The organism is Actinomyces gaoshouyii (assembly GCF_002072175.1).
GTDB classification, from domain to species: domain Bacteria; phylum Actinomycetota; class Actinomycetes; order Actinomycetales; family Actinomycetaceae; genus Actinomyces; species Actinomyces gaoshouyii.
Map to the genome: position 1 here is coordinate 1 of NZ_MVIV01000007.1, position 115343 is coordinate 115343.

94 protein-coding genes and 2 tRNA genes are annotated in these 115343 nt (G+C 71.3%); 24 read left to right on the forward strand and 72 right to left on the reverse strand.

Annotated elements, in window-relative coordinates:
- Nucleotides 1-145: 145 nt before the first annotated feature.
- The 4 genes from B1H50_RS06930 to B1H50_RS06945 form a co-directional block, all read right to left on the reverse strand.
- Nucleotides 146-1513, reverse strand: a complete 1368-nt coding sequence (locus B1H50_RS06930; protein WP_080463056.1) for a replication-associated recombination protein A — start codon at nt 1511-1513, stop codon at nt 146-148.
- 123 nt (nt 1514-1636) lie between these two features.
- A complete protein-coding gene (locus B1H50_RS06935) occupies nt 1637-3220 on the reverse strand; it encodes a ComEC/Rec2 family competence protein (RefSeq protein ID WP_080463057.1) in 1584 nt (527 codons plus the stop codon).
- Nucleotides 3217-4029 carry a ComEA family DNA-binding protein gene (locus tag B1H50_RS06940; protein WP_229657967.1) on the reverse strand — a complete coding sequence of 271 codons (813 nt, stop codon included), beginning with the start codon at nt 4027-4029 and terminating at the stop codon, nt 3217-3219. The genes B1H50_RS06935 and B1H50_RS06940 overlap by 4 nt, the downstream gene beginning before the upstream one ends.
- Nucleotides 4030-4088: 59 nt before the next feature.
- Entirely contained in the window at nt 4089-5003 is a 915-nt protein-coding gene (locus tag B1H50_RS06945) for a DegV family protein (protein WP_080463058.1), read from the reverse strand.
- Nucleotides 5004-5094: 91 nt separating this feature from the next.
- Here B1H50_RS06945 and B1H50_RS06950 point away from each other — a divergent pair, with 91 nt between their 5' ends.
- A complete protein-coding gene (locus tag B1H50_RS06950; RefSeq protein ID WP_080463059.1) occupies nt 5095-7065 on the forward strand; it encodes a helicase HerA-like domain-containing protein in 1971 nt (656 codons plus the stop codon).
- 465 nt (nt 7066-7530) lie between these two features.
- On the opposite strand, the gene B1H50_RS06960 is transcribed toward B1H50_RS06950, so the two are convergent.
- From B1H50_RS06960 to B1H50_RS06995, 8 genes are all read right to left on the reverse strand, one after another.
- The gene (locus tag B1H50_RS06960; protein ID WP_080463061.1) at nt 7531-10512 is read right to left on the reverse strand and encodes a leucine--tRNA ligase; all 2982 of its coding nucleotides are present in this window, start codon (nt 10510-10512) and stop codon (nt 7531-7533) included.
- Nucleotides 10513-10680: 168 nt separating this feature from the next.
- On the reverse strand, nt 10681-11133 hold the full coding sequence (locus tag B1H50_RS06965; RefSeq protein ID WP_080463062.1) for an HIT family protein: 453 nt from the start codon (nt 11131-11133) through the stop codon (nt 10681-10683).
- Between the two features lie 130 nt (nt 11134-11263).
- Nucleotides 11264-12076, reverse strand: a complete 813-nt coding sequence (locus B1H50_RS06970) for a metal-dependent transcriptional regulator (protein ID WP_080463063.1) — start codon at nt 12074-12076, stop codon at nt 11264-11266.
- The gene (locus B1H50_RS06975) at nt 12073-12783 is read right to left on the reverse strand and encodes a vitamin K epoxide reductase family protein (RefSeq protein WP_080463064.1); all 711 of its coding nucleotides are present in this window, start codon (nt 12781-12783) and stop codon (nt 12073-12075) included. Before B1H50_RS06975 ends, B1H50_RS06970 begins: the two co-directional genes overlap by 4 nt.
- 99 nt (nt 12784-12882) lie before the next feature.
- Nucleotides 12883-13083 (reverse strand): hypothetical protein, encoded by a 201-nt coding sequence (locus B1H50_RS06980; protein WP_143231770.1) that lies wholly within the window; start codon nt 13081-13083, stop codon nt 12883-12885.
- Nucleotides 13084-13188: 105 nt separating this feature from the next.
- The gene (locus tag B1H50_RS06985) at nt 13189-14031 is read right to left on the reverse strand and encodes an HAD hydrolase family protein (protein WP_080463162.1); all 843 of its coding nucleotides are present in this window, start codon (nt 14029-14031) and stop codon (nt 13189-13191) included.
- A gap of 95 nt (nt 14032-14126) precedes the next feature.
- A complete protein-coding gene (locus B1H50_RS06990; RefSeq protein ID WP_080463066.1) occupies nt 14127-14297 on the reverse strand; it encodes a methionine/alanine import family NSS transporter small subunit in 171 nt (56 codons plus the stop codon).
- A 1-nt stretch (nt 14298) separates the two neighbouring features.
- The gene (locus B1H50_RS06995) at nt 14299-15885 is read right to left on the reverse strand and encodes a sodium-dependent transporter (protein ID WP_080463067.1); all 1587 of its coding nucleotides are present in this window, start codon (nt 15883-15885) and stop codon (nt 14299-14301) included.
- A 458-nt stretch (nt 15886-16343) separates the two neighbouring features.
- Here B1H50_RS06995 and B1H50_RS07000 point away from each other — a divergent pair, with 458 nt between their 5' ends.
- A complete protein-coding gene (locus tag B1H50_RS07000) occupies nt 16344-16616 on the forward strand; it encodes a DUF1540 domain-containing protein (protein ID WP_080463068.1) in 273 nt (90 codons plus the stop codon).
- Nucleotides 16617-16644: 28 nt separating this feature from the next.
- Here B1H50_RS07000 and B1H50_RS07005 read toward each other — a convergent pair whose 3' ends face one another.
- From B1H50_RS07005 to nadD, 7 genes are all read right to left on the reverse strand, one after another.
- Complete coding sequence (locus B1H50_RS07005) at nt 16645-17547, reverse strand: hypothetical protein (protein WP_080463069.1); 903 nt, start codon at nt 17545-17547, stop codon at nt 16645-16647.
- 353 nt (nt 17548-17900) lie between these two features.
- Nucleotides 17901-17973 (reverse strand) — tRNA-Ala (locus B1H50_RS07010).
- A gap of 35 nt (nt 17974-18008) precedes the next feature.
- Nucleotides 18009-18081: transfer RNA gene (locus B1H50_RS07015), tRNA-Ala, on the reverse strand.
- A gap of 111 nt (nt 18082-18192) precedes the next feature.
- Complete coding sequence (locus tag B1H50_RS07020; protein WP_080463070.1) at nt 18193-18861, reverse strand: histidine phosphatase family protein; 669 nt, start codon at nt 18859-18861, stop codon at nt 18193-18195.
- 13 nt (nt 18862-18874) lie between these two features.
- Nucleotides 18875-19279 carry a ribosome silencing factor gene (gene rsfS, locus B1H50_RS07025; protein ID WP_080463071.1) on the reverse strand — a complete coding sequence of 135 codons (405 nt, stop codon included), beginning with the start codon at nt 19277-19279 and terminating at the stop codon, nt 18875-18877.
- A 78-nt stretch (nt 19280-19357) separates the two neighbouring features.
- Complete coding sequence (locus B1H50_RS07030) at nt 19358-21181, reverse strand: hypothetical protein (RefSeq protein ID WP_080463072.1); 1824 nt, start codon at nt 21179-21181, stop codon at nt 19358-19360.
- Nucleotides 21162-21857, reverse strand: a complete 696-nt coding sequence (gene nadD, locus B1H50_RS07035; protein WP_095532514.1) for a nicotinate-nucleotide adenylyltransferase — start codon at nt 21855-21857, stop codon at nt 21162-21164. The genes B1H50_RS07030 and nadD overlap by 20 nt, the downstream gene beginning before the upstream one ends.
- A 335-nt stretch (nt 21858-22192) precedes the next feature.
- Here nadD and B1H50_RS07040 point away from each other — a divergent pair, with 335 nt between their 5' ends.
- Nucleotides 22193-22969, forward strand: coding sequence for a DeoR/GlpR family DNA-binding transcription regulator (locus B1H50_RS07040; protein WP_080463074.1), 777 nt, complete (start codon nt 22193-22195; stop codon nt 22967-22969).
- 6 nt (nt 22970-22975) lie between these two features.
- Here the strand turns inward: B1H50_RS07040 and B1H50_RS07045 are convergent, their stop codons facing one another.
- Nucleotides 22976-24301 (reverse strand): glutamate-5-semialdehyde dehydrogenase, encoded by a 1326-nt coding sequence (locus B1H50_RS07045; protein WP_229657968.1) that lies wholly within the window; start codon nt 24299-24301, stop codon nt 22976-22978.
- 229 nt (nt 24302-24530) lie between these two features.
- Between B1H50_RS07045 and B1H50_RS07050 the strand changes: the two genes are divergently transcribed.
- Nucleotides 24531-25202 carry a hypothetical protein gene (locus tag B1H50_RS07050; protein WP_080463075.1) on the forward strand — a complete coding sequence of 224 codons (672 nt, stop codon included), beginning with the start codon at nt 24531-24533 and terminating at the stop codon, nt 25200-25202.
- A 12-nt stretch (nt 25203-25214) separates the two neighbouring features.
- Here B1H50_RS07050 and proB read toward each other — a convergent pair whose 3' ends face one another.
- From proB to B1H50_RS07110, 12 genes are all read right to left on the reverse strand, one after another.
- A complete protein-coding gene (gene proB / locus B1H50_RS07055; protein ID WP_080463076.1) occupies nt 25215-26345 on the reverse strand; it encodes a glutamate 5-kinase in 1131 nt (376 codons plus the stop codon).
- Complete coding sequence (gene obgE / locus B1H50_RS07060; RefSeq protein WP_080463077.1) at nt 26342-27952, reverse strand: GTPase ObgE; 1611 nt, start codon at nt 27950-27952, stop codon at nt 26342-26344. Before obgE ends, proB begins: the two co-directional genes overlap by 4 nt.
- 126 nt (nt 27953-28078) lie before the next feature.
- Complete coding sequence (gene rpmA, locus B1H50_RS07065; protein ID WP_080463078.1) at nt 28079-28336, reverse strand: 50S ribosomal protein L27; 258 nt, start codon at nt 28334-28336, stop codon at nt 28079-28081.
- A 51-nt stretch (nt 28337-28387) separates the two neighbouring features.
- Entirely contained in the window at nt 28388-28708 is a 321-nt protein-coding gene (gene rplU / locus B1H50_RS07070; protein WP_080463079.1) for a 50S ribosomal protein L21, read from the reverse strand.
- 170 nt (nt 28709-28878) lie between these two features.
- Nucleotides 28879-29604 (reverse strand): TlpA family protein disulfide reductase, encoded by a 726-nt coding sequence (locus B1H50_RS07075; protein ID WP_080463080.1) that lies wholly within the window; start codon nt 29602-29604, stop codon nt 28879-28881.
- On the reverse strand, nt 29597-30541 hold the full coding sequence (ccsB, locus tag B1H50_RS07080) for a c-type cytochrome biogenesis protein CcsB (protein ID WP_080463081.1): 945 nt from the start codon (nt 30539-30541) through the stop codon (nt 29597-29599). Before ccsB ends, B1H50_RS07075 begins: the two co-directional genes overlap by 8 nt.
- Entirely contained in the window at nt 30534-32081 is a 1548-nt protein-coding gene (locus B1H50_RS07085; protein WP_080463082.1) for a cytochrome c biogenesis ResB family protein, read from the reverse strand. The genes ccsB and B1H50_RS07085 overlap by 8 nt, the downstream gene beginning before the upstream one ends.
- Before the next feature lie 10 nt (nt 32082-32091).
- Nucleotides 32092-32916 (reverse strand): cytochrome c biogenesis CcdA family protein, encoded by an 825-nt coding sequence (locus tag B1H50_RS07090; protein ID WP_080463083.1) that lies wholly within the window; start codon nt 32914-32916, stop codon nt 32092-32094.
- A complete protein-coding gene (locus tag B1H50_RS07095) occupies nt 32913-33842 on the reverse strand; it encodes a tetratricopeptide repeat protein (RefSeq protein WP_080463084.1) in 930 nt (309 codons plus the stop codon). Before B1H50_RS07095 ends, B1H50_RS07090 begins: the two co-directional genes overlap by 4 nt.
- Nucleotides 33842-35416 carry an ammonia-forming cytochrome c nitrite reductase subunit c552 gene (locus B1H50_RS07100; protein ID WP_229657969.1) on the reverse strand — a complete coding sequence of 525 codons (1575 nt, stop codon included), beginning with the start codon at nt 35414-35416 and terminating at the stop codon, nt 33842-33844. The genes B1H50_RS07095 and B1H50_RS07100 overlap by 1 nt, the downstream gene beginning before the upstream one ends.
- A gap of 13 nt (nt 35417-35429) precedes the next feature.
- On the reverse strand, nt 35430-35909 hold the full coding sequence (gene nrfH / locus B1H50_RS07105; protein WP_080463085.1) for a cytochrome c nitrite reductase small subunit: 480 nt from the start codon (nt 35907-35909) through the stop codon (nt 35430-35432).
- Nucleotides 35910-36101: 192 nt separating this feature from the next.
- Nucleotides 36102-38729, reverse strand: a complete 2628-nt coding sequence (locus B1H50_RS07110; protein WP_080463086.1) for an Rne/Rng family ribonuclease — start codon at nt 38727-38729, stop codon at nt 36102-36104.
- A 508-nt stretch (nt 38730-39237) separates the two neighbouring features.
- Here B1H50_RS07110 and B1H50_RS07115 point away from each other — a divergent pair.
- The 5 genes from B1H50_RS07115 (at nt 39238) to B1H50_RS07135 (ending at nt 47771) form a co-directional block, all read left to right on the forward strand.
- On the forward strand, nt 39238-40752 hold the full coding sequence (locus B1H50_RS07115; RefSeq protein ID WP_080463087.1) for a cytochrome ubiquinol oxidase subunit I: 1515 nt from the start codon (nt 39238-39240) through the stop codon (nt 40750-40752).
- Nucleotides 40753-40774: 22 nt separating this feature from the next.
- Nucleotides 40775-41908, forward strand: coding sequence for a cytochrome d ubiquinol oxidase subunit II (gene cydB, locus B1H50_RS07120; protein ID WP_080463088.1), 1134 nt, complete (start codon nt 40775-40777; stop codon nt 41906-41908).
- Nucleotides 41909-42278: 370 nt separating this feature from the next.
- A complete protein-coding gene (gene cydD / locus B1H50_RS07125; protein ID WP_188640737.1) occupies nt 42279-44066 on the forward strand; it encodes a thiol reductant ABC exporter subunit CydD in 1788 nt (595 codons plus the stop codon).
- A complete protein-coding gene (gene cydC, locus B1H50_RS07130) occupies nt 44063-45874 on the forward strand; it encodes a thiol reductant ABC exporter subunit CydC (protein WP_080463090.1) in 1812 nt (603 codons plus the stop codon). The genes cydD and cydC overlap by 4 nt, the downstream gene beginning before the upstream one ends.
- Nucleotides 45867-47771 (forward strand): sensor histidine kinase, encoded by a 1905-nt coding sequence (locus B1H50_RS07135; RefSeq protein ID WP_080463091.1) that lies wholly within the window; start codon nt 45867-45869, stop codon nt 47769-47771. Before cydC ends, B1H50_RS07135 begins: the two co-directional genes overlap by 8 nt.
- A gap of 53 nt (nt 47772-47824) precedes the next feature.
- Here the strand turns inward: B1H50_RS07135 and B1H50_RS07140 are convergent, their stop codons facing one another.
- The 6 genes from B1H50_RS07140 to coaD all read right to left on the reverse strand — a co-directional run bounded on the left by B1H50_RS07140 (nt 47825) and on the right by coaD (nt 52170).
- Nucleotides 47825-48481: a response regulator gene (locus B1H50_RS07140; RefSeq protein WP_080463092.1), complete on the reverse strand. Its 657-nt coding sequence runs from the start codon at nt 48479-48481 to the stop codon at nt 47825-47827.
- A gap of 33 nt (nt 48482-48514) precedes the next feature.
- A complete protein-coding gene (gene mutM / locus B1H50_RS07145) occupies nt 48515-49555 on the reverse strand; it encodes a bifunctional DNA-formamidopyrimidine glycosylase/DNA-(apurinic or apyrimidinic site) lyase (RefSeq protein WP_080463093.1) in 1041 nt (346 codons plus the stop codon).
- A gap of 5 nt (nt 49556-49560) precedes the next feature.
- Nucleotides 49561-50391 carry a ribonuclease III gene (rnc, locus tag B1H50_RS07150; protein WP_080463094.1) on the reverse strand — a complete coding sequence of 277 codons (831 nt, stop codon included), beginning with the start codon at nt 50389-50391 and terminating at the stop codon, nt 49561-49563.
- Nucleotides 50391-50948 carry a YceD family protein gene (locus tag B1H50_RS07155; RefSeq protein ID WP_080463095.1) on the reverse strand — a complete coding sequence of 186 codons (558 nt, stop codon included), beginning with the start codon at nt 50946-50948 and terminating at the stop codon, nt 50391-50393. The genes rnc and B1H50_RS07155 overlap by 1 nt, the downstream gene beginning before the upstream one ends.
- A 104-nt stretch (nt 50949-51052) precedes the next feature.
- A complete protein-coding gene (locus tag B1H50_RS07160) occupies nt 51053-51586 on the reverse strand; it encodes an ATP synthase subunit B family protein (RefSeq protein ID WP_080463096.1) in 534 nt (177 codons plus the stop codon).
- Nucleotides 51587-51588: 2 nt separating this feature from the next.
- Nucleotides 51589-52170: a pantetheine-phosphate adenylyltransferase gene (gene coaD / locus B1H50_RS07165; RefSeq protein WP_229657970.1), complete on the reverse strand. Its 582-nt coding sequence runs from the start codon at nt 52168-52170 to the stop codon at nt 51589-51591.
- A gap of 95 nt (nt 52171-52265) precedes the next feature.
- Between coaD and rsmD the strand changes: the two genes are divergently transcribed.
- Nucleotides 52266-52841, forward strand: coding sequence for a 16S rRNA (guanine(966)-N(2))-methyltransferase RsmD (gene rsmD, locus B1H50_RS07170; protein ID WP_080463097.1), 576 nt, complete (start codon nt 52266-52268; stop codon nt 52839-52841).
- 44 nt (nt 52842-52885) lie between these two features.
- On the opposite strand, the gene B1H50_RS07175 is transcribed toward rsmD, so the two are convergent.
- Genes B1H50_RS07175 through B1H50_RS07190 form a run of 4 tightly spaced genes read right to left on the reverse strand, consistent with a single transcriptional unit; the run spans nt 52886 to nt 57722 of the window.
- Complete coding sequence (locus B1H50_RS07175; protein ID WP_080463098.1) at nt 52886-53248, reverse strand: type II toxin-antitoxin system VapC family toxin; 363 nt, start codon at nt 53246-53248, stop codon at nt 52886-52888.
- Between the two features lie 12 nt (nt 53249-53260).
- Nucleotides 53261-53470 (reverse strand): type II toxin-antitoxin system VapB family antitoxin, encoded by a 210-nt coding sequence (locus B1H50_RS07180; RefSeq protein ID WP_080463099.1) that lies wholly within the window; start codon nt 53468-53470, stop codon nt 53261-53263.
- Nucleotides 53471-53519: 49 nt separating this feature from the next.
- Nucleotides 53520-55889: an ATP-dependent DNA helicase RecG gene (locus tag B1H50_RS07185; RefSeq protein ID WP_373284825.1), complete on the reverse strand. Its 2370-nt coding sequence runs from the start codon at nt 55887-55889 to the stop codon at nt 53520-53522.
- Nucleotides 55890-55907: 18 nt separating this feature from the next.
- Nucleotides 55908-57722 carry a DAK2 domain-containing protein gene (locus B1H50_RS07190; protein ID WP_080463100.1) on the reverse strand — a complete coding sequence of 605 codons (1815 nt, stop codon included), beginning with the start codon at nt 57720-57722 and terminating at the stop codon, nt 55908-55910.
- A gap of 231 nt (nt 57723-57953) precedes the next feature.
- Here B1H50_RS07190 and rpmB point away from each other — a divergent pair, with 231 nt between their 5' ends.
- Nucleotides 57954-58145 (forward strand): 50S ribosomal protein L28, encoded by a 192-nt coding sequence (gene rpmB, locus B1H50_RS07195; RefSeq protein ID WP_017178316.1) that lies wholly within the window; start codon nt 57954-57956, stop codon nt 58143-58145.
- A 173-nt stretch (nt 58146-58318) separates the two neighbouring features.
- Here rpmB and thiL read toward each other — a convergent pair whose 3' ends face one another.
- From thiL to B1H50_RS07210, 3 genes are read right to left on the reverse strand one after another with little or no spacing between them, the layout of a single operon-like run.
- A complete protein-coding gene (gene thiL / locus B1H50_RS07200; RefSeq protein WP_080463101.1) occupies nt 58319-59494 on the reverse strand; it encodes a thiamine-phosphate kinase in 1176 nt (391 codons plus the stop codon).
- A complete protein-coding gene (locus tag B1H50_RS07205; RefSeq protein ID WP_080463102.1) occupies nt 59481-60695 on the reverse strand; it encodes a D-alanine--D-alanine ligase family protein in 1215 nt (404 codons plus the stop codon). The genes thiL and B1H50_RS07205 overlap by 14 nt, the downstream gene beginning before the upstream one ends.
- A gap of 37 nt (nt 60696-60732) precedes the next feature.
- Complete coding sequence (locus B1H50_RS07210; protein ID WP_080463103.1) at nt 60733-63036, reverse strand: Ig-like domain-containing protein; 2304 nt, start codon at nt 63034-63036, stop codon at nt 60733-60735.
- A 378-nt stretch (nt 63037-63414) separates the two neighbouring features.
- Between B1H50_RS07210 and B1H50_RS07215 the strand changes: the two genes are divergently transcribed.
- On the forward strand, nt 63415-64101 hold the full coding sequence (locus B1H50_RS07215) for an AMIN-like domain-containing (lipo)protein (RefSeq protein WP_080463104.1): 687 nt from the start codon (nt 63415-63417) through the stop codon (nt 64099-64101).
- A gap of 54 nt (nt 64102-64155) precedes the next feature.
- Here B1H50_RS07215 and B1H50_RS07220 read toward each other — a convergent pair whose 3' ends face one another.
- The 5 genes from B1H50_RS07220 to leuC all read right to left on the reverse strand — a co-directional run bounded on the left by B1H50_RS07220 (nt 64156) and on the right by leuC (nt 69662).
- Nucleotides 64156-65190, reverse strand: a complete 1035-nt coding sequence (locus B1H50_RS07220) for an NAD(P)H-dependent glycerol-3-phosphate dehydrogenase (protein WP_080463105.1) — start codon at nt 65188-65190, stop codon at nt 64156-64158.
- Nucleotides 65187-66020 (reverse strand): lysophospholipid acyltransferase family protein, encoded by an 834-nt coding sequence (locus tag B1H50_RS07225; protein WP_080463106.1) that lies wholly within the window; start codon nt 66018-66020, stop codon nt 65187-65189. Before B1H50_RS07225 ends, B1H50_RS07220 begins: the two co-directional genes overlap by 4 nt.
- 86 nt (nt 66021-66106) lie before the next feature.
- Nucleotides 66107-67429, reverse strand: coding sequence for a UDP-N-acetylglucosamine 1-carboxyvinyltransferase (gene murA / locus B1H50_RS07230; RefSeq protein WP_080463107.1), 1323 nt, complete (start codon nt 67427-67429; stop codon nt 66107-66109).
- A gap of 101 nt (nt 67430-67530) precedes the next feature.
- Entirely contained in the window at nt 67531-68184 is a 654-nt protein-coding gene (gene leuD / locus B1H50_RS07235; RefSeq protein WP_080463109.1) for a 3-isopropylmalate dehydratase small subunit, read from the reverse strand.
- Between the two features lie 35 nt (nt 68185-68219).
- Nucleotides 68220-69662, reverse strand: coding sequence for a 3-isopropylmalate dehydratase large subunit (gene leuC / locus B1H50_RS07240; RefSeq protein ID WP_080463110.1), 1443 nt, complete (start codon nt 69660-69662; stop codon nt 68220-68222).
- 108 nt (nt 69663-69770) lie between these two features.
- Between leuC and B1H50_RS07245 the strand changes: the two genes are divergently transcribed.
- The 3 genes from B1H50_RS07245 to B1H50_RS07255 all read left to right on the forward strand — a co-directional run bounded on the left by B1H50_RS07245 (nt 69771) and on the right by B1H50_RS07255 (nt 78610).
- Nucleotides 69771-70511, forward strand: coding sequence for an IclR family transcriptional regulator (locus B1H50_RS07245; protein ID WP_080463111.1), 741 nt, complete (start codon nt 69771-69773; stop codon nt 70509-70511).
- Between the two features lie 178 nt (nt 70512-70689).
- Nucleotides 70690-77313: a DUF4011 domain-containing protein gene (locus B1H50_RS07250; RefSeq protein WP_080463112.1), complete on the forward strand. Its 6624-nt coding sequence runs from the start codon at nt 70690-70692 to the stop codon at nt 77311-77313.
- Between the two features lie 157 nt (nt 77314-77470).
- Nucleotides 77471-78610: a glycosyltransferase family 4 protein gene (locus tag B1H50_RS07255; RefSeq protein ID WP_080463113.1), complete on the forward strand. Its 1140-nt coding sequence runs from the start codon at nt 77471-77473 to the stop codon at nt 78608-78610.
- Between the two features lie 70 nt (nt 78611-78680).
- On the opposite strand, the gene nrdR is transcribed toward B1H50_RS07255, so the two are convergent.
- Nucleotides 78681-79151 carry a transcriptional regulator NrdR gene (gene nrdR / locus B1H50_RS07260; RefSeq protein WP_080463114.1) on the reverse strand — a complete coding sequence of 157 codons (471 nt, stop codon included), beginning with the start codon at nt 79149-79151 and terminating at the stop codon, nt 78681-78683.
- Between the two features lie 105 nt (nt 79152-79256).
- Nucleotides 79257-79943: a LysM peptidoglycan-binding domain-containing protein gene (locus B1H50_RS09750; protein ID WP_125898880.1), complete on the reverse strand. Its 687-nt coding sequence runs from the start codon at nt 79941-79943 to the stop codon at nt 79257-79259.
- A gap of 248 nt (nt 79944-80191) precedes the next feature.
- Between B1H50_RS09750 and lexA the strand changes: the two genes are divergently transcribed.
- Nucleotides 80192-81085 carry a transcriptional repressor LexA gene (lexA, locus tag B1H50_RS07270; protein WP_080463116.1) on the forward strand — a complete coding sequence of 298 codons (894 nt, stop codon included), beginning with the start codon at nt 80192-80194 and terminating at the stop codon, nt 81083-81085.
- 72 nt (nt 81086-81157) lie between these two features.
- Here the strand turns inward: lexA and B1H50_RS07275 are convergent, their stop codons facing one another.
- The 3 genes from B1H50_RS07275 to hflX form a co-directional block, all read right to left on the reverse strand.
- Nucleotides 81158-82162 (reverse strand): L-lactate dehydrogenase, encoded by a 1005-nt coding sequence (locus tag B1H50_RS07275; RefSeq protein ID WP_080463117.1) that lies wholly within the window; start codon nt 82160-82162, stop codon nt 81158-81160.
- 160 nt (nt 82163-82322) lie between these two features.
- Complete coding sequence (locus tag B1H50_RS07280) at nt 82323-84257, reverse strand: ATP-dependent DNA helicase (RefSeq protein ID WP_188640745.1); 1935 nt, start codon at nt 84255-84257, stop codon at nt 82323-82325.
- Nucleotides 84258-84358: 101 nt separating this feature from the next.
- Nucleotides 84359-85897, reverse strand: coding sequence for a GTPase HflX (hflX, locus tag B1H50_RS07285; RefSeq protein WP_080463118.1), 1539 nt, complete (start codon nt 85895-85897; stop codon nt 84359-84361).
- 201 nt (nt 85898-86098) lie between these two features.
- On the opposite strand from hflX, the gene B1H50_RS07290 reads away from it, so the two are divergent.
- On the forward strand, nt 86099-87469 hold the full coding sequence (locus tag B1H50_RS07290; RefSeq protein WP_080463119.1) for an MFS transporter: 1371 nt from the start codon (nt 86099-86101) through the stop codon (nt 87467-87469).
- A gap of 65 nt (nt 87470-87534) precedes the next feature.
- Nucleotides 87535-88146, forward strand: coding sequence for a class I SAM-dependent methyltransferase (locus B1H50_RS07295; protein ID WP_080463120.1), 612 nt, complete (start codon nt 87535-87537; stop codon nt 88144-88146).
- Nucleotides 88147-88250: 104 nt separating this feature from the next.
- Here B1H50_RS07295 and brnQ read toward each other — a convergent pair whose 3' ends face one another.
- From brnQ to B1H50_RS07325, 6 genes are all read right to left on the reverse strand, one after another.
- Nucleotides 88251-89624, reverse strand: a complete 1374-nt coding sequence (brnQ, locus tag B1H50_RS07300; protein WP_080463121.1) for a branched-chain amino acid transport system II carrier protein — start codon at nt 89622-89624, stop codon at nt 88251-88253.
- The gene (locus B1H50_RS07305; protein WP_080463122.1) at nt 89621-90646 is read right to left on the reverse strand and encodes a diaminopimelate epimerase; all 1026 of its coding nucleotides are present in this window, start codon (nt 90644-90646) and stop codon (nt 89621-89623) included. The genes brnQ and B1H50_RS07305 overlap by 4 nt, the downstream gene beginning before the upstream one ends.
- Nucleotides 90647-90655: 9 nt before the next feature.
- Nucleotides 90656-91639 carry a tRNA (adenosine(37)-N6)-dimethylallyltransferase MiaA gene (gene miaA, locus B1H50_RS07310; RefSeq protein ID WP_080463170.1) on the reverse strand — a complete coding sequence of 328 codons (984 nt, stop codon included), beginning with the start codon at nt 91637-91639 and terminating at the stop codon, nt 90656-90658.
- Between the two features lie 17 nt (nt 91640-91656).
- A complete protein-coding gene (locus B1H50_RS07315; RefSeq protein WP_229657971.1) occupies nt 91657-92448 on the reverse strand; it encodes a type III secretion system chaperone family protein in 792 nt (263 codons plus the stop codon).
- A complete protein-coding gene (locus B1H50_RS07320) occupies nt 92445-92921 on the reverse strand; it encodes a YbjN domain-containing protein (protein ID WP_080463123.1) in 477 nt (158 codons plus the stop codon). The genes B1H50_RS07315 and B1H50_RS07320 overlap by 4 nt, the downstream gene beginning before the upstream one ends.
- A gap of 71 nt (nt 92922-92992) precedes the next feature.
- Nucleotides 92993-93553 carry an FMN-binding protein gene (locus B1H50_RS07325; RefSeq protein WP_080463172.1) on the reverse strand — a complete coding sequence of 187 codons (561 nt, stop codon included), beginning with the start codon at nt 93551-93553 and terminating at the stop codon, nt 92993-92995.
- 376 nt (nt 93554-93929) lie between these two features.
- On the opposite strand from B1H50_RS07325, the gene B1H50_RS07330 reads away from it, so the two are divergent.
- On the forward strand, nt 93930-94901 hold the full coding sequence (locus B1H50_RS07330; protein ID WP_229657972.1) for an FAD:protein FMN transferase: 972 nt from the start codon (nt 93930-93932) through the stop codon (nt 94899-94901).
- Between the two features lie 327 nt (nt 94902-95228).
- Here B1H50_RS07330 and miaB read toward each other — a convergent pair whose 3' ends face one another.
- Together miaB and B1H50_RS07340 are read right to left on the reverse strand one after the other, a co-directional pair.
- Entirely contained in the window at nt 95229-96890 is a 1662-nt protein-coding gene (gene miaB, locus B1H50_RS07335) for a tRNA (N6-isopentenyl adenosine(37)-C2)-methylthiotransferase MiaB (protein ID WP_080463124.1), read from the reverse strand.
- Nucleotides 96891-96901: 11 nt separating this feature from the next.
- Complete coding sequence (locus B1H50_RS07340) at nt 96902-98077, reverse strand: ROK family transcriptional regulator (RefSeq protein WP_080463125.1); 1176 nt, start codon at nt 98075-98077, stop codon at nt 96902-96904.
- Between the two features lie 243 nt (nt 98078-98320).
- Between B1H50_RS07340 and B1H50_RS07345 the strand changes: the two genes are divergently transcribed.
- From B1H50_RS07345 to B1H50_RS07365, 5 genes are all read left to right on the forward strand, one after another.
- On the forward strand, nt 98321-100510 hold the full coding sequence (locus B1H50_RS07345) for an alpha-galactosidase (protein WP_080463126.1): 2190 nt from the start codon (nt 98321-98323) through the stop codon (nt 100508-100510).
- Nucleotides 100511-100634: 124 nt separating this feature from the next.
- Entirely contained in the window at nt 100635-101540 is a 906-nt protein-coding gene (locus B1H50_RS07350) for a carbohydrate ABC transporter permease (protein ID WP_080463127.1), read from the forward strand.
- Nucleotides 101541-101553: 13 nt separating this feature from the next.
- Complete coding sequence (locus B1H50_RS07355) at nt 101554-102495, forward strand: carbohydrate ABC transporter permease (RefSeq protein ID WP_080463129.1); 942 nt, start codon at nt 101554-101556, stop codon at nt 102493-102495.
- An 8-nt stretch (nt 102496-102503) separates the two neighbouring features.
- A complete protein-coding gene (locus B1H50_RS07360; RefSeq protein ID WP_080463131.1) occupies nt 102504-103901 on the forward strand; it encodes an ABC transporter substrate-binding protein in 1398 nt (465 codons plus the stop codon).
- Between the two features lie 155 nt (nt 103902-104056).
- Entirely contained in the window at nt 104057-104920 is an 864-nt protein-coding gene (locus tag B1H50_RS07365; protein WP_080463133.1) for a hypothetical protein, read from the forward strand.
- Between the two features lie 110 nt (nt 104921-105030).
- Here the strand turns inward: B1H50_RS07365 and B1H50_RS07370 are convergent, their stop codons facing one another.
- The 9 genes from B1H50_RS07370 to B1H50_RS07410 all read right to left on the reverse strand — a co-directional run bounded on the left by B1H50_RS07370 (nt 105031) and on the right by B1H50_RS07410 (nt 115008).
- Nucleotides 105031-105537: a regulatory protein RecX gene (locus tag B1H50_RS07370; RefSeq protein WP_080463134.1), complete on the reverse strand. Its 507-nt coding sequence runs from the start codon at nt 105535-105537 to the stop codon at nt 105031-105033.
- Nucleotides 105537-106778 carry a recombinase RecA gene (recA, locus tag B1H50_RS07375; protein WP_080463135.1) on the reverse strand — a complete coding sequence of 414 codons (1242 nt, stop codon included), beginning with the start codon at nt 106776-106778 and terminating at the stop codon, nt 105537-105539. Before recA ends, B1H50_RS07370 begins: the two co-directional genes overlap by 1 nt.
- Nucleotides 106779-107067: 289 nt before the next feature.
- Nucleotides 107068-107295 carry a DUF3046 domain-containing protein gene (locus tag B1H50_RS07380; RefSeq protein ID WP_080463136.1) on the reverse strand — a complete coding sequence of 76 codons (228 nt, stop codon included), beginning with the start codon at nt 107293-107295 and terminating at the stop codon, nt 107068-107070.
- A 128-nt stretch (nt 107296-107423) separates the two neighbouring features.
- Entirely contained in the window at nt 107424-107780 is a 357-nt protein-coding gene (locus B1H50_RS07385; protein WP_080463137.1) for a helix-turn-helix domain-containing protein, read from the reverse strand.
- Between the two features lie 256 nt (nt 107781-108036).
- A complete protein-coding gene (locus B1H50_RS07390) occupies nt 108037-108552 on the reverse strand; it encodes a CinA family protein (RefSeq protein ID WP_080463139.1) in 516 nt (171 codons plus the stop codon).
- Nucleotides 108545-109222 carry a CDP-diacylglycerol--glycerol-3-phosphate 3-phosphatidyltransferase gene (pgsA, locus tag B1H50_RS07395; protein ID WP_080463140.1) on the reverse strand — a complete coding sequence of 226 codons (678 nt, stop codon included), beginning with the start codon at nt 109220-109222 and terminating at the stop codon, nt 108545-108547. Before pgsA ends, B1H50_RS07390 begins: the two co-directional genes overlap by 8 nt.
- Nucleotides 109223-109410: 188 nt before the next feature.
- The gene (locus B1H50_RS07400; protein WP_080463141.1) at nt 109411-112329 is read right to left on the reverse strand and encodes an FtsK/SpoIIIE family DNA translocase; all 2919 of its coding nucleotides are present in this window, start codon (nt 112327-112329) and stop codon (nt 109411-109413) included.
- Between the two features lie 114 nt (nt 112330-112443).
- Entirely contained in the window at nt 112444-113367 is a 924-nt protein-coding gene (locus B1H50_RS07405) for a PfkB family carbohydrate kinase (protein WP_080463142.1), read from the reverse strand.
- A 6-nt stretch (nt 113368-113373) separates the two neighbouring features.
- A complete protein-coding gene (locus B1H50_RS07410) occupies nt 113374-115008 on the reverse strand; it encodes a ribonuclease J (RefSeq protein ID WP_080463143.1) in 1635 nt (544 codons plus the stop codon).
- Nucleotides 115009-115343: the final 335 nt, after the last annotated feature.

A 115343-nucleotide genomic window follows, 5' to 3' on the forward strand; every position in this document is an offset into this window, starting at 1 on the left:
ACCCCTAACCATCCACCGCCTCACCCCCTACCTCACCAACGACACCCAACACCACCACAACCACTAACCCACCCCAACAACAACCAACCCCACCCCCAACAACAACCCACCTCGATGGGAGCAACTGCATCGCTGAGACCCGCCGCTACTCCACGCGCTTCTTGGAGCGAAGGTCATTCCAGTAATTCAATCGCTCAAGAATACGTTTCTCATAGCCACGATCGGTTGGCTCATAAAATACCTCACGATCCTGCGGTCCAGGGAATCCATCGGGGAAATAGTCCGCTCCGGAGAATCCATCAGGAGTGTCCGGATCGTACTGGTACCCCTCACCATATCCCAGTTGTTTCATAAGACCAGTCGGCGCGTTGAGGATATGAGCCGGCGGCATCAGAGATCCTGTCCGCTTCGCCTGCTTCCAGGCCCTGTTGAAGCCCCGGTAGACGCTGATGGATTTCGGTGCCGTCGCCAAGTAGACCACCGCCTGCGCTATCGCGAGCTCCCCCTCGGGCGAGCCGAGCCGCTCATAGGCATCCCACGCAGCGAGAGCGATCCGCAGGGCTCCGGGATCGGCCATCCCCACATCCTCACTGGCGAAGCGGACGATCCTCCGGGCGATGAAGAGCGGGTCCTCACCTCCCAGCAGCATCCTGCTCAGCCAGTAGAGAGCGGCGTCAGGATCGCTGCCGCGCATCGACTTGTGCAATGCGGAGATGAGGTTGTAGTGCTCCTCGGAGGTCTTGTCGTAAAGAGGAGCCCGTGAGGCTACGACGTCGGCTAGATCCTGCGCGTCCAGCAGGACCCCGGTGCCGCTGTCGGATCGCCCCGGAGCAGTGAGGACCTGCTCGACCATGCCGAGCAGGTAGCGGCCGTCGCCGTCGGCCATGGCGATGAGCACGGAGCGAGCGGGCCCCGTCAACGGGAGCTCGCGGCCCACCAGCCGCTCTGCGCGCACGAGGAGCTCGTTGAGAGCCTCCTCGGACAACCGGGAGAGAACGAGGACCTGGCAGCGTGAGAGCAGCGCCCCGTTGAGCTCGAAACTCGGATTCTCGGTGGTCGCCCCGACGAGCACTACCGTCCCGTCCTCAACGTAGGGCAGGAACGAGTCCTGCTGCGCCCGGTTGAAGCGATGGATCTCATCGACGAAGAGCAGCGTTCCCTGGCCGATCTGACGGCGCTTCGAGGCTGCTCCGAAGACCTTCCGCAGGTCCGCCACTCCGGAGAACGTGGCGGAGAGCTGCTCGAAGACGAGCCCGGTGCGCGCGGCCAGGAGCCGGGCGATCGTCGTCTTCCCGCAGCCCGGTGGCCCCCACAGGATGATCGAGGAGAGCCGCCCCTGCTCGACCATTCGCCCAAGAGGAGCGTCGGCTCCCAACACATGGTCCTGGCCGACGACATCACCCAGTACCTGCGGACGCAACCTGTCCGCAAGGGGGCGCGTGGGGTCGCTGACAGCGGGTCCGCCCGCCTTGGCGGCGGCGTCGAAGAGAGAGGGCTCGTCGGAGGGCGTCATGGGGCACAGAGTACGACCGCGCTCCGACGCCTTCGGCACGCCTACCGTGCCGATAGCGTGAGAAGGCCTGCGCCTCATTCACTGGCCAGGACCGGTTTCGATGTCTATTTCGACCGGTCTCGCTCATAAGGGACGGGGATGACGATGGCGGCGGACAAGAGCGAGGAAAAGCGCTTCGACCGCCGCGAGGAGGAGGGCTCCCCCGACGCCCCCGGGCCAGGGGATCGTCGCTCCGGGAAGCGCGGCGAAGAACCGCGCCACACCGACGAGCCAGGCGCAGGAGGCGAGCGCTGGCAGGGCCAGCCAAACCGCTGCTGTCCCCCATACCGGCGCCATGAACGCTGCCAGCAGCCCCGCCACCGTCGCCAGGGGCACCGGCGGGGCCGCCATCATGTTCGCGGGAACGGCCCATAGCCCGACCCTCGGCTGGAGGAGGATAAGCAGCGGCGCGCAGGCGAGCTGGGCGGCCACGGGCACGGCGACGAGCGGCGCCGCCCAACGGGGAAGGCGCCGGGACAGTGCCGTCATGATCGGTTCCGAGCCGAGCAGGATCCCACCGGTGGCCGCCACGGACAGGGCGAAGCCGTAGTCGCGCGACTGCCACGGGTCGACGAGCAGCAGCACGATCATCCCCGTGCACAGGGCGGGCAGGGATGCTGATCTGCGCCCCGCGGCCACGCCCGCGAGCAGCGCGGCCCCCATGGTGGCCGCGCGCAGGACGGAGCCGCTGGGCCGCATGAGGAGGACGAGGCATCCCAGGAGGATCCCGCCCACGAGCGCCCGCCAGTGCCTGGGCAGGATGCCCAGGGCGGTGAGCACGAGTCCGAGCACGATGACGACGTGCTGCCCGGAGACCGCAGTCAAGTGGGTCATCGAGACGGTCCGCATATCCTCTCGCAGGTCGGCGGGCAGGGCATGGTCGTCGCCAAGGGCCAGCCCGGGCACGAGCGCCAGGGCGCCGGCATCCTCTCCCCCGACCCAGCGCCCGAGGCCACTGCCACCGGCACGGCCGGCCGCCCTCGTCAGCCCCTCCCTGACCTCGCCGACGACGCCCAGCACCCCATCGGGGTCGCCGAGCCTCTTGGGTGCGCTCCCCCGCCCGAGGACCGCTCCGTCGGAGGCGCCCGGGGCTGGGGCGCGCAGCCTGCCCCGCGTGGTGACGCGTGAGCCGAGGGGCGCCTCCAGCCAGGACGCTTCGCCGAGGACACGGATGCCCAGCCGCGAGGGGTTGCCGTCGATGCGCACCCCGTCCAGGGCGGTCAGGATGGTGGTGGCGCGCGGCGACGCGGTGGCGCGCGGCTGCTCGCTGATGGTCCCCTCGATGGTGACCACGCGCCCGGATTCGACGGCGAGTGTCATCGGGTCCCGGGCACGGGCCCATTGGCCCGCTGAGGACACGCCGAGGACGGCCGCCACCGTCAGGCAGGTCAGGAGCGCTCCTGCGGCGATGGGGCCCGCGGAAGCAGTGCCCGCGTTGCCGGGGCGCGGGTCGTGGCGGTGCCGGGGCGGGCGGTAATGGCCGACAGGCCCGATGAGCGCGGCCGCGAGCGCGAGGGCGACAACGGCCCCAATGGCGCAAGCCCGCCACGCGCGGGCGCCGGTCAGGCCCGCGGCGCCCCACGCGCAGGCCCAAGCCGCCAGGGAGGGCGCGAGAAGGCGAAGGTCGAGGGCGGGGGCCGCGGGCTCAGCAGCCGGATGAGCGCTCATACGGTGGCCGATCCTCGGAGGGCCTCGAGCTTGGCCTGGCCGATGCCGGGGACGTCGAGGAGGGAGTCGACGGTGACGAAGGGTCCGTGCTCGGCGCGGTAGTCGACAATCCGCTTGGCCAGGGCCGGCCCGACGCCGGGCAGGGCCTCGAGCGCGGTGGCGTCAGCGGTGTTGATGTTGACCTGCCCACTCCCACCGCTGCCACCCGCCACACCCGCCCCGGGGACCGCGGACGCCCCGGCCCGACCGGGCGCGGCGGGTGGCAGCGTCTCACCCTGGCGGGGCACGCGGATCTGCTCGCCATCGACGACGATGCGCGCGAGGTTGAGCTGCTCGACATCAGCATCGGGGGTAGCCCCGCCGGCGGCGTTGAGGGCGTCGGTGACACGCGCGTCTGCCGGGAGCATGACGACACCGGGAGTGGTCACCGCGCCGGTGACGTGGACGACGGTGCTGCCCGCCGCACCGCTGCCCACCGGCCTGGCGGTACCTCCCCCAGTGGTCACCAGGCCAGGAGGGGCGTTCGTGGGGCTCGCCGCTCCTGCGGCACCCGGGCTGCCGGTCGTACCCGCCGTGAGCGCGGGGGCGCGCGCGGTCGTATCGGCGGAGACGAGGACGGAGCGGATGGCGAGGACGAGGGCGAGGGCGATGATGAGAACGCCTCCGGCGATGGCGGCGCGCGGCGTGATGGCGACTCGTCGGGGCTTGATGGGCGGGCTCTGGGGGTCGGTGGCGCAGGCGATGCGCACGTAGTCCTCGAGGGGTCGTTTGCGCGAGGCCCGCCCGGGCGAGATCTGCCTGCCGCTCATACCTCCGAGGTTAAGGAGCGCGGGAGTTGGCTCGCAGGGCCCCTGTGAAGAGGGAGACCTCAGGTGCGCAGGACGGGGCCTGTGGTTCCCCGGCCGCCGGGCGAGATGATGACGCAGCCGAGGGCCCCGGGGCCGACGTGCACGGCGAGGGCCGGGTCGAAGGGCCAGCAATGCGCCGGTACATCGATCCGTCCACCGGCCTGTGGCGTCGCCTGGCGCTCGGCCTCGGAGGCGGCGGTGTCCGCCCCAGTGGGCCCATTGGGCTCCTCCCCGGGCGCGCCCGCGGCGATGCCGTCGATCAGCGCCCGGCCGGCCGTGCCATCGTCGGCGTGGATGATGAGGCCGGTCTGGCCGACACCGCCGGCGCTCTGGGAGGCGAGGCCGGCAGCGAGTTCGGCCAGCCGGGCGCGCGCCCGCTTGGCACCGCGCACGGCTTCGACGGGGCAGATCCCGTCGGCGGTGATGCGCAGGATGGGGCGCACGCCGAGGGCCCCGCCGAGCAGAGCGGTGCGGCGGTCGAGGCGCCCGCCGCGGCGCAGGTGGGCGAGGTCGTCCACGAGGAAGAGGACGGTGCTGCGGGAGACGAGGTCACGGGCGCGCTCGACGCCGTCGTCTGCGGTGGCGGCACCGCTGGCGGCGATGGCGGCCTGCCCGAGCGCACCGCCGGTGGTGCCGGAGTCGAGCACGGTGACGACCCGTCGGCCGAGGGCCTGATTGATGGAGTCGGCTGCGCGGGCGGCGGCGTCGACGGTGCCGGACAGGGAGGCCGCCAGGTGGAGGGCGAGGACCTCGTCGGCGCCTTCCGCGGCGTGGGCGTAGGCGCGGGCGAGCTCGTCGAGGCTGGGCCGGGATGTGCTGCCCGGCCGGTTCCCGTCCCCCGTGGTGGCGTGCAGGGGGACGACGCCGATACCGCGGGCACGTGCGAGATCGGTCGGCAGGCAAGACGAGGAGTCCGTGACGACGGCAAGGCTCATGCTCCGACGATAGCCGCGCCCAGCCGTGCCGTCAGAGACTCAGGGCTGTATGCGCCAGCGTTTCCCAGGCTCCCCCCTCTACCATGGCGCCATGACTGACACACCTGACATTGCTCGTCTCAAGGCCGAGGCCGCGCAGGCCGCCGCCGATGCCGCCGCCGCGAAGGCCGCCGCCGCCCAGGCCGCTCTCGAGGCCGCCATGGCCAGCGGTGCCGCTCAGGAGGCTCCCGAAGACGCGCCGGCTGATCGAACTGAGGAGGAGGCAGAGGACAAGCCCGCTGAGCCCGAGGCGGCCGCCGAGCCGACTGCCCCCGATGCTCCGGCGGAGGCCCCCGCAATGCCGTCGTCGATTGAGCCGGAGGGCTACGCGGCGCAGGTGCGCGACGGTTACGCCTTCGACGGGCGCATGCTCCCCGTGGGCACCTACCTGGAGACGGCCCCTGCATCGGGCGACCCCGTCCCGGTCAAGGGCGTGCGCGTGGGCATCCCCATGGCGCTGCTCAACCGCCACGCCCTGGTGGCCGGCGCGACGGGTACCGGCAAGACCCGCACCCTGCAGCTGCTGGCCGAGGGACTGAGCTCGGCGGGGGTGCCCGTGTTCCTCTCCGACATCAAGGGCGATCTCACGGGCATGGCCGAGCCGGGGTCCACGAGCCCGAAGCTGGAGTCGCGCACGGCATCGACGGGCCAGGACTGGAAGCCGACGTCGTTCCCGATGGAACTGTTCAGCCTGGGATGCCAGGGCAAGGGCACGCCGATCCGTACGACAATCACGGAGTTCGGCCCGGTGCTGCTGGCGCGCGTTCTGCGCCTCAACGAGACGCAGACCTCCGCCCTGCAGCTCGTCTTCCACTGGGCCGATTCGCAGGGGATGGCGCTGCTGGACCTGAAGGACCTGCGGGCGGTTATCAACTACCTGGTGAACACCGACGCCGGCAAGGCCGAGCTCAAGACCATCGGCGGCGTCTCGGAAGCAACGGCGGGGGTGATCCTGCGCGAGCTGGCAGCCCTGGAGGCCAGTGGCGGGGACAGGTTCTTCGGCGAGCCGGGCCTGTCCGTGCAGGACCTCATGCGCGTATCCCCCGATGGGCGCGGCGTGGTCTCCTCCTTGGAGCTGGAGGACATCCAGTCCCAGGGCACGCTGTTCTCCACATTCCTCATGTGGCTGCTGGGCGAGTTGTTCGAGGTGCTGCCGGAGGTCGGGGACTTGGACAAGCCGAAGATGGTGTTCTTCTTCGACGAGGCGCATCTGCTGTTCGCGGACGCGACGAAGGCATTCATGGAGGCGGTCACGCGCACGGTCCGGCTCATCCGCTCCAAGGGCGTGGGCATCGTGTTCATCACCCAATCGCCCACGGATGTGCCCAATGAGGTGCTGGCGCAGTTGGGCTCCCGGGTGCAGCACGCCCTGCGCGCGCATACTCCCGACGACGCCGCGAACCTGAAGAGGGCGGTCTCGACCTTCCCGACCTCTCCCCTGGACCTCGCCAAGGTTCTGACCTCGCTGGGAACGGGCCAGGCGGTGGTGTCGGTACTCGATGAGAAGGGCCGCCCAGCCCCGGTGACGGCCGTGGTGGTAGATGCCCCGGCCTCGGTGATGGGCGCCGGGCAGGAGTCGACGGTGCAGTCGCTGCTCTCGGGCTCGCCGCTGGCCGGTAAGTACAGCACCATGGTGGACAACGAGTCGGCCTATGAGTTGCTGGAGAAGCGCATCGCGGCCGAGTCGGAGGCGGCCGCCGCCGCTGTCGCGGCCGAGGAGGCCCGCGTGGCCGCGGAGAAGGCCGCCGCCGCCGAGGAGAAGGAGCGGGCGAAGGCCGAGGCTGCTGCCGCGAAGGCGGCGGAGCGCGCAGAGGCCGCGGCCCAGAAGGCCGCCCAGAAGGAGGCCGAGCGCCAGGCTAAGGAGCTGGAGAAGTTGCAGCGGCAGGCCGAGAAGGAGGCGGAGCGCCAGCGCCTGGCCGCTGAGCGGGCTGCTGAGCGCCGCCGCCGGGAGATCGAGAAGACGATCGGCTCCGTCGGCCGCCAGATCGTGCGCTCCGTCCTCGGCAACGTCCTGCGGCGGTAGGGCTGGCTGGGCAGGTATATCGTCCACCGTTGGGTCAACGAGCACGCCGGACAACCCGAGAGAATAAGACGCATACTGAGGCTTATTCATGGGGGTGTCTGGGGCGATTAAGAACACAGGACCACCGGCCCGAACATCCAGGCCGCCCGCATCCTCCCGGACTGCCTGACGCGGCTACCCGCCACTACAACACAAGGAGCCACCCTGCGTGCGGGCGACGCCGACTGCCTCGGCGCTCCCTCGTGCGCCACGTCCCAGGCCGCGAAGCCGAGGACCTGGATGAGGTAGGGATATCCCTGGCTGATTCCCTGTGCGAGGTGAAGCGCCGTCTGGGTGAACGGCAGTCCGGCGTCCCTGGCCAGCACACTCAGCACGTCAAGGGTCTGCTCAACGCGCAAGGGACGAGAAGAACAGGTGGGGCACGGGGATCATCACCCGCCGTCACGCCTCAGCGGGCGGCCCCGCTCACTCCGGAACGATGCTCACAAGCCCCGGAGCCTTGACGATCACCTTGCGCACGCCCCTGCCGCCCAGGGTGCGCACCACGCCGGGTGCCGCCAGCGCCAGGCGCTCCAGCTCGGCGGCGTCGATCCCCGGGTCCACCTCCAGGCGGTCACGGACCTTCCCCTTGACCTGCACCACGCAGGTCACCTTCTCCGCCGCCAGCAGCGTCTCGTCCGCCACCACCGGGAAGGGCTCGTGAGCCAGTGAGGCCTCATGCCCGAGCCTGCCCCACAGCTCCTCCGCGATATGCGGGGCCACCGGGGAGACCATGAGCACCAGGGCCTCCGCCGCCTCTCGCGGCACCGCGCCCAGGGACGTGAGGTGGTTGTTGAGCACGATGAGCTTGGCGATCGCCGTGTTCAGGCGCATCCCCGCGTAGTCCTCGCGCACCCCCACGATCGTGCGGGCCATGAGCCGGCGCGTGGCGTCGTCGGCGGCCTCATCGACCACCGTCACCTCGCCCGTGGACTCGTCGATCACATTGCGCCATAGGCGCTGCAGGAAGCGCTGCGCACCCACCACAGCGCGCGTGTCCCAGGGGCGGTCCACATCCAGCGGCCCCATCGACATCTCGTAGACGCGGAAGGTATCCGCTCCGTAGGCGTCGTACATCTCATCCGGGGTGACGATGTTCTTCAGGGACTTGCCCATCTTCCCGTACTCGCGGGTCACCGGCTCTCCGCGCCAGGTGAAGGCCGCCTCACCATCGGCGCCGGCACTCTCCTCCACCTCCTCCGCGGGCACGTACTGCCCCCGGGAGTCCTTGAAGGCGTAGGCCTGCACGTATCCCTGGTTGAACAGGCGGTGGTAGGGCTCCGAGGATGAGACGTGGCCGAGGTCGAAGAGCACCTTGTGCCAGAAGCGCGAGTACAGCAGGTGCAGCACCGCGTGCTCCACGCCGCCCACGTACAGGTCCGTGCCGCCGGAGGTATTGCCCCCCTCGGGCCGGGGACCCATCCAGTACGCCTCGTTGGCCGGGTCGATGAGCGCCGTCGCATTCGTGGGGTCCGCGTAGCGCATCTCGTACCAGCACGAGCCCGCCCACTGGGGCATCGTGTTGGTCTCGCGGTAGTACTTCCTGGGCCCATCGCCCAGGTCCAACTCGACCTCCACCCACTCGGTGGCCTTGGACAGCGGCGCCTCCGGGCAGGAGTCGGCGTCATCGGGGTCGAAAGAGCGCGGGGAGTAGTCGGTGACCTCCGGCAGCTCGATTGGCAGCATGGACTCCGGGACGGCGTGGACGAGGCCGTCCTCGTCCCAGACGATCGGGAAGGGCTCGCCCCAATAGCGCTGACGGGAGAAGAGCCAGTCGCGCAGGCGGTAGGTGACCGCGGCGCGCCCCACGCCCTTGGCCTCCAGGTACTGGGTCATAGCGGCCTTGGCCTCATCCTTGCCCATGCCGTTGAGGTCGATCTCGCCATTCGCGGAGTTGATGAGCGGGCCGTCCCCCGTCCAGGCGGCCTCCTCCAGGTTGAAGCCCTCTGGCGGCTGGATCGTGGCGACGACGTCGATCCCGTACTTGCGGGCGAAATCCCAGTCGCGCTGGTCGCCGGAGGGAACCGCCATGATCGCGCCGGTGCCGTAGCCCATGAGGACGTAGTCGGCCACAAAGACCGGTACCTGGCGCCCATCCACCGGGTTGATGCCGAACAGGCCCGTGAAGACGCCGGTCTTGGCCCGGCCCTCGTCGGTGCGCTCGGCGTCCGTGGCGGCGGCGGCGTAGGCGCGGTAGGCGGCGACGGCCTCGGCCGGGGTGGCGTGCCCGCCGGTCCAGGCCTCCTTCGTGCCCTCGGGCCAGGCTGTGGGCAGCGTGAGGGCCGCGGCGTCGTCGTCGATCTGGGCCTGTGTGCGGGCCGAGGCAGCGGAGGGAGCCCCGCCCAGGATCGGGTGCTCGGGGGCCACCACCATGAAGGTGGCGCCGAAGAGGGTGTCCGGGCGCGTGGTGTAGACCGTGAGCGCATCCTGGCAGGCTCCGGCGAGTGCGGCCCCGGGTACCGCGTAGGTCACCTCGGCGCCCTCGGACCGGCCGATCCAGTTGCGCTGCATGAGCTTGACCTTCTCGGGCCAGTCGACGGTGTCCAGGTCCTCGGCGAGGCGGTCCCCGTAGGCGGTGATCCGCATCATCCACTGGCGCAGGTTGCGCTTGAAGACGGGGTAGTTGCCGCGCTCGGAACGGCCCTCGGAGGTGACCTCCTCGTTGGCCAGCACCGTGCCCAGGCCAGGGCACCAGTTCACCGGCGCGTGGGAGATGTAGGCCAGCCGGTGGGAGTCGATGACCTCGGCGCGCTCCGCCTTGCCCAGTTCCGCCCATGGCCGGCCGTCCGGAGTGGGCACCTCGCCGGAGGCGAGCTTGGCCTCGAGCTCGGCGATGGGGCGGGCGGCGCCCGTGCCCCGGCCGTCGCGGCGAGGGGCGGTGGGGTCGAACCAGGAGTTGAAGATCTGCAGGAAGATCCACTGGGTCCAGCGCACGTAGTCGACGTCGATGGTCTGGATGGAGCGGCGCGAGTCGTGGGACAGGCCGAGGCGGCGAAGCTGGCGGCGCATATTGGCGATATTGGCCTCGGTCGACGCACGCGGGTGCTGGCCTGTGGCCACGGCGTACTGCTCGGCGGGCAGGCCGAAGGCGTCGTAGCCCATCGTGTACAGGACGTTCTTGCCTGTCATGCGAGTGAAGCGGGCGATGACGTCCGTGGCGATGTACCCCAGGGGGTGGCCCACGTGCAGGCCCTTGCCGGAGGGGTAGGGGAACATGTCGAGCATGAAGAACTTCTCGCGCCTCGCGCCGGGGCCCGCGAGATCACCCGCGGGATTGTCCGCCCAGAAGGTGCCCTCGCTCTCCCAGCGGTCCTGCCAGGAGGTCTCGATGCTGCCCGCCAGCGCCGCCGTGTACCGGAAGGGAGGCGCGTCAAAGGACTCCGGGACGGCTACGGGGTTCTGGGTCATGGTGCTCTGCGCTCTTTCCCTGATCATCATGCCCTGAGGGGCTTCATCCCCCAGGGATCGTGGCTGGGGCCAGCCTATCCCCCGGCCGGGCCCTCCCCGCGCCATGCCCGAGCGGTGGGCCTGTCCTCCCTCTGAGGGGCCGGTCACGTCCGGGCGCGCGGTCCCCGCTCAGCGGGCGCCCGGAACGCCCGGGGCGCTGGTGACGACGAACTCCTCCCAGCCATCCTCATCCAGTCCGGCGCGCAGGCGCGCCATGGCGGCCTCGATCTCCTCGGGGGCGACGTCCTTGCGGGCTGAGGAGAACTGCAGGTCCGCCTCGGTGCGGATCGGCAGGACATGCACGTGAAGGTGATCGACGCCGTAGCCGGCCACCATGACCCCGGCTCTCGCGGCGCCGAAGACGCGGGTCTGGGCGGCCCCGATGCGCCTGGCCACCACGGCCAGGTGGGCGACGAGCTCGTCGGGGGCGTCGACGTAGGAGTCGATCTCCTGGAAGGGGACGATGAGGACGTGCCCGTCGGTGTGGGGCTCGATCGTGGCGAAGGCGGCGCAGTGCTCATCGGCCCACACGAAGGAGCCGGGGATCTCGCCGTTGATGATCTTGGTGAAGAGGGTGCTCATGCGCCTTATCCTCCCAGACGAAGGCGCCTCGCGCCGATAGTCAGCGGCCTTCAGCGGCAGGCGGCGGTTCGAGCGGATGATGCCCGCAGCGGCGGTCCGGCCGCCGACTGCGCCCGGCCCCGTCAGTCCGTCAGTCCTCGGCGAGGACCCAAAGGGAGCCCGCCGGAATCACGGCTTCCCCCGGTCCCGGTGCTCCACCGGATGCCTCCGCCGCCTCGGGAGCGTCCCCCCGCCCCTCTCCAGTGGCGCTGACGAGTCGGATGCGGCTTGGGCGCAGGCCCGAGTCGCCGTCGACCCGGCCCCGTCCCGTCACGACGATCCGCGAGTCCAAGCCGATCCCGGCGCGGTCAAGGGTCTGAAGGGTGTCGGGGTCGTCCTGGATGCGGGCCACGGAGCCGGTCTCCCCCACGCGCAGCGCGTCGAGACTGCGCAGGGCGGTGACCTCCATAGCACCATCGGCGGTGGGGATCGGATCGCCGTGGGGGTCTCGCGAGGGGCGCCCCAGGGCGGCATCGATGCGATCCAGGAGGCGCTCGGAGACGGCGTGCTCGAGGACCTCGGCCTCCTCGTGGACCTCGTCCCAGTCGAAGCCGAGGGCCTCCACGAGGTAGGTCTCCAGGAGTCGGTGGCGGCGCACCATGCCCATGGCACGGCGCATGCCCTCGGCGCTGAGCGTGACGGCGCGGTAGGGCTCATGCTCCAGGAGGCCGGCGTCGACCAGCCGCGAGACATTCTCCGATGCCGTGGAGGCCGCCACCCCCATGCGCTGGGCCAGGCCCGTGATGGAGGCGCCGGCGCCGTCCCACTCCGTGGCGGCCCAGACCGCCTTGAGGTAATCCTGGGTGACGGTCGAGTCAGCGGGGACGGCCGTGTCGATGGGGCGCGCGGGCACCGTCGCGCGCGGGGGACTCTCCTCGCTGCCCTGGTGGGCGGGGGCGCTCATCGCAGCAGTGTCATCCACTCGGACCACAGACCGACGACGACCGCGAGGGCGACGAGCGCGTAGATCGCAGCCGCGCCCCACCAGCGCCAGGCCACGAGGCGGCGGGCGGTGGCGGGGCTGACGCCCAGGTGCCCACCGGCGGCGGCCCACGCCCAGGTGGATGTGGCCACGGAGATGGTGACCGCCCAGATGAGCATGCAGAAGGGGCAAAGCTTGCCCAGGTCCATGATGGAGACGAACAGGAACCAGGCGACGAAGAGGATCCCGCCGATGGTCCCGGCCACCATGCCCCGCCACACCCAGCGCGGCAGGCGCATCCCGCCCAGGAGGAGCGCACCCAGTGTCAGGAGCGCGGCGAAGGCCATCGCCCCGATGTGGGCGTTAGGCACGCCCAGCAGGTTGCCCTGCCATATGTCCAGGGAGGCGCCGCAGGAGACCAGGGGATTGATGTCGCAGGACAGACCCGCGAGGGGCTCCTTGATCTGCTTGATGTGGGCGGTGGTGAGCTCCCAGCAGGCCCCGAGCGCGATGATCGAGCCGATGATGAGGAGCCAGGCGTAGCCGCGGGGAGCTCCGGAGGAGGCGGTGGCGCCGGCGCCCTCGACCTCGAGGATGGTGGGGTCGGGGTCCTCGGCGCTGGCGAGATAGGCCTCCAGTTCCTCCTCGCTCATCGCATCGATCTCTGCCTGGGTCGGCACGTGGGCCATGACGGCGCTCCTCTCGCTGCCCCGGTTATCGACCGGCCGCGCGCCTGGTGACGCGACCGGCCCATTGTGCACCCTGTGAGTGCTTGATGACGCGACCATTCAGCCGTCGGCCCTCGCCGTGCCCCATGTCTCGCCCTCATCGGTGGGATCGGGCTCCGCGGCCCCGGTGCTCGCCGGAGTCGCGGGGGCGCCGAGGCCGATCGTCCCGGAGACGAGCAGTAGTACCAGGGCGCGCACGGCGCGGCGGAAATCGGCACTGCGGGACCGCCGAGCCCGCCAGATGACCTGCCGGAGCCTCATGAGCGCTCCGATCAGCACGGCCAACGGCGGGCCGGCACGGGTCGGTCTGTCGCTGATACCGGTCTCGCGGGGATCCCTGTCCTGATGGGTCATCAGCCAGCGCCCTCAGGCGCCCCCGGCAGCGATGCGCTGGGCGAGATCGGCCACGAACACCGCGGTTTCCTCCCAGCCGGACACGGCGTGGCAGGGGATGCCGAGCGCGAGCACCGGGTAGTCGTTGCCCTCGGGGTCGAGGCGGTCCCCGACGAACAGCATCCGCTCACCGGGGATGCCGGTGACCTCCGCGAGGCGGGTCATCCCATAGGCCTTATCGACTCCCTTGAGGGTGATGTCCACGCTGGTCGAGCCGCCGGAGCGGACCTCGAGCCCGGGCAGGCGGGCGGCCACGGCGTCGCGCAGGGCGCCCTTCTTCTCCCCCGTCGGGTCCCAAGCGCGCTTGGCATCGAGCGGCGCCTCCTGACCGAGGGCGGAGAAGGTGATCTGGCTGCCGCGATCCTCCAGGATGTCGCCCCAGGTCCGCCCCTCCCACAGACCCAGCCTGCGGGCCTCGGCCTCGACAACGGCGAAGCCCTCCTCGATCTGCTGCGGGCTCAGGTCGTTGGCGTAGACGAGCCGCCAGCCGGGCATGCCCTCGATGGCGCGCGCGTCCTGGTCATCGGCGTGGGCGGTGCCGGCGGCGGCGCCATGGACGTAGTAGCGGGTGCCGCAGGTGGGCATGAGATGGAGGCGGGAGAGCTCGACGTCGTCGGCGCCGAGGTGGGCCAGGAGCTGGTCGCGGAACTGGCCGATCTGGCCCCCGGAGATGACGCAGACGGGGACGACGTCCAGCAGCGAGCGAAGGGCGGCGGCCATCGGCTCGGGCATCGCCGACTTGGAGGGGGCGAGGGTGTCGTCGAGGTCGAAGGCCACCAGCGCGGGGAGCGGCGGCGCGTCAGGAGAAGTGGTCATGGGATGATTGTCGCCCACGTGCCCCGATCCGCGGAAACGGAGCGGGGCACGCAGCGCCGCGCGCCCGGCCAGTGGCGCTCCGGGGCTTACGGGGCTCAGGAGTCCTGCGCGCCCCGCAGGTGCTCATGAGCGGCGGCGAGGGCGACCTCGCGGGCCTCCCGCTCCTCACGGCGCCCGCGCACGTACAGGGCGGTCACGGAGACGGCCAGGCCGCCCCAGATGATGATGATCGCGACGAGCATGAGGATGATGGCGGCACCGGTCATGTCAGTTCTCCTCCTCGGCAGCCGCCAGAGGGGCGTCCAAGTCGATGGGCGTGAAGTCATCCACGGGGGTGCGCCACCTGGTGAGCGAGAGCACGGCGACGATGATGGCGCCCAGGGCGAGCATCCCCCAGCCGAAGGCGCCGAGCATCGCGCCGGAGTAGCCCTCGTAGCCGTCCTGGACATAGGAGCGCACCGTCCGGAAGAGCATGTAGGCCAGGGCGAGCGGGGCGACGACGGCGATGAGGAAGCGCCACCAGGCGCCCACCGCACGGGTCTCGGAGACGAGGTTGAGGTGGCGCTGGAGCGGCTTGGCGCGGCGCAGCACCCAGGTGACGCCGATGCACGTGATGGTGGCCGAGCCGACCACGCCGATGTTGTTGATGAAGGCGTCGACGATATCGAGGTCGAACAGCCCCGAGGCAGTGCCGAACAACAGGAGCGAGAGCGCGGCCGAGGGCAGGCAGACCAGGAGGGTGGTGCGCGGGATGGACATGCCGGTCTTCTCGGAAACCCCGGGGACCACCACCTGGATGATGGAGATGAAGGAGGTCAGCCCCGCCATCGCGAAGGAGGCGAAGAAGAGCACACCGAAGATCGTGCCACCGGGCATCTGGGCGATGACCGTCGGGAAGGTGACGAAGGCCAGCGAGGGCCCGGAGATCTTGTCGATCTCTCCCACGGCGATGCCCTGGGCGTGGGCCATGAATCCGAGCGTCGAGAAGACCCCGATCCCCGCCAGCACCTCGAAGGAGGAGTTCGCGAACGCCGCCACAAGCCCCGTTCCCACGAGATTGGAGCGCGGCCGCAGGTAGGAGGCGTAGGTGAGCATGATGCCGAAGCCGATGGACAAGGAGAAGAAGATCTGCGCGAAGGCGGCCATCCACACCTTGAAATCGCCCAAGGAGGACCAGTCCGGGGAGAACAGGGCGTTGAGCCCGCCAGTGGCGCCGGGCAGGAGGATGGATCGCACCACGAGCGCGAGGAACATGACGACCAGCAGGGGCAGGAAGATCCTGTTGGCCTTCTCCACGCCGTTGCTCACGCCTCGCGAGATGGTGACGATGCCGAAGGCCCACACGATGACCAGCGGGATGATGACCCCGGTCATGGGAGCGATCGAGAATGAAGGCGCCGCATCGCCGAACCGGTCCGTGCCGACGTAGTTCGAGAAGAAGCCGGCGGCGTCATCGCCCCAGGCCAGGGTGACGGAGAAGACCGTGTAGCTGAGCGACCATGCCACCACCACGGCGTAGTAGGTCATGATGACGAAGCAGATGAAGACCTGCCACCAGCCGAGCCACTCGAAGCGCCTGCTCAGGCGGCGGAAGACCGCCGGGGCGCTGCCGCGAAGGCGGTGGCCCAGGGAGTAGTCGAGGAAGAGGACGGGGATTCCGACGAACAGCAGCGCGATGATGTAGGGGATCATGAAGGCGCCGCCGCCGTTGGAGTAGGCCACACCGGGGAAGCGCCAGATGTTGCCCAGCCCGATGGCCGAGCCGATCGCGGCGAAGAGGAAGCCGACCTGGCCGCTCCACTGCTCTCGCTCGGGTGCCCGCGCCGCTGGGGCGCCGTCGGTGCTGGACGACATGCTGTGCCTTCCTGGGGTAAGGCGCCGGAGCGGTGCCCAGCGCAGGGAATCGAGGATGCCGTGGGATCGCACGAAGCGCGCCCCGGGGCGAACCTCGGCACCGTAGCCCCGCGCGCACCACCGCCAGTGAGCGGTCCATCATCCGGGACGCAGGTCCCAGTGAGCGCCGGCCGACCGGTCGACTCAGAGATATTGCGCGCTTGCGAAAATACTGCAGCACAGGCTCACCTGTCCTTGTTTGGCAACGCCCGGAGGCGTCAACTCGCGCGGTTGGACAAGGCCTGAACGACCGGCGCGCCCACGCGGATCGACTCGGGATATGCCTGGAATTCCAACATTTTCCTGTTCCCTGGCGACACCTTGAGGGTCGCCTTCCTTGGAGTCGCCGGTGGAACTGAGTCACCTTATTCGCATCCGAGTCACCAGCGCCGCAAGGCGCCGTCCGAGAGGAGCCCATCATGGCCGCCGTCGCCCCCATCTCCACCTGCACGACCACCTCCTGCGCCTTCAACAACGGGGGCTGCACCGCCTTCGCGATCACCGTCGACGGCGCTGCGGTCTGCTCGACCTTCATCACCCTGGACGCCCGCGGCGGCCTGCCCGTCGCCGAGGGGCACGTGGGAGCCTGCCAGCGCCTGGAGTGCGCGCACAACATCGATCTCATGTGCACCGCTGATGGCGTGAGCATCGGCGGGGACACGGCCGCCTGCCTGTCCTACGAGGCCAACTGACGCCCGGCTCCCGCAGCGCGAGAGGGACTCATCCCAGTTGGAAGCGCGCGGGCAGCAGTTCATCGGCGAGCCTCCCCAGGGCCGGGGCAATCTCGGCCGGGGCGAGAGGCGCGCCGGGCAGGGCCACGAGCACGGTGCGGGTCTCGTCGGAGCCGACATGCATGAGCGTGACGCCCCAGGGATCGGCGTCGACGACGAGGACCCTCTCGATGAGGTTCCGAGCCATCCCGATGCTGGGCCGTCTCGAGCACAGCGAGCCCGGGGCCTCATCGGCGATGACGGCCTCGCACAGGGCGCGCAGGGATAGATCGCCGACGGATCGCACGGCCTCATGCGCGTCAAGGACCTCCAGGGGCGACCAGGCGGTCTGGGCAGCCATGGCCTCCTCATCACCCTGACCGGCGAGGTCCTCCACCATATGGCTGGAGACCCCTTCGGGGCCGTGGAGGATGACGCGACTGCCCTGGACCAGAGCGAGGCGCGCGCCGGGGGCGCGGGCGAGCTCGCTGACACGACCGAGGGGGTCCTCCCCCGTGATGGCGCAGTGGCACACGGGTGTGGCGCTCTCGGCGAGGACGGTCTCAACCCAGTTGGCGGGGACCCAGCGGAGGGTGCCCAGGACATGGGCACTGGCGGCGGTGACGCGGATGCCGGGCTCGGAGGCGTCCAGGACGATGTCGAGACGGACATCGACGAGGCGGTCATCCGGGACGTCGGCCAGGGGTGTGCCGGGCTGGGGGCGGATGGCGATGAGGATGAGGCCTTCGACGTCGAGCGCGTGGGCGACGTAGGCACCGGCCCCGGACGGGTCGAGCCGGTAGGCGCTCACGGCGGCGCTTCCAGCGCCCGCGAGGAGCCTGCGGGCCGTGCGGCGCGCGCGCTCGTCGATCCCTGGCACCCCAGTGCTCTGGTGCTCATGGGCAGGACTCATGCCGTCTCCTTCATCAGGCGATCGGGCGGGGCGCCCCCAGGCGCCCTCACGCCACAGGTGAGGCTACCCTCAGAGGGTGGGGGTATGTCGAGCCCGCGGGCGGATGAAGGGGGCGCGGAGGCGCAGGAGCGGACAGCACCCGGCACGAGAGTTGCGATGGTGCGCGATCGGCCCGGGAAGCGAGGTTCGAGCCGCGAAAAACGGAACCGGTTTCGAGGTGCTTCTCAACCGGTCTCAGTGCAGGCGATCCGCTCACTTGAAGCGGCTCGAGCTCTGGGCACTGCGCAAGCTCGTTCACCCAGGCCCGAACCAAGACCATCAACGATGGCGGGGGCGGACCTTGTGCGAGGGGGTGGAGCTAGGGGGATTCGAACCCCCGACCTCTTCCATGCCATGGAAGCGCGCTACCAACTGCGCCATAGCCCCGAAGGGACATCCGCCCGGCTGAGCCGATCGGATCGTGGAGCTAGGGGGATTCGAACCCCCGACCTCTTCCATGCCATGGAAGCGCGCTACCAACTGCGCCATAGCCCCTCACGGGAGCCACCCGCCGGGCGACGCGGACAACTCTATGGACTCGCAGGCCCCTGGGGCAAATCCGCCGCGCGTGTGCTGGCTCACCGAACCGCGCGGAGACGCGGGATGTCAGGGCAGCAGTGCCGTCGGCTCGGCGCCGTCGTTCCAGTCCTGGAGCTCCCATCCGGGCAGGCGGTGGGAGGAGCGCAGCCTCGCCCAGTGGGCGTTGTCCAGGCCCCGCAGTCCGAACCAGCTGGAGGCGTCCATGCCGAGCAGCGCCGTCGTTCCCTGGGTGATGGCCGATCCGTGCGCGACGATGACGAGCGGCCCCTGCCCCACGGTGTCCGCGAGGCCCCTGACGGCCTCGCTGAAGCGTCGACCCACGGCGCGACGGGGCTCCACATCGACCCCCTGGGGGTCCTGGCCGGTGCGCCACACGGCATAGGCATCGGGCCAGCCCGTCCTGATCTCCTCGGCTGTGAGTCCCTCCCAACGCCCGAAGTCGCGCTCGGCGAGGCCGGAATGCGTGGTCACCTCAACCGCGAGGCGTGCGGCCAGGGCCTGCGCCGTGGCGCGGGCCCTGGCCAGTGGCGAGGAGACGATCCGGCACGCGTACGTCCACCCGGCTCCCAGCTCGCGCGCGCCGATGAGGGAGCGCAGAACGTCCTCGAGTCGCTCGGCGCCGGCCTCGGCCTGGGCCCTGCCGGTGGCGTTGAGGGGGATGTCGACCCGGCCTTGGACACGGCCCCCCACGTTGTAGTCGGTCTGCCCGTGGCGCCAGAGGATGACGTCGGTCATGATGGTTCCGGGGTCAGTCACCGGCCTCGGAGGCCCCAGCCGCCTGGGCGGCCTCGGCGAGCACCGAGGGTAGGCCGATGACGGGACAGTCCTTCCAGAGGCGCTCCAGCGCGTAGTACTCCCGGTCCTCGGCCTGCTGGACGTGGATCATGATCTCGTCGTAGTCCAGGAGCACCCAATGGGCCTCCTCGATGCCCTCGCGCATCCGGCGCTTGGCGCCCGCGCGCGTCATAGCCTCCTCGACGGCATCGACGATCGCCCGCACCTGCCGGTCATTGCCGCCGGAGAGCACGAGGAAGACGTCGGTGAGCGCCAGGCGCTCGGAGACGTCGATCGCGATGATCTCCTCCGCCTTCTTCTCTGCGGCCGCACGTGCGGCGGCGATGGTCAATTCGACGGCGCGTTCGGTCGCGGCCATGGGGCTCCTTCCGGAGGGGGCTGATTGGCATTGGCCTGATCGACCACGCGATGGCCCAGCGGCCAGCGCCCGGTCAGGTCAGGTCAGGAGGGGAGTCCAGTCGAGCGCCGCCTCGGCGTTGACGGAGGACCCCCCGACCTGCGACATGATGACCCAGATGATGATCAGGACGACAGCCGCGAGGACGAAGGCGAGGAGGATGGCCAGTGTCCGGCGGCTGGCCGGTGATCCCGAGGAATCCTTGCCCACGCGCGTCACGTCCTCCCATGAATCGGTGGAGGGCTGGACTCCGAGGGAGGCGCGGCCGGCCTGGGGCTCAGCCACGGCGGGCGCCGCTGGAGCGGCAGGCTCGTTGTAGCCGGCGTAGGAGCCATAGGGCGATGGAACCACATAACCGAGGTCTTCCGCCGGATCGTCCCTGAGGTCCGCGGGCGCCCTGGTCACCACGGTGTCGGCGGGAGCGGGGGCCTCGTCCTCGAGCGGGGCCTCGTCCCCGGAGCGCAGGGCGCGCCATTGCGGGGAGTCGATCCCATCGAAGTCCTCATCGACGGGCTGGACAGAACCGAGTTTACCGGTGCTGGCGTTCATCGTGCGAACGCCCTGCGCAGCTGCTGGGATGCGCACGATCGGCCGACGGATCGCGCTGGGGGCCGAGGGCTCCGCCGTCGTGCTGCCGGACCGGGAGGCAGGGCCGTTACTCTCCTCCGGTACCGGTGAGGCCTCGGCCTGCGGGGCTCCGAGCGCGGAGCCGTCTCTCGCGGCCGTCCGCCAGGTGGGCTCGTACCCCCGGTCGCCCTGAGGGGGCTGCCAGCCGCGCTGCGGCTGGGGCGACGTGGGCTGCTGGGTGGTGGCCGGGGAGTCGGCCTGCGCGCCCCGCTCCATGAGCGAGCGCCGTAAGGGGGCGGCCGACGGGCTCTGCGGGTCAGGGCCACCCGTGCCCGGCCCTCCTGAGGTCGACGCCGATGGGGCGCCGCCATCGGCGGAGCGCGGGCCGTCCTGAGCGAGCGGGAGGTCGGATGAGGGGAGGACCCCGGTCTCGAACCCGGAGATCTCGACGACCTGGTCGGCGCTCAGCGAGGAAGCGGAGCCGATCTGCTGCTCGCGCCCCGCCTGCCCGTCCCGGGCGCGCGGGAGCGCATGGGAGGCGGGTGCCGACGCAGCGGGGCCGGAAGCCTCACTGGCCTCGCCCCGAGGACGAGGCGTCGAATCAGCCGACCCGCTCACGGCGGCCGAGGATGTGCCGGGAGGGGCGACCTGGGGGCTGGCATACCAGGCGCGCACCCATGGGAGCTCGGCGACCTCGGGGGAACCGTCGCGTCCGGCCGCAGGCTCCTGCGCCCGCGGCCCCGCCGCGCGGCTCGGGTGCTCGTTGGCCGGCGCCGAGTGCCCGGATGAGGAGACGTCGCGGCCCGCAGGCGGCGCGGAACTGTACTGCCAGGAGTCGACCGCCGCCGAGGAGGTCGCCCTCACCTCGGGGGCCGCGGGCTCGGCGACGACGCCGCCACCGGGGGTCGCGACGGGTTCATCAGGGTGCCCGGAGCCGGATACACGCCCGACGCCTGGCGACCCCTCCGAGGCCGAGTAGTCGTGGGACCTGTCCGCGGCCTCGGCCGAGGAGGTGGCGGAAGACGAGGAGATCGTGATGTTGTGCTCGTCGGCCAGCGGGTCCTGGAGGGCCCGGGCCTGCTCGATGGTGATCTCGCCCGCCGCGACCGCGGCGCGCAGCGCCTCGGCCTCCTCACGCAGGCGCTTCATCTCCCGCCTGGTCAGGAGGGGCTGCTGGCCGGTGAGGATCGCCTCGCGCTCCGCCTCGCGCTCCGCCTGCCGGATGGACCGTCGGCTGCTGTGATCGGGGTCGCTTTTCGAATCGGATGTCGTGGCGTCAGTGGGCTCCGGGCTCACCGTCGTTCTCCTTCCTGAGCGACTGCTCTCGCGCGACGCGTGCGGTCATCGACGTCGTCGATGACGCCCGCCCGGCCCTACGGTAGAGGCCGTACTTGCGAATGTACTGAACCACCCCGTCGGGCACGAGGTACCACACGGGCCCCCCGTCGCTCACTCGCTCACGGCAGTCCGTTGATGAGATGCTCATCGCGGGGACCTCCATGAGGGAGACCCTGTCCTCAGGCAGGCCCATATCCGTCAGAACGTGGCCCGGCCGGGTCACGCCCACGAGTTGGGCGAGCTCAAAGATCTCTTCGTTGTCCTTCCATGTCAGGATCTGCGCGAGTGCGTCGGCTCCGGTGATGAAGTAGAGCGCGGCGCCAGGGTATTTCGCGGCGATGTCATGCAGGGTGTCGATCGTGTACGTGGTGCCACCGCGGTCGATATCGACCCGGGACACGGTGAAGCGCGGGTTCGAGGCGGTGGCGATGACCGTCATGAGGTAGCGGTGCTCCGCGGGAGAGACTCGGCGGTCCTTCTTGAAGGGCTGCGTTGCCGTCGGGACGAAGATCACCTCATCGAGGTCGAAGGCGTGCTGGACCTCGCTCGCCGCCACCAGGTGCCCGTGGTGAATGGGATCGAAGGTGCCGCCCATGATGCCGATGCGCAACTGGCGCGGCGCTCCTTGCGCCACGCCCGCCTCACCAGCACTCTTGGGCACGAATACTCCTCCGGTCGGTCCCGCGCGTACACCCGGGATGCCCCCATCCTGCCATGACGCGCACAATTCGGGGGCCTTGCCACACGCCGCCAGTGCGTCTCGTGGGATTCCCCTCAAGCCTTGAGCCGCGTGGCTCCCGCGTGCTGAGCGTCTCGAAGTGCCATCATTTGCCGTATTCCTAACCTGAGACAACTCCTGGGCTGGCTCCATGCGGTCGCAGTACAGCGCCGCCTCGACCAGCCGCCGGAGGCATCCCCGGCCGGGCCCGCGCGGCCCGCCGGGGCCTGACGAGACGAGGAGGGACCCTCATGTCCAGGCATGAACGACTCTCAGCGATCCTGGGAATCATCGTCGAGGAGGGCGGAGTCCGTATCGATGACATCGTCTCGCGCCTCGGCGTCTCAGCGGCCACCGCGCGGCGCGATCTCGACCTGCTCGCGAATCAGCAGCTCCTCACCCGAACGCGCGGCGGAGCCTCGGCCAACCCGACCTCCGCGCAGCTCCCTCTTCGCTACCGCAACTCCCGGATGGCCGATGAGAAGACCAGGATCGCCCGCGCGGCGGCGGCCATGGTCTCCGCCGGCGACACCATCGGCCTCAATGGCGGGACAACGACGACGGAGGTGGCTCGCGAGATCGCCCTCGTGGAGGACGCAGCCGACCCCAACCATCCGGTCACCGTGGTGACCAACGCGGTGAACATCGCCTCCGAGCTCACCGTGCGCCAGGGCGTGCGCGTGGTGGTCACCGGCGGCGTGGCACGGGCGCGCTCCTACGAGCTCACCGGCCCACTGTCCGAGCTCATCCTCCCCCAGATCACCATCGGCACACTGTTCCTCGGCGTCGAGGGGATCGACGCCCTGGGCGCCTACGCGCAGCACGAGGGCGAGGCGGCGGTCGGCGCCGCGTTCGTGCGCTGCGCGCGCAGGATCGTCATCGTCACCGATCATACGAAGCTGGGCACGACCGCCTTCGCGCTGATCTGCCGGGCCGATCGCATCGACGCGCTGCTCACCGACTCCGGCGCGCCCCCCGAGCAGCTCGGGCCACTGCGGCAGGCAGGCATCGAGGTCATCACCGTGTGAGACGGCTCATGGCCTCACGTGCCCATCGCCCTCCACCACCCAGGTGGTCGTCGTCAGCTCCACCAGGCCCATGGGGCCGCGGGCGTGGAGCTTCTGGGTTGAGATCCCGAGCTCGGCGCCCAGGCCCAGCTGGCCGCCGTCGGTGAATCTGGTGGAGGCGTTGACCATGATGGCCGCCGAGTCCATGCCGGCGATGAAGCGGTTGATGACCGCGACGTCCTGGGCGAGGACCGCCTCGGTGTGACCGGTGGTGTAGCGGCGGATGTGGCTGATCGCCGCCGCGAGGTCGTCGACGACCCGCACGGCCAGGTCCAGCGAGCCGTACTCGGTGCCCCAGTCCTCCTCGACCGCCGCAACGAGGTAGCGCTCAACGCCCTCCCCAGCGGCGGGATCGGCGAGAATGGCGCGGGAGGCCTCGTCGGCGTGAAGGGTGGTTCCGCGCTCCCAGAGGGCCCGGGCGGCGGCGGGGAGGTACTCCTGGGCGACGTCCTGGTGAACGAGCAGGGTCTCGGCGGCGTTGCACACCCCGACGCGCTGGGTCTTGGCGTTGACGACGATGCCCACAGCCGCCGCGAGGTCGGCACTGGCGTCGACGTACACGTGGCAGTTGCCCGAGCCGGTCTCGATGACCGGGACGGAGGAGTTCTCGACGACGGCGCGGATGAGCCCGGCACCGCCTCTGGGCACGAGCACGTCGATGAGGCCGCGGGCGCGCATGAGGGCCTGCGCGCCCTCACGCCCGGCGGGATCGACGGTGGTCACGAGATCCGCGGGCAGCCCCCGATCGGCGAGGGAGGCCCGGAGCGCGGCGACGATCGCGGCGTTGCTCCGCCCGGCGGCACTGCCGCCGCGCAGGACGACGGCGTTGCCCGACTTCACGGCGAGCGCGGCCGCATCGACGGTGACATTGGGGCGGGCCTCGTAGATCATGCCGACGACGCCCATGGGGACGCGGAGCCTGCGCGCCCGCAGCCCATTGGGCATGGTGGAGCCGTCGACGACCTGGCCCACGGGGTCGGGCAGAGCGGCGATCTCCTCCACGGAGGCGGCGATCCGCTCGATCCGGGCCTCGTCGAGGGCCAAGCGGTCGACGAGCCCCTCCTTCATGCCGGCCTCGCGGGCGGCGGCCAGGTCCTCCTCGTTGGCCCCGCGGATGCTCCCGCTCCGGGCGCGCAGGGCGGAGGCCATGGCGAGCAGGGCGGCGTCCTTGACCGCCCGTGTCGCCCCGGCGAACTCGCACTGGGCCGCCCGCGCCGCGAGGGCCGTCTCGCGGACGAGGACCTCGGCGTGGGCCGCGATGGTGCTGGATCGGGCGGACCGCGTCGTCATCATGAGACCAGTCTACGTTCCTCGGCAAGGTGCCCGAGTGGACGGGGCGGTCGAGGGCGCCGAGGAGCGGGCCCGGGCGATACACGCCCTGGGCGCAATCCCCTCATCGCGGTAGACTGCCGCGACGCCTGGTCACGTAGGGCATCTGCGGCGTCTTTCCGGCGTTCCAGCCCGCACCGTCGGCACCACTCGGTGCGATGGAAGAAGCATCAGTCCCCTGAGGAGTCAACGCATGAGACCCCGCAGCCGCGCGCCGCTCCGCGCCGTGGCGCTCGCGATCCTCGCGCCGCTGGCTGCCTGCCAGAGCACGCCGTCCGATGACGGGCGCCCCGGCGGGGCGCCGGGATCCCCGGAGCCGACGATCGTCGTCCCCCCGGGCGCCGCTGGTGGTGGTCCCGTCCTCGAGCCCGACCGGGCCACGGGCGCCGGCCACGCGCCGACGTCGATTCAGCCGGAGACGACCTCGACCGCGGTGAGCACCAGCGCGGGCCCCGATGACTCCACGACCCGCTCCTCCTCCACCCAGCAGGCTTCACCGATGCCCTCCACCCGGGCCACGGAGAACCGCGCGTCGACCGAGGCCTCGATGAGCTCGGAGAAGGGCGCCCTGGAGTCCGCGCTCAGCGGCGCCACCTTCACAATCTCCCAGGCCTCCGCGCCCGAGTGCGTCGGGCTCGAGGCCACGTTCAACGCCGACCACACCTATGTCGGATCCGCCGTCACCAGCGCGCCGGCGTCCTGCCTGCCCGAGTACGACGGCTGGGAGATCGGCCAGGACTCGCACGGCTACACGATCACGAACCGCGATGGGAGCCTCTTCGTGGCGCGCTCCATCACCCGCTCGGCCGATGGCTCCATCGTCCTGGAGCGCTCCGAAGGGACCCTCACTCTGATCCCGAAGTGACTCAGCGGTGATTCAGCTCGCCAGGCGCGGGAGTTCGGCGAGGTCGTCGCGGTGCACGACGGGCACGAGGTGGTCGGGCATCGGCGCCCCACTGCCGCGGGCGTCGAGAACCTCCTCGATCTCGGTCGAGGCGTAGCGGCAGATCCCGCGGGCCACAGGGCCCCTGGGCCCGATGACCTCGATGACGGAGCCGGACTCGAACTCGCCGTTGACCCCCACCACGCCGGGCAGGAGGAGGGACTTCTTGCCCACGGTGAGGGCGTCGGCCGCCCCGGCGTCGATGAGCACGCGTCCCTCGACCCGGGAGGCGTGGGCCATCCACAACCGCCGACTGGGCCGGTGGGGGCCGGTCGGCTCGAACCAGGTGCCGAGGTCGGTCGGCACTCCCCCGGGCCCGAGCAGGCGAGCGGCGTCGTCCGCCGAGGCGATGATCGTGGCGGTCCCGGAAGCGCAGGCGATCGTGGCGGCCTGGGCCTTCGTGCGCATCCCACCGGTGCCCAGGGCCGATCCCGAGCCGGTGACATCGACGTCCTCCAGGCTCCTGCCTCCGGGCACGTAGCGGATGGGGGCGGCGCCGGGCGTGCCGGGGCGGGCGGTCCACATGCCGTCCACGTCCGTGAGGAGGATGAGGACGTCCGCCGTCACCAGGTGGGCGACGAGCGCGGCCAGGTGGTCGTTGTCCCCCAGGTTGAACTCCGTCGTGGCCACGGCGTCGTTCTCGTTGATGATCGGCACCGTGCCCAGGTCGAGCAGTGTGTCGAAGGTGGTGCGAACAGTCCGGTAGTGGCTGCGCACGGCCACATCCTGCGCGGTGAGGAGCACTTGGGCGATGACCACCCCGTAGTTGCTCATCGCCGCCTGCCAGCGGGCCATGAGGCGCCCCTGGCCCACGGAGGCCGCCGCCGCGAGCATGCTGAGGTCGTCCGGGCGGTGCTCGATCCCCAACGGGGGCAGGCCCGCCGCGACCGCGCCGGAGGACACGAGCACGACATCGTGGCCGCGCTGCCTCATACCCGCCACGAGCCTGGCGAGCACATCGATGCGGTTGAGGTCGAGCCCGCCGTCATCGCGGGTCAGCGAGGAGGATCCCACTTTGATGACGACACGGGATCCCTCGGGCAAGGCTGCGGGGCGCGCGCTCACGACTCCGCCCCGTCATCATCGTCGCCGCCCCCGCGGGACCAGGAGGAGGCGTCGGTCCAGATGCCCTCGGCGGCCTCGTCCCGCAGCTCCTGGCGGGCGGCCTCCTTGGCGTCCATGCGCTCGTGATAACGCATGCGGCGCTCGGCGTTGGTGCGCCGGTGGTAGTTCTCGACGCGCGTGTCCGTCCCCCGCGCCCCGAGGAGCTCGGCACCGGTGGTCATCGTGGGCTCCCAGGTGAACAGGACACCGCCGTCGACCGCGCCGATGAGCACAGCGTCCCCGGCGCGCGCGCCGGCCTTGACGAGCAGGTCCTCGACTCCCCCGGTGGCGAGCCGGTCGGCGAGGTAGCCGATCGCCTCGTTGTTGGAGAAGTCGGTCTGGAGGATCCAGCGCTCGGGCTTCTCCCCCCGCACCTGGTAGACGCGCCCCTCGGTGGGGTGGTTGATAGGCCGGACGACGGCGATGTCCTCCTTGCCGCGCCGTCCAACGGCGGCCGGCCGGACGACGGGGCGGGCGGCCTCGCGCTGCTGGGCGAGCCCGGCCGCGGATGCGGGCTGGGCCGCTCTGGCGGCGCGCACGCGCTCGGCCAGGGCGAAGGAGAGCTCGCGCAGACCGGTGTGGGCCACGGCGGAGATCGTGAAGACCTGCAGCCCACGGGCGGCGATGTCGTCAGTGACGAACTCGGCGAGCTCGGCGGCGTCGGGGACGTCGGCCTTGTTGAGCACGACGACGCGCGGCCGCTCCATCAGCGGCACGCGGCCGGTCAGGAGCGGGTCGTTGTCATCGCCGAGGCGCTCGGAGTAGGCGGCCAGCTCGGCCTCGATGGTCTCCAAGTCACTCAGAGGGTCGCGACCGGGCTCCGCAGTGGCGCAGTCCAGGACGTGCACGATGACGGCGCAGCGCTCAATATGGCGGAGGAACTCCAGGCCCAGCCCCTTGCCCTCGCTGGCGCCGGGGATGAGGCCGGGGACATCGGCGATCGTGTAGCGGGTCAGGCCGGCCTCGACGACGCCGAGGTTGGGGACGAGGGTGGTGAAGGGGTAGTCGGCGATCTTGGGGCGGGCCGCGCTCATGGCGGCGATGAGTGAGGACTTACCGGCGCTGGGGTAGCCGACGAGCGCGACGTCAGCGATGGTCTTGAGCTCCAGGGTGATGTCGCGGACCTGGCCGGGCTCACCCAGGAGGTGGAAGCCGGGGGCGCGGCGCTTGGAGGAGGCCAGGGAGAAGTTGCCGCGCCCGCCAGTGCCGCCCTGGGCGACGACGACGCGGGCGTCCGCTCCCACGAGGTCGGCGAGGACCCTCCCCTCGTCGTCCTTGACCACCGTGCCCTCGGGCACGGGCAGGACGACGTCCTTGCCGTCGACGCCGCGGCGCCAGTCGCCCATGCCCGGAGTGCCCTTCCCGGCGCTGCGGTGCGAGGAGCGGTGATAGCTGAGCAGGGTGGTGGTCCGGGGGTCGACGGCGAGGATGACGTCGCCGCCGTGGCCGCCATCGCCGCCGTCGGGGCCGGCCAGCGGCTTGAACTTCTCCCGGTGGATGGAGGTGCAGCCATCACCGCCGTCGCCCCCGGCGACGTGGAGGACCACTCGGTCGATGAAGCTGGGCATGGTCTCTCCTCATGGATGGGTCGGGATGGTTGGGACTGGGACGGGCACCGCGACCCGGCCCTGGGAACAGCGCGAGGGCGGACGGCCGAAGCCGTTCGCCCTCGCGAGAGTCCGGGTGCGCGAGGCTCAGGCCTCGGGGAGCACGACGTTGACGACCCGGCGGCCGCGGTGGGTGCCGAACTGGACGTTGCCGGCCGCGGTGGCGAAAAGCGTGTCGTCGTTGCCGCGGCCCACGTTGTTGCCGGGGTGGAAGTGGGTGCCGCGCTGGCGGACGATGATCTCGCCGGCCTTGACGAACTGGCCGCCGTAGCGCTTCACGCCGAGGCGCTGGGCGTTCGAGTCACGGCCGTTGCGGGAGGAACCAAGACCCTTCTTATGTGCCATCTCAGGCTTCTCTCTCTCTTGACTGGTGCGATTCTTCGGTGGCGCCGGGCGTCACTTGATCGCAGTGACCTTGACGGCCGTGAGCTGGGCGCGGTGACCCTGGCGCTTGCGGAAGCCGGTCTTGTTCTTGAACTTGAGGATGTTGATCTTGGGGCCCTTCTCGTCGCCGACGATCTCGGCCTTGACGGAGGACGTGGCAAGGTCAGCGGCGGAGGCGGTCACCTTGTCGCCATCCACCAGCATGACGGGGGCGAGGGTGACCTCGTCGCCGATCTCACCGGCGAGCTTGTCGACAACCACGACGTCGCCGACGGAGACCTTCTCCTGACGGCCACCAGCCTTGACGATCGCGTAGACCACGGGAATGCTCATCTCTTCCGATTCTGCGGAGCGCCTCCGGTGGGCCTGACCGGCCCGCACCGGGAGGGCGCTCTCCTGGGCAAACGGTGCGACACGCACCGGCTGACTACTTTAGGTGAAATGCTCCCGGGGCTCCAAGCCCGGGGCTGCGGCGCGCCTGTGTTCTTCGGCACGGGCGGCCCTCACGGGCCGGGCTGGCCGATGAGGGGCCGCACCTGCGCACGCATCTGGTCCGGGGACATCGCGCCGACCCGTGTGGCCGCTATCGTGCCGTCAGCGCCGATGAACCAGTGGGCGGGGATCCCGTAAACGCCATAGGCCGAGGAGATCGCGTCCTCGGTGTCCACAACGGTGGTGTAGGTCAGTCCCAGGCGCTGGACGTAGTCGGCGACAGTCTGGGGGCTGTCCTGGACGTGGACGGCGATGATCGTCAGCTGATCCCCGTACTCCTGGGAGATCGCCTGGACGTCGGGGGCCTCGGTGCGGCACTCGGTGCACCAGGTGGCGCCGAAGAGCAGCCACACGGGCCTGCCCCGCAGATCGGTCAGGTCCACCGGGGCGCCGTTGATGTCCGTGGCGCTGAAGGCGGGGGCTTCCTGACCCACCTGGGGGGCGGCGCCGCTGGGAGCGTCCGTCGACAGCATCGTCACCCCGCCGCCGCCCTGGCCGGAGGCCGAGGCGACGGGGCCCTCAGTGCGCCACGAGCCCGTCAACCACACGCCGCCCAGGATGAGCGCCGTGGACACGGCCAGCACGAGGCCGTTGCTCACCCACACCGGGATATGGCGGCCCGTCCGGGAGCCGCCCTTGGGGCCGTCGCCCTTGCCGGCGCGCGCCGTCGAGCGCGCGGGGCTCGCCCCGTACTCGTCCAGGAGGGCCTCGTCATCCCTCTCCTCACGATCAGCCATAGGAGTGCAGCCCTCCGAAGAAGTGGTTCCCGAAGTACGCGAAGAGCACCGCGGCGAACCCGAGGATGAGGAGCCAGGCACTGCGCGATCCCTGCCAGCCCCTGGTCACCCGGGCATGCAGGTAGGCGCCGTAGACGAGCCAGGTCACGAGGGCGGCGGTCTCCTTGGGATCCCATCCCCAGTAGCGCCCCCACGCGGTGTTCGCCCAGACGGCGCCCAGCACGGTCATCATGGTCAGCAGCGGGAAGGTGGCGGTGGCGGCCTTGTAGCCGACGTCGTCGAGGACCTCGAGCGAGGGCAGCGACCGGAACCTCTTGAGGCGGGGGTGGAGGAGGTAGAGGACCGCCGCCGCGAAGGACACGCAAGCCGCCCCGTAGGCGAGCACCGCGAAGAACACGTGGAGGGTCAGCATGAGGGAGTTGCGCAGAGCCGGGACGAGCGGCGTGATCGCCTTGTCCTGGCTGTCGGCGTAGATGAGCAGGGCGATGACCACCGGGAGGACCACGATGGACAGCCAGCGCACGCGGTAGCGGAACTCGGCGATGAGGTACATGAGCAGGATGCCGAAGGTGAAGGACACCGCGAACTCATGCTGGTTGGCGAAGGGGCTGTACCCGGTGGCGCTGGCGCGCAGGGCCAGGTAGGCGGTGATGAGGGCCAGGGCGATGGCGGTGAAGCCGGTGGCGTACAGCGCCAGCCCCCTGGGCAGGTCGGGGCGCGAGGCGCGTGCCCAATGGGCCGAGTGGCTCGCCCGGCCCCCCACTGCACCGCCGACGGCCTTGCCGCCGTGAGCCCCGCCCGGGCCCGCCGGGGCCGGGACGGCCTGAGCTCGGGCTCCGCGCCCTGTGAGGACGACGGCGTCGCAGACGACGGCCAGGACGAGGATCGCCATGGCCGAGGTCAAGAGAAACTGGCCGATGCTGAGAACGTTATTCATGGTCGCTGGGCTCCTTCTCCTTGCTCTCCTTGGCAGTGGTGGCGGGATCAGGGTCCTCGGGGTCGTCCTGGGACCCGACGGCGGCCTCGATCCGCCCGACGAGCGCGGCGAACATGCGCTCGAAGGTGATGTCGAGGCGCGAGACCGATCCGAGGCGGATGACGCTGCCCGTTCCCTCCTCGCCGGATTCCACGCGCGCCCATAGGCGCCGATAGGGCATGAGGAAGGTGATCGACATGCCGATCATCAGCAGCGCCGAGGCGGCCCACATGATCGGGGTGCCCGGATCCCGCCGGAGCGTGAGCCCCGTGTACTGGCGCTCCCGTTCGAAGGTGACGGTGAGGTCCTCGAGCTGAGCGGCGGTTCCGGCCGCGGCCGCCTGCTCGGACTGCGGGTCGGTGTGCCCGTCGGGGGCCAGGCCGACGATGGCGGTTCCCGGCGCGATCCGGGACATCGCCTGCCCGGAGGCGGGCAGGAAGACGTAGACGACCCTTCCATCGGGCAGGTCGACACGCCCATAGACCTCGGTCTTCCGCGGGGTCTGCCACTGGAGGGGGACGCTGCGCTGGGCCAGAACGGTCCCGGCGGCGTCGACGATGGTGATATCCGCGGATGTGCCGTAGGAGGCCTGATGGAGCCTATAGCCGTCGATGGACATCGGCGAGTTGACCCGTACCTCCTGGCGGGCGATCTCCTCATCGCCGCGAAGGATGCTCAGGTCGGACATGTAGTCCATGGGCCGCCCGGTGTCGGTATAGGAATCGGTGAAAGAGTTGGCGCGCACGCTCAGCCCCGTGCCATGGCCGATCTCGATGCTGGAACCGACGGGAACGGTCAAGTCCTCCTCGATGCCCCAGGTGGAGGAGACAACGAAGGCGCCCAGGATGAGAACGAAGGCCGCGTGCGCCAGTACGGTGCCGATGCCCGAGCGCGCGTTGCGGTCGGCGTAGAGGCAGTGCTCGGGGTCACGGTCATCCGGGATGACCCGCCAGCGGGCCTTGCGCAGCACCTCCCGGGTCGCCTCCAGCGACGCCGGGACACCATCGGGGCTGGGGACGCGCGCGCGGTAGCGGGCCTTGTCGAAGAACCGGGGGGCGACATGCACCCGGGGCTCCCTCACGCGCTTGACCAGCTCGGGGATGCGGTGGGCCGTGCAGGCGATGATGCTCAGGGCCAGTAGCGAGACCACCACGTAGAAGCCGACGGAGGTGAAGACGTGGAAGAAGCCCAGAGCGTCGAAGGCCGTCGTCAACCGCCCCAGGGCGGGACGCCTGGCGTTGAGGAAGGACTCCTTGGCCCATGGGTCGGCCAGGAGCTCCTTCGTGGCCTGCGGCAGGAGCGAGCCGATGAAAGCGTAGAGGGCGAACAGGAGAATGACTATCAGGCCGAGCGTCTTGGAGTAGAAGAGCCGGTAGAGCCAAAGGAACAGCTCGACCACCGGCACGTCCCTCTCCCCGCCGCTGATGTCGGGGGCGGTGACCTCGGCGGCCGAGTCAGGCCCTCCAGCGCCTGGAGCGGCCTTGGGCGCCTTGTCTGTCATGGAGTCCTCCTCATAGTGGGGTGCTCACGAAGCCGGAGAGCGGGGCCAGCAGATCCATGGTCATCAGCGCCCCGACGGCGATGAGCAGAACTCCCGAGGCGATCCGGATGGCGCGGCCATGGGCGCGCAGCCACGCTGTTCTGGCCGCCGCGCGGTCAATGCCCAGGGCCAGGACGATCACCGGCGCGCCGAGCCCGGCGCAGAACACGACCATGAGCGCAAACCCCTGCCAGGCAGAAGCCGCTTGGGAGGCGAGCGCGATGATCGCACCGAGCACCGGACCGATGCAGGGCGACCATCCCAGGGCGAAGCCGATGCCCATGAGCAGCGAGCTGAGAGGGGTCGCTCCCCCGCCCGGGCGGCCGGCATCACCGAGCCCACCGCCGAGAGCTCGGTCCAGTGCCCTGATCCGCAGCAGTCCAACGGTGTGCAGGCCCATCACGATGAGAAGGGCGCCGCCCACGAGGCGCAGTGCCCGGCGGTGCGGGCCCAGGGCGACGGCACCGGACACGATGAGCGCCCACAGCCCCACGAACACGACGGAGAAGCCGAGCACGAAGGCAGTGGCGTTGAGCACGACGCGCGGCGGGGCGGGGCGCGCGACCCCGTCGACTGCCGGGGCCCCAAGGGGGATGGCCGCGCCGCCGCCCTTCACCTGCCCGAGGTCGCCTCTGGTGAGCACTGGGGCGCGGCGCAGCGAGGGGATATCCGCCGCAGCGGCGCCTCCGCGCCCAGCGAGATGGGCGAGGAGTGCGGGCACCAGGGGCAGAAAGCAGGGCGAGGCGAAGGCCATGAGACCCGCCAGGAGCGCGACGGGAACGGACACGGATGTCATCGGGGAGCCGCCTCGGCAGTGGCGCTCGCGCTTCCCGTGGGGGCGGCGGACGCTCCCTGGGGTCCGACCGCGTCGCCCTGCGAGCCCAGGTTAGCCATATGCGAGCGCGCCTTGCCGGCCATCTCCGAGTCAGGGGCGAGGGCGATGACCTTCTGCCAGGCGGCCCGGGCGGCGTCCTCGTCCGGCGGGTTGGTGCTCATGCGGATGAAGCCGAGGTAATACCAGGCCTCCACCTTGGCCGGATCCTCATCGGTGACGCCGGTGAGGGTCTCGATCGCCCGGTCGTAGTCACCGAGACCGGCGTAGGCCCGCCCGAGCCGGATCCTCAGATCGAGATTCGCAGGATCGGCCTCGATCTGCGACTGGATGGTGGAGACCTCCGCCGCCCACTGCTCGGTGCCCGGCTTGGAAGCATCGCCCTGCGCGCCGGCGCTGGCCATGGTGCCCCCGTGGGGAGAGCCGGAGGAGACTCCCCCCACATTGCTGTACCAGATCGCGACGGCGATGCCGAGAATGACGGCGGCGACGAGCGCGATGCGCTCCGCACTCGACAACGGCGCACGCCGCCTCGACCTTGAGCCGGCCGGCCCCCGGTGCTCGTCCTCACCCCGCTTGGCGCGGCGCGAGGCGAGCTTGGAGCCGATGAGATCGTCGTCGTCCTCAAGGCCGGCGTAGAAGGCCTCGGACTCGTCCTGCTCCTCCGACTCGGCGGCGTCGGCGCTGCCGGCGCCGCCCCCCGATCCCTTGGCCCCGTCTTTGGCGGTCTCCTCGGCGCTCCCGAATCCGGCGGCCCGTCCCCCCGCCCGCAGGAGCTCCTGACGCTCCTGCGGGCTCAGCTCATCGAGCAGCTCGCGGACTCGCCTGAGGCGGTCGTCATCCGGCACTGGGGCATCGCCCCGCGCGCCGCTGCCCTCAGCGCCCGCCATCAGTGGCCGCTGCCTTGGGAGGCGCCGGTCGCCGCCTTGTCCGAGGGGTAGTGCTCGGCATTGGCGGTCGAGACGTCCGAGGCCTTGAGCTCCTCGGCGGTCTTGCCCGTCAGGGCCAGGCGGCCGTTCTGCGCGGCGTTCTCCGCCTGGTTGATGATCCGCTGCTCGTAGTCCGGGGCGTGGAAGCCATAGGAATTCTCGGAGTAGACGTAATCGAGGTAGAAGCTTGCCTTGCGCTGGTACTGCTGGGCCAGGGCGACCTGCTCGGGCGAGGTGCCATTGGTCTTGGCCGCTTCCAGGTCGGAGATGAGACCGACCAGGGCGTCAAAGGCGCGGTCGCGCGAGGAGATGAAGTTCGCCTGGATCGTGCGCACCCGCTTCTCGATGACGCCGTCGCCGGTCTTGTGGCAGGTGCCGCAGGAGGCGTTGACATCCACCATCGGCGTGGTGACATGGTGGTTGGAGACCTTGCCGGCGCCCACGCGCTTGTAGTTCATGTGGCAGTCGGCGCATCCAACGCCGTTGGCGGCGTGGACCGAGTTGGACCAGATGTCGAACTCGGGGTGCTGGGCCTTGAGCATGGGCGCCCCGGTCTTCTCGTGAGTCCAGTCGGTGAAGCCCTGCTCCTCGTAGTAGGAGTAGATGTTGTCGATGTCGATCCCCTTGTCCCAGGGGAAGGTCAGGACCTTGTTGTCCCCCTTGAAGTAGTACTCCACGTGGCACTGGGCGCACACGTACGTGCGCATCTCCTGCGGGGTGGCGTCCTTGTTGACCTCGAAGTCGTTCACGCCCTGGCTGGCCTTGAGGGCCTTGATGGCGCGCATGAAGGACGGGCGGGTGACCCGCAGCTCCATGGTCTTGGGGTCGTGGCAGTCGATGCAGGCCACCGGGTGCGACACCGAGCCATCGGCGAGGACCTCGGAGAGCTTCATCGTGCCAGTGGCCTCGAAGCCCGCTTCCCGATCGCCGTTGCCGAGCTTGTCATAGAGGGCGGGCGCCGAGACATGGCAGTTCGCGCAGGTGCCGGGCTGTTGGTCCTTGGCGTTGCGCAGCGTGTACTGCTGGTCGATCGTGGCGTACTCGTGACCGCGGGCGTGCCGGTAGTCCACGGCGAAGGCGTATCCGGACCACATCTCGATCAGTCGGGGGTCCTCCTCCAGCTTCTGGGACTTGACCTCGCTGCGGGGGTCCCCCTCCACCGAGTGCGGCACCATCGTGCCCGCGTGCTCGGCGGGGGTGAACTCCGCCGTCTTCTTGTAGTCCGCGTACTGGATGGGGTAGTTCTGGCCCCAGGTGGCGGGGTCGTAAGAGGTCTCATCGAGCTCCACGACGTTGTAGAAGGCGCGCGAGCCCTCGACCTGGTGGTCGTTGATGCTCATGAGCAGCATGGTCACGACGAAGGTCGCCCCTGCGACCAGTGCCATGAACAGCACCATGAACACGGGGCCCCCGAAGAAGGAGCGCTTGGGCCGCGCCGTGACCTCGCCGGGACCCTCATCCCTGGCTGGGCTCGTGGCGCTGTTGCGGTCAACCTCCGCTGCGGGCCCCTCGGGACTCTCGTCGGCGGTGTCCATGGCCTGATCCTCTCTACTCATGGCCGATCCCGGAATGGCAGCGAACGCAGTCGTAGACCTCGTTGCGATTGAGCGCCCCGTGGCGCATGTCGTCGGTCACGTCGGCATGGCAGTTCACGCAGGCCTCGTTGGCGACGTCCATGTTGACGTCGCGGATGACGATGTTCTCGGGGTAGTCGCCGGTGGTGAACTTCAAGCCGTGGAGGAAGCCGTCCTCCGCCTTCACCCAGTACTTATGAACGACATTGTCATGCGGCAGGTGGCAGTCACCGCAGGTGGCGCTGCGGCGGTGGTGACCCGCCTGCCAGGACTTGTACTGGTCCTCCATCACATGGCAGTTGACGCAGGCCCGCGGGTCATTACTGAGATAGGAGAACCCCTTGGCGTACACGAAGGTGTAGGCCATCAGCCCAACGAGGAGGCCGAGTGCGAATGCCACGACCCAGCGCAGGATCGCGGTGATCCCGATCCTCCTGCCGGTGGCCGCCGCCATGACCCCTCCCCACGATTCTGTGCGCAGTGCAGGGGGACCATCCCCCCGTTTGATGGCATTGCGTCATCACGTCCAATGCTACGGGGATCTTCGCGGATCCGCCGTCGCAATGAGGGGATTGGATCAGTCGTTCTCCGCACCGAGTCCAGCAATACGCCCAGAAGTGGGACGTTAGCCCCGCCCCAGCTCCGATCAGTCGCCGTCCGTCGCCGGGGAGGGGTCCTGCGACTGCTCGTGCACCTGCTCAGTGGCAGCGGCGATCTGAGCCACGGCCCCACGGACGGCAGCGCGCGCAGCCTCGTCATCGCCGGCGCCCTCGGCCCGATCGGAGCGGTTGGAGTCGGTCCTGCCCGAGGCGCGGTCGGAGGACTTCGTCGAGCTCTCCTTGCCCTTGCGCCCCTTGCGGCCCGACGAGCGGGAACCCGAGGCGGACATGTCCGCCTGCTGATTCTCGACAGGGCTCTCGTGGACGATGAAGCCCCGGCCCCCGCAGCAGTCGCAGGGCGTGGAGAAGGCCTCAACCAGTCCCTGGCCGACGCGCTTGCGCGTCATCTGCACCAGGCCGAGGGAGGTGACCTCAGTGACCTGGTGACGGGTGCGGTCCCGGCCCAGGCACTCCACGAGGCGGCGCAGGACGAGATCGCGGTTGGACTCCAGGACCATGTCGACGAAGTCGATGACGACCATGCCACCGATGTCCCGCAGGCGCAGCTGGCGCACGATCTCCTCGGCCGCCTCGAGGTTGTTGCGGGTCACCGTCTCCTCCAGGGTGCCGCCGGCGCCGGTGTAGCGGCCGGTGTTGACGTCGATGACGGTCATGGCCTCCGTCCGGTCGATGACGAGAGTGCCGCCGCTGGGCAGCCAGACCTTGCGATCGAAGCCCTTGGCGAGCTGCTCGTCGATGCGATGAGCGGTGAACACGTCCTCCGGCTCAACCCAGTGCTGGAGACGATCGGCGAGATCGGGGCTGAGCTCGGTGACGTACTCGGAGATGGTGCGCCAGGCATCCGGTCCCGCCACGACGAGCTGACGGAAGTCCTCATTGAAGACATCGCGCACGACCCTCAGCGCGAGCTCCGGCTCGCCCTTGAGGAGGACCGGGGCCTTCCCCGAGCCGCCCAGGACGGCCTTGGCGCGCTTATCGATCGAGGCCCACTGGTCCGCGAGGCGCTTGACATCCGCGGCGAGCTGTTCCTCCGAGGCGCCCTCAGCGGCGGTTCTCACGATGACGCCGGCGGAGTCGGGGACGACCCGCTTGAGGATCTTCTTCAGGCGCGCCCGCTCGGTGTCGGGCAGCTTGCGCGAGATACCGGTCATCGTGCCGCCCGGCACGAGCACGAGATAGCGGCCGGCCAGGGCGATCTGACTCGTCAGGCGCGCCCCCTTGTGACCAATGGGGTCCTTGGTGACCTGGACGAGAACGGTATCCCCGCTGGAGAGGGCGTCCTCGATCCGGCGGGGCCTTCCCTCCATGCCCGCAGCATCCCAGTTCACCTCACCGGCGTAGAGAACCGCGTTGCGGCCCTTGCCGAGGTCAACGAAGGCGGCCTCCATCGAGGGCAGGACGTTCTGCACGCGGCCGATGTAGATATTGCCAACCATCGAGGCCTGCGTGTGGCGAGCGACATAGTGCTCGACGAGCAGGCCGTCCTCCAGCACCGCGATCTGATTGAGCCCGTCCTGCTCGCGAACGATCATGCGGCGATCGACGCTCTCGCGGCGGGCGAGGAACTCCGCCTCGGTGACGATCGGGCGCCGGCGGCCAGCAGCGCGCCCCTCCCGGCGCCGCTGGCGCTTGGCCTCCAGGCGCGTGGAGCCCTTGAGGGCGGTGACCTCATCGCGAATGTCCTTGCCCCTGCCCTCCCCGGCCTCGCGATCGGAGCGGGTGCGCGAGCGGCGACGCCGACGACGGCGCGAGGAGCCGCCGTCCTCCTCGCCCTCGGCGCCGTCGGGGTCCTCCGCTCCCTCCACCGGCGCGCCCACGGCCCGGCCGTCGGGCTCGGCATCGCCAGCGTCCTCGGCGGCGGAGGCGTCGTCGCTAGAGCCGTCCTCGGCGGACTGCCCGCGGGGACGTCGCCCCCGACCCCCGCGGCGGCGCTTGCGCCTGCCCTGGCCCGACTCGGCATCCGAGGCGTCATCGGCGACATCCGACTCGTTCGCACCGTCGGAGGACTCGGCGGTCTCATCCTCGGCGGAGAATGGGGCGTCCTGGGATTCATGGGACTCAGGAGCGTCGGCCTCCGAGAGGGCATCCGCGGTCTTCTTCTTGCGCGAGCGGCGCCGAGCCGGCGCGGCCTCTTCCACGTGCTCGGGCGCGGCAACCGGGGCCGTCGCCTTGCGACGGCGGCGCCCCTTCCCCGCAGGCGCGGCGGCGCTCTCAGGAGCGGCGTCGGCGCCCTGTGGACCGAGTGCCTCGGAGTCATCATCTGAGCTGCGACCACGGCCGCGCGCGGAAGCGACGGGCTGGCCGGCGGCGGGCGCCTCCTGCGGAGTCGTCGTCGCCGAAGAGGCCCGGCGACGGCGCCTGGCGCGGGCGGGATCGGGCGCTTGGAAGAGGAGGGAGGCCACGGGCAGCATGGGCTGAGCGTCCTGCGAGGCCTCCTCGGGCGCGCCCTCGGGACTCTCGGGCTCATCGGCCGCAGAGGTGCGCAGGGGACTCCTCCCCGCCCGGGGCTCGGGCGCGGCCTCAGGGGCCGCAGCGGCAGCGGTGGCCTTGTGGCGGCGCCGGGGAGGCGTGGCGGGAGTCTCCTTCGGCTCGGCGGCGCTCATGGGCTCGACGGCCTCGGTCGCGGCTTCGGTGGTCTTCTTGGCTCGTGGCATCGTGATGCACTCTCCGGATGCCCGCGCGCCACCCGTACTCGCGGCGCCGGGGCGCTGTCAGCTCCCCTGGGAGGAGCAGAGAAAGTCTGCGTCTGCGCCGTGAGGCGCCGGCTCGCCATGGCACCCGCTCGGCGCTGGAGTGCGGCGGCGCGCGATGCGGCGCAAGTCTCCACTGCCGGGGTAGCCGACGAGGCTCGGACTCCGGCCGCCTGTACGAGGGCGCTCGAAGCCGGGTCAGAGTATTCCACACCCCCGGGCGCCCGATGGCGCGGCCGGGCCGATCACGCCCGAGGCATAGCGCACGTCGGCGCCCCGGGGCGCACCCGGCCCGAGGCGCGGCGGGGCCGGTCCACCGGATGCGATTGCGATACGAGGTCCCGCGCGCCAACGAAATCGTGACACAACGTCAGTCCGTGCCCTACACTCGCATCAGCCCCAGACCCTATACATCGCCACCATCCACAATGGTGTCCCCTATTTCCGTTCACCCCTTCCGAAAGGTGCGATCATGACTCTCGCGCCGATGGCGCTGGACTCCCTCGACCTGGCTCGATGGCAGTTCGGCATCACCACGGTCTACCACTTCATCCTGGTTCCCCTGACGATCGGCCTGTCGCCACTCGTGGCGCTCATGGAGACCCTCTACCTGCGCACCGGCAACGAGCAGTGGAGGGTCGCCACCAAGTTCTTCGGCAAGATCCTGCTCATCAACTTCGCCCTGGGGGTGGCCACCGGCATCGTCCAGGAGTTCCAGTTCGGCATGAACTGGTCGGAGTACTCGCGATTCGTCGGCAACATCTTCGGCGCCCCCCTGGCCTTCGAGGCGCTGCTGGCCTTCTTCATGGAGTCGACCTTCCTGGGCCTGTGGATCTTCGGATGGGACCGCCTGTCCCCCAAGCTGCACAACCTGTGCATGTGGATGGTGGCCCTGGGCACCAACGTCTCGGCTTTCTTTATCCTGGCGGCCAACTCCTGGATGCAGAACCCCGTCGGCGCCGTCCTCAACCCGCAGACCGGGCGCGCCGAGCTCGACGGCGTCGACGGATTCCTCAAGGTGCTGAGCAACCCACTGCTGTGGACCACCCTGGCCCACACCATCTCCGCCGCCTTCCTCGTGGCGGGAGCCGTCATCCTGGGCGTGGCCGCGTGGTGGATGACCCGCGCCGTCCGCGCCGGGCAGGACTTCGAGGCCCGGCAGCTGTGGCGACGCCTCACCCGCTTCGGAGCGATCACCATGATCATCTCCGGCCTGCTGTGCACGGCCTCGGGCCACGCCCAGGGCCAGATCATCGCCGAGGTCCAGCCCGCCAAGATGGCCGCCGCCGAGATGCTGTGCGAGACCCAGGAGGGCGCGGGATTCACCGTCGCGACCTTCGGCTCGTGCGCCGATGGCACGGCCTCGCACATCCTGACGATCCCCAACATCTACTCCTTCATGGCCACCAACGACCCGCACGCCGAGGTCATGGGCCTCAACGACGCCCAGACCATGTACGAGCAGAGGTTCGGCCCGGGCGACTACACCCCCGACGAGATGATCACCTTCTGGACCTTCCGCCTCATGATCGGGCTCGGAATGATCTCCATGGCCATCGGAGCCCTCGCGCTGTGGCTGACCCGACGCGACCGGCTCATCGGCAGCCCGGCCCTGGGCAAGGCGGCCCTGTGGACGATGTGGCTGCCCTTCATCGCCTCCTCCTTCGGCTGGATCTTCACGGAGATGGGCCGCCAGCCCTGGGTCATCGCCCCCAACCTCGCCGACCCGGTCTCCCAGATCTACATGCGAACCGCCGACGGGGTCTCCACCGTGGTCTCCTCGGGAACCGTCCTGGCCTCCATGGTGATCTTCACCCTCCTATACGCGGGCCTGGGAGTCATCTGGTTCTACCTGCTGCGCCGCTACATCCGCGAGGGCGTGCGCACCCCGGTCGATCCGGTGAACGCCCCCAGAGCCAAGGCCTCCGGGCCGAGTGGATCCACGAAGACCGCGGACGCTCCCGCCCTGCTGTCCTTCGAGTACTGAGCCGGGAAGGAAGAACACGACCATGACGCTCTCGATTCTCTGGTTCATCCTCATCGCCGTCCTGTGGACCGGCTACCTCGCTCTGGAGGGCTTCGACTTCGGAGTCGGCATGCTCCTGAAGATCCTCGGCCGCGACGAGCGCGAGCGCCGCGCCATGATGGGGACCATCGGGCCCCACTGGGATGGCAACGAGGTCTGGCTGCTCACCGCCGGCGGCGCCACCTTCGCCGCCTTCCCGGAGTGGTACGGCACCCTCTTCTCCGGCGCCTATCTGCCGCTGTTCCTCATCCTGCTGTGCCTGATCGTGCGCGTCTGCGCCATCGAATGGCGCATCAAGATCAACTCCCAGCGCTGGCGCGACTGGTGGGACTGGGCCCACACGATCAGCGCGTGGGTGCCCGCCGTGCTGTGGGGCGTGGCCTTCGCCAATCTGGTGCAGGGCATGAGGATCGAGGTCATCGAGACGGCGAGCGGAGCCGCCATCGACCCGGCCCGGGTCCCGGCCGACTCCCTGACGCTCGGCGCCTCGCACCAGCTCACCGGCGGGTTCTTCTCGTTGCTCACCCCCTTCACCCTTCTGGGCGGCGCGGTGACCTGCCTGCTCTTCATCACCCACGGCGCACTGTTCACCGCCTTGAAGACCACCGGGGCGCTTCGCGAGCGCGCAGAGTCCTTCGCCGTGCGCTCCGGCTCCGTCTCCGCGACGCTCACCGCAGTGTGGGCCCTCTGGGCGCAGTTGGCCCACTCCCCCAACGCCCTGGCCTGGCTGCCGCTCATCATCGCCGCCGCCGGTCTCATCGGCTCCCTGCTCATGAGCCACCGCGGCCGCTTCGGGATGGCGTTCGGGATGCACTTCGCCGGAATCGCCTTCGCAGTGGCCTTCATCTTCTCCGCCATGGCGCCCGATGTCATGCGCTCGTCCATCGACCCGGCCTATTCCTTGACGATCCAGCAGGCGGCCTCTGCTGATGTCACCCTGCTCATCATGACGGTGGCGGCCGTTGTGTTCGTCCCGGTCGTGCTCTTCTACACGATCTGGGGCTACAAGGTGTTCGCCGGGCGCATCAGCGCCGAGGCCATCAACCCCGATGCGGGCGGTCTGCATCCCACGAATGTGCGCGACTCCGCCCAGCCGGAGGCCGTTATCGGCTATTGAGCCCGACGCGGCCCCGCCGCGCGAGGGAGCGCCCCCCTGCTCCCTGCCGGGGTGAGATCCCGCCATCGACGATGATCGCCGCCCGGCCCAGATGGGCCGGGCGGCGATCATCGTCGTGCCGCGCACGCACCACTGGGGAACGGCGAACGGGCACTCATGACGCCGTCGTGTCATCCGAACGGTCGCCCTTGCTGGCGGGGCATTGATCCTGCTGGTCGGGCTTACGAGCATCGTCTCACCAGCGCGCCGCCTTCGCCAGGAACGGCGGGAGGCAACCGGGTGGCAGATCGAGTCCGCCTCCCCAGCACTCACCGGCATAAACGACGCCTATGACCCGGCGGTCTGCGCCCCTCCACATAGGATGGGCGCCGTGAAGCCCCTTGACCCACGTCTCATGCGCTACGCGCACTCGGCCCGGCGCTACGTGGTCCTGACCGCCGTGACGGGTGTCCTCACGGCGATCCTCGTGGTAGCGCAGGCCTGGCTCATCTCCCGGATCATCTCCCCCGTCATCCTGGACCGAGCGCGCCCGGGAGAGCTGAGCGGCCTCCTGGCGGCCCTGGCCGGCGTGGCGGTGGCGCGCGCGCTGGTCGTGCTCGTTCAGGAGGGCCGGGCCCACCGGGCGGCCGCCTCCACGATCATCGAGCTTCGGCGCCTCGTCCTGGCCCGCGCGGCAGCGCTCGGCCCCCGGTGGCAGTCCACCCACGGCGCAGATACCGCGACCCTGCTCACCCGTGGGCTGGACGACCTCGAGCCCTATTTCGTCCGTTATCTGCCCCAACTCCTCCTGGCCGCCACCGTCACCCCGATGACCGGTGCCGTCATGCTCGCGGCCGATATCCCATCGACCGTCGCCGTCGTGCTCACGATCCCCCTCATCCCAGTGTTCATGATCCTCATCGGCCGCCTGACCCAGGAGTACTCCACGCAGCGCCTCGCCGCCATGGAGCGACTGGGATCCCAGGTGCTCGACCTCATCGCGGGCCTGCCGACGCTCAAGGCCCTGGGGCGCGAGACCGGGCCGGTCAAGCGGGTGCGGGCACTGGGCGAGGCCTACAACGCCACCACGATGTCCACCCTGCGCGTGGCCTTCCTGTCCGGCGCGGTACTCGAGTTCATCACCACGCTGTCGGTCGCGATCATCGCCGTCGAAGTCGGCTTCCGGCTCCTGTACGGCGGCCTCGACCTGGCCACCGGCCTCCTCGTCATCATGATCGCCCCGGAGATCTTCAACCCCCTGCGCCAAGTCGGCTTCCACTTCCACGCCTCCGCCAATGGCGTGGCCGCAGCCGAGGCCGTCTTCTCCATCCTCGAGACCCCCATCCCGGAGCGCGGCACCACTGCGGCACCCTCTCTCGCCACCGCGACCATCCGCATTGAGGGATTGTCGGTCGCAGCCCGGGGCGCCTGGGCGCCCCACGACCTCACCGCCGTCATCCGCCCCGGTCGGCTCGTGGTGCTCACCGGGGACTCCGGGGCAGGCAAGACCACCACCGCCCAGGTCCTCCTCGGCCTCCTGCCGGCCGACCGCGGCCGCGTGCTCATCAGCGCCCCGCTCGGTGATTCCCCCGGAACGCCCGCAGGCGGGCTGATCGACCTGGCGGACATCGATCCCGCCACCTGGTGGGAGCAGATCTCCTGGGTCCCCCAGCGCCCCGCCATCCTTCCGGGGACCCTCCTGGCCCACGTCCTGGGCGAGGATGAGGAGGCCGCGATGAGGGCATCGGGGGCACCCATTCCCGAAGCCGTCGAGCGGGCCGCGGCACAGTCCGGGCTCGACGAGGTCATCGCCTCCCTGGAGCACGGCTGGTCGACCCCGATTGGCCAGGGCGGGGTCGGCCTGAGCATCGGTCAGCGCCAACGCCTCGCGCTCACCCGAGCCCTCCTCGCCCCCAGGCCCCTCGTCGTGCTCGATGAGCCCACCGCCCACCTCGACGCCGCCAGCGAGGCCCATGTGCTGCGCGCCGTCGAAGCACTGCGGGCCGAAGGACGGACGATCATCGTCATCGCCCACCGCCGGGCCCTCATCGCCATCGCCGACGACGTCGTCGAGGTTCGCTCGACCCACGATCCCGACACGATCCCGTCCGAGGGGACCGCGCCGCCTGGCGAAGCCGCCGCCGCTGGCGCCCTCACGAGGGCCGGTGATGGTCGATGAGTCCCCTCCCCTCCCTCCTCGCCCCCGACGAGCGGCGGGCGCTGCGGCGCGCCGTCGATCTGCTCGGACTCGACCGCCGCCGGTTCGCCATGTCCGTCATCGCCGGCGCCCTGAGCCTGGGCAGCGCCGTGAGCCTAACCGCGGTGTCCGCCTGGCTCATCGCGAGAGCCGCCCAGATGCCCGATATCGCCGCGCTCGGCGTGGCCCCCGTTGCGGTGCGGCTCTTCGGCATCTCGCGCTCAGTGCTGCGCTACTGCGAGCGCCTCGTCTCGCACTCCACGGCCCTGCGCGGGATGAGCTCGCTGCGCTCCCGCCTCTACGAGACCCTGGCCTCCTCGCGCACCGACACGGTGGCGGGACTGCGCCGTGGGGATGTGCTCGCTCGCGTGGGAGCGGATATCGACGCCGTCGGGGATCTCGTCATCCGCGCCTATCTGCCGGTGGCAATCGCCATCGCCGTGAGCACGGGCACCGTGGCGGGCATCATGATCATCCACTGGCCCGCAGGCCTCATCCTCGCCGTCTGCCTGGCCCTGTCGGGGATCGTCGGGCCGGCGATCACCATCCGCTCCGCCAGGGCCGCCGAGCTGGCGCGCCAGGAGCAGGCGACGGACCTGACCGCTCATGCGCTCACCGCCATCGAGTCCGGATCCGAGCTCAGCGTCTCGGGACGCATGCCGCGGCTCATGGAGGAGGTGGCGACCGCGGAGAAGCGCCTCGCCGCCTCCCGTGACGCGGGAGCCCGGCCGGCAGCGGTCGCTGCCGCCCTGGACACCGCCGCCCTGGGTCTGACCGTCATCGGCGCCCTCCTGACGGGCATTCCCGCGGTGAGCAGCGGGCGGCTCGCACCGGTCATGTTGGCCGTCATCGTCCTCGTGCCCCTGTCCGCCTTCGAGGCGGTCGCCGCACTCGGCCCGGCCAGCGTTCAACTCGTCCGCTCCGCAGGGGCCGCCCGGCGCGTCGTCGGGCTCGTGGAGGCCGCGGAGGCCTCCGCAGCCCGCGTGCCAAAGCCGTCGCTGCTCCCGGAAGTCGCCGAGGGAGGGCCCAGGCTGCGCGCCCGGGGCCTGGCCGTCGGCTGGCCCGGGGGGCCGATCGTCGCCTCGGGCATCGACCTCGACCTGGCCCCCGGGCGCCGCCTGGCAATCATCGGTCCCTCCGGCATCGGCAAGACGACCCTGCTGCTCACCCTCGCCGGGCTCATCGAGCCCAAGGCCGGCGAGATCACGATCGACGGAGCTTCCCCCTGGGGCGCCGAGCGACGCGACGTGGCCGGCCGGCTCACGCTCACCGCCGAGGACGCCCATGTCTTCGACACCAGTGTCCTGGAGAACCTCAGGGTCGCCGATGGCGCTCTGACGCCCGAGCGCGCCACCGCGCTCCTCGAACGGGCAGGACTGGCCGCCTGGCTCGATGCTCTGCCCGCAGGGCTCGACACGCCCCTGGACACCGGGGCCACCGGGATCTCAGGCGGGGAGCGGCGCCGACTGCTCCTGGCCCGAGCCCTGGCCACCCCCGCGCCGCTGCTCCTCATCGACGAACCCGGGGAGCATCTCGACGCCGCCACAGCCGACCGTCTCGTGGCCGATCTGCTGGACGCCGGGAGCCGGGCGCGAGGGGTCCTGCTCATCACGCACCGGCTGAGCGCCCTGGCGGATGCCGACGAGATCCTCGTGCTGGGCCGCTCCGGAGAATCGGCCCGCGGTTCCGGCGAACCCGCCACCGTCCTGGCGAGCGGCACGCATGATGAGCTCATGAGGAACTCGGAGACCTACCGCTGGTCGCTCTCCCAGGAGAACGCCGATGCCTGAGCATGAGGAGACGCGGCAGCCGCGCCCAGGTGGTCCCCTGGCCTACGCCGTCCACGCCCACCAGGCGCCCGCGGGGGCCGGGGTGGACCGGAGCGATGGGCCGCCCTGGGAGCGCGCGGTCGACGTCGTCCAGGCAGCCCTGCGCCTGACCAGCTCGCTGCGGGTCACCGAGGCGCTGCGGCGCCTGGTGGACTCGGCCTGCTCGATCACTGGCGCCTCGTGGGGCACGATCGCCGTGAGCAAGGACGCCGTCGTCGAACCCGACACGACCGCTCCCCCGTCCACCGGCCGGGTCCCCAACCTCGTCGGTGATCGGCCCGAGATCCTCCAGCGGGTCCTGGGCGACACCCCCGCCGCCGAGGACCCGGATGCTCCCGGCCTCATGGACGGCAGGCCGGCCGAGGGCATCCCCCAGGGCGTCATCGTCGTCAACGACCTCTCGGGCGCCACCGCCTTCACCGGGGCCATCGAGGGGGAAGAGCCCGGCTCCATGCTGTCGGTGCCGGTTCGCGCCCACGGGCGGCTCTTCGGCCGCCTCTACCTGGGAGACCGCCCGGAGGGCTTCGGACGCGCCGACATCGACGCCGTGGTGACGCTCGCAGAGGCGGCCGCCATCGCCGTCGAGAACGCCCGTCTGTACCGCCAGGCCCGGGACCGCGAGCAGTGGATGGCCCTGTCCCAGGAGATCACAACCCTCCTGCTGTCCGGGGCGGAGCAGGACGACGCCCTCACCCTCATCGCACGGCGCGTGCGGGAGGTGGCCCACGCCGGAACCTCCGCCCTCGTCCTTCCCAGCATGGGCGACACCTGGATCTGCGAGATCGCCGACGGCCACCATGCCGACGAGCTCATCGGCACCTACTTCCCGGCCGATGGGCGCGCCATGTCCACCCTGGCGCGGCGCACCGGCCTGACCGTCCCCTCCCTCATCGACGCCTGGGGCGCGGAGGATCTCAAGGTGGAGGCGCTGGCGCGCTTCGGCCCGGCCCTCTACGCCCCGATGATCCACCGCGACCGGGGTGTCGGGGTCATGCTGCTGCTGCGCGAGCCCGGGGAGGCCCCTTTCACGCAGCAGGACCTGGAGATCGCTGAGCTCGTCGCGGGCCAGGCCACCATGGCCTTCGAGCTCGCCGACGCCCAGCACGCCGAGGAGATGGCCACCCTCCTCGATGAGCGCGCCCGCATCGGGCGGGACCTCCACGACCTGGCGATCCAGCAGCTCTTCGCCACCGGGATGCGGGTCACGGCCGCCCGGGATCGCCTGTGCGAGGATGACGCCGACTGCGACGCGATGCGCGACATCCTGGACTCGGTCCTGTCGGCCGTCGACGACTCGGTGAGCCAGATCCGCGCCATCGTCCACTCCTTGCGGGACCGCGACGAGGAGGTCGGGCTCGTCGAGCGGCTGCGGCGCGAGGCCTCTCTGGCGCGCACCTCGCTCGGCTTCGCGCCCTCCCTGCTCATCACCGTCGACGGCCACGCCCTCACCGAGGAGGGCGGGGACGCTCACCGCGAGTTGTCCGGGGCGATCACCGCGTCCGTGGATGACGACGTCGCCGATGACATGGTCGCCGTCGTGCGGGAGGGGCTGAGCAACGTGGCCCGCCACGCCCGGGCCTCCTCGGCGACGATCCACGTGCGGATCAACGGAGTGCTGCCGGCCTCCGAGCGCGTCGAGAAGAACTGGGCGGGCATGACCGGTCCGCTCGCCGCGATCGCCTGCAGGGACGACGGCGTCGGGGTGGATCCCGCGGTCACGCGCCGCTCCGGGACCGCCAATATGGCCGAGCGGGCCAGGCGCCACGGCGGCAGCTTCTCCATCGGTCCCAGGGCGCGCTCTGATGGGCCCCGGCGGGGGACGATCTTCACCTGGATCGCGCCGCTGGACCGCTCCTAGGCCGGGGCGCCCATCCTGCTCGCGGAGCGGGCCTAGCTGGGCCCAGCGCGGCCTCAGGCGTTGTTGCGCCAGCCGGAGGCCCGCTGCCCCGCCACCCAGGCGGCCACCTGGGTGCGGCGCTGGAGGCCCATCTTGGCCAGCAGGGATGTGATGTGGTTCTTAACGGTCTTCTCGGCCACGCCCAACTTCTCGCCGATCTCCCTGTTGGACAGGCCATCGCCGATGAGCTCGAGGACCTTGCGCTCAGCGTTGGTGAGCTCGGCGGTGGGGTCGTCATGGTCGGCGCGGCGGCGCGTGACCGTGCGCTCGTCCAGCAGGACGCGCCCGGAAGCCACCGCGCGCACGACGTCGCTGATCTCGGCGCCGTGGACGGTCTTGAGCAGATAGGCGCGGGCGCCGAGCTCGAGGGCCTCGGCAAGCGCCTCGTCGTCATCGAAGGAGGTCAGGACGATGGGCAGGGCGGAGGGCACGCAGTCGCGGACCTCCCGCATGACCTCGATACCGGTGCCGTCGGGGAGCTGGAGGTCGACGAGCATGACATCGGGGCGCACGAGCTCCGCGCGGCGCACGGCCTCCGCCTTCGAGCCGGCCTCGGCCACGACCTCCATGCCGTCCGCTCGGTCGATGATCTCGGCGATCCCGCGTCGGACGATCTCGTGGTCGTCCACGATCATGACGCGGACGGTCCCAGGCGTAGCGGCGTTCGGCATGCCCCAGACATTAGCAGCGTCCGAGGACCTACGTCACAAACGCGGCCCGGGTTGGCCGCGCGTCCCGCGCGCTCGGGGGCGCGTCTGGCAGCGAGGGCAGGATGTGTGGGACCGCCCGCCGATCACCTCGGAGCGGAGGGTGGCACCGCAGCGGCGGCACTCGCGGCCCGCCCGCCCGTAGACGGCCAGCGACCGCGCGAAATAGCCGGGGGCGCCCTCGACATCGACATACAGCGAGTCGAAACTGGTGCCTCCCACGGCCAGGGCCCGCTCCATGACGCTCGCCGTGGCCTTCAGGACGCGCTCCACCGCCCGCCGGCTGAGAGCGGCGGACTGTCGCGAGCCGTGGACTCCCCCGTGCCACAGACCCTCGTCGGCATAGATATTGCCGATCCCGGAGACGATGCCCTGATCGAGGAGGACGGTCTTGATGGCGCGGCGCGAGGAGCGGGCCCTGGTGACGGCAGCTGCCCGGTCCAGGACCGGGTCGAGGAGGTCGCGGGCGATGTGGGCCGCATCGGCGGGGACGAGCGGCTCCGGTGAGCCCTGCCCGCCCGGGGCTCCGTCAGCGGTGGGCACGAGCTCGGTGACGCGCATGCCGCCGAGCATCCGCTGGTCAACGAGGTCCAGCGCCACGCCGCCGGGGGCATCCCCGGGCAGGGGGGCCAGGAGCAGCCGGATGCGCAGATGGCGGGGCTGGCAGGACAGATCGCGCACGAGGCTCGGGGCACGAGTGGCGGTCAGGTCCGGCGGCGGCTCGCCCGGAGGGCTGAGATGGGCGCCCGACGCGGCGGCGACCGCTGGGGCGGCGGTTCCGCGCACGAGGAGCTGGCCGCTCATGCCGAGGTGAGCCGACAGGGCTCGCCCGTCGTCGAGGGGGAGCCACAGGAACTTGCCCCGGCGCGCGGCGCCGGTGATGGCGCGCCCGCGCAGTGCCTGTGCGAAGGCCTCCGGTCCGCCGTCCTGGCGGCGCAGGGGCCGGGAATCGAGGATCTCGACGTCGGCGATGCGCCGTCCCGTCAGGTGCCGGGCGAGGCCCGCGCGGACGGCCTCGACCTCGGGAAGCTCGGGCACGGGGCTCAGTCCCGTCGACGCGCGGTCGTCCGCGCGGAGGCGGTGGTGGAGGCCGCGCGCCGCGAGTGGTCGGCCAGGTCCTGCCTGAGGGCCTCATTGACGCCGGGCAGATCGAGGCCGCCATCGCCCTTGGCGGCGAGGATCGCGGCGTAGGCGGCCTCGGCGGCGGCGTGCTCGGCGATCTTCTTGGAGCGACCCTCGCCCTCGCCCATCACCTCGCCGTCGATGATGGCGCGGGCGGAGAAGGAGCGGTCGTGGTCCGGGCCGACGCCATCGACCGCGAAGGAGGGCAGGCCCATGCAGTGGGCGGCCGCGAGCTCTTGGAGACTGGTCTTCCAGTCCAGTCCGGCGCCGCGGGTGCGGGCGGTGGCCAGGAAGCGGGAGACGATCCTCTCGACGACGGTGCGCGTTGGCTCCAGGCCGGCCGTGAGGTAGGTGGCGCCGATGAGGGCCTCGACGGTGTCGGAGAGGATGGAGGCGCGGTCCCTCCCCCCGGAGAGGGCCTCGCCCTTGCCGAGTTTGATGAACTCCCCCAGGCCCAGGTCGCGGGCGACGGCGGCCAGGGCAGGCTCGGAGACGGTGGCGGCGCGCATCTTGGCGAGTTGGCCCTCCGGGGATTCGGGATGGGAGCGGAAGAGCCGCTCGGTGACGATGATGCCGAGCACGGAGTCGCCGAGGAACTCCAGGCGCTCATTGGTGGGCAGGCCGCCGTTCTCATGGGCCCAGGAGCGGTGGGTCAGGGCGAGGTCCAGCAAGTCGGGGTCGATCTGCTCGCCCCAGCGGTACAGGAGTGTCTCGACGTCGTCGCGGGCCGGCGGCGGGGTGCGGCGCCCCATCAGTCCAGCTCCTCGTCGGAGCCGGGCAGCAGCTCGGACAGGGCGGCCCAGCGGGGGTCGATGGTGTCGTGGTGATGGTCGGCGGGCAGGTCGTCGAGCCGCTCCCCGCACTGCGAGCACAGGCCCGCGCAGTCGGGGCGGCACAGGGGGCGCATGGGCAGGCCCAGGATGAGGGCGTCCCGCAGGGCGGGCTCCAAATCGATAGTGGTCTGCCCGGTGACGAAGAGGTCGTCGGCCTCCTCGTCCTCCTCGTCAGCGCGGGCCTCAGCGGCCTTGTCGGGCAGGAGGTAGAGCTCATCGAAGGTGATCTCCCGATCCTCGTCGATGCCGGTCAGGCAGCGCACACACTCGCCGTGGATGCGCGTTCGGGCGCTGCCGCGCACGAGCACGCCATCCTCCATGGAGACCAGGGCGGCGTCAACGACGAGTGGGCTGCCGGGCTCCGCCCCGATGACCTCGGTGCCCAGGTCCTCGGGCGCGGCCAGGTCGAGGTGGATCTGCTTGGTGGCGCCGATGGTCGGTGGCAGGTCGAGGATGTCGACGACGAGTCCAGTCATGATTCCTCCAGGAGTGCGAATGCGCCGAATGTACTCGCTGGGCGGCGTCCCGCGCGCGCTCATGGCGCGAGCCGTCGTGAGAGGGGCCCCTCGCGCCGGTCCCGTCACCACGATGAGCGCTGGGAGTCGGCAGAGTCGGCCTGGCCGCCGATGATGCCGTCCCAGGCGCCCCGGCGGGAGGCGAGGACCTCGCGCCCGGAGCGGATCTGCTCGGAGATCTTGGCGATCTCGGCCTCCAGGGTGGCCAGGGAGCGGTCGGAGTACTCGTCGGCTCCCCTGCGCAGGGAGGAGGCGCGCTCCTCGGCGGCGGCGATGATCTCGTCGGCGCGGTCGTTGGACATGCGCACGATGTTCTCCCCCGCCACGATCTGCTCGGCCTCCTCGTGGGCATGGACCACGATGCGCTCGGCCTCGTCGTGACTGCGGGCCAGGACGGCGTCGGCGTCGGCGACGATCGCCTGGGCGCGATGGATGGCGGTGGGCACGGAGCGGCGGGCGCGGTCGATGAGGTCGAGGGCGGCGTCCCGGTTGACGATCGCCGAGGCGCTCATCGGCATGGAGCGGGCGGTGGCGATGAGCTCGTCGAGGGCGTCGAGGATGTCGAGGAGGTCGTCTGACGCGTCGTGCGGCTTGGTCACGGCTAGTCCTTCAGGATGCGGCGGGTGGAGTGGTCTGAGGGCCCGAGAGTGGGGGCCAGGCGCTGGGAGAGCGCGGTGGCGACGGCGGGAGGGACGTAGGGGGCGATGTCGCCGCCGTGGGAGGCGATGTCCTTGACCAGGCGGGAGGAGACGTGGACGTGGGCCGGGGAGGCGATGAGCAGGACTGTCTCGGGTCCGCCGAGCTCCCGGTTGGCCAGTGCCATGGGAGCCTCGGCGTCGAGATCGGCGCCGTTGCGCAGGCCCTTGACGATGACCCTGGCCCCGCGCTCCCGGCAGAAGTCGGCGAGCAGCCCGGGGATGATCTCGACACGCGCGCCCTCGATGCCCTCGACGGCGTCGCGGGCAAGTCGCACGCGGGTGTCGATGTCGAGCAGGTGGCGCCCGGCCTTGGCGGCGTTGTGGGCGATGCCGAGGATGACCTCGCCGAAGAGGGCGGCCGCACGGCGGATGATATCCATGTGGCCCAGGGTGATCGGGTCGAAGCTGCCCGGGTAGACCGCCAGGGCGCTCGCGGGGGGCGCCGCCGGCGGGGACGGTGGGGCGATCTCGGACGGCATGGGCATGGTTCCACGCTAGCGGCGGGGGCGGCGCGCGTGCGGGACGCGCGCCGGAGGGGGCCGGGAGGCCCCTGGGCTCGGGGTCGCGTAGGCTCCGGCCCATGACGAGGATCGTGGCGGGCAGTGCCGGTGGCCGGCGGCTCGAGGTACCGGTGTCGGGGACGCGCCCCACCTCCGAGCGCGTGCGCGAGGCCCTGTTCTCCCGCCTGGAGCACCTGGGGGTGGTCGATGGCGCTCGCGTGCTGGACCTGTGCGCGGGCTCGGGGGCCCTGGGGCTGGAGGCGGCGAGCCGGGGTGCCATCGAGGTGGCGCTCGTGGATTCCGCGAAGGACGCGGTGACCGTGTGCTGGCGCAACGCGCGCTCACTGGGGTTGGCGGGCGTGCGGGCGGTCAGGGCAAGCGCTGCGGGGTACCTGGCCGGCGTCGCGGCAGCGCCAGTGGACCTGGTGCTCATCGACCCGCCCTATGGCATGAGCGCGGCGGGCCTCGGCGCAATCCTCGCCCCGCTGGCGCGCGCGGAGGACCCGTGGCTGGCCGAGGGCTCGGTGGTCGTCGTCGAGCGGGCCACGCGCTCGAGCGAGCCGGACTGGCCCGTGGGCCTGCGCCGCTTCGCCTTGAAGAAGTACGGGGAGACGACCGTCTGGTTCGCCGAGCCCTCCGGCGCCGACAACTACTGACGACTCACCTTGACACTCCGCTCAGTGGTCAATGCATCTACCGATCATTGATAGCCGACCCCGAGTTCGTCGGCGGCGACCGCAAGACGCCTGTCCCTGGTCCACAACAGCGTGCCAGGCACGGCGACGGCGGATGCGAGCAGGTGCGCATCAACTGCTGATAGGCCTCTTCCCCACAGGCAACGGCGTTCAACGAACCAGCGAACCTCCCCATCAGAGATACGGGGCACTCGTCGTAGGGACGCCAGGGAGTCGAGGACGTCCTGCCGGTTCTTGAGCGATCCGAGCGCCAGTTCGGTGAGCACCGCTTCATGGGTGGCGACCAGAGCGCTTTCGAGGAGGCCGACGAGGCGAGTCTCACTGGCGTGCAAGTGGTCGATCCACACGTTGGTATCGACGAGGATCATGGCGGGTTCTGGTCAGCGATCCCGCTGGACTCGCAAGTCCCGATGCCTCGGGGCCGCCTCGGCGGTGAGATCGGTGCCCCCGAGGGCGATCAGGCGCCGCGAGCTCTCGACTCTGATGAGGGTGCTGACCGCCTCCCTCACAAGAGCAGCTCTCTCGGTGATACCCGTCAGCTCAGTGGCTCGTTCCAGAAGATCGTCGTCAAGTGTGATCGTGGTGCGCATCATCCCTCCTAACATCAATTTTGATGCAAGATGATGATCTTGTCCATGCTCAGGAGCGCTCGAGGTAGGCCTGGGCCTCGTCGTCGAGGCGGTCGGCGATGGCGGCCGCGAGCGCGCGGTGCTCGCTCAACAATGGATCGGCGGCGATGATGGCCTCGGCCTGGGCGCGGGCGCGCTCGATGAGGGCGGCGTCGCGGCGCACCCGCAGCAGGTCGAGATCACTGCGGCGCCCGGATTGGGCGGCGCCCAGGACATTGCCCTCACTGCGCAGATCGAGGTCGGCCTCGGCCAGCGCGAAACCGTCGAGGGTGGAGGCGAAGGCGCGCAGCCGGTGGTAGGCGGGCGAGCCGACCTCGGCCCCGGTGACGGCCATGCACACCGAGGGCCTGCCGCCCCGGCCCACGCGCCCGCGCAGCTGGTGAAGCTGGGACAGGCCGAAGCGGTCGGCGTCGAGGATGACCATCATGGTGGCCTCGGGGATATCGACCCCGACCTCGATGACAGTGGTGGCCACCAGCACGGGCGCGGCCCCCGAGGCGAAGGAGCGCATGGCGGCATCCTTCTCCGCCGAGGTCATGCGACCGGTGAGGGCGGCGACCCCGGCCCCGCCCAGGGCGGGCTCGGAGGCGAGGCGCTCGGCCCAGTCCTCGACGGCGGCGAGCGCCCGGGCGGGGGAGCCATCCCCCGCTCCCCCGGCGAGGCCGTCGAGCAGGCCCACCCCGGCAGCGAGGGGCTCCGGGGCCTCCTCCACCGTCATGGCGTCATCGCCGGCATCGATGCGCGGGCAGACCACGTAGACCCGCCCGCCGCCGGCGATCTCGGAGGCGGCGCGGCGCCACAGCCCCTCCACCCAGGTCTGGCGGTCCCAGGGCACGAGGAAGGTCTCCACGGGGCTGCGCCCGGCGGGCAGCTCGTCCAGGATGCTCGTGGCGAGGTCCCCGAAAACGGTCATGGCGATGGTGCGCGGGATGGGGGTGGCAGTCATGACGAGGAGGTGGGGGGTGCGGACCTGGCCGGTGGCGGGGTCGGTGATGCCGGGGCGCTCGCGCAGGGCGTCGCGCTGGGCGACGCCGAAGCGGTGCTGCTCGTCGACGACGACGAGCCCGAGGAAGGGCATCCGGACGGTCTCGGAGAGCAGGGCGTGGGTGCCCACGATGATGCCGGGCTCCCCTCCGGCCAGCGCGGCGAGGATGCGGCGCCGCTCGGGTGCGGGGGTGGAACCGGTGAGCAGGTGGAGCGCTGTGGTGGGGACGGGCACCTGACCGGGCGCGGTGAGCAGGGAGGACTCAAGGGTGCCGGCTCCGGCCAGGGGGCCGAGCAGCGCGGCGAGGGAGTCGCGGTGCTGGGCGGCCAGGACCTCGGTGGGGGCGAGGAGGGCGGCCTGCCCCCCGCCGCCGACCACCTGGGCCATGGCGCGCAGGGCGACGAGGGTCTTGCCGGAACCGACGTCGCCCTGGAGGAGGCGCTGCATGGGGGTGGCGGAGGCCAGGGCGGCGGCGAGCTCGTCGCCGACGCGCCTCTGGCCCTCGGTGAGGCAGAAGGGCAGGGAGTCGTCGAGGGCGGCCCGCAGGCTCCCGTCGGCCTCCGGTTCGGGCCAGGCGACTGCGGTGCGGGTGGCGGCGTGCTTGGCTCGCCGCTGGGCCAGCGCGGTCTGAGTGACGAGAGCCTCCTCATGGCGCAGGCGAGCCCTGGCGGCCTTCCACTGGGAGGGGCCTTCCGGCATGTGGACCCACCGGTAGGCGGTGAGGGCGTCGATGAGGCCCTCGGAGTCGCGCAGGTCGGCGGGGATGGGGTCGGGGACGTCCTCGGGGCCGAGCTGGTCGAGGACGGTGCGCACGGCCTTGGCGACCCGCCAGGAGGGCAGGGCGTCAGTGGCCGGGTAGATGGGGACGGGGCGGGCCAGGAGGGCCTCTCGCTCGGCGTCGTCGAGGTCGGTGAGGACCTGGAAGCGGGGACCGGCGAGCTGGCGGCGGCCCTGTCGAATGCCGACCCTGCCGCTGAGCAGGACGGTGGAGCCGGGGACGAGTTGGGCTGCGTAGGCGCTCATGAGACCGGCGGCGCCGAAGAGGACGACATCCATGAGGCCGGAACCGTCGGTGACGGTGGCCTCGAGGATGGCGGGCGGCCGACCGGAGCGTGTGCGGCGGGCCGCCGAGCGGACCACCTCGGCCTGGAGGGTGGCCTGCTCCCCCTCGGCGAGGGTGGCGAGGTCGGTGAGCTCGCCCCAGGTGTCGTAGCGGCGCGGCAGGAGGCGCAGGAGCCCGGCCACGGTGGCGGCGCCTTGCTTGGCGAGCTGGTCGGCGGTGCGCCTGCCCAGGACCTTGTCCAGCGGGCGGAGCAGGAAGGGGACGGAGCCGGGCGGACGGCTCGCGGCGCCGGGGGCACCGGCGGCTGGACCGTGGGGCGGGCTCGGGCTCATGGGCACTTCCTCACCGCATCATTCGAAGGCGAGGAGCACGTCGGGGGTCGGCTGGTCGCCGGCGAGGACGATGACCTCGACGGCGTCTGCGCTGTCCGCGGCGCCGGCACCGCCGTCGTCCTCCCCACCGTAGGGGTCGGCGACGGTACCGGTGGGGCGCTCGGCCGCCTCGCGGGCCATGAAGCCGACGTCGGGGAGGGCGGAGCGGCCCAGGATGACGGTAAGGATCTCGTCGTCAGCGCGCAGGGAGGCGGCGACGACGCGGGCGACGGCGTCGGGTTCGGCGGCGGCCCCGTTCAGCGCGGTGGTGCGCACGTGGGCGGCGGCGCGCCAGGCACGGCGGGCGAGATCGCCGATCTGGGCGCCCTCGCGCTCGCCCTGGCCGGCCAGGGCGACGGTGGCAGCGAGGACCTGGGCCTCGTCGTCGGTATCGCCAATGGTCAGGTGGGTTCCCTCTCCCCCGCCGAGGGCCGCGCTGGCGGCGCGGGCCGCCAGGGCCCGAGCGGCCTCGTGAGCGGCGGTGGTGGCATCGTCGTCGCAGGGCAGAACGATGACCTCGTCGGCGCCGAGGTCCCCGGCGGCGCGGGTGATGCCCTCGCGCCTGGGATCGAGGACGACAGCGGCACCGGCGCGGGCGAGCTGCTCGATGAGGCCGGGGGCGCGGGTGCAGGCGATGACGCCGACGCGCGAGGCGGGGCGCGGGTGGAAGGGGCGCGGGACCGGTCCACCGGCGCTCCGTCGGGCGGCGAGCCGCTCGAAGGAGACGACGCGGCCGTCGCCTCCTCCGACCTCCAGCCAGGGGGCGGGGGGCTCGTCGGCCTCGGCGATGAGCGGGGTGGGTGCGAGATGGTGGACGCAGATCTGGCGAGCACGGCCGACCCGGGGCAGGGCGGCGCGGGGGGTGTCGGTGTGGACGTGGACTTGGAAGAGGCCCACCCCGAGGGCGTCTGGGGTGCCGACGACGCCCACGGAGTCGCCGATGCGCTCCAGAGCGGTCCGCAGGCGGGAGGCCTGGGCGCTGGTGGCCTCCAGGAGGTACATGACCTCGAACTCGCCGGTGGACACGCCCTCGGCCTGCGCGCCCGCGCCCTGATGGGGGGCGCCGGCGACGAGATCGGTGAGCATCTGGAGGGACACGTCGGTGGCGGGGCTGGGGACGGGGCCCGGGGCGGGGAGGGCGGCAGTGTCGAGAGTGTCGGCGAGGCTGGTGAGAAGCAGCATGAGGGCTGCGCCGCCGGCGTCGACGGGACCGTGCCCGAGCCCCCCTGTCTCGACGACGCTCTCCTGGGCACCGAGGGCGGCAGCAGTGGCGATGAGGACAGGGGTGGCGGGCCGCTCGGGGCCGGCGGCGAGGGCGTCGCGGGCGGCCGAGGCGGCGTCGGCGGCCACAGTGAGCAGCGTGCCGGTGACGGGCCGGGAGACGGCCGCCCAGGTGCTGGCGGCCATCCGGTCCAGGGCGTGGACGAGCTCGACGGGGCGCAGCCCGGCGGGATCGGGGGCGCTCGCGCAAGTCTCGGCCAGCGCGGCGAGGGCCTGGGACACGAGGAGCCCGGAGTTGCCGCGCGCGCCGCGGATGGCGCCATCGGCGATGGCCCGACTGGTCTGGACGGCATCGGCACCAGGGGGCAGGAGCCCGACGGCGTCGAGGGCGGAGCGCAGGGTGAGCAGGACGTTGGTTCCGGTGTCGGCGTCAGGGATGGGGAAGACGTTGAGGGAGTCCACCAGGTTCCGGGAGCGCTCGGCGACGGAGGCTGCCAGGGCAAGCCAGCGGCGCAGGGCCGCAGCGTCCAGGCGGGGGACGGGGCCGGGGTCGCTGATCGCGCGTGGTCCCATGGCGGCATCCTCCCCAGTTGCTCATCATGCTGCGCGCGACCGATCGGCGGCGGCAGGCCTGGGGACAGGGTACCGTCGTCGTGTGCCTGAGCCCACGCCGGCGCTGGTTGGGGCCCGGCACGGGGTTCCGCTATTGTGTCCTGGTTGCCTGAGGCGCGGCCTCGGGCGGTAAGACCTGGCGCGGGGCCGAGGAGGCCCCAGCGTTGAAGCAAGGAAGATCAGGAGAGATCCGTGGCTGCTGTGTGCGACGTCTGCGGCAAGGGCCCCATCTTCGGCAAGAGCGTCTCGCACTCCCACGTGCGGACCAACCGCCGGTGGAACCCGAACATCCAGCGTGTGCGCGCGCTCGTCAAGGGCGCCCCCAAGCGCCTCAACGTGTGCACGTCCTGCCTCAAGGCCGGCAAGGTTACGCGCAACGTCTGAGTGCGCGTCCGCCCGCCGAGGACCAACGTCGAGGCCGTCGCCCTATGGGGCGGCGGCCTTCGTCATGAGCGGGCTCACGGCATCGCCAGCGCGCCTGGAGCGCGCTCCGTGATTGACGACGCACCTGGGGTTCGCAGACGCGCGCCCGCGCGCCCCGGACGCCAGGGAGCTGCTCACCCGCCGAAGTGGTCCCAGCCGAAGCCGGTCTCGGGGACGCGTCCTCCCACGCGCACGCCCGGCGACTCGCCGTCGCCCGCCGCGCGCACGTGCCCGATGACCCGCGCCCCGTCCGGGAGCCCGTCAGTGCCGCCTGCGGGCGCGCCCAGGATCTCCGCGGGCACCGTTGCCAGCATCCCGTGGTCCTCTCCCCCGGTGAGCACCCACGTGCGGGCGATCGCCGCGGCGGCGGCCTCGTCGTCGGCGAGCAGGCGGGCCACCGGCACGAGCGAGGCCATCGCGCTCGCGAGCGCGCCCCTTCCCCGACCGGGCTCGTCGATATCGAGGATGACGCCGCTCGCGCGGGCGATCCGGTCGCCGTCGCGCAGCAGGGAGTCCGAGACGTCCATCATCGCGCTCGCACCGGACCGCGCCATGACGGGGCCGGCCTCCAGGGGCGGGCGGGGTGCGCGGAAGGCCTCCAGGCAGGCTCGTGCTTCAGCGCGGGTAGCGGCGACGTCGAGGGCGCGGGGCGATCCCGCGGGCGCCGGCTTCTGGCCCCGCCGCTGCGGACCCGGGGCGTCCCCGTCCCCGATCCCAGCGCTGAGCAGGGCCAGTCCTGCGGCACTGCGCCCCGGGGCGCCCACGTGGACGATCGCGTCCCCGGGCCTCGCCCCGGAGCGGAGCACGGGGGCGCGCCCCTGGAGATCGCCCAGGACGGTCACGGAGATGACGATGGCACGGCCGCCCACGAGATCACCGCCGACCACACCCGCCCCGCACTCGCGGCAGGCCTCGCCCATGCCGGCGACCATGCCCTCCACCCAGGCGACCGGCGTCGTCCCGGGTATCGCGAGCCCCACGGTCAGCGCGGTGGGCAGGGCTCCCATGGCGGCGGCGTCGGCGAGGTTCTGAGCGGCGGCGCGCCTGCCCACCTGCTCCGGAGTGGACCAATCCGTCCGGAAGTGCAGACCCTCGACGAGCACGTCGGTGCTCACGGCGTAGCGGCCGTCCGGCGCGGCGAGGACGGCGCAGTCGTCGCCCGTGCCGACGACCTCGCCCGCCGCACGGGGCAGTAACGGGGCGAAGCGGGCCAGCAGGCCCTCCTCGCCGAGGTCCGCGACGGTCAGGACGGCATGATCCCGCCCATGGAGGCCGGGGGCCCGCGCGCCCGGCCCCTCAGCGGTTGACATCTGCGGGACGGGCCAGGGCCAGCTCGATGAGCTCGGTGACGAGCTCGGGGTAGGTCATGCCGCTCTTGCGCCACATGTAGGGGTACATGGAGAAGGGCGTGAAGCCGGGCATCGTGTTGACTTCGTTGACGATCGCCCGCCCGTCGGGGGTCAGGAAGAAGTCCACGCGCGTCAGGCCCTCGGCGCCGATGGCCTCGAAGGCGCGGGCGGCGGTATCCATGAGCAGTTCGCGCTCCTGGGCGGTGATGGGCGCCGGGCAGACCATGGCGACGGCGTCGTGCGCCAAGTACTTGGTCTCGTAATCGTAGAACTCGCCGGCGCCGCGGGCGGCGTCCATGGCGATCTCACCGGGCTCGGCCATGCGCGGGGCGTCGTCGTCGCGGCCGCCCAGGACGGCGACCTCGATCTCGCGGCCCTCGATCCCGGACTCCACAAGCACCTTGGGGTCCACCTCGCGGGCGGCCTCGATGGCGGTGCGCAGGCGCTCGGGCGACTCCACGCGGGTGATACCCAGGGACGAGCCCGCGCGGGCGGGCTTGACGAAGAGCGGATAGGAGAGCTCCTGGCAGGCGGCGAGGATCGCCTCGGGGTCGCGCTTCCAGGCGTGCGGGCCGACGACGACGTGCGGCGCGGTGGCGATGCCGGCATCGGCGAGGAGGACCTTGGTGACCTGCTTGTCCATGCCCGCCGCGGAGGCCAGGACGCCGCAGCCCGCATAGGGAAGGCCCAGCATCTCGAGCATTCCCTGGATGGTGCCGTCCTCGCCGTAGGGGCCGTGCAGGAGGGGCAGGACGAGGTCGATCGCCTCCAGGACGCGCGGGCCCGCCTGGGTCAGGGCCACCGGCGCTCCCCCGCCCAGGCGCATGGCGAGCTCGCCGCGCCCCATGCCCTCGGCGGTGACGCGCACGGGCGGGGCGCCGTCCCGGAGTTCCAGCGCGGCGGGGTCATCGTCGACGAGGACCCACTGCCCCTCCATGGTGATCCCGATGGGCACGACCTCGTAGCGCTCCCGGTCGATCGCGGAGAGGACCCCGGCGGCGGTGGCGCAGGAGATCGTGTGCTCCCCGCTGCGCCCCCCGAAGACGACGGCGATACGCGGGCGCCTGCCGGACGCGGGGCGAGTGCCGGAGGCAGGACCCCCGGAGGCGTCGACGGCGGGTTGTGCGGCGGAGGGAGCGGCGGATTGCAGGGTCTCAGACATGGGCCCAGGCTACCCGCCGCTCCCTCCCGTCACAGGCTCACAGGGACGCGGGCCGTCTCCTGGATCGGACCCTGCGGACCGCCTCCCAGCCGACCCCCAGGAGGAAGACGAGTCCTCCGCCGATGAGGAAGGAGTCCGCTCCCATCCCACCGGTGAGCGGGAGCATCGGCACCGGCGACTTGGAGTTCTCGAAGGGCTTCACGAAATTGAAATGGGGAGCGTCCGAGTAGACTATGAAGTTCTTCGTCCGAGCATCCATCCGATAACCCGCAGGCGCCTTGGACTCTCTCACCTTGCGCCAGTTGTCCGACGAGACGATATTCTGGACATCGAAAGCCCCCGGCGCCGGATCGTGGTCGTAGAGAAGTGTTGCGTCATCGCCGCCTTGAGGGGCGCACGACTCCGCGCGCTCGGCGACACAGTCCTTGACGACCGTGCCGGGCGGAATTCCGTCACCGGTGATCTCCCATTCTGATCCGGCCAGGGCCTGGCGGGTCTCGGCGTCGATCTTTTTCCACGTGACCCGCCCCCGTCGGTCCTCACCAATAGTGCAGGCATCATTGTTGGCATCGCCATCGGAGTCCTGGTCCATGGCGACCTTGTTGTAGAGGCCCTTCGTCGAGTCGGCGGCGGCCCCGCCCGTCTGGCACTCGCGGAGGAGCTCAAGGCTATCCGAATCCATGACCGCGGGATCAACGCTGTACACGATGACCACATCGTGAGTCTTGGAGGCGTTGACGTCGAGCTCATCGCCTCGCGTCACATAATACCCGGCCTGCTCGTTCTCGACCGTGGCGCCGTCGACCTCGACCCTGTCGATCGAGAATCCTTGGGGCGTCGAGGGGGTGTCAACGACCTCTGGCGATACCCCTCTCCCCGTGCCCGTGTTCGTCACCGTCACACTGTACGTGCGGCGCAGGGTTCCGGGAGTCGATCCGACGATGAAACCGCCATCGGATGTCTCCTTCTTGACGGAGAAGGAGGGGAGCTCCTCGGGGAAGACGTTGAGCGCCTTGATCTTGACATCGGCCTGGGAGTCCTCCTTGAACGTCAGGGAGACCTCGCCCGGCTGACCCGGGGTCAGCGTCGCCCCTGACTCGGGGTTCAGGAGCACGTAGGAGACCCCCACCCCCTTGGGGACATCCTTCTCCCTGATCGTGCACGTCGCCGAGGACTTGGTTTTAGCGCTGGAGGTCGTCTGACCGTCGGTCACGGCGCCCAGCGGGGTGAAGCCGTCCCCCAAGCACTTGTACTCGAAGGAGTACGTCATCCCCGAGGGGCCGGGCCCCTCGACCTCCTTCTGGATGGAGAAGCTGACCTGCTTGCCAGAGCCCACGCCGCCCGCGTCAGGGACCTCCGCCTCGCCGGGCACATCATAATCAGGGCCCTTCTCGGCATCGGGGCCGTTCATGACCTTCACGGTGTTGTAGAGCACCGCATAGTCCTTGTAATTGGGGTCGAGGGTACCGTAGACGGTCATGAAGTACGTCTCATAGCGATCGATGTAGTTGCCATCATCGTTCTTGTTGATCGTCACCCTGATGCCGCGCTCGCCGAATTTCTCACAGTTGAACCTCTTCTTGTCGAGATAGTTCTTGCGGTACACGACCTTGTCGTACGGGCGCGGCGTGATATTGTCTATGGCTAAGTTCTCGCAGGTGAGAACATAACCCTCACCGCCCGGGTCCTCGATCACCGGCTGCTTGTCCGAGTAGTTCTGCTTCGTGGCGCTGCCAAGGCCGAGACTCCAGACGACCTGATTCCTCGCCGAGTCGACCTGGCCGTACTTGGAGCTGACGGAGAATGTGCCGGCCGGGGGCTCGGGCAAGAGCTCGGACTTCAGCGTCCCCTCACCCTTGCAGCCCCTGAAGACGAGGTCATGCTTGCCGACAGCCGCTCCCTCCGTCCAGACGATATTGATATAAGCGGATCCCGATACCGAGCCGTGGGTGTTCACGTACTCGCCGAGGGTGAGCGTGATCGTGGCCCCCTTGCCGGAGCCCCAGGTGACGGTGCCGACCTTTTGCCCCGCTCCATCATCGACGTCGAAAGAGGTCAGGAGGGGGTAGACCTCGACGAGATCCGGCAGGGTGATCGTGATGGTATCGCCGGCCTTGGCGTCGGCGTCGGCCGTCCATTTCCACTGGAAGCGGGCCAATTGTCCGGCCCTGCTCTGATAAGTGCTCACACCATCGACATCGACGATGTTGGGGCCCGGCTGCCAGGAGAACTCGGACACGCTGCCGGCGCAGGCATTGACAGCCGACGCGCGGGGCAGCGCGCCGGGGAGCACCGGGAACATGAACAGCAATGACGCCATGGCGATGACCATCAGGGTCATCGACGCCCTCGACATCGTTCGACCTGAGCGATGGCGCGGCATCCGGTCACGGGATTGAGACGGCACAAGCGTTCCTCCACATCTTGCAACCCTGCCGACAGGGGAGGCGAGCAAGCACCTCAGGGTATTGGGCGTCCTAATAACACCAGTTGCCAATCTACCCGCCGGTCGAAGGCGAGGTCGGCGAAGTTATCGCAACGAGACCGACATTAGATAGCATCGTTGCACACCGCCCCCTCTCATCCCACCGGGCGGACGATCATCAAAACACCTTCGAGGTCGCGAGACGTTTCCCTCGCGCGGGCAATGAGCGGTCCGGGCAGTGCCATGGAGCACAAGGCGCTATTGTCGTCCCACCACTGCCCACGAGGAGGAACCATGGCCACCGCGCCCAGCCGCCGCATCTTCACCGCTTCCGCCCTCGCATCCCTGTCCTCCCTGGCGCTGGCCTCCTGCGACTCCACCACCGACCCCGCGCCCTCCACCCCCAGCGCCTCGGGCGCGGTCCCGTCCACCAATGCCGCCGCGGATGGCGCCACCGCCACCGTGCCGATCCCCAGCGGGGAGCCCCTGCCCACCGCCACCACGATCGTCGCCGCCTCGGAGTCATCCGAGACGGGCTCCGACGCGCCCTGGGTGGAGACGGGCTCCGCGCAGGCGGCCGGCGACGCAGCGAGACTCCTGGTGACCGGCGTGCGCACGGGGACGCATGAGGACTACGACCGCATCGTCGTCGACCTGAGCGGCGAGGGAACGCCCGGCTGGCAGGCGGGCTGGGTCGCCGACGCGGGCACGCAGGGCAAGGGCGACCCGATCCAGCCCTCCGGCATCTACATCCTGCGTGTTTTCGGAACGGGTGCGCGTATGCCCTCCACCGCTGAGGAGATCGCGTCGGCCCAGAAGACCCTCAGCGCGGACTTGGACCTGCCCGCGATCGCCTCGTTCCACTACGACCCGACCGTCGAGGCCCAGTACCAGCTGGTCCTGGGCACCTCATCGCAGTCCTACCGGATCTTCGCGCTCAGCTCGCCCACACGCCTGGTCGTGGATGTCAAGCATCCCTGAGCGGCGCACCCCCGGCTGGTTCGGCTTCCCGCTCCCGGGGCGGGGGCCGAGCCCTCAGTCGATCCGCTCGCCGTGGACGCCCTCGGTCTTGCGGGGGCGCGCCAGGAGCGCGTCGTTGACCTCCTCAACGCTCGCCGCCCCCTCAACGACGGCCACCACTCCCGCAGTGATCGGCATATCAACGCCGTGCCGGGCGGCGAGATCGAGGACGGCGCGCGCGGACTTGGCGCCCTCGGCCACGCCCCGCGAGGCCGAGGCGGCCTCGTCCACGGTCATGCCCTCGCCGAGATGACGACCGAAGGACTGGTTGCGGCTCAGTGGTGAGGAGCAGGTGGCCACGAGGTCGCCCATCCCGGCCAGGCCCGCGAAGGTCTCGGGGCTCGCGCCCAGGGCCAGGCCCAGGCGGGTGATCTCCACCAGACCCCGGGTGATGATCGTTGCCCTGGAGTTGTTGCCGTAGCCCCGGCCGGCGGCCATACCGACGGCGAGCGCGATGACGTTCTTGACCGCCCCGCACAGCTCGACGCCGAGCACGTCGGTGTTCGTATAGGGGCGGAAGGCAGCGGTGGCGCAGGCGGCGGCCACGCGCGCGGCCAGATCCTCGTCCGCTGCGGCGATGACGGTGGCGGTGGGCTGCCGCGCGGCGATCTCGTCGGCGAGGTTGGGGCCGGAGACGACGGCGAGGCGCTCGGGCCCCACCTGGAGGGCCTGGCCCATGACCTCGCTCATGCGCATTCCGGTGCCCAGCTCGATGCCCTTCATGAGGGAGACGACGGCGGCGCCCTCCTCGAGGCGCCCCGCCAGTGGGGCGACGATCCCCCGGGCGGCCTGGGAGGGCACGGCGACGACGACCGTGTCGGCGCCGCCGACGGCCGCGGCCATGTCCGTCGTCGCCCGCACTCCGACGGGCAGGCGCAGGCCGGGCAGGTAGCGCTCGTTGGCGCCGGCATTGATCTCCTCGGCGATCTCGGCCCGGCGCGCCCAGATGGTGGCGCTGCCGCCGGCCTCGGCGATGAGGGAGGCGAAGGCGGTGCCCCAGGCTCCCGAGCCGATGATGGCGGCGCGGGCCGATGCGCCCCGGCCGGTCACTGCCCGGCCCCCTCCGACTCGCTGCGGCCGCCCGGGGCATCGTCGGCCCCGGACTCGGATCGGGCGGCCTCCCCGGGGCTCGCCTCCTGGGCCGGGTCGGGGTCGGGCAGGCGCTCGCCGTAGGCCCCGGGGCCGTGGTCGATGTCGTAGTGCGGGTCGAAGGGGCGGGGCGCCCTCTCGCCCCGGATGACCTCGAGCTCGGCGGTGATGGCGCGCATGATCTCGGCGGTGCAGGCGCGCACGGCGTCGTGGTCGTCGGTGTCGCTGCCGAAGCGGGAGAGGTCCAGGAGCTCGCCCACGCGCACCGTGACGGGCTTGGGCGGGAAGGGATGGAAGGCGTCGGTGCAGGTGTCCATGATGTCCTGCCCGCCCCACTGCGCCATGGGGACCACGGGCACGCCGGTGCGCATGGCCAGGCGGGCCGCACCGGTCTTACCGACCATCGGCCACTTCAAGGGATCGCGGGACAGGGTGCCCTCGGGGAAGATCATGATGACGCCGCCGTCGGCGAGGATCCTCTCGGCCTCACGCAGGGCGTCGGAGGCGCTCGCCGTGCCGCGCTCAACTGGGATCTGTCCGCCGGCGCGCAGCACCCGGCCGACCACGGGGATTTTGAACAGACTGGCCTTGGCCAGGGAGTAGGCGGGGATATCGGCGTCCACGAGCGCGCGCATGGCGGTGAGGGCGTCGATATTGGACAGGTGGTTGGCCACGGCGATGAAGCCGCCGTCGGCGGGGAAGCGCTCGACACCGGTCACGCGCTGGCGCGAGACGAGCTTGAGGAAGGGGATGATCGCTCCGCGCGAGGCGAAGCGGTAGAACAGGCTCATAGGACGCTTCTGAGGCACGGCACGACTCTAGCCGGATCGGGCCGGCCGCGTGCCTCGCCGGGCGCGGTGCCCGCGTGGCGCCGGGGTCAGGCCAGGCGGGTCACCTTGGCGTCCAGTGAGCCCAGCTTGCTCATGAATTGCTCGTAGCCGCGGTCAATGAGGTTGATGCCCTCCACGCGGCTCGTCCCCTGGGCGGCCAGGGCGGCGATGAGGTGGGAGAAGCCGCCGCGCAGATCGGGCACGACGATATCCGCGCCGCGCAGGGGCGTGGGCCCGGAGATGACGGCGGAGTGGTAGAAGTTGCGCTGTCCGAAGCGGCAGGCGGTCCCGCCCAGGCACTCGCGATAGACCTGAATGGCCGCGCCCATCTTGCACAGGGCCTTGGTGAAGCCGAAGCGGTTCTCGTAGACGGTCTCGTGGACGATCGAGACGCCGTCGGCCTGGGTGAGGGCAACGACGAGCGGCTGTTGCCAGTCGGTCATGAAACCGGGGTGGACATTGGTCTCCACGACGATGGAGCGCAGATCGCCGCCGGGGTGGTAGAAGCGGATGCCGTCGTCGCGCACCTCGAAGGCGCCGCCGACCTTCCGGAAGATGTTGAGGAAGGTCGTCATATGGCTCTGGTGGGCGCCATGGACGAAGACGTCACCGCCGGTGGCCAGAGCGGCGGAGGCCCAGGAGGCCGTCTCGATGCGGTCGGGCAGGGCGGTGTGCCGGTAACCGGCGAGCTCCTCGACGCCCTCGATGTGGATGGTGCGGTCGGTGTCCACGGAGATGATGGCGCCCATCTTCTGCAGGACGTCCACCAAGTCCATGATCTCGGGCTCGACGGCGGCGCCGCGCAGCTCGGTGCGCCCGTCGGCGCGCACGGCGGTGAGCAGCGTCTGCTCGGTGGCGCCGACGCTGGGGTAGGGCAGCTCGATGACGGTGCCGCGCAGGCCTTCGGGCGCGGTCAGGCGGATGCCGGCCTCGAGCTTGTCGACGACGGCGCCGAAGCTGCGCAGGATGTCGAGGTGGAAGTCGATCGGGCGGTCCCCGATGCGGCAGCCGCCGAGGTCGGGGATGAAGGCCTCGCCGAGGCGGTGCAGGAGGGGCCCGCAGAACAGGATCGGGATGCGCGAGCTGCCGGCGTGGGCGTCGATATCCGCCACATGGGCCGCCTCCACCCGGGAGGGGTCGAGGTGGAGGATGCCGGCGGTCTGGTCGTAGTCCACCTGGACGCCGTGGAGGGTCAGCAGTCCGGAGACCACCTCGACATCCCGGATGAGGGGGACGTTGCCGAGCACCGACGGCGTCGTACCGAGCAGCGCCGCGACCATCGCCTTGGGAACGAGGTTCTTCGCGCCGCGCACCGTGATCTCGCCGCTGAGCGGGCGGCCGCCCTCAACCTGAAGAAGACCGTCGACCATGCCTACCTCCTTAGTGCCGCGCGGCGGGGCCCGCGCTCCGCCCGGCGCAGGGACGGCGGGCCAACCAAGCATAGGCGAGGCCCGGCGCCCCGCCGACCTCTTCAGGGTGTGGGCATCTGCGCAACACGGGCGGGAACAACCCGGGCAGGTGGCAGGTGGCGGGCGGGCAGGGTGGTGGGCTTGAAGGAGGGCCGCACGGCCTCGTAGGCGCTGATGGCGTCCTCCTCGGTGAGGGTGAGCGAGATGTCGTCGAGGCCCTCCATGAGGCACCAGCGCACGTAGTCGTCGATCTGGAAGGTCGTGCGCAGGGATCCGCACGTGACGCTGCACTCCTCGAGGTCCACAGTGATCTCAGTACCGGGCTCGTTCTCGAGGATCTTCCACAGCTGCTCGCAGTCCTCGGGGCTGATGACCCCGGCTACGAGCCCCTGCTTGCCCGCATTGCCGCGGAAGATATCGGCGAAGCGGGGGGCGAGGACCACCTTGAAGCCGTAGTCCTTGAGAGCCCACACGGCGTGCTCGCGCGAGGAGCCGGTGCCGAAGTCGGGGCCGGCCACGAGCACGGAGGCGCGCTTGTAGGCGTCCCGATTGAGGATGAAGTCGGGCTCGCCGGCGCGCCAGGCGGAGAAGAGGGCGTCGTCGAAGCCGGTGCGGGTGATGCGCTTGAGGTAGACCGCCGGGATGATCTGGTCGGTGTCGACGGCGCTGCGGCGCAGTGGGGCGCCGATACCGGTGTGGCGGATGAACTTGTCCATGGTGATCCTGCTTCCCTGTCTCGTCCCGGTGTCTCTCAGGCGGCCCGGCCGGCCGTGGCGCTCCGCCCGTCCAACGGCTCCAGGTCGGCGGGAGTGGACAGCCTGCCGCGCACGGCCGTGGCAGCGGCGACGACGGGCGAGACCAGGTGGGTGCGCCCGCCCTTGCCCTGCCGGCCCTCGAAGTTGCGGTTCGACGTCGAGGCGCAGCGCTCCCCGGGGGTGAGCTGGTCGGGGTTCATGCCCAGGCACATGGAGCATCCGGCGTTGCGCCACTCGGCGCCGAAACCCTTGAAGACCCGATCCAGGCCCTCGGCCTCGGCCTGGAGGCGGATGCGGGCGGAGGCGGGGACGACGAGCATGCGCAGGCCCGGGGCCTTGGTACGGCCGCGCACGACCTCGGCCGCGGCGCGCAGATCCTCGATGCGCCCGTTGGTGCACGAACCGAGGAAGACGGTGTCAACGGTGATATCCCGCAGCGGAGTACCGGGGGTGAGATCCATGTACTCCAGGGCGCGCTCGGCGGCGCGGCGCTCGGTCTCGTCGGCGATGGTGGCGGGGTCGGGGACGGACGCGGAGATCGGCAGGCCCTGCCCCGGATTGGTGCCCCAGGTGACGAAGGGCTCGATGTCCGCGGCGGTGAGGACGACCTCGGTGTCGAAGACGGCGTCGTCGTCGGTGCGCAGGGTGCGCCAGTACTCCAGCGCGGCGTCCCAGTCGGCGCCCCGCGGAGCGTGGGGGCGATCCTTGAGGTAGTCGAATGTGGTCTCGTCGGGGGCGATCATGCCGGCGCGGGCACCGCCCTCGATGCTCATGTTGCAGATCGTCATGCGGGCCTCCATCGACAGCTGCTCGATGGCGCGTCCCCGGTACTCGATGACGTGGCCCTGGGCTCCATTGGTGCCGATCTTCGCGATGATGGCCAGGATGATGTCCTTGGCCCCCGAGCCGGACGGCAGGTCGCCGTCGATGGTCACGCTCATGGTCTTGAAGGGGGCGACCGGCAGGGTCTGGGTGGCGAGCACGTGCTCGACCTGGCTGGTGCCGATGCCGAAGGCCAGCGCCCCGAAGGCGCCGTGGGTGGAGGTGTGGGAGTCCCCGCAGACCACGGTCATACCGGGCTGGGTCAGACCCAGCTGGGGGCCGACGGCGTGAACGATGCCCTGGTCGGCGTCGCCCAGGGAGTGGAGGCGGACCCCGAACTCGGCGCAGTTGGCGCGCAGGGTGTCGATCTGGGCGCGACTGGTGACGTCAGCGATCGGCAGATCGATGTCGAGGGTGGGGGTGTTGTGATCCTCTGTGGCGATGGTCAGCTCGGGACGACGCACCGCACGCCCGGCCAGGCGCAGCCCCTCGAAGGCCTGCGGGCTGGTCACCTCGTGGACAAGGTGGAGGTCGATGTAGAGCAGGTCCGGGGCGCCGTCCGCCCCCTGCGCAACCACATGATCCCGCCACACCTTCTCGGCGAGGGTCATTCCCATCGCATTACCCCTTCACTCAGTGCCGGCCACTGTCTTTCATGACACACCGTTGCCGTGGATCCTCGAGATTACTTGAGGTCTCAGCCCTCGGGATGGCAGTATCAGATTATGGACGAAGCGTTGGACTCAGCGACCAGCAGCGGTGTGGGCGTCATCGACAAGGCGGCCCTCGTCATGAGCGCCCTGGAGGCGGGCCCGGCGACCCTCGCCCAGCTCGTCTCCTCCACCCATCTGGCCCGGCCGACCGCCCATCGCATCGCCGTCGCCCTGGAGTACCACAGGCTGGTCTCACGCGACTCGCAGGGGCGCTTCATCCTCGGCCCGCGCCTGACTGAGCTCGCCTCGGCCGCCGGCGAGGACCACCTGCTCACGGCCGCCGGTCCGGTGCTGGCGGCCCTGCGGGACAAGACGCATGAGTCCGCCCAGCTCTACCGCCGTCAGGGGGATGTACGCGTGTGCGTGGCCAACGCGGAGCGCCCGATCGGCCTGCGCGACTCGATCCCGGTCGGGGCGACAATGTCCATGCTGGGCGGCTCGGGGGCGCAGGTGCTGCTGGCCTGGGAGGAGCCGGACAGGCTGCACCGGGGCCTGGTGGGGGCGCGCTTCAACGCCACAATGCTCTCAGCGGTGCGCCGACGCGGCTGGGCGCAGTCCGTGGGCGAGCGCGAGCCGGGCGTCGCCTCGGTCTCGGCCCCCGTGCGCGGCGCGAGCGGCAAGGTGATCGCGGCCGTGTCGATCTCCGGGCCGATCGAGCGCATGGGTCGCCAACCGGGCCGCGTGCACGGCGCCGTGGTCATGGCGGCCGCCCGCCGCCTGTCCGAGATCCTGCGCACCGCTGACGAGGGCTGACCCCTCCCCCGCCGAGACCGGTCGAAAACAGCACCGAGACCGGCGCACGGTGCCGCCGGACCGGTCGGAGGCGATGGCGCCACCCCGGAGGCCCGCTCGCTCCCTCCGCTGTCCTCTGTTCCAGAGGGGACTCGCATGCGAAAATATGCACCCCCATTCCGATCGAGAGGACCGTCTCTTGCCTGATGACCGACAGCCTCTCCTCCACGCCCTTCAGGCGCTCTCGGAAAGCCTCGGCCCCTACGTCCGCCGACGCCTGGCTGACGAGTACCCGAACCAGGACCGGTTATCCCCGGCGCCGTGGGACGGGGCTCCGGGGGATGCCGACCTCGATGATCTCTCCACTCAGTTCTTCGCCCTGACCGGGCGCGACAGGAGCGGCAAGTCGATCCTCAACGTCGAGTCAGGCCTGCGCAGCAGGATTCACGCCATCTGGATCGCGCGCAACCGGCTCGCCCACGGTGCGAGGCTTGAGCGCTCCGAGATGCTGCTGGCGCTGAGCGAGGTCGCTGAGGTCCTCCGGATCATCGGGGATGTCGAGGCATCCGACCGGGTCTCGCAGGAACTCGCGGCTCACGCGGCTGCCGGAACCAGGATGGAGACATCGGGGGCGGAGCCCGCCGCCGGGCTCGAGTCCCTTGTCGAGCCGTTGGACGCTCCCCAAGCAGGTTCTCTCGAGGAGCCGGACGCAGCGCACGAGGAGCCGACGCCCTCGGACAAGCGCGCCGAGCGCACCGCGGCCGGGGCGGCTCCGGCCGTCTCCGACCCGCTGCCCCCTGCCCACGACGAGACGGCGCGCGTCGCGGCGCCCGAGCCACCGCCTCTGCCACGGCCGACTGGGACTGGGCTCGACCTCCTCGCGGTCTCCGTCGATGCTCCCCCGGTCGTTTCCTATGCCCACGCCGTCGCCGGGTCGCGCCTCGCCATGACCATCCACCTGCGGCCGGTCGATATCCGCGGCACCGACCTCGATGAACAGGGGGCTCGGCAGTGGGTTCCCCTCGAGGATGTCCGCGTCACCATCGGCGTCGAGGTTGATGGCGAGAGCGTCGCCTCCGGCCATCCTGTCATCCTGACCCGGCTCGGCGCGGAGGGGGAGGACCTCACCGTCAGCATCCTCCCGGAACGATCGGCCCTGCTCCAGGTCGACGCCCAGAGCCCCTCGCGCCTCCATCTGCTCCTCGAGTCGGCAGGCGCGCGACGCGACCTCTTCCTTGATGGTCCGGATGTCCTCACTCCGCGCCAGTGGGTGATGCGAGGCCGTCCCTCGGAGGCTGCCGCCACGTTGACCGCTTTCGTCCAGCCCCAGCAGCCCAGGCTCGCGCCGCTCTGCTCCCAGGCCGCTCAGCTGCTCGGTACAGCCACGGGATCGCCGTCCCTCAACGGCTACGAGGGCGGCCCCGCGAGGGTGAGCTCCATCGTCGCGGCAGTCTGCCGTGCCATCCAGGATGCCGGGGTGGCCTACGCGGTTCCGCCGACGAGCTGGGGGGAGTCGGGCCAGCGGGTGCGCACTGCGCAGGACGTGCTCGACAACCGTCTCGGCACCTGCCTCGACACCACGATCCTCCTGGCGAGCGCTCTGGAGTACCTCGAGATCGAGCCGCTGATCATCCTTCTTCCGGGACACGCTCTCCTTGGCTACTGGCGCACGCAGCGCCACCTCTCCGAAGATCTCACGATGCCCGGGTGGGAGCTGCTCAACCAGATCGACCTCGGAGAGATCCGCCTGGTCGAGACGACTCTCCTCACCGGCGAGGCCTCCGCCACCGCTGAACAGCTCCATCAAGCGGCCCGTCGGCTCATCGGCGTCGACGCCGCCGAGATCGATGTCGTGATCCCCGTGCGGGCGGCCCGCGAGCGCGGGGTCGTCCCCATGCCGTTGAGAACCCGTCACGAGGACGGCGAGATCGTTGAGAGCACCTATGTCGCCGCACCGCGACCGAACACTGTCCTACTGGCCGACGAGCTCCTCCGCACCACCCGGCCCCGTCCCACGCGGAGCAAGGCCCCGGATCGGGTCGAGGCCTGGAAGGCACGGCTCCTCGATCTCAGTCTGCGCAACCGCCTCATCAACTGCTCGGATAGCGCGATCCACAGCCACAGGATCGTCGAGCTCGCGGTTCCCGAAGCGGTTATCGGATCCTTCGAAGACCTCGTGAATGCGGGGCGTGACATCACGCTGAGGCCCGCTGGCGAGCGGGCCGCCGAGGTGCGCCGCATCGGCGGCCTCTTCCGCACGGAACTCGATCCTCCGCAACTCGCTCCGCTGCTGGCGGACCACCGCGAGGTCGAGGTCGATCTGGGTGAGGGCACTTATGACCCGATCCTGCGCCGTCTGCGCTCCACCGCCAGGACCCTCGCCGAGGAGACCGGCGCCAACAACCTCTACCTCGCCCTCGGCTCACTCGTCTGGAAGACGGGCGGCACGACCATCCGTTCCCCCCTCGTCTTCGTCCCCGTCGACCTCGAGCGCCGCTCAGCCCACAGCCCCTTCCGCCTGCGGATCGATCCCTCGGGCACAACCACCCCCAACTACTCCCTCGTCGAGCGCCTCCGGATCGATCTCGGCCTCGACCTCACGGAGCTGAGTGAGCCAGAGGAGGATGCCGCCGGCCTGAACCTCCCACGCCTCTTCGAGGTCGTGCGCCGAGTGCTCGCGGACAACCGCCTGCCCTTCCATGTCGAGGCGACGACGTACCTCGGCATCTTCCAGTTCGGCACCTTCCGCCTGTGGAAGGACCTCGAGGAGTCGTGGAAGGAGATCGCCCGCAATCCCCTCGTCCGCCACCTCATCGAGACGCCCGACCAGCAGTTCGCCGACCCACAGGCGCATGCCCCGGTGGTCGGCCTCGAGCAACTCCTGCCCCGGCTCCCGGTGGCGGCTGACGCCTCGCAGGCCGAGGTCGTCGCCCAGGCGCTCAGCGGGCGCACGATCGTCGTCGAGGGCCCACCCGGCACCGGCAAGTCCCAGACGATCACCAACGTCATCGTCAGCGCCATCGCGCAAGGCCGTAAGGTTCTTTTCGTCGCCGAGAAGCAGGCGGCGCTCGAGGTCGTAGCCAGGCGCCTGCGCGACGCGGGCATCGGCGGGCTCCTCCTCGACCTCCATGATCGCAAGCAGTCCCCGGACGCCGTGCGTCGGAAGATCCTCGCCGCGATGGATCTCGAGGCCCACCCGGACCGCATCACCTTGCAATCCCGGATGGCTCTGGCCGGAGCCGACAGCGCCAGACTCGCCGAGTACCGCGCCTCCCTGCACGGGCGCAGCCCGAGCGGCATGTCCTTCTACAGTGCCCGAACGGCCGAGATCGCATACTCCGGTCACAGGGCCGGGAGCCTCACGATCACGCCCGCGCAGCTCGCCGCGATGACGGACGGCGACGTCGCTTCTCTGCGCACGAGCATCCCGTCCGTCGGCACGTGCCTGGACCGTTACCGCGACGTGCTCGTCGGCTCCGAGCCCGTGATCTCCCAGCCTCTCGACGACGTCTCCCTCTCAGAGGTCCTCGCCGCCACCGCGCGTTGGGATAGCGTCATCTCGAGCGGCGACGACGAGCTCCTGGCCGCCGTCGGGACAATGCCCGACCATGAGTTGGAGACTGCCGCCCTCATCCTCGAAGATCCCGTCCTCGATACTCGTGTCCTCGACCTCATCGCGGACCCATCATGGGTGCGCGACGCCCAGTGGCTCCTCCAGCAGCTCGACGCCGAGGCCACCGACCTGCGCCCGGCCCTCACCTACTACCGGGAGAGCGTCCTCGACGAGCCCCTCGACGCGGTCAGGGAGAGCCTCATCAACGCCAAGCACGCCTTCTTCAGCAAGTCCAAGAAGGCCGAGAAAGCACTCGCCCGGCTCGCCGGCCACCGCAGCGGCAAGCCCATGCCCGACGACGCCGCCGCGCTGCTCGGCATCGTCGACGAGCTCATCGCACTCGCCCGCCGCCGCGACCAACTGCGCGAGCGGCACGCGGCTCTACTGCCGTGGACCGCCGCGATGATCCGCAACTGGACGCCTTTCGACAGACCCGCGGCCGCAGCCTCCGGGGACAGGCTGCGCCAACTGCTCGAGCGGGCTCATCTGGCCGCCGCAGGGCAGCGCAGCCAGACGCGGATCATTGTCGCCGCATGCGCGATCCGGCCGGACCGCTCGGCAATCGCGGGATGGATGCGCGCGTACTCCCGGGCCCGTGAGGGACTGACGGCACTGAGCCGAGTCGGCATCGGGCGAGGTGCTATCGAGGCCCTCCTGCCGATGCCCGCCCCGCGCCGAGAACGGGTCCTCCGAGGCTGGAGCGAGTTCCTCAGCGCCGGGACGGAGTTCCGCCGCCTCGGCCTCGCATCCTGCCTCGACCAGCTCCGGCGAGGCGAGGTGCTGTCCTCGGATGCCTCCACCGCCCTCGAGATCGGTCTCATCCACGCCACGCTCGAATCGCAGCGGGAGCGAGGCCGCCTCGACGAGTTCGATGCCGAACGGCAGAACACCACCGTGGCCCAGTACGCAGCGGTGCTCGACGAGATCCGCAGTATGCTGCCCGAGGCGCTCGTCGAGGACGCTCTTATCGCCCGGGGCCACGCCCTGGCGAGTGAGGGCCTGCGACTGGCCAATCTGCGCACCGCTCTGGAGCGCAAGCGTAAGAAGCGGAGGATCCGCGATCTCATCGGTGAGTTCGGCGACCTCATCACCTCCCTCACCCCATGCGTCCTCGTCTCCCCGGACTCGGTGGCGCGGTTCTTCCCCGCCAACCGCCAGGACTTCGATCTCGTCGTCTTCGACGAGGCCTCCCAGATCACGGTCGCCGCCGCCATCGGAGCCATGGGGCGCGGTCGTAGCGTCATCATCTGCGGGGACTCCAAGCAGATGCCTCCGACATCCTTCGCCGAGCTCTCACGAGATGACGACGGCGAGGACGACATCGTCGACGAAGAGTCGATCCTCAGCGAGTGCGTGGCCGCGCACGTCCCACGGTTCTGGCTGTCCTGGCACTACCGCAGCAGGGTCGAATCCCTCATCGCCTTCTCCAACGCCGCGTACTACCAGGGCCGACTGTCCTCGTTCCCGAGCCCCAGGTCGGCCGAGCGGGACGATGGTCCCCATGGCTTCGGCATCAGCCTGCGCCACGTCGACGGCCACTTCGTGCGCAGCGTCCCGCGCGGGCAGTCGCGCAAGACCTATCGCACGAACCAGGCGGAGGCCGAGGCCATCGTTGAGGAGATCCAGCGCCGATTCGACGACGATCCCACCGATCCCGAGGGACCATCGGTCGGTGTCGTCACGTTCAACATCCAGCAGCGCGATCTCATCGAGGCCCGCCTGCGCGAGCTCGACGATCCGAGGATCACCGCCTCGCTCGACGCGGCCGGGGGTATCTTCGTCAAGAATCTCGAGAACGTCCAAGGAGATGAGCGGGACGCGATCCTGTTCTCCGTCGCCTTCTCGGCGGGGGAGGACGGACAGGTCCCGCTCAACTTCGGGCCCCTCAATCGACATGGCGGGGAGCGCCGTCTCAACGTCGCGATCACGAGGGCGCGGGCCCAGGTCGTTCTCTTCTGCTCCTTCGACCCGGCATCGCTCCACGCGGAGCGCAGCACCTCGGCGGGGCTGCAGGACCTCAAGCGCTACCTACTGCTCGCCGAGCACGGCACGGGAGCTCTGCCCGCGCGCGCGGCGGGTCAGGCGCGCCCCGACGGGCACCGCGAGGAGATCGCGGCAGCCCTGCGCGCACGGGGATTGGCCGTGCGCACCGACGTCGGCCTGTCCGACTTCCGCATCGACCTCGTCCTCGCCCCTGGTGATCGCCCCGACGAACCGAGGGTGGCCGTCATGCTCGACGGCCCGAACTGGGAGAGCCGGCGCACCTCCTATGACCGCGACGTGCTGCCGACGAGGGTACTCGCGCGCATGATGCACTGGCCGGGAGTCGAGCGGATCTGGATGCCGGAGTGGCTCCGGGCCCCGGAGGCAGTCGTCTCCCGTCTTGTCGGCGCCGTCGAGCATACGCAGGACTACGGCAAGCAGCACGACGGCGCCGCTGCCCCGGGCCTGCCCGCACCCGCAGTCCCGGCCTCGATTCTGGATCTCGCCGCGGCCTCTAAGACCGGACCGGCTGACCGAGGCGAGGCCGGCCCAGTCCGGGCCTTGACGCCATTCGAACAGGCCGGCGCGTCGCCGCACGCCACGGCAGCGCCCGACCACGCCGCCGCCGGGACCGCCACGGCAGCGCCAACGTCTCACGCGCGGCCGGAGCGGCGCAGGGATCTCAGCGCCGTCGTCGACTTCGTGCCGTACGAGCCGAACGAGCGCCTTGAGCGCGCGCTTCTCGACGAGGCGGCGACGAATCCCCGGGCCCGCGCGATCATACGTGAGGCAGCAGAGCGGATCTGCGAGCAGGAGTATCCGATCGCACGAGAGCGGCTGCTCAGCTTGGTCTGTTACGACTTCGGCATGCAGCAGGCACGAAGCGTGAGGAAACAGCAGATCCTCACCCTCATCCGCAGCGCGCGAGTCTTCACCGACCCGGACGGCTTCGTCTGGCCGGAGGGCGTTGATCCGGCTGGTCTGACCGGCTACCGCCGGTATCCGTACGACTTCGTCGCCATCGAGGAGATCCATCCGCGCGAGCTGGACAACTACGTGCGAGAGCGCATGGGGGCAGAGGGCGGGCTCGATGACGAGCAGTTGCTGCACGACCTGCTCGCAGGGCTGTCGTTATCGACGCACCGCAAACTCACCGCATCCGTGCGCCACATGCTCACCCAGTCGATGGCGCGGGTCGGGGGGCGGGGGCGCTACCTGTCGGACTGACCCGTCACGCTGCGGCGCCGCCGACGGTGGGGCGGTGGTCATCGTGGGCCCCGCCGTCCTCACTGGTGTTGTCCTGCGGTCGGCCGACGGCGAGGTCGGGGAACCGGTCTCGCCGCTGTTTTCGACCGGTCTCGGAGAGGTCTTCTAGACTCTCGGCATGCGCCGGACACTTCTCGTCACGAACGATTTCCCGCCCGTCGTGGGCGGGATCCAGTCCTACCTCGACGACTACGCCCGCCGCCTGCCGCCCTCGGATCTGACCGTCCTGGCCTCCACTCCCCCCGAGGGCCCCGAGACCGCCGCGGCCTTCGACTCCGAGGTTCCCTTCGACGTCGTCCGCATGCCCACCCGCATGCTCCTGCCCACGCCGGAGGTGCGGAGCAGGATGCGGGGGATCATCGCCGAGCGCGGCATCGAGACCGTCTGGTTCGGCGCCGCCGCACCGCTCGGGCTGCTCGGCCGCGCCGCGAAGCGGGCCGGGGCGAGCCGTGTCATCGCCACGACTCACGGGCACGAAGTCGGCTGGTCCATGCTACCGGGCTCCCGCCAGCTCCTGCACCGCATCCTCCGCGACGCCGACGTCGTCACCTACATCTCCGAGTACACGCTCGGCCGCCTGCGCCCCTTCATACCATCGGGCACGATCACCGCCCATCTTCCCAGCGGCATCGACGTCGACCGCTTCCGCCCCGATCCCGCCGCCCGCACCGCGCTTCGCGCCCGCTACCGGCTGGGGGGCGCCCCGACGGTGGTGTGCGTGTCCCGGCTCGTGGCCCGCAAGGGCCAGGACTCCCTCATCGAGGCCTGGCCGCGCGTGGTGGAGCACGTCCCGGGGGCCCGCCTGGTCATCGTGGGGTGGGGCTCCTACGCGCGCCGCCTGGCGCTCCTCAAGCGTCGCTCCTCCGCCCGTGATTCCATCATCCTGACCGGCAAGGTCCCCTACGACGAACTGCCCGGGCATGTGGCCATGGGGGACGTGTTCGCCATGCCCTGCCGTACGCGCGGTGGAGGCCTCGACGTCGAGGGCCTGGGCATTGTGTTCCTCGAGGCCTCCGCGGCGGGACTACCCGTCATCGCGGGGACCAGCGGCGGTGCGCCCGAGACCGTCGTTGAGGGCGTGACCGGGAACGTGGTCGACGGGCGCGACCAGGACGCGCTCGTGGAAGCGATTATCGGCCAGCTCTCCGATGCCGATGCGCGCGCCCGGATGGGCGCCGCCGGCAGGGAGCTCATGATCGGTCGCTGGACGTGGCCGTCCCTGGTGGAACGGCTGGTCCGCGCGATCGACGAGCGCTGAGGCGACGGCGCGCGCCGATGCCGTCGTCGCCCGTCATCACCACTCGCGAACCGCGGGCCCTCCTGGTGACTCAGGCGCGGGCGGTGGGCTGGGCGGCGTGCGCCGCGCGGAGGTCGGCGATGGCCCGCTCGAAGTCCTCCAGGCTGTTGAAGTTGGAGTAGACCGAGGCGAAGCGGAGGTAGGCGACCTCATCGAGTTCGCGCAGCGGCCCGAGGATCGCCAGGCCGACCTCATGGGAGTCCACGATGGCCTGGCCGGTGGCGCGAATCGCCTCCTCCACCTTGTGGGCCAGCAGCGCGAGGTCATCATTGGAGACCGGGCGGCCCTGGCAGGCTCGGCGCACGCCCACGATCACCTTGTCCCGGGAGAAGGGCTCGACGGCGCCGGAGCGCTTGCGAATGGACAGGCTGGCCGTCTCGATTGTCGTGTAGCGCCGACCGCAGGCCGGGCACTCGCGGCGACGGCGGATGGCCAGGCCGTCATCGGAGGTCCGGGAATCGACCACACGGGAGCCGTCGTGGCGGCAGAAGGGGCAGTGCACGCGGGCTCCTCGGGGTTGAAGCATGGCCTGTGACGTGGAGCCTAGGCGCCCACCGCCGTCGCCGCAAGGAGCCGCATGCCCAGCGATCCCCCTCTGGGCGATTCGTCAGCGGACAGGGACGACGAGGGTCTGCCCCGGGTGGATCGTTGAGGAGTGGAGATCATTGAGGTCCACGATCTGCGCCATGGCCTCGGACACGTCCGGGGCGCCCGTGGCGGCGGCGACGTCCCACAGGGACTGGCCCTCCTGGACCGTGGCCGTGGAGGTCTCCACGGGGGCCATGAGACCACTGCCGATGATCCCTGCGGCGGCGGCCAGGGCGAGTAGGACGACGATCATCATCGAGACGGCGCCCCAGCGCATCGGCGCCGGCAGCGAGGCGAGAGCTCCCCGAGAGGCCTCTTGCGCAACGGCGCGCCTCTGGGCGCCGCGGATGGCGGGATGAGCCGGCGCGAGGCCCGCGAGTTCGGCGAGCCCCACGCGGGAGGGCGGCGCAGCCGCCCTGGGCGCGGCAGCCCGGCGAGCATCCGAGGCGGGGCACGGGCGGGCGGAGCGCGGCGCACTCGGGCGCCGGCGCAGGTCGGCGGGAGCCGCGATGGCAGGAAGCTCCGGGACATCCGCCCCGGTGACGAGATGTAGGTGCGGGCGGTGAGGCTCCCCGGCGGCTCGCACCGGAAGCGCCTCCTGCCCGGCGATCTCCGCGCGAGGGGCTGAGGGCGCCGAGTGCGCGGACAAGGGTGTGACCATCCGCAGGCGGCGGGACGGCTGCGGCGGGAGTGCGAGTGCGCTCACAGGGAACCTCCTAGAACACATGTTCGACGAACAGATGTTCGAAGAATAGCGAGTCCGGCGCGACACGTCCAGCATCTTTCGAACATGTGTTTGAATGAGTGGCGGGCCGGCCGTATGGTTGACGGCAATCAGGACATCACCGGGCACTGACACGAATCCGGCGCCCTTAATCGCCCGTTCCGGGCCCGTGGTCGCCGCAGTGCCCCGGCCCGATCCAGCAGACCGCCCGCACTATCGAGGAGATCGCGATGAGCACGTCCCGCGGCAGCGACCGCCCCACGAAGGCACGAGCCGGGAGACCGGCCGCGCGGCGGGCGGAGGGGGGTGCCGCGCAGGGGAGCCCCCACCGGGATGACACCCCCGGTGCGGGGGGCGCCGAGGGCGCTCGCAGCGCGACCAGTGGCGATCGCATCCTGGCGAGCCTCGATGAACGCGCCCGCGCGGTCTACGAGGCCGTGCGCGACGCCGTCGTCGATCACGGCTACCCGCCCTCGATGCGCGAGATCGGGCAGAGGGTGGGGCTCACCAGCCCGTCGTCGGTCAAGCACCAACTCGACAAGCTCGAGCGCCTCGGCCTGGTGCGCCGCGATCCCAAGCGGCCACGCGCCCTGGAGGTCATCGTCCCCGAGGAGCCCGAGGCCCTCGCCTCCACGGTCGCCGCTGAGGGGCCCGCGCTCCAGGTGGCCCCCCGCCCGACCAGCCCCTCCCCCGCCACTCCCGCGGCCCTGCCCATGCTGCCGGGAGTGGCCGAGGGGGAGGCCGTGGCAGTGCCCCTCGTGGGGCGGATCGCGGCGGGCTCGCCCATCCTGGCCGAGCAGGAGGTCGAGGACGTCATGGCCCTGCCCCGGCGCCTGACCGGCTCCGGGGAGCTCTTCATGCTCCAGGTTCACGGGGACTCGATGATCGACGCCGCCATCTGCGACGGCGACTGGGTGGTGGTCCGCGCCCAGTCCGACGCCGCCAACGGGGAGATCGTCGCCGCCATGCTCGACGACGTCGATGGCGCCTCGGCCACGGTCAAAGTCCTGTCCCGCAAGGACGGGCACCAGTGGCTCCTGCCGCGCAACCCAGACTACGCGCCGATCCCGGGCGATGGCGCCACCATCATGGGACGGGTCGTCACCGTCCTGCGCGCGCTGTAGCGAGCGGCGCGCGGCGACGGCGCCCCCATCCGATTGTGGATGGGGGCGCCGTCGCCGTGCGGGCGCGAGGCCTCAGTAGCCCAGGCCGCGGGCGACCTCGCGCAGGCGCTGGGCGGATGCGGTGAGGCGGTCGCGCTCATCGAGGGTCAGGGGCAACTCGAGCCGGCGCCCGGCGCCCTCACGGCCGACGATCGTCGGGACCGCCATGCACACGTCCGAGATGCCGTGCCAGTTCTCCAGCAGCGGGGAGATGGTGAGCACGCGCTGCTCATCGTTGAGGATGGCGCCGATGATCTTCTGCACGGCCAGGCCGACGGCGTAGTTGGTCACGCCCTTGCCCTCGATGATGCGGTAGGCGGAGCGGACGACGTCGTGGGCGATGCGGTCGCGCTTGGCCTGGTCGAAGGTGCCGCCGTCGAGGGTCTTGCCCCACTGGGTGATCGGCACGCCGCCGATCTCGCAGCTCGACCACAGGGCGACCTCGGAGTCGCCGTGCTCGCCGGCGATGTATCCGTGGATGTTCTGGGTGGCGGTGCCGGTCTCCAGGGAGACGAGGTAGCGCATGCGGGCGGTGTCCAGGACGGTACCGGAGCCGAAGACCTGGTTGTCGGGAAGGCCCGTGATCTTCCGAGCGCAGTAGGTGACGACGTCCACCGGGTTGGCCACGAGGAGGAAGATGGCGTGCGGGGCGACTTCGACGAGCTTGGGCAGGATCTTCTCCATGATGCCCACGGTGGCGCCGGCGAGCTCGAGACGGGACTGGCCGGGCTTCTGCTTGGCCCCGGCGGTGATGGCGATGACGTCGGCGTCGCGGCAGATCTCCGGGTCGTCGGAGCCGGAGACGGCGCCCGCGGAGGTGAACTGGATGCCCTGGGCGATGTCGAGGGCCTCGGCCTCGACCCTCTCCTTGGCGATGTCCTGCAGGACGATCTCGCGTGCCACGCCCTTGGTCACGCAGGCATAGGCGAGGGTGGAGCCGACGGCTCCGGCGCCGATGATGGCGACCTTCGAGGGGCGGCCGGACCTGCCCGTCGGGTAGGAACCTTCAGCAGTGTTGGTGATCGCGGCGTCGGACACGGGAAACCTCCAGATCTTCGTGGGACGGGCCGTTCGGCCCAGGGCCCAGCCTAGTCGCAAGAGGCGCGCGCCACAGCGGCCCTAAGCCCCGAAGTCGCATGACTCGGCGTCGCCCCCTCGGGCGCCACCGGCGGGGCGTCCCCGCCGGTCTCACGCTCATCTAGTGCCCGGCCGCCGCGAGCCGCCTGAGCGCCCCGAGGACGACCTCTCGCTCGGTCGTGGGCCACAGGGACGGCATGGAGCGGGTCAGGAAGGCCCCGTAGCGGGCGCGGCGCAGCCGGGGGTCGAGAACGGCCACGACGCCGCGGTCCTCCGAGCTGCGCACGAGCCGACCCGCGCCCTGGGCGAGCAGGAGCGCGGCGTGCGTGGCGGACACGGACATGAAGCCGTTGCCTCCCGCCGCGCTGACGGCCTCGGCGCGGGCGTTGGCCACGGGATCGTCCGGGCGGGGGAAGGGGATGCGGTCGATGATGACGAGCCGGCAGGCCCTCCCCGGCACGTCCACGCCCTGCCACAGGCTCAGGGTGCCCACGAGGCAGGAGTCCTCGTCCTCGGCGAAGGCGCGCACGAGCGTGGGCAGCTGGTCCTCCCCCTGGGCGTGGACGGTCAGCCCGGTGGCGCCGCGCAGCAGGGAGGCGGCCTCCTCGGCGGCCCGCCTGGAGGAGAACAGGCCCAGCATCCCACCGCCGGAGGCCTCGGTGAGGGCGAGGACCTCGTCGAGCGCGGCCTCGGAGATGCCCTTCTGGGGGCGGGGCAGGTGCGTGGGGGTGTAGAGGATGCCCTGGCGGGCGTAGTCGAAGGGCGTGCCGACGTCGATCCCGTCCCACGCGGTGGTTCCCAGCGCGAGGCCCAGCGCCCGCGCCATGGGGTCGAAGCTCCCGCCCAGCGCGAGGGTCGCCGAGGTCAGCACGGCGGCCCGACCCTCGAGGAGGGAGTCGGCAACGCTGCCCGCCACGTCGATCGGTGCGAGCATGAGGCGCGGTGGGTCGGCGCCCATGCGGGGCCTCTCGATCCAGGCCACATCCCGGCGGGCCTCCACACTGCCCGAGGTCATGCGCTCGACGGCGTCGAGGAGGTCGGCGACGGCGGTGCGCGCCAGGGCTATTGCGCCGGCGTCCCCTGAGCGGGCCTTGGCGGCCTCTCGGATGTCGCCGGCCACTTGCCGGGCGGCTCCGTCGAGATTGATGAGGGAGTCGCAGAGGGCCTGGGGCAAGCCCGCCTCGAGGCGCCCATCGGGCAGATCGGCGAGCGCGAGCTGGAGGACCTGACCGGCGGCCTCCAGGTCGGCGGCGATGACGCCGGCATTCTTGCGGGCGGTGGCGGCCACGCGCATGACGGCGGCGGCGGATAGGCTCACGGTCCCCTGCGAGCGGACCCGGTCGGCGAGCTCGTGGGCCTCGTCGACGACGACGATGTCGTGCTCGGGCAGGACGTTCGGATTGCCGGCGGCGGCGATGCCGAGCATCGCGTGGTTGGTGATGATCAGATCCGCCTCGCCGGCGGCGGCGCGGGCGCGCTCGGGGAAGCAGTCGTCGTGGAAGGGACAGGAGGCGCCCAGGCACTCGGCCCTGGAGACGGAGACCTGCGCCCAGGCGCGGTCCGTCACCCCCGGGACGAGGTCGTCGCGGTCGCCAGTGCCCGTGGTGGAGGCCCACTCGCGCAAGCGCAGCACCTGCTCGGCCAGACTGGTGGATGCCGCCTGCCCCAGGCGGGCGGGGGCCAGGGCGCTGGCGGCGGAGAAGAGCGAGTCCGCGTCGTCGCCCTCGGGGTAGCCCCCGGCCACGCGGTGGCGGCACAAGTAGTTCTGCCAGCCCTTGAGAAGGGCAATCGACGGGGCGCGGCCGGTGGCCTCCTGGACGGCGTCGGCGGCCAGCGGCGCATCCTTGGTGAGGATCTGCCTTTGAAGGGCGAGCGTGGCGGTGGAGACCACGGCCCGCTCCCCCGCCTCGACGGCGCGGGCGAGCACGGGCACGAGGTATCCCAGCGACTTCCCGGTGCCGGTGCCGGCCTGCACCATGAGATGGGTGCCGTCGGCCAGGGCCTGGCAGACCCGGCAGGCCATCTCCTCCTGTCCGGCCCGGGGGCTGCCGCCCATGGCGTCGACGGCGCGGGCGAGGGCCGCCAGCGCTGTCAGCGCGGCGGGGTACGGGCCCTCGGCGCCCTCGGCGCCGCCGGGTGAGCCCACCACCCGATCGCTCACAGGGCCGCGCCGGTGAGCTCGGCGGCGAGAGAGGCGCTGACCCTGGCGACCAGGCGCGTCCCGGCCTCGACGTACTCGATGGACTCGATCTCGCCGTCGGCGTGGACGCGCGAGACAAGATCTCCCCGCGAGTAGGGCACGACGACGTCGACGGGCACATCCGGGCGGGGCAGCAGCTCCTCCAGGCGCTCGCGCAGCTCCTCGACGCCCTCGCCGGTGCGCGCCGAGACGGCCAGGGCCCCGGGCAGCTGGGAGCGCAGGGCCACGAGCGTCATCGGATCGGCGAGATCGGCCTTGTTCAGGACGATGAGCTCGGGGACCTCCAGGGCTCCGGGGATCTCCGCCAGGACGGTGCGCACGGCGGCGATCTGGGATGGAGGGTCGGGGTGGGCGGCATCGACGACGTGCAGGACGAGGTCCGCCTCGGCGACCTCCTCGAGGGTGGAGCGGAAGGCCTCGATGAGCTCGTGGGGCAGGTTGCGCACGAAACCAACCGTATCGGTGAGCGTGTAGACGCGCCCGTCGGAGGCCTGGGCGCGGCGCACCGTGGGGTCGAGGGTGGCGAAGAGGGCGTCCTGCACCATGATCCCCGCACCGGTGAGGCGGTTCATGAGGGAGGACTTACCGGCGTTGGTGTACCCGGCGATGGCGACGCTCGGGATGGGGCCGCGACGGCGCGAGCCGCGCTTGACCTCGCGCGAGGGCGCCATGGCCCTGATCTCGCGGCGGAGCTTGGCCATGCGCTCGCGGATGCGGCGCCGATCGAGCTCGATCTTCGTCTCACCGGGACCGCGCGAGCCGATGCCCTGTCCCCCGGCGACGCGCCCGCCGGCCTGGCGGGACATGGACTCGCCCCATCCGCGCAGGCGCGGCAGCAGGTACTCCAGCTGGGCGAGCTCCACCTGGGCCTTGCCCTCGCGGGACTTGGCGTGCTGGGCGAAGATGTCGAGGATGAGGGCGGTGCGGTCGACGACCTTGACCCGCACGACGTCCTCCAGGGCACGGCGCTGGGAGGGGGCGAGCTCGCCGTCGACGATCACCGTGTCCGCCCCCGCGGCCGAGACGATCTCGGCGAGCTCCTTGGCCTTCCCGCCGCCCAAGTAGGTGGCGGGATCGGGGTGGTCACGGCGCTGGATGACGGCGTCGAGGACCTCGGAGCCGGCGGTCTCGGCCAGGGCGGCGAGCTCGGCCAACGAGGTCTCGGCGTCCTGCGCCCCGGCAGGGCCTCCCGCGGCGCGCGGCAGGTCGAGGCCCACGAGCACGACCTTCTCCAGGCGGATCCGGCGGTACTCGACCTCGCTGACGTCCTCCAGTTCGGTGGACAGGGAGGCGACGCGCCGCGTGGCGGCACGGGCCTCCCGCTCCAGGGAGCCGTCGTCGCTCTCGCGGTTCTCGCGCTGGGAGGCGGTGGAGGCCAGAGCGGTCCCCCGGCGGGAGAGGATGCGGGCGACGATCTCCTCGGCGCGGGCCTCAGCGGCGTCGGCGGCCTCGGCGTCGTCAGGCCGACCGGCGGTCTGGGGAGTGGGGTGGGTCACTGAAGTCCTTCGGAATCGCGTGAGGCGGGCCCGGAGCGGGGCTCGACGGGCCGACTGATCTGGCGCGGCGGTCCGGACAGCCGCATGGGCGGCGCCTGCTGGCCGCCGGTCACGGCATCCGGGTGATCCACATGAGCGCATCATAGCGCAGTCGCACCCGCTCACCGGAGGCTCGGCGCTCGTCGGCGCTAGTCTCGGCACGTGAGCCCATCGCCGACGACGCAGGCCCCCGCGCCGCCGCCATCGCCGCGCGCCCTGCTGACCACGAGGCTGGGCCACCTGGCGATGGCGATGCTCGTCGTCGAGCTCCTGGCGGGGATGCAGACCTACATCAACCAGACGGTCCTGCCGCTGCTGGCCACCGACCTCGACGCCCGCGACTCCTACGGCCTGGTCACGGCCGCCGCCCAGGTGCCCGCGTTCCTCACGATGCCTCTGGGCGGTGCGATGTTGGAGCGCTGGCGCGTCGGCGCCCTCATGACGGCTCTGACCGCGCTGCTCACGGCGGGCGCCGTCATCAGCGCGCTCGCGACCACGATCTGGGGGTACATCCTGGGCGAGGTGCTGCGCGGCCTGGCGGCGGGGGCCCTCGCCACCGTGTCGATGGGGGTCCTCGTGGCTGGGATGCCGGATGCCTGGCGGCGCCTGTACGCGGCGGCGGGATCGGCGATGTGGGTGGTCTCCTCCCTCATCGGGCCCGCCTACGCCGCGGCCCTGAGCGCCGCCGCCGGGTGGCGCTGGGCGCTCGTGGGCTACCTGCCCATCCTCGTGGCGGCGCGAGCGGCGATGGCGCACGAGGCGGCGGGCCTGCGTGTGCGCGGGGACGACGGCGCGCCATGGATCCCCGCGCTGGCAATGGCGGGCGGGGTCGGCGCGATCGGCGCGGCCCAGGCGACGCTCCCCTGGTTCTGGCCGATGGCGGGCCTCGGGATGGTCCTCGTGGTGGGAGCCTGCGCGCGCGTCTTCCCCGCGGGCTCCCTGCGGCTGGTGCGCGGGCGCAGGGCCGCCGTCGGGACCCTGGCGTGGCTGTGCTCCCTCTACTTCACGATCGACCTGGTGGTGGCGCCGGCCGCCCATGACGTGCTGGAGCTGGGCCCGGGCGCGATCGGCTGGGCGCTCACGACGGCGGGCGTGTGCTGGTCGGTCATCGCAATGCGCTGCGGGGCGCGTCCCGCCCGCGATCCCCGGCTCCTGCGGCACCGCACGGCCCTGGCGGGGATCGCCTTCGCCTCCGGGGGCGCGCTCATGATCGTGGCCCTGGCCGGCACCGCCCCCTGGTGGTGCCTGCATGCGGGTTTCGGGGTCCTCGGGGCAGGGATGGGGCTGACGAACCAGGATGCGTGGCTGCGAGTCATCACCGCGCCCGAGATCGATGACGGCATCAGCCAGGCGCGCGCCGCCACCTCCGCCGCCGTGGCGAGCTCGGCGGGAGCCGCCGCCCTGGCCACGCTCGTGACCGCCGCCGTGGCCCCGACGACGGCCGGGGTCGAGGCGCGCCTGCTCGTCCCCGTGCTCATCGTGCTCGTGGTGGGGCTGGCCGCCACTCCCCTGCTCGCCCGGCGCATGGATTGAGCAGGCCCGGGACCGCCCCCTCACCTGCCCGGCCCGGCGTCCTCGACGGCGGGTAGCCTGGAGGCGTGAGCGACCAGCACTACTTCACCGCCTCCCCGGCCGCCCGGGCCGCTGAGCGCTGCCACCGGTTCACGATCCGGGGCCGCGAGGTGGAGGTGATCACGGCCTCCGGCGTCTTCAGCGCGGACCGGGTGGACAAGGGCACGCAGGTACTGCTGGACCACGTGCCCGATCCGCCCAAGACCGGCCGCTTCCTGGACCTGGGCTGCGGCTGGGGCCCGATCGCCCTGGCCCTGGGCTCGGCCTCCCCGGCTGCACAGGTCCTGGCCGCCGACATCAACGAGCGCGCCGTGGACCTCACCGCGCGCAACGCCGAGGCCGCTGGGCTGAGGGGCGTGCGTGCGGCCTCGGCCGACGCACTCCTCGCCGAGCTGCGGGCCTCCGGGCGGCGCCTGGACCTCATCTGGTCCAACCCCCCGGTGAGGATCGGCAAGGAGGCGCTGCACGCGCTCCTGACGGACTGGCTGCCCCTCCTGGCCGACGACGGCGAGGCCTGGCTCGTCGTCGGCAAGAACCTGGGGGCGGATTCGCTGGCCACCTGGCTCGCATCCCAGGGCTGGGCGGTGGCACGGGAGGCCTCAGCCAAGGGATTCCGGGTCCTGCGCGTCAGCCGCTGAAAGCGCTGACGTCCGCGCCGCCCCCGTGCCGCCGGCCGCGGGATCGATGCGGTGGGCGGACTCGCTGGTGCTGGGCGTCACCGGCGCGCCCTAGGACTCGGAGCTCAGTACCTCGAAGCGATGGCCCGCCGGACCTCGTCGGGAACGTCACTGGTGTCGCTGGCGGGTCGGCTCCACCGGCCTGTGGCGATATCCACGCCGATCGAGAGCACCGCGACGATGACCACCGGCAGGATCCATCCGGTCGAGTTGTCCCAGGCGCCGGTGCGCGCAAGCAGGTCGGAGGGTGCGGACCAGCCGGTCTCCGCGGCGGCGGAGACGGCCCCGAGGACGACGGCCAGGCTCACGGGCGCCAGGTAGGCCCAGCGCAGGTGGCCGGGGGCTGCGCTGTCGATGAGCGTGACGACGATGAGGGTGATGACGATGGGGTAGAGCAGGAGAGTGACCGGCGAGATGATGATGATCATGGCGTTCAGGCCCAGGTTGGTCAGCGCCAGCGCGACGGCGGAGCAGCCGATGGCCTGAGCGCGGAACTCGATCCGGGGCCAGGCGGTGTTGGCGTAGCCGGCCCAGGAGGAGATGAGCCCGACGGCAGTGGACAGGCAGGCGAGCACCACGATGAGCGCGAAGACCACGGTGCCGGTGGGACCGAGGGAGTCGGCGGCGGCGGCGCGCAGGAGCGATGTGCCGTCGGTGGGGTCCCCGTCGGCGCGCCTGCCGAGCAGCGCCAGGCTGCCGTAGACGGCCGCCAGGCAGATCGCGGCGATGACGCCGGCGCCGCTGGTGCCCCACAGGATCTGCTTCTCGCCGCTCATCCCCTGGGCGCGCAGGGAGGTGATGACGACGATCCCGAAGACGGTGGCCGCCAGGGCGTCCATGGTGAGGTAGCCCTGGGTGAGCCCGGCGGCCAACGGCGCGGTGGCGTAGGCGCCGGTGGCGGGCCGGTCGATCGCCTGGCCCCCGACGATCGCGGCTGCGCACAGCACCGCGATGAGGATGAGGAGCGCCGGGGTCAGGAGCTTGCCGATGCGGTCGGCCAGGCGCGAGGGCCGCAGGGACAGGGCGAGCGCGGCCGCGAAGAACCCGACGGCGTGCAGGGCCAGGGCCGGGCGGCCGGTGGGCAGCCCGGCGAGCTCCAGGAGCGGCCTCGTGGCGAGCTCGTAGGAGACGATCGCGGTCCTGGGGATGGCGTAGAGGGGGCCGATGGCCAGGTAGACGACGAGCGGGAGGACGCGTCCGAAGCGGGGCCCGACCCTCCGGGCCAGTCCGAGGATCCCCTCCCCGGAGGTGGATACGGCGATGACGCCGAGCAGCGGGAGGATGACTCCGGTGGCGATGAAGCCGATGACGACGACGCCCACCGCCTTCCCGCTGGAGGCACCGAGGGACGGCGGGAAGACGAGGTTGCCCGCCCCGAAGAACAGGGCGAAGAGCATGAGGCCGGTTGTGGCGACCCGGCGCAGATCGTGGCCGCTCATAGGACCGTCACCCGCGCGATGAGCCTGGCCTGACCGGTGAGGATCATGCTCTCGCCCGGGCCCCCTGGGGCAGCGCCCGCATCGCCCGCATGCCCCACATGGACCCCGATCTCCTCGCCGGGGAGGAGCAGGCGGTACGACTCGGGGGCGCCCTCGCCCTCCCACTCGTGGAGCGCGGCGGCGGCGGCGCAGCAGCCCATCCCGGTGGAGGGGGCCGCCCCCGCCGACCGGCTCAGGGCCCGCCAGCGGGCCACGCCGATCACCGCCCCGCTGGCGGGGTCGGTCTCCTCGCCCAGGGGGACCACCGCGTCCAGGGCCACCGGCTCGGACGGCTCGGGCTCGTAGCGCACGGCGCTGCCGGGGCCGTCGGCACCTTCGGGGCTCGCCGCGTCGAGCTCGGCCTCGTCGGCCAGGGCGATGACGATGCGGGGGAACGCGGCGCCCGTCATGGCGACGCTCAGGCCCGCGCGGGGGCCGTCGATACCCGGGATGACGACGGCGGTGTCCCAACCGGGCCAGTCATCGTCAGCGTCGGCGGAGTCGGCACCGCCGGGGTCGGCGGTGGTCGCGGGGCGGGAGGGGATGCGCGCGGGCCCCATGTCCACGGCCCACAGGTCGCCGATCCTAGTGGCGGTGCGGGCGCCCCCGCGCGTCCCGATGGTCACCGATGCCCCCTCGGGGATCGTGTCCAGGGACTCGGCGATGAGCGTCTGGGCGAGCAGGAGCACGGCGCCGGGCGCTGTCTCGGCGACGGCCCCGTCGGCGCCGTAATGGTCCATGAACCACTCAGCCTCGGGCACGGCCGCGGCGAAGCGCTCGGCCCCGGGCAGGTTGGCAGTGCGCACGACGCGCACGAGCCCGCTGGCGCCGACGCCCGCGCGCCGGTCGCACACGGCGGCGATATCCGCCGCCGTGAGGGGGATATCGCAGTCGGGATCGACGAGCATGAGGAGGTCGTCGCCCGCCGCGCGCCCCTTGATGAGCTCGTGGCCCGCCAGGCCGGTGCGCGTCGAGGTGGTCATGCGCCCACCCTATGCGACGGGCTCGGGCTGCCCGGAATCCGCGGCCTCGACCAGTCCCAGAGCGGCGGCCAGCACCCGCTCCCGCTCGCCGTCAGGCACCGTCCCATCGGGGGCGAGGCGCGCGTCGATCCAGTGGATGCGCGGGTCGCGGCGGAACCACTTGAGTTGACGGCTCGCGAGCCGGCGGGTGGCGGCTGCCGTGGCGGCGACGGCCTCGTCGATGCTGAGTCGCCCGTCGATGACGGCCAGGGCCTGGGCATATCCGATGGCGCGGCTCGCCGTCGGGCCCTCGCGCAGCCCGGCGCCGATGAGCCCGCGGGTCTCCTCGATGATGCCCGGGCCCGCCTCGGGGCGGAACATCGCCGCGGCGCGGGCGTTGATGCGGGCGCTCAGCGCCTCGCGCGGCGGGCGCAGGGCCAGGTGGACGGTGGGGGCGACGTCCTCGTAGCGGGGCAGGGCGGCGGAGAAGGGGCGGCCGGTGATGGCCAGGACCTCCAGAGCGCGCACGATGCGGCGGGTGTCGCCCTCATCGATGCGCTGGGCGGAGGCGGGGTCGGCCCCCGCCAGCTCCTCCCACAGTGCGCGGACGCCTTCGGCGCGGGCGCGCCCCTCCAGGCCCGCGCGCACGGCGGGGTCGGTGCCGGGGAAGTCGAGGGCGTCGGTGACGGCGCGGACGTAGAGGCCCGATCCGCCGACGATGAGGGCCCGCCTGCCGCGGGCCTCGATGGCGGCGAGATCGGCGCGGGCGTGCCGCTGGTAGGCGGCGACGGAGGCCTCCTGGGCGACGTCGAGGACGTCGATCTGATGGTGGGGGTAGCCGCGGCGCTCGGCCGGTGGGAGCTTGGCGGTGCCCACGTCCATGCCCCGGTAGAGCTGAGAGGCATCGGCCCCCAGGATCTCACTGCTGGCGGGCCCGTCGCCGAGGGCGTCGGCGAGGTCGAGGGCGAGGTCCGACTTGCCGGTCGCCGTCGGGCCGACGACGGCGATGCGCATGAGTGCCACGGTGGGCCTCACAGCTCGGGCAGGAGAGGGCCGACGGTGCGCAGCGCCTGCGTGCAGGAGGCCAGAGCGGTGTCGAGGTGGAGTCGCAGCTGGTCGTCGGTGATGCCCGAGCGCAGGTCGGTGATGTAGATGGCGCGGATGAAGGGGCCCTCGGGGCCGTCGACGATGGCGACGGTGGGGAAGAAGTGATCACGGTTCCAATCGTTGACGGCGGATGCGAGCTCGTCGCGCTGCCCCTCGGGGCCGGGCTCGGCCCAGTCCCCGGAGACGAGGAGCCAGCCGTCATGCTCGGCGGGGATCTCGATGATGAAGGGGAAGCTGTCCCAGTTGCCCATGAGGGTCGCGTGGCCCCGGTCCTCCTCGCGCCGGATCCGATAGGACATCTCCGAGGCGAGCATGGATTCGATGCGCTCGAGGGTCAGGCGCGAGGTGACCTGCTCGCGGGCGGGCTGAGCGGGTCCCCGCGCGCCCCGGGCTCCGCTGCGGGTGCGGGGCGCGCCGCCGCGGCCCGCGCTGACGTTCTCCGAGCCCCGTCGCCGGGGGTTCCCAGCGGGACGAGCGCGGCCGGCGGGGTCCGCTGAGTTGGCTGAGTCGGCGGGGTCGGCCGAGTCGGATGAGGGGGCCCCTGGAGCTGATCCAGCCGATGGGGCGGATCGCGCGGAGGATGGCGAGGGCCCGGGCGAGGAGTCCCCCGCGGAGCGGGCGGCGTCGGCCCGCTGGTCCCAGCCCTTGCCCATCGATCGGGCGATGAGGCCGGCGAGGCGCTCGAGGCGCGTGCGCCGCCGGGGGGCCTCGCTCACGGCTCGAGGCTCCCGCGCAAGGGGTCGGGGAAGACCTCCTCGGCCTCGCGCACGAGGGCGACGATGAGGCGGCATCCCGTGAAGACGAAGTCATCGATCTGGGCGTCGGTCATGCCGGCGTCCAGCGGGTAGGTGATCTCGCCGTGGAGGCGGACGATCCCCCCGTCGCCCACGGTGAGGAAGGCCTTGGGGCCGATGCGGGTGGCGTTCCACTCCTCGACGAGGGAGCGCAGGGGGGCGAGGTGCTCGGTGTCGGCGATGCGGTGCCAGGTGCCGCGCAACTGGACGGCGCGCGTGTCCTGGAAGATGACGTGGACGACGACGCAGCGCCAGGGGATGCCGACGTCGCCCTCGTCGTCGACGAAGTACCTCAGGCCCAGCCGGCGGGTGGCCTCCAGAATGCGCTCGGCGCTCACCGGCGTCGGCGCTGCGACGACGGTGGTGTCCGTGCGGGGGTCCGAGTCAGAGGGCATGGCACCAGCCTAGCCGCCCGGCCACGGCGCGGGGTAACCCGGGCGCGGAGCGATCCGCCGTCGGCGGAAGTCTAGCCGCGGGCCTGCTCCGCGATGGCGTCGATCGCCGCGTTGAAGGCGGCGGAGGTCCTGGAGGCCCCGGCGAGCGCGGTCACATGCGCCTGCTCGATGCTCCTGCCGACGACTTCGCCCTTGATCTTGGAGGTGAAGCCCCTGATGAAGTTCTCCGAGGTGGCGTTGGCCGCGTGCCCGATGATCGTGACATCCGTGATCGCGCCGTCACTCAGGATCACGGAGACGTCGATGGACTCATCGGTGGGCAGGCTGTCCGCGCCCTTGTAGGTCTGGGTGTCCCGGTAGGCGCCATCGGCGTAGGGGCCGGCGGTGGGGGAGGCCGGCGGGGCTGAGGCGCTCGCCGGAGCCTCGCCTCTGGGCGTCGTCCCCTGCCCGGGCCCCTGGGCCCGGCCCGCGTGCTCGCCCTGGCCCGGAGCGGCGTCGCTCCCGCCACAGGCGGCCAGGGAGAGCGCCGCCATGACGGTGCCGGTCAGGGCCAGCGCCCTCCGGGCCGCGCCTGCGCTCCTGCCGCGGGCGTCCGCTCCGCTCCCGTCGTTGCCCCGTGCGCGCGCGCTCATCATTCGTCCTCACCCTCCTGGTCGCTGTCGTGCCGGCTGGTGCCATCATGATCAGCCCCATCATGGCGCTTAGCGCCTCCGGAGGCGAAGTCCAGCGTATCCGATGCCCTGCGACCGCGCGTCTCGTTGCCGTCGTTCCTCCCCCATGAGGGCCGGGGCGAGCACGATGAGGCTGACCGCCCGGTCCCGGCCGCGCACCGCATCCTCGGATCCCCCGGAGGAGTCCCGGGCATGGGAGCCGTGGGCCGATCGTGCGGCGGGGGGCTCGGCGCCGGGGCCATCGATCGACCTCGCGCGCGGGCCTTCGGAGATCGGGTCGCCCTCATGCGGGATGGGCCGGCCTTGGCGGGAGATCGATTCCCCTACGATGGCCGATATGTCCCGATTGCCCACCGTTGAGCGCCCCCTGCGGCCGATGCTGGGCGTGATGAGGCCCGAGGTCTGGGCCTTCCCCGCCACAGGCGCCACGTGGTCGATCCTCAGCCGCGCCCCCCTGCCCCGCCGAGCGCGCCGGAGCGTGATGGCGCTGGTCGAGGGATTCGAGGGCGTGTGGTCCCGCTTCCGCGCCGACTCCCTCATCAGCCGCGCCGCGGACGGCAGGCTCGGCAGCGGGCCGATCCGCCTGGAGCTGCCGGAGGGGTCAGGAGCCATGCTGGACCTGTACGACCGCCTGCATGTCGCCACCGGCGGCAGAATCGATCCGCTGGTTGGCGCCGACCTGGTCGCCCTCGGCTACGACCCCGCCTGCACCTTTACCGTGCACGCCGGTTCGATGACGGGCCCGGGCCCGCGGGCCCGGGGCAGATGGGGCGCGCTCGCCCGCCACGAGGGGGATGCGCTCATCCTCGATCGCCCCGCGCTGGTGGATGTGGGCGCGATCGGCAAGGGATTCCTCGCCGACCTCGTGGGGGCGCTGCTCCTGGAGTCGGGCGTGGAGGACTTCGTCATCGACGCCAGTGGGGACGTGCTCGTCCATGCCGACGGGCCGGTGAGGATCGGCCTGGAGGACCCCGCCGTCAGCACCGATGGAGCCGATAGCGCCCGCGCAGTCGGCGTCGTGGAGATCGCGCGCGGCGCGGTGGCCGGCTCGGGGATCAGTCGCAGGGCGTGGGGCGACGGGCTGCACCACATCCTCGACGGCCTCACCGGCAGGCCGTCGGCCCGGGTGACGGCCGCATGGGCGATCGCCGAGACCTGCGCGCTCGCGGACGGGTTATCGACCGCGCTGTTCCTGACCGCACCGGGGGAACTGGCGGCCTCGGGACTGCGCTTCGAGTGCGCCATCCTGAGCGCTGACGGGAGCGCAGAGGTCTCCCGGGGCCTGCCCGGCTCACTGTTCACCGCCTGACCCCGCTGGGCGCGCTTGCGGTGCCCAGCGGGGCCGTCGGCGCCGAGCGGCGCCATCCACACCCAGCGGTGCGTCCTACCCGCACCGGTCGGTGTTCTCCGCACCTGCCAGTGCGAAAGGCTCCCGTCAACGCTCCCCGCGGACGCATCTCGCAGAGCGCGACGCCGCGGCGATCATCATCGCCGCAGCGATCCTCGCGCTCATCGCCGAGCGATAGCTCCTGAGGAGATTCGTGAGCAGCAAGCGCCATGTCTCAAAGGAGCCGAAAGCGGCGAAGACGACGGTCTAACCATCCGTTCCGATCTCGCCTCAGTGCCGGCATCGGCCTCACCGGGCGGCCGGGGCTCCCACGCGCAGGGTGGGCAGTCCCAGGCTCACCGGCGCGGTGTCCGCCTCGGGGGTCGCGCAGGCCTCGGCCTGTCGGCGCTCCCAGGCGTCACCGGCGCGGGTGCGGCGCACCTCGAACAGGGCGGGACCGTCGTCGTACCAGATGCGATCCCCGGCGGAGCGCGCCTCACTCGCGGCGCGCTCGGCCTCGCTCAGAGCTCGCCCGCACAGGGCGGAGTCGGCGATGAGATTGTGGGGCGCGCCATGGGTGACGCGCACGGTCACCATGTCCCCGGGCCGGGGCGCTCCCTGCGCGTAGTCGTCCGCGGCCAGCCCGGCGGGCAGGGCGGCGTGCACAAGACGGTTGTCCTGAGAGCGCCCGGAGATGCGGGCGGTGACACCGTCGCGGCGCCCCTCCCCCTCGGCGACGAGGACCTCCACCACGCGTCCTTCCTGACGCACGTTCTCCTCGTGGGTGATGCGGCGCACGAGCTCGTCCAGACGCCGGTAGCGGTCCTTGACGACCTCGACGGGCACCTGCTCGAGGTCCGCGGCGGGCGTGCCCGGGCGCGGGGAGTACTCGAAGGTGAAGGCGGAGGCGAAGCGGGAGCGCTCCACGACGTCGAGAGTGGCCTGGAAGTCCTCCTCCGTCTCCCCGGGGAAGCCGACGATGATGTCGGTGGTGATAGCGGCCTCGGGCATCGCGGCACGCACGTCGTCGAGGATCCGCAGGAAGCGCTCGGAGCGGTAGGAGCGGCGCATGGCGCGCAGGACCTTGTCGGAGCCGGACTGCAGGGGCATGTGCAGGCTGGGCATGACCTCAGGGGTCTCGGCCATGGCGTCGATGACGTCCTGCGTGAAGGCCGCCGGGTGGGGGCTGGTGAAGCGCACGCGCTCGATGCCCTCGACGGCCCCGGAGGCGCGTAGCAGCCGGGCGAAGGCACCGCGGTCGCCGAAGCCGACGCCGTAGGAGTTGACGTTCTGGCCCAGCAGGGTCACCTCACTCACGCCCTGGGCGGCGACCGCCTCGATCTCGGCCAGGATCTCGCCAGGGCGGCGGTCGCGCTGTTTGCCCCGCAAGGAGGGCACGATGCAGAAGGTGCACGTGTTGTTGCAGCCCACGGCGATGGACACCCAGGCGGCGTAGGCGGACTCACGGCGGGTGGGCAGGGTCGAGGGGAAGACCTTGAGGGACTCCTCGATCTCGACGGCGGCCGCCGCATTGTGGCGCGCGCGCTCAAGCAGGGCAGGCAGGACGTCGAGGTTGTGAGTGCCGAAGACGACGTCGACCCACGGGGCCCGCTCGACGATCCCCTCGCCCATCTGCTGGGCCAGGCACCCGGCGACGGCGATCTGCATGCCGGGGCGCTCACGCTTGACGGCCGCGAGCTGTCCGAGGTTGCCGAAGAGGCGGGTGGCGGCGTTCTCGCGTACGGAGCAGGTGTTGATGATGACGACGTCGGCGCCGCCGTCGCCAGCCTCGGTGGCGCGGGCCGCGGCCGCGGGCACGTCCTCGACGCGCCGGTAGCCGGCATCTTCGAGCAGCCCCGCCATGCGCTCGGAGTCGTGGACATTCATCTGGCAGCCGAGGGTGCGCACGTGGTAGGTGCGCGGGGCGCGCGCGTCAGCGGCACTCATCGGGTCGGTCGTCATCACAGTCATCGCCAGGCAGTCTAGGCGCTGGAGCCCCTCAGGCCCGCCTCGACCGCGCGGGTCCATGGCTCGATGGCCAGAGCGGCGGCGCCGCGCGCCCACTCGCCGAAGGAGAAGGAACGGGTGAGGATGCGCGGTGGCGGCGCGGACCAGTGGCGGGCTCTCTCCACAGCGGCGTCGAAGGCCTGCCGGTGCGCCTCAACGAGCCCCACCGACTCCCCGGAGACCACGACGAGCTCGGGGTCGACGAGGGCCACGATCGAGCCGACGATCCTACCAGCGGCGTCGGAGGCAGCCTCCAGAACGCCCGCCAGCTGGGGATCGAGGGCGAGCTCGGTGAGCCCCGTGGGTCCGACGATCTCCTCCGGGGAGACCCGGCGCCCGAGCACCTTCGAGGCCCGGTGGGCGAGACCGGGCGCGGCCGCGAGCGCCCGGGCGCAGCCCACGTGCCCCATCTCGCAGGCCGGGCCCTCCTCACGCAGGGGAAGATGACCGATACTGCCGGCGGCGCCGTGAGCCCCGGCGATCGTGCGCCCCCCGATGACAAGGCCGCAGCCGATCCCCGCCCCGAGGGTGAGCAGGGCGAAGGGGTCGACGCCATGGCCGAGCCCGAACCAGGCCTCGGCGTGGGTGAAGGCGCGCACATCATTGGCCACGATGGTGTCGAGCCCGGTGGCCTGACGCAGCCGCACCCCGATGGGTTCATCCCGCCACCCCAGGAAGGGGGCGACTGCGATGGTAGTGCCGTCCACCACGCTGGCCCCCAGCGACAGCCCGATCCCGGACAGCGCCATCCCGGTGGAGCGCTCAATGCGCTGGGAGAGCCCTGCGATCTGCTCGACGACGCCGTCTGGATCCCGCGAGGCCAGGGGCTCGGAGACCTCTACGAGCGCAGAGCCGAGCGGGTCGATGACCTGGGCGTAGAGGTCATTGGCGGTGAGCTTGATGCCGAGCAGCGCGGCGGCGCGGGGCGCGAGGCGCAGGCTTTTGGCGGGGCGCCCCGCCTCAGCGGTGGTCGGCGCGGACGGCTCATCCTCCAGGAGCAGGCCGTCCTCGATCAGCGGGCGCACGGCGCGGGAGAGCGTGGGCGCCGACAGGCCGAGATGATCGGCCAGGTCCGTGCGGGTCCGGGAGCCAGCGGCAGCCAAGCGCAGGAGCACCCTCGATGCCGGTCCCGCGGCAGCGGTGGCCTCCATGCCCGCTCCTCTTCCATGTGCTCATCGTCCGCCGGGAGGAATCCTGCCACACTGGCGCCCCCGCGCCTCCACCAGACGCGCGGCCCGGCGTCCGGCGCGGCCCGCAGTTCTCCGACCACCCGAGGGGCCCTACATGCGAGCAGGGTCTTGACATCTCGTCGCCAGCCATTTATTTTCATATTGAAAGGAATGGTTCGCGGCATCGCGGACCGCCAGGGGCCCCTTGGGCCCGGAAGGACGACGATGACCCTCCACCTCCGCTCCGGCGGCACCTCCCTTGTTCTCGACACCCCCTCCGACCGCTTCCCCGTCGTGCGCCATTGGGGAGCCGATCTCGGCCCCCTCGACGGCAGCGCCCTCCAGGACGCCGGCCGCGCATCGGCCACCACGCTCGGCTCGAACTCCGCCTGGATCTGCAACGACCTGCCGATCCTCCCCCACGCCAGCCTGGGCTGGTCGGCCCGCCCCGCCATCGCTCTGCACCGGGTGGACGGAACCGCCTTCTCCTTCCACCCCACTCGGGTCGAACACGAGTGGCGGGCCGAGGACTCACCGGCCGTCGGAGAGGGGTCTTCCGCCCCCATGGTGGTCTCGACGGCCGTCGATGAGTCGCACGGGGTGAGCATCGTCAGCGAGATCCGCCTGGAGGAGTCCGGGCTCGTGCGCGTGCGCGCCACGGTCACCAACGAGCCGGGCGGGCGCCTCGAGCTGATCAGTGGCCTCGTCGTCGACGAGATCACCCCTGCGCTGCCCCTTCCCCAGGGCGCCGATGAGATCCTGGACATGTCCGGGCACCACATCAATGAGCGCCGTCTCCAGCGCCATCGCCTCACCGCGGGCACGCACCTGCGCGAGTCCTGGGAGGGCCGTCCCGGGCACGACGCCGCCACCTGGCTCGCCGCCGGGCGCGCCGGCTTCGGCTGGCGCGCGGGCACGGTCCACGGCGTCCACCTGGCCTGGTCGGGCTCCACGCGCTGCCTCATCATGAACCCCTCCCAAGGCAGGGCGCTCATCGGCGCCGGCGAGCTGCTCGCCCCCGGTGAGGTCATCCTGGCCCCGGGGGAGTCCTACACCTCCCCGTGGGCGGTCTTCTCCTGGGGCGAGGGGCTGGACGCACTGGCGCACCGCTCCCACGCCTTCTTGCGCTCCCTTCCCTCCCACCCCGAGCGCCCCCGGCCGGTGCTGCTCAACACCTGGGAGGCCGTCTACTTCGATCACCGCCTCGACAAGCTCATGCGCCTGGCCGAGCTCGCCGCGGACGTGGGCATCGAGCGCTTCGTCCTCGACGACGGCTGGTTCGGCTCCCGCCGCGACGACACCTCGGGCCTGGGAGACTGGCAGGTCTCGGCCGACGCCTGGCCCGAGGGCCTGAGCCCCCTCGTGGATCGCGTCCACGAGCTCGGCATGGAGTTCGGGCTGTGGTTCGAGCCGGAGATGATCAACGTGAACTCCGAGCTCGCCCGCGCCCACCCGGACTGGATCCTGTCCGACGGGGCGGGAGGCGCTCCCGAGCACCGCAACCAGCGCGTCCTGGACCTGTGCGCCCCCGGCGCCTGGGACTACCTGTACGAGTCGATCAGCGCCCTCGTGGAGCGCTATTCCATCGCCTACATCAAGTGGGACCACAACTCCCCGCTCGTGGCCGTCGGCCACGAGGTGACCTCCCCCGTGTCCGGCCGGCGCGGCGGGGCGGCCGTCCACGACCAGACACTCGCCCTCTACCGCCTTCTCGATGCCCTCCACGAGCGCTTCGGTGACCTGGAGATCGAATCCTGCGCCGGCGGCGGCGGCCGCATTGACATGGGCATCATGGAGCGCGCCCAACGGGTGTGGGCCTCGGACTCCATCGACGCCCATGACCGCCAGGACATCCAGCGCGGCACCATGCTGCTCCTGCCCCCGGAGCTCGTCGGCACGCATGTGGGCGCCGGCCGCGCGCACACGACGCTCCGCGATCTCGACCTCGACTTTCGCGCGGGCACGGCCCTCTGGGGGCATATGGGTGTGGAATGGGACCTCACCAGTGCCGACGACGGCGCCCGCGAGCGCCTGGCCTCGGTCATCGCCCTGCACAAGGAGCTGCGCCCCCTGCTGCACTCGGGCCTGACGGTCCATGCGGACCTGGCCGACGACGACGCCCTGCGGATCGAGGGCGTGGTGGCCGCCGATGGCTCCGAGGCGGTCTACGAGATCGCCTGCCTGGGGCAGACCATCGCCTGGCCGACGGCCCCCCGGCCACTGCCCGGCCTGGACCCGGGGCGCCGCTACCGGATCGAGCTCGCGGCGCCGTCGTACCCCGAGCTGACCCTGCGCCCGAAGTGGATGGACGAACCGGTCACCCTGCCGGGCTCGTACCTGTCCACGACCGGCCTGGCCCTGCCGATCCTCCACCCCGACCACCTCGTGCTGGTGCGCGCCACCGCCGTCGACTGACCGTCGTCGACCGCCGGGCGGCCCGCTCCGGAGCGCAGGGTCCGCTCGCCGTCGTCGTCCCCGGCCTCCTCCAGCCGACTCGCCCCTCTCCCCTATCCGTTTCGACGATGATCTGGAAGGAACCATGACCACCATCGCCTCATCGGCCCCACGACTGCGCAAAAGGCCGCGCAGCGACGCCCGCCTGGGCTGGGCCTTCATCGCCCCCGCGGGCATCGGGCTCCTCGCCTTCTACATCTGGCCGCTGCTGCGGGGCATCTGGCTGTCCTTCACCGAGTACAACCTGCTGACCCCGGCCTCCTTCAACGGGCTGGCCAACTACTCCCGCATGGTCCAGGACAAGATCTTCTGGAACGCGGTGTGGGTGACCCTGGAGTACGTGCTCATCAACATCGGCCTGCAAACGGTGCTGGCCCTCGTCATCGCCGTCCTCATGCAGCGCCTGACCCAGTCGACGCTCGTGCGCTCCATCGTGCTGACCCCCTACCTCGTGTCGAACGTCGTGGCCGCCATGCTGTGGCTGTGGCTGCTGGACAACACGCTGGGCATCTCCAACCAGGTCATCGAGGCGGTTCTCGGCGACCGCGTGGACTTCTTCTCCTCCTCGCTGGCGATCCCCACGATCGCCATCATCAACGTGTGGCGGCACGTGGGCTACACGGCGCTGCTCATCTTCGCCGGGCTCCAAGCGATCCCCGGGGACGTCTACGAGGCGGGCAAGATGGATGGCGCCAGCGAGTGGACGATGTTCTGGCGCATCACCATGCCACTACTGCGCCCGATCCTCGCCCTCGTCCTCATCATGACGATGATCGGCTCCTTCCAGGTCTTCGACACGGTCTCCGTGACCACCGCCGGCGGCCCGGTCAACGCCAGCCGCGTGCTGCAGTTCTACCTGTACGACATGGCCTTCAGCCGCTTCCAGTTCGGCTACGCCTCCGCGATGGCCGTCGGGCTGCTCCTCATCCTGGCGGCAATCACCGCCCTGCAGTACCGCATGACCCGTGCGGGCGAGACCGACCTGAACTGAGAGGGAACCGACCATGACCACCACTGTCACCACTCCCTCAACCGCCTCCGGGAAGGCCGGGGCGGATAGTGCCTCCAAGAAGCGCGTCTCGGCCGGTCGCGTCGCCGCCTGGGTCACCATGGCGCTCATCATGGCCTTCACGCTCCTGCCCTTCTACTGGGTGCTGCGCACCGCACTGTCCTCCAACGCGGGCATCTACGCCGATCCCGCCAACCCCCTGCCCGTGGACCTCAACTTCCGGGCCTTCGCGCGCGTCTTCGGCATGCAGTCCACCGAGGCGGCGATCGTCGACGGCGGCTCCGGTGCGAAGATCAACTTCTGGCTCTACCTGCGCAACTCGATCATCGTGGCCACGCTGGTCACGGTGGGCCAGGTGTTCTTCTCCGCCATGGCCGCCTACTCCTTCTCGCGCCTGCGCTGGAAGGGGCGCGATGCGGTCTTCGCCATCTTCCTGGCAGCGCTCATGGTACCCTCGATCTTCACCCTCCTGCCGAACTTCGTGCTCATGAAGCAGCTGCACCTCATCGACACCCTCCTGGGAGTGGCACTTCCGACGATGCTCATGACGCCCTTCGCGGTGTTCTTCCTGCGCCAGTTCTTCATGAACATCCCCCGGGAGTTGGAGGAGGCGGCCCTCCTCGACGGCGCCTCGAAGGTGCGGGTCTTCTTCACCCTCATCCTGCCCATGGCGAAAGCGCCCATCACCACGCTGGGGATCCTGACCTACATCGCGGCCTGGAACGACTACTTCTGGCCGCTACTGGTCTCCTACTCGGGCTCCTCCCGCGTGCTCACCGTGGCGCTGGCGGTCTTCAAGTCCCAGGCGCCCCAGACCGGCCCGGACTGGTCCGGCCTCATGGCGGCCACACTCGTGGCGGCCCTCCCGATGCTCCTTCTCTTCATGGCCTTCGCCCGGCGCATCGTCAACTCCATCGGCTTTACAGGCATCAAGTGAGGCACCAGATGACGACCTCTTCCCTCCCCATCCTGCGCTCGGCGCTCTCGCGGCGCTCCCTCCTGTGCGGACTGGCCTCCGGGGCCGCCGCCATGACCCTGGCCGCCTGCTCCGGATCGAGGGGCTCGGATTCCAGCACCGTGGAGTACTGGCTGTGGGACTCCGCGCAACTGCCCGCTTACCAGGCCTGCGCCGATGCCTTCAAGGCCAAGACCGGTATCACTGTCAACATCACCCAGATCGGTTGGGATGATTACTGGACGAAGCTCACCGCGGGCTTCATCGCCGACACCGCCCCGGACGTCTTCACCGACCACATCGCCAAGTTCGCCCAGTTCGTGGATCTGGACGTCCTCCTCCCCCTCGATGAGCAGGCGGCGTGGTCCGACGTGGACACCGAGGCCTTCCAGGACGGCCTCATCGACCTGTGGAAGGGGGACGACGGCCACCAGTACGGCTGCCCCAAGGACTGGGACACCGAGGCGGTCTTCTACAACAGAACCATGCTCGCCGATGCCGGCCTGAGTGAGAAGGACCTGGAGGGATGGTCCTGGAACCTCACCGACGGCGGCAGCTTCGAGAGGATCCTCGCCCGCCTGACCATCGACAAGAACGGCGTGCGCGGCGACGAGCCGGGCTTCGACCCCAGGAACGTGGCCGTCTATGCCACCGGTATCGCCGATGAGGGCTCCTCGGATGGCCAGACCCAGTGGAGCCCCTTCACCGGCAGCGTCGGGGAATGGCGCTACACGGACAAGGAGACCTGGGGCACCCACTACCGCTACGACGAGAAGCAGTTCCAGGACACCCTCGACTGGTATTTCGGGCTCATCGACAAGGGCTACATGGCCCCTGCCGGCACGTTCGCCAAGGGCAACGGCACCGATGTGCAACTCGCCAGCGGCTCGATCGCGCTGTGCATCGCCGGTGCCTGGATGTTCAACACCTACGCCAAGATGGAGATCGACGTCGGCATCGCCGCCCACCCGGTGGGGCCCAACGGCAAGTCCGTCTCCCTCATGAACGGCCTGGGCGACTCGATCGTCAAGAAGTCGAAGAACATCGAGGGCGCCTCGAAGTGGGTGGCCTTCCTGGGAACCCGGGAGGCGCAGGACATCGTGGCCTCCTATGGGATCGTCTTCCCGGCGATCACGTCCTCCACGGAGAAAGCGGTGGAAGTCTTCGAGAAGACCGGACTGTCCACCAAGCCCTTCACCAGCTATCTGGAGGAGGACGGCGGCGGCACGTTCTACTTCCCGCTGACCTACTTCGGCGCCGACGTGAACGCGATCATCAAGCCGGGAGTCGCGGACGTCTACGTCAACCGCGTGCCGGCCTCCACCCTCACCGAGTACAACGAGCAGGTGAACCTCCTGTTCGAGACCTCGAAGAAGGAGAAGGGCTGAGCCGGCGCTCCACTCGAGCCCTCCGCACCCATTCCCCGATAGCGGTGGCCCCTGCCCTCCCGGATCTCAGGTCGGGCGGGCAGGGGGCACGATCATCGCGGTGCCCACTACGATTGGGGAAGCACCTCCAGAGGCGAGGCGAGGAGGGGACGACGATGGCAAGAGCGGTGAGGACGCGGCGCACCCGCCTGCACGGCATTCACGAGGCGCTCGGCGCCACCTTCACCATCGACAACGGCTGGGAGGTGCCGCTGCGCTACGCCCCCGGCGATGGAGAGCTGGAGGCACTGCGGGGCTCCGCCGGCATCCTCGACCTCTCCCACCTGGGCACGTTCAAGGCGCAGGGCCCTGTAGCGGGCGCCTCCCTCGATGCCGCGATCACCGGCACCGACTCCGATGCTCCCGCTTCGGCCGGCCCAGTCTCCTCCCTCCCCGTTGGCCGCGCCCTGCGGGCCCGACTAGCGGTCGATGCCGCCCCTGCCACCATCTACCGCCTGGGGGACGAGGAGTTCCTCGTGGTCACGAGCGCCGCTGACCACCGCAGTACCATCGGGCCGGCCCGCGGCGCCCGCTCGCGGCGGGAGAGCATCGTCGACGCAACGGAGTCGATCGCGCTCATCGCCGTGGTGGGGCCCCGGGCGGAGGAGATCATGCGCGGCGTCGTCGAGTCCGGGGCGGGCATGCCCGCCGCCCTGCTCCCCGAGGACAAGGCCCGCAGCGGGGAGGACTGCGGGCCCGACGTGCTCTGCGGCCCCGGCCTCCTGCGGCGCTTGCGCCACGGGGCGGCCGTGCGGGCCACCGCCTGCGGGCACACGGTGATCCTGGCGCGAGAGCGCATGGGCGACGCCGACTGCCTGGCGGTGTTCTGCGGGGCAGAGGACGCCGTCGACCTGTGGGAGATGATCGCCGAGCGCGCCTCCTCCCTGGCATCGGGCACGGGCCCCGCGGATGCAACGCCCGTACTCACGGCCTGTGGCCTGGCCGCCTGGAATGCCCTGACTCCGGTGGCTCGGCAATAGGCACGAGTGCCACCGGGGCTGCCGACAGCCTCTCTATCGAGCGGCGCCATTTCCTCCGAGCGGTGCGTCCTGCCCGCACCAGTGAGTGCGGGCGGCACCGGTCGGCGCCGTTACTGGTCTTCCCGGGTCTCCTCGGCCAGGGCTCGCTCGAAAGCGCCCAGGGCCACGGCCTGGGAGTAGCCCTTGCGGCCCAGCGCCGCCAAGGCGCGCCGCTCACGGACCACCGGATCGAGCCCGCGCGTAGCGCGCAGCCTCTTGCGGGCCAGGGCGAGTGCAGCGCCGGCCTCGTCGTCTCCGCTGATCTGAGCCAGGGCCCCGCTGATCGCCCGCTCCCCCAGGCCCTTGCGTCGCAGCTCATCGGCGATGGCCCGGCGGGCCGCGCCCTTCTCAGCGAAGCGGGTGCGCGCAAGAGTCGCGGCGTAAGCGTCGTCATCAATGAGGCCGGCAGTCTCGAGGCGGTCGAGGACCTCCTGCGCCACTCGGTGATCGATCTCCTTGCGCTCCAGCAGCTCGGCGAGGGCCGCGCGGGGGGCGGGGGCGCGGTCGAGGCGGCGCAAGACGATCTCCCGCGCCGCCTCGACCTCTTCCTGATGCCTGTCGGGGGTGAGCCAGGGCATCAGAAGCCGCCGGCGTCCTCACCGAAGGCGGCGTCGATATCGAGGGCAGAGGACTTCTTGGCGCCGCTCTTGGCGCCTCCCTTGCCCGAGCCCCTGCCCGAGCCGCGCCCCACGGCCTTGGCGGGGGCCTTCGTCTGCGCAGCGGCCTCGAGGGCGGCCTCGGCGGCCACTGCCGCCGCATCGGCCTCCGCTGCGGCCGCCGCGGCATCGGCCTCCTCCTGGGCCTTGCGCCCGGCCTCACCGATCCCCAGGGCTGCGAGGATCTTCTGCTCGATCTCATCGGCCAGGGCGGGGTTGTCCGCGAGGAAGGCGCGGGCGTTCTCCTTGCCCTGACCCAACTGGTCCGTGCCGTAGGTGAACCAGGCGCCGGACTTGCGCACAATGCCGTTCTCCACGCCCAGGTCCAGCAGGCCGCCCTCGCGGGAGATGCCGCGGCCGTAGAGGATGTCGAACTCGGCCTGCTTGAAGGGCGGGGCCATCTTGTTCTTCACCACCTTGGCACGGGTGCGGTTGCCCACCGGCTGATCCCCGTCCTTGAGGGTCTGGATACGACGCACATCGATGCGCACGGACGCGTAGAACTTGAGGGCCTTGCCGCCCGTGGTGGTTTCAGGACTGCCGAAGAAGACGCCGATCTTCTCTCGCAGCTGGTTGATGAAGATGGCCGTGGTGCCCGTGGCGGACAGGGCACCGGTGATCTTGCGCAGCGCCTGGCTCATGAGGCGGGCCTGGAGGCCGACGTGCGAGTCCCCCATCTCCCCCTCGATCTCCGCCTTGGGCACCAGTGCGGCCACGGAGTCGATGACGATGATGTCCAGGCCGCCGGAGCGGATGAGCATGTCCGCGATCTCGAGGGCCTGCTCGCCGGTATCCGGCTGAGACACGAGCAGGTTGTCCGTGTCCACCCCGAGGGCCTTGGCGTAGACCGGGTCCAGGGCGTGCTCGGCATCGATGAAGGCGGCGTTCCCACCGGCCCTCTGGGCGCTGGCAACGGCGTGGAGGGCGACGGTCGTCTTACCGGAGGACTCGGGGCCGTAGATCTCGATGATGCGACCACGGGGTAGGCCGCCGATCCCGAGGGCGACGTCGAGCGCGGTGGAGCCGGTGGGGATGACGGCCACGGGAGGACGGCTGTCATCTCCCAGGCGCATGACGGAGCCCTTGCCGAAGGATTTGTCGATCTGGGCGAGGGCGGTGGCCAGGGCCTTGGATCGATCCTGGTTCTGAGTTGCTGCGGGCATGGCCTCTTCTCCGGCTCGGGCGGCGGTGGGCCGCGGTGTTCAGGGCTGGTCCTCGTGAACGAGATCCCCTCTCCGGGGCTCGTGGACGACGGTATGCCGGACCACCGACATGTATCCGCGAGCCTCCACAGAACGGGGCCCGTGAGGGCTCGTGGCGCGTCCGTGGTGAACTCTAGCCGAACACGTGTTCGAATCTGCAAGTGGCCCTTCCCCGGCGTGTCACGGAGCAGGGCCGACGGCGTCGCTCCCGGCGGGGCCCGTCCGGCCGCCCGGGGGCAGAGATCGCACACTACCTGCGACGGGCGCGCGAATCGTCCCGGTAGACCCAGCGCTCGGCCTCGCTGCGCTCGGTCTCCCGGCAGAGCGAGTCCCAGACCTCGCGGGGCGGCTCGCCGGCGTCGAGGGCCTGAATGGCCGTCATCGACCAGGGCGGCAGGACGAGATCCTGGGCCAGTGATCGCCCGTAGGCGGAGCCGAAGACCTCGTCGAGGGCACGCCAGAACTCCGAGTGCTTCATGAGGGCTCCTGGTCAGGGGAAAACGGATAACCGGGAGGGGAACGGGCGATGGGAGGGGCGCGGGTAGGAACATCCCCGAGCGGCCTCGCGCCCGCCCGAGGGATGAGGATCGGGCCGGCCCGCCGGCGTCAGCGCACGATGACGCCCTGCTGGCGGACGAGCTCGTCCGGGACGGTATCGGGGATGACGACGCCCTCGGCCATGGCGACGCGCTCGGAGACCTCGCGCAGTACTGTGGACAGGGGGGCGTCGAGGGCCTGGCAGATGGAGGCGAGCAACTCCGAGGAGGCCTCCTTCTGACCGCGCTCGACCTCGGAGAGGTAGCCCAGCGACACGCGCGCCTGCGAGGAGACCTCGCGCAGGGTGCGCCCCTGGTGCTGGCGGACGGAGCGAAGGACCTCGCCGATCTCGCGGCGCAGGAGGACGTTCTCGTGCTTGGTGGTGTCCACGGCAGAACCGTACCCCGTGGAGAGCGCTGGGCGCATCGCCATCCTGGGCGCCAGGCGGGACGAGCGGGCTGGACGGGGGCGAGTCATCTCATTCATCACAAGGCACAACCATTCACTGCTGGGGTTCATTCCCGGCCTCGGTCGCTGATCCATCACCGGGCCCGGGCCGATGGCATGAACCATGTCGCCGGTGTCTGGGAGGACGCTTGGCCGGACTCATGAGCGAGCCATGACATGGGCGTGAGCGCGCCACACGCGCCCCGATCCGTGCGGGCGGCACGGGCGCGGCGCCTCAGAGGCCCTCCCGCACGGCGCGAGCGGCAAGGCGCAGGACCGCCAGGGCGGTCGCGGCACGGATCTCGTCGCGCCCACCGGTCAGGCCCAGCCGGCGGCCCACAGTCCCCCATGGGCCGAAGGCGGCGATATGGACCGTCCCGGCCGGGTGCCCGTCGGCGGGACCGGGTCCGGCCACACCGGTGGTGGCCAGTCCCGCATCTGCCCCGAGGAGCCGGGCGGCGCCCCGCGCCATCTGCTGGGCAATGACGGCATCGACCGGCCCTGCGCAGGCCAGACGGGCGGCGTCGACTCCCAGGAGCTCAGCCTTGATCCTTGTAGCGTAGGAGACGACAGCGCCCACGAGGACCGTGGAGGCCCCGGGAACCCCGCCCAGCGCGGAGGAGACCATGCCGGCGGTCAGCGACTCGGCAACGGCGAGGGTGAGCCCGCGCTCGCCCAGGGCGCGCAGCAGATCATCCGCCGCCCGGCGCCCCTCGGGCCAGGCCGGCGCCGAGGCGGGCGACTCACCCATGCCGGGCGCCGCCCGCCGCGCCGGCAGCGGACTTCTCGCGCGAGATGCGGATCGCCTGGAGGACGTAGTCGATGCCCGTGGCCACGGTGACGACGAGGGCGGCGGCGACCAATGCGTAGGAGACCCGCAGCAGGGCCGTGGCCAGCGTCGCGGGCAGCACGGCGTGCCAGGGCAGGAGGAGGCCGACCAGCGCAAGGATCTGCAGGACCGTTTTGATCTTGCCGCCCCGCGAGGCCGCCATGACGGCGCGCCGGAGCATGGCGAAGCGCATGACGGTGATGCCGAGCTCGCGCGCGACGATGAGGGCCGTCACCCACCACCACAGGCGACCGGCGGCGCTGAGCAGGATGAAGGCCGACAGGGTGAGGGCCTTGTCCGCGATGGGGTCGGCGATCTTGCCGAAGCTGGTGATGAGGTTGCGCGAGCGCGCGAGCTGCCCGTCGAGCCGGTCGGTGGCCGCGGCCACCACGAAGACGAGGGCCGCGGCCAGGCGCATGGCGTCGCCCGGGCGAAGCATGAGCCACACGAAGACCGGCACGAGGATGATGCGCAGGACAGTCAGGGCGTTGGCGATGTTGAGCAGGGGCGCCTCGCCCGCGGAGGCGCCCCGGCCACTGGTCGACGAAGGCACGGCGGGACCCGGATGGGAGGGGGGCGGGGTGGCTTTCATCGCCTCAAGCGTAGAGGAATCGGGGGAATCCGGTGAGGGCAGCGCCCGACGCGATCACCTATGAATTCTTCATTCATAGTCGATGAGCTCACTCTGCCTGAGCGGATCCTCCACCGGCGGCCCTGACCGCCCAAGGACCCTGGACGGCGTCCCCTCGGGCTGCCCGACGCTCGGGGCGTCGCCCGCGCCTACCAGGACTGGCCGCGGCCGGTGAGGCTCCAGGCGTCCTCGGAGTCCTCCGAGGACGACTCGTCGTCCCAGGACTCGCTCACGGGGGCGTCGCCCGCGGCCTCGAGGGGGTCGATGGCGTAGTGGTCGGTCGGCAGGCCCACCTCGCGCGGGGCCGAGGGCTGGAGGCCGGAGGGCACGCGGGCGGCGGTGGCGTCGGAGGCGCCCGGGTCGTCGATCCGGGGGGCCTCGCCGTCGCCCTTGATCCAGGCGAGGGTCTCTTCGAGCTGCTCGGGCTGGACCAGGACGTCGCGGGCCTTGGAGCCCTCGGAGGGGCCCACGACCTCTCGGGACTCCAGCAGGTCCATGAGGCGCCCGGCCTTGGCGAAGCCGACGCGCAGCTTGCGCTGGAGCATGGAGGTGGAGCCGAACTGGCTGGTGATGATGAGCTCGGCAGCCTGCAGGAGCAGGTCCATGTCATCGCCGATCTCCTCGTCGATCTGCTTCTTGACCTCGGGGACGACGACGTCCTCGCGATACTCGGGGGCGAGCTGGCCCTTGACGTGCTCGACGACGGCGCGGATCTCACTCTCAGTGACCCACGACCCCTGCACGCGGATGGGGGTGGAGGCACCGGGGCCGAGGTAGAGCGCATCGCCCTGCCCCGTGAGGGTCTCGGCGCCGTTCTGGTCGAGGATGACGCGCGAGTCGAGCTGGGAGGCGGTGGCGAAGGCGAGGCGCGAGGGGACATTGGACTTGATGAGGCCCGTGACGACCTGGGCGACGGGCCGCTGAGTGGCCAGCACGAGGTGGATGCCGGCGGCGCGCGCCAGCTGGGTGATGCGCTGGATGGAGGCCTCGACGTCCTTGGGCGCGGTCATCATGAGGTCGGCGAGCTCGTCGACGACGACGAGGAGGTAGGGATAGGGGCTGAGTACCCGCTGGCTGCCTGGCAGGGGCTGGACTTCGCCGGCGCGGATCGCCTTGTTGAAGTCGTCGATGTGCTTGAAGCCGAAGGAGGCGAGGTCGTCGTAGCGGGCGTCCATCTCGCGCACCACCCACTCCAGGGCCTCGGCGGCCTTCTTCGGGGAGGTGATGATGGGAGTGATGAGGTGCGGGATGCCCTCGTAGATGGTCAGCTCCACGCGCTTGGGGTCCACGAGCACCATGCGAACCTCCTCGGGGGTGGCGCGCATCATGATCGAGGTGATCATGGAGTTGACGAAGGAGGACTTGCCGGAGCCGGTCTGGCCGGCCACGAGCATGTGCGGGGTCTTGGCGAGGTTGGTGACGATGTAGTCGCCCTCGACGTTCTTGCCCAGGCCCACCACGAGGGGGTGCGCCTGCTTCTTGGCGGCCCCCGAGCGCAGGACGTCGCCGAGTTTGACCATCTCGCGGTCGGAGTTGGGGATCTCGATGCCGATGGCGGACTTGCCGGGGATGGGGGTCAGGATGCGGATCTCGTCGGAGGCCACCGCGTAGGCGATGTTCTTCTCCAGGCCGGTGATCTTGGAGACGTTGACGCCCCGGCCGCGGTGGACCTCGTAACGGGTGACCTGGGGGCCGCGGGTGTAGCCGGAGACGGTGGCGTCGATGTTGAACTCGGTGAAGACGTTCTGGAGGGCCTCGACGACGGCGTCATTGGCCTCGGTATGGGTGGCGTGCCCGGTGCCGGCCTCCAGGAGGGAGGAGTCGGGCAGCGAGTAGGTGGTGCCGTCGGGCAGGGCCATGGCGGCGCCGCCGGCCATCTCGATCTCGTCGGCGAGGTCCGGGTCGATCGCGGGGGTCTCGTCGGTGACAGCCTCGGGGTCCGTAGGCGGCACGGGCCGCTCCCCCGGCGCCATCGCACTCCTGCCCCGCGGGGTGAGGGCGGGCGGGTCGAGGAGGGGAGAGGGGTCGGCGATGACCTCGGTGGCGGGCTCGGCGCCCACGGGGGCGTCGAGCCCACTCGCGCCGCCGGGGCCGCCGGCGGCGTCCTCCCCGCGCCCGCGAGGGCGCTTCCGGGACGGGGCGGCGCCCTCGACCCCCTCCGGGGCGATCCGGGGGCGCAGGCCGGAGCCGCGCTTGCGCGAGGCGCCCCGGGGGGCCGTCCCGCCGTCGGCGGCATCCTCGGTGGACGAGTCCTCCTTCTCGATGGCGGAGCGGAAGGGCTCATCGCCGTCGTAGGAGTCCAGTGAGGTCGTGGCCGTGAGGTCCGCGTCGTCGACGGGGGCCCGCGATCCCATGGCCTGGCGGACCCGGCCCAGGGCGCGAGTGGGCCAGGTGTCCGCCGGGGAATCGGCGTCGGCCTCGGTCCTGCGGGCGGCGGCGATGTCCCGCAGCTCGGCGATGGTCCTGCCGGAGACCACGAGCGCTGAGAAGGCGATGAGCAGGAGCAGGAGGACGACGGCGCCGACGGCACCGAAGAGCCCGGCCAGAGGCGCGCCGAAGAGCCAGCCGAGCAGACCTCCGGCGCCCTCGACGCCGGCGATGCCGGCGCTGAGGGCGGGCTGACCGGAGGCGACGTGGATGATGCCGGTGAGCCCCGCCAGGATGCCCAGGCCGCCGACGCTCACGCGGGCGTGGATGCTGGTGAGGCGGTGGACGCGCAGAGTGGCGATGCCCAGGGCCGCCAGGAGGATCGGCACGATGATGCTGAGCACGCCGACGGGCCCGGCGGCCAGGTGGTGCAGGAAGCCGCCGGCGGCGCCGGACACCCCGAACCACTCGCGCAGCCCTATGACCGCGGCCAGGGCGAGGAGCCCGAAGGCCCAGGCGGTGCGGGAATAGCCATGGGCCTCGGCGTGCTGGGAGCCGGGCGCCGCCTGGGCGGGCATGGTGGTGGTCGCGCCGGCGCGGCCCTGGCTCTGCTGCGTGCGACGGCGCCGGCCCGAGCCGCGCTGGGGCGGCTTCGGGCTCGATGAGGGCTTCGCGTTTCGCGTGGTGCTCCGGGGGGCCATGGTGATCAACACGCTAGCGGCAGTGCCTGCCGCGCCGGGCCTGCCACGCCGCCGGGCGGGCGAAGAGTGCGCCACACCTCCCCGGGGGATCGGGAGCGGGGCGCCGCCCGGGGCTCAGGCCTCGCTCAGGAGGGCGTCGATCTCCTCGCGCAGCGGGCAGCGCGCCGGACCCTGCCGGGAGACGGCCTCGGCGGCGGCCGCGTTGGCGCGCGTGGCGGCGGTGACCTCGTCGAGGCCGTCCATGAGGCCGGCCACGAGCACCCCGGTGTGGGTGTCCCCCGCCCCAGTGGTATCCACGACGTCGCGGGAGAAGCCGGCCACCTCGATGGGAGAGCCGCCGGCGGGCCAGAGCACGCAGCCGTGCACGCCGGTGCGGCGCACGATGAGCGCGCCGGGACAGGCCTCACGCAGTGCCGCGGGGCTGCCGAGCCGGGCGCCCAGCTGGGTGATCTCCAGGTGGTTGCCGGTGAGCAGGGTGGCGCGGCCGAGCAAGCGGCCCAGCGTGGCGGCGCCGATCTCCGGCTCCACGGGGCCCAGGTCGACGACGAGGCCGACCCCCTCGGGCAGGTCGACGAGCCAGTCGGCCAGGACCCGGTGACTCAGGGGGTGGACGATGTCGTACCCGGTGGCGTGGACCCAGTCGCCGGGCAGGAGGTCGAGCTGGCGCAGGTCGTCGAGCTGGGGCTCGGCCTCAATGCCCTCGTTGGTGACGAAGGTGCGCCGCCCGGAGGGCTCGATGAGGGTGATGCAGGTGCCGATGTCCCCCACGAGCTCCTCGACGACGAGCTCGACGCCGTCAAGCATCATGGCCTCGCGCACGAGCGCTGAGTTGGGGCCGGTGCCCAGCGTGGCCGCGAGCGCCGCGGGCTTGCCCTGCCGGGCGACGGCGGAGACCACCGTGTACCCGCCTCCCACGACCGGCCCGGTGGAACTGGCGGTGACCGCCCCGCCAGGGGCGGGGATCCTGTTGACCTGGAGGGGCAGGTCGATGAGGACGCTGCCGGTGGAGATGAAGCAGGCGGGCCGGCGGGAGGTCATGGGGTCTCAGGCCTCGACGACGACGGGCACGATCATGGGGCGGCGGTGCAGGCGCCGGGCCACCCACCGGCCCAGGGCCCGGCGCATCGCCTGCTGCAAGGAGTAGGTGTCGGCCCTGCCGCCGTCGAGCCCCTGCTGGAGGGCGGCGGTGACGTCGGGCAGGACCTCGTCGAAGACGGAGTCGTCCTCGGCCATGCCGCGGGCCTGGATGTCCGGGCCCGCCAGGATCGTGCCGGTGGAGGTCTCCACGACGGCGTAGACGGAGACGAAGCCCTCCTCGGCGAGGATGCGGCGGTCCTTGAGCTCGGCCTCATCGATCTCGCCCACCGAGGCGCCGTCGACGAACACGTAGCCGCAAGGCACCTGCCCGGCGATCCGGGCCTGGCCGTCCAGGAGGTCGACGACGACGCCGTCCTCGCACAGCATGACGTTCTTGGGCGGCACGCCGGTCTTGACGGCGAGGGCCCCGTTGGCCACGAGATGACGGATCTCGCCGTGGATGGGCATGACGTTGCGGGGCGCCACGATGTTGTAGACGTGCAGGAGCTCCTCGGAGGAGGCGTGCCCGGAGACGTGGACGCGGGCGTTGTCGCGGTGGACCACGCGGGCGCCGAGGCGCATGAGCTGGTTGATGACCCGGTAGACGGAGTTCTCATTGCCGGGGATGAGGGAGGAGGCCAGGATGACGGTGTCCCCCGGCTCCACGGTGACGGAGCGGTGCTCCCCGTGGGCCATGCGGCTCAGGGCCGCCATGGGCTCGCCCTGGGACCCGGTGACCATGAGGACCCGTTCGTCGGCCGGCAGGCTGGTGATATCCCGGGCGTCGACGAGGACGCCCTCGGGCACCTTGAGGAAGCCGCGCTCGGCGGCGATGCCCATGTTGCGCACCATGGAGCGCCCGATGAGGGCCACGCGGCGCCCGTGGAGGGCCGCGGCGTCGAGCACCTGCTGGACGCGGTGGACGTGGCTGGAGAAGGAGGCGACGATGATCTGCCCGTTGGACTCCCCGAAGACGGAGTCGAGCACGGGGCCGATCTGGTTCTCGTGCGCGACCATGCCGGGGACCTCGGCATTGGTGGAGTCCACGCAGAACAGGTCCACGCCCTCGTCGGCGAAGCGCGCGAAGGCGCGCAGGTCGGTGATGCGCCCGTCGATGGGCAGGGAGTCGATCTTGAAGTCGCCGGTGCACAGCGCGCTGCCCGCCTCGGTGCGGATCATGACGGCCATGGCGTCGGGGATGGAGTGGTTGACGGCCACGAACTCCAGTTCGAAGGGGCCGTAGACGACGCGCTCGTGCTCGCGGACCTCCCGCAGGACGGGGCGGATGCGGTGCTCCTTGAGCTTGGCGTCGATGAAGGCCAGGGTGAGCTCGGAGCCCACCAGAGGGATGTCGTCGCGCAGGCGCAGCAGGTAGGGCACACCGCCGATGTGATCCTCGTGACCGTGGGTCAGGACGAGGGCGACCACGTCGTCGAGGCGGTCCTCGATGTAGGAGAAGTCGGGCAGGATGAGGTCGACGCCGGGCTGGTCGTCCTCGGGGAAGAGCACGCCGCAGTCGACGATGAGGAGCTTGCCGTCCACCTCGTAGACGGTCATGTTGCGCCCGATCTCGCCGAGGCCGCCCAGCGGCACGATCCTCATCGCGCCTTCGGGGATCGGACCGGGGGCGCCAAGAGAGGGGAAGTTCGTCACGGCGGCATTCTAGAGCAACCGCCCTGACGGCGATGTCGGCGCCCTGGCCCTGGAGGCCCTCGCCCGGGATGCGGGGACTGCCGCGAGGAGCGGCGACCCGGCGGGGGCCACCGCGCTGACCGACTCCCTCGACGCGCTCGCCGATGTCGGAGACGCGCACCCCATCCGCTGGCCTCGGTGCAGATGGAGTGGTCGCTGTTCAGCCGTGAGGTCGAGGAGGAGGTCCTCGGGCCCGCGCCGACCAGCCCGGCCCCGCGCGCCCATCGCCGGAACGCGGTCGGCGT

Bases quoted from the DNA above. Each gene is read 5' to 3' on its own strand.
- B1H50_RS06930 (WP_080463056.1), bottom strand. From the start codon at position 1,513: ATGACGCCCTCCGACGAGCCCTCTCTCTTCGACGCCGCCGCCAAGGCG.
- B1H50_RS06935 (WP_080463057.1), bottom strand. From the start codon at position 3,220: ATGAGCGCTCATCCGGCTGCTGAGCCCGCGGCCCCCGCCCTCGACCTT.
- B1H50_RS06940 (WP_229657967.1), bottom strand. From the start codon at position 4,029: ATGAGCGGCAGGCAGATCTCGCCCGGGCGGGCCTCGCGCAAACGACCC.
- B1H50_RS06945 (WP_080463058.1), bottom strand. From the start codon at position 5,003: ATGAGCCTTGCCGTCGTCACGGACTCCTCGTCTTGCCTGCCGACCGAT.
- B1H50_RS06950 (WP_080463059.1), top strand. From the start codon at position 5,095: ATGACTGACACACCTGACATTGCTCGTCTCAAGGCCGAGGCCGCGCAG.
- B1H50_RS06960 (WP_080463061.1), bottom strand. From the start codon at position 10,512: ATGACCCAGAACCCCGTAGCCGTCCCGGAGTCCTTTGACGCGCCTCCC.
- B1H50_RS06965 (WP_080463062.1), bottom strand. From the start codon at position 11,133: ATGAGCACCCTCTTCACCAAGATCATCAACGGCGAGATCCCCGGCTCC.
- B1H50_RS06970 (WP_080463063.1), bottom strand. From the start codon at position 12,076: ATGAGCGCCCCCGCCCACCAGGGCAGCGAGGAGAGTCCCCCGCGCGCG.
- B1H50_RS06975 (WP_080463064.1), bottom strand. From the start codon at position 12,783: ATGGCCCACGTGCCGACCCAGGCAGAGATCGATGCGATGAGCGAGGAG.
- B1H50_RS06980 (WP_143231770.1), bottom strand. From the start codon at position 13,083: ATGAGGCTCCGGCAGGTCATCTGGCGGGCTCGGCGGTCCCGCAGTGCC.
- B1H50_RS06985 (WP_080463162.1), bottom strand. From the start codon at position 14,031: ATGACCACTTCTCCTGACGCGCCGCCGCTCCCCGCGCTGGTGGCCTTC.
- B1H50_RS06990 (WP_080463066.1), bottom strand. From the start codon at position 14,297: ATGACCGGTGCCGCCATCATCCTCATGCTCGTCGCGATCATCATCATC.
- B1H50_RS06995 (WP_080463067.1), bottom strand. From the start codon at position 15,885: ATGTCGTCCAGCACCGACGGCGCCCCAGCGGCGCGGGCACCCGAGCGA.
- B1H50_RS07000 (WP_080463068.1), top strand. From the start codon at position 16,344: ATGGCCGCCGTCGCCCCCATCTCCACCTGCACGACCACCTCCTGCGCC.
- B1H50_RS07005 (WP_080463069.1), bottom strand. From the start codon at position 17,547: ATGAGTCCTGCCCATGAGCACCAGAGCACTGGGGTGCCAGGGATCGAC.
- B1H50_RS07020 (WP_080463070.1), bottom strand. From the start codon at position 18,861: ATGACCGACGTCATCCTCTGGCGCCACGGGCAGACCGACTACAACGTG.
- rsfS (WP_080463071.1), bottom strand. From the start codon at position 19,279: ATGGCCGCGACCGAACGCGCCGTCGAATTGACCATCGCCGCCGCACGT.
- B1H50_RS07040 (WP_080463074.1), top strand. From the start codon at position 22,193: ATGTCCAGGCATGAACGACTCTCAGCGATCCTGGGAATCATCGTCGAG.
- B1H50_RS07045 (WP_229657968.1), bottom strand. From the start codon at position 24,301: ATGATGACGACGCGGTCCGCCCGATCCAGCACCATCGCGGCCCACGCC.
- B1H50_RS07050 (WP_080463075.1), top strand. From the start codon at position 24,531: ATGAGACCCCGCAGCCGCGCGCCGCTCCGCGCCGTGGCGCTCGCGATC.
- obgE (WP_080463077.1), bottom strand. From the start codon at position 27,952: ATGCCCAGCTTCATCGACCGAGTGGTCCTCCACGTCGCCGGGGGCGAC.
- rpmA (WP_080463078.1), bottom strand. From the start codon at position 28,336: ATGGCACATAAGAAGGGTCTTGGTTCCTCCCGCAACGGCCGTGACTCG.
- rplU (WP_080463079.1), bottom strand. From the start codon at position 28,708: ATGAGCATTCCCGTGGTCTACGCGATCGTCAAGGCTGGTGGCCGTCAG.
- B1H50_RS07075 (WP_080463080.1), bottom strand. From the start codon at position 29,604: ATGGCTGATCGTGAGGAGAGGGATGACGAGGCCCTCCTGGACGAGTAC.
- ccsB (WP_080463081.1), bottom strand. From the start codon at position 30,541: ATGAATAACGTTCTCAGCATCGGCCAGTTTCTCTTGACCTCGGCCATG.
- B1H50_RS07085 (WP_080463082.1), bottom strand. From the start codon at position 32,081: ATGACAGACAAGGCGCCCAAGGCCGCTCCAGGCGCTGGAGGGCCTGAC.
- B1H50_RS07090 (WP_080463083.1), bottom strand. From the start codon at position 32,916: ATGACATCCGTGTCCGTTCCCGTCGCGCTCCTGGCGGGTCTCATGGCC.
- B1H50_RS07095 (WP_080463084.1), bottom strand. From the start codon at position 33,842: ATGGCGGGCGCTGAGGGCAGCGGCGCGCGGGGCGATGCCCCAGTGCCG.
- B1H50_RS07100 (WP_229657969.1), bottom strand. From the start codon at position 35,416: ATGGACACCGCCGACGAGAGTCCCGAGGGGCCCGCAGCGGAGGTTGAC.
- nrfH (WP_080463085.1), bottom strand. From the start codon at position 35,909: ATGGCGGCGGCCACCGGCAGGAGGATCGGGATCACCGCGATCCTGCGC.
- B1H50_RS07110 (WP_080463086.1), bottom strand. From the start codon at position 38,729: ATGCCACGAGCCAAGAAGACCACCGAAGCCGCGACCGAGGCCGTCGAG.
- B1H50_RS07115 (WP_080463087.1), top strand. From the start codon at position 39,238: ATGACTCTCGCGCCGATGGCGCTGGACTCCCTCGACCTGGCTCGATGG.
- cydB (WP_080463088.1), top strand. From the start codon at position 40,775: ATGACGCTCTCGATTCTCTGGTTCATCCTCATCGCCGTCCTGTGGACC.
- cydC (WP_080463090.1), top strand. From the start codon at position 44,063: ATGAGTCCCCTCCCCTCCCTCCTCGCCCCCGACGAGCGGCGGGCGCTG.
- B1H50_RS07135 (WP_080463091.1), top strand. From the start codon at position 45,867: ATGCCTGAGCATGAGGAGACGCGGCAGCCGCGCCCAGGTGGTCCCCTG.
- B1H50_RS07140 (WP_080463092.1), bottom strand. From the start codon at position 48,481: ATGCCGAACGCCGCTACGCCTGGGACCGTCCGCGTCATGATCGTGGAC.
- rnc (WP_080463094.1), bottom strand. From the start codon at position 50,391: ATGGGGCGCCGCACCCCGCCGCCGGCCCGCGACGACGTCGAGACACTC.
- B1H50_RS07155 (WP_080463095.1), bottom strand. From the start codon at position 50,948: ATGACTGGACTCGTCGTCGACATCCTCGACCTGCCACCGACCATCGGC.
- coaD (WP_229657970.1), bottom strand. From the start codon at position 52,170: ATGCCCATGCCGTCCGAGATCGCCCCACCGTCCCCGCCGGCGGCGCCC.
- rsmD (WP_080463097.1), top strand. From the start codon at position 52,266: ATGACGAGGATCGTGGCGGGCAGTGCCGGTGGCCGGCGGCTCGAGGTA.
- B1H50_RS07175 (WP_080463098.1), bottom strand. From the start codon at position 53,248: ATGATCCTCGTCGATACCAACGTGTGGATCGACCACTTGCACGCCAGT.
- B1H50_RS07180 (WP_080463099.1), bottom strand. From the start codon at position 53,470: ATGCGCACCACGATCACACTTGACGACGATCTTCTGGAACGAGCCACT.
- B1H50_RS07185 (WP_373284825.1), bottom strand. From the start codon at position 55,889: ATGAGCCCGAGCCCGCCCCACGGTCCAGCCGCCGGTGCCCCCGGCGCC.
- B1H50_RS07190 (WP_080463100.1), bottom strand. From the start codon at position 57,722: ATGGGACCACGCGCGATCAGCGACCCCGGCCCCGTCCCCCGCCTGGAC.
- thiL (WP_080463101.1), bottom strand. From the start codon at position 59,494: ATGTCAACCGCTGAGGGGCCGGGCGCGCGGGCCCCCGGCCTCCATGGG.
- B1H50_RS07205 (WP_080463102.1), bottom strand. From the start codon at position 60,695: ATGTCTGAGACCCTGCAATCCGCCGCTCCCTCCGCCGCACAACCCGCC.
- B1H50_RS07210 (WP_080463103.1), bottom strand. From the start codon at position 63,036: ATGACCCTGATGGTCATCGCCATGGCGTCATTGCTGTTCATGTTCCCG.
- B1H50_RS07215 (WP_080463104.1), top strand. From the start codon at position 63,415: ATGGCCACCGCGCCCAGCCGCCGCATCTTCACCGCTTCCGCCCTCGCA.
- B1H50_RS07225 (WP_080463106.1), bottom strand. From the start codon at position 66,020: ATGAGCCTGTTCTACCGCTTCGCCTCGCGCGGAGCGATCATCCCCTTC.
- murA (WP_080463107.1), bottom strand. From the start codon at position 67,429: ATGGTCGACGGTCTTCTTCAGGTTGAGGGCGGCCGCCCGCTCAGCGGC.
- leuD (WP_080463109.1), bottom strand. From the start codon at position 68,184: ATGGACAAGTTCATCCGCCACACCGGTATCGGCGCCCCACTGCGCCGC.
- leuC (WP_080463110.1), bottom strand. From the start codon at position 69,662: ATGGGAATGACCCTCGCCGAGAAGGTGTGGCGGGATCATGTGGTTGCG.
- B1H50_RS07245 (WP_080463111.1), top strand. From the start codon at position 69,771: ATGGACGAAGCGTTGGACTCAGCGACCAGCAGCGGTGTGGGCGTCATC.
- B1H50_RS07255 (WP_080463113.1), top strand. From the start codon at position 77,471: ATGCGCCGGACACTTCTCGTCACGAACGATTTCCCGCCCGTCGTGGGC.
- lexA (WP_080463116.1), top strand. From the start codon at position 80,192: ATGAGCACGTCCCGCGGCAGCGACCGCCCCACGAAGGCACGAGCCGGG.
- B1H50_RS07280 (WP_188640745.1), bottom strand. From the start codon at position 84,257: ATGGGCGGCAGCCCCCGGGCCGGACAGGAGGAGATGGCCTGCCGGGTC.
- brnQ (WP_080463121.1), bottom strand. From the start codon at position 89,624: ATGAGCGGCCACGATCTGCGCCGGGTCGCCACAACCGGCCTCATGCTC.
- B1H50_RS07305 (WP_080463122.1), bottom strand. From the start codon at position 90,646: ATGACCACCTCGACGCGCACCGGCCTGGCGGGCCACGAGCTCATCAAG.
- miaA (WP_080463170.1), bottom strand. From the start codon at position 91,639: ATGCGCATCGCCGTCGTCGGCCCGACGGCGACCGGCAAGTCGGACCTC.
- B1H50_RS07320 (WP_080463123.1), bottom strand. From the start codon at position 92,921: ATGCCCTCTGACTCGGACCCCCGCACGGACACCACCGTCGTCGCAGCG.
- B1H50_RS07325 (WP_080463172.1), bottom strand. From the start codon at position 93,553: ATGAGCGCGCGCGCACGGGGCAACGACGGGAGCGGAGCGGACGCCCGC.
- B1H50_RS07330 (WP_229657972.1), top strand. From the start codon at position 93,930: ATGTCCCGATTGCCCACCGTTGAGCGCCCCCTGCGGCCGATGCTGGGC.
- miaB (WP_080463124.1), bottom strand. From the start codon at position 96,890: ATGACTGTGATGACGACCGACCCGATGAGTGCCGCTGACGCGCGCGCC.
- B1H50_RS07340 (WP_080463125.1), bottom strand. From the start codon at position 98,077: ATGGAGGCCACCGCTGCCGCGGGACCGGCATCGAGGGTGCTCCTGCGC.
- B1H50_RS07345 (WP_080463126.1), top strand. From the start codon at position 98,321: ATGACCCTCCACCTCCGCTCCGGCGGCACCTCCCTTGTTCTCGACACC.
- B1H50_RS07350 (WP_080463127.1), top strand. From the start codon at position 100,635: ATGACCACCATCGCCTCATCGGCCCCACGACTGCGCAAAAGGCCGCGC.
- B1H50_RS07355 (WP_080463129.1), top strand. From the start codon at position 101,554: ATGACCACCACTGTCACCACTCCCTCAACCGCCTCCGGGAAGGCCGGG.
- B1H50_RS07360 (WP_080463131.1), top strand. From the start codon at position 102,504: ATGACGACCTCTTCCCTCCCCATCCTGCGCTCGGCGCTCTCGCGGCGC.
- B1H50_RS07365 (WP_080463133.1), top strand. From the start codon at position 104,057: ATGGCAAGAGCGGTGAGGACGCGGCGCACCCGCCTGCACGGCATTCAC.
- B1H50_RS07370 (WP_080463134.1), bottom strand. From the start codon at position 105,537: ATGCCCTGGCTCACCCCCGACAGGCATCAGGAAGAGGTCGAGGCGGCG.
- recA (WP_080463135.1), bottom strand. From the start codon at position 106,778: ATGCCCGCAGCAACTCAGAACCAGGATCGATCCAAGGCCCTGGCCACC.
- B1H50_RS07380 (WP_080463136.1), bottom strand. From the start codon at position 107,295: ATGAAGCACTCGGAGTTCTGGCGTGCCCTCGACGAGGTCTTCGGCTCC.
- B1H50_RS07385 (WP_080463137.1), bottom strand. From the start codon at position 107,780: ATGCGCCCAGCGCTCTCCACGGGGTACGGTTCTGCCGTGGACACCACC.
- B1H50_RS07390 (WP_080463139.1), bottom strand. From the start codon at position 108,552: ATGGGTGAGTCGCCCGCCTCGGCGCCGGCCTGGCCCGAGGGGCGCCGG.
- pgsA (WP_080463140.1), bottom strand. From the start codon at position 109,222: ATGAAAGCCACCCCGCCCCCCTCCCATCCGGGTCCCGCCGTGCCTTCG.
- B1H50_RS07400 (WP_080463141.1), bottom strand. From the start codon at position 112,329: ATGGCCCCCCGGAGCACCACGCGAAACGCGAAGCCCTCATCGAGCCCG.
- B1H50_RS07405 (WP_080463142.1), bottom strand. From the start codon at position 113,367: ATGACCTCCCGCCGGCCCGCCTGCTTCATCTCCACCGGCAGCGTCCTC.
- B1H50_RS07410 (WP_080463143.1), bottom strand. From the start codon at position 115,008: ATGAGGATCGTGCCGCTGGGCGGCCTCGGCGAGATCGGGCGCAACATG.